The 112,122-nt window shown below is 68.6% G+C and carries 95 protein-coding genes and 2 pseudogenes; 49 read left to right on the top strand and 48 right to left on the bottom strand.

Annotated elements, in window-relative coordinates; translation table 11 throughout:
- The 3 genes from AC1DYD_RS20275 to AC1DYD_RS20265 all read right to left on the bottom strand — a co-directional run.
- Positions 1-1,371: GAF domain-containing protein (locus AC1DYD_RS20275; protein WP_478174549.1), on the bottom strand; the 1,371-nt coding region annotated here is incomplete at its 3' end.
- Positions 1,372-1,603: 232 nt separating this feature from the next.
- Positions 1,604-2,155 (bottom strand): OmpA/MotB family protein, encoded by a 552-nt coding sequence (locus AC1DYD_RS20270; RefSeq protein ID WP_478174548.1) that lies wholly within the window; start codon positions 2,153-2,155, stop codon positions 1,604-1,606.
- Positions 2,156-2,352: 197 nt separating this feature from the next.
- Positions 2,353-2,508, bottom strand: coding sequence for a hypothetical protein (locus AC1DYD_RS20265; protein WP_478174547.1), 156 nt, complete (start codon positions 2,506-2,508; stop codon positions 2,353-2,355).
- A 5-nt stretch (positions 2,509-2,513) separates the two neighbouring features.
- Here AC1DYD_RS20265 and AC1DYD_RS20260 point away from each other — a divergent pair.
- Both AC1DYD_RS20260 and AC1DYD_RS20255 read left to right on the top strand, forming a co-directional pair.
- Positions 2,514-2,711, top strand: a pseudogene (locus tag AC1DYD_RS20260) (DDE-type integrase/transposase/recombinase); the annotation flags it as partial.
- Between the two features lie 338 nt (positions 2,712-3,049).
- A complete protein-coding gene (locus AC1DYD_RS20255) occupies positions 3,050-3,991 on the top strand; it encodes a p-hydroxyphenylacetate 3-hydroxylase reductase component (protein ID WP_478174546.1) in 942 nt (313 codons plus the stop codon).
- A 304-nt stretch (positions 3,992-4,295) separates the two neighbouring features.
- On the opposite strand, the gene AC1DYD_RS20250 is transcribed toward AC1DYD_RS20255, so the two are convergent.
- Positions 4,296-5,201, bottom strand: a complete 906-nt coding sequence (locus AC1DYD_RS20250) for a LysR family transcriptional regulator (protein WP_478174545.1) — start codon at positions 5,199-5,201, stop codon at positions 4,296-4,298.
- 165 nt (positions 5,202-5,366) lie between these two features.
- Here AC1DYD_RS20250 and AC1DYD_RS20245 point away from each other — a divergent pair, with 165 nt between their 5' ends.
- Positions 5,367-5,906, top strand: coding sequence for a VOC family protein (locus AC1DYD_RS20245; RefSeq protein WP_478174552.1), 540 nt, complete (start codon positions 5,367-5,369; stop codon positions 5,904-5,906).
- 173 nt (positions 5,907-6,079) lie between these two features.
- On the opposite strand, the gene AC1DYD_RS20240 is transcribed toward AC1DYD_RS20245, so the two are convergent.
- Positions 6,080-6,316 carry an Lrp/AsnC ligand binding domain-containing protein gene (locus AC1DYD_RS20240; RefSeq protein ID WP_478174544.1) on the bottom strand — a complete coding sequence of 79 codons (237 nt, stop codon included), beginning with the start codon at positions 6,314-6,316 and terminating at the stop codon, positions 6,080-6,082.
- Between the two features lie 11 nt (positions 6,317-6,327).
- On the opposite strand from AC1DYD_RS20240, the pseudogene AC1DYD_RS20235 reads away from it, so the two are divergent.
- A pseudogene (locus tag AC1DYD_RS20235) lies at positions 6,328-6,741 on the top strand (IS630 family transposase); the annotation flags it as partial.
- A gap of 410 nt (positions 6,742-7,151) precedes the next feature.
- Here AC1DYD_RS20235 and AC1DYD_RS20230 read toward each other — a convergent pair.
- Together AC1DYD_RS20230 and AC1DYD_RS20225 are read right to left on the bottom strand one after the other, a co-directional pair.
- The gene (locus AC1DYD_RS20230) at positions 7,152-7,418 is read right to left on the bottom strand and encodes a hypothetical protein (protein WP_478174543.1); all 267 of its coding nucleotides are present in this window, start codon (positions 7,416-7,418) and stop codon (positions 7,152-7,154) included.
- Between the two features lie 118 nt (positions 7,419-7,536).
- Positions 7,537-8,508, bottom strand: coding sequence for a LysR family transcriptional regulator (locus AC1DYD_RS20225; protein ID WP_478174542.1), 972 nt, complete (start codon positions 8,506-8,508; stop codon positions 7,537-7,539).
- Positions 8,509-8,582: 74 nt separating this feature from the next.
- Between AC1DYD_RS20225 and AC1DYD_RS20220 the strand changes: the two genes are divergently transcribed.
- Genes AC1DYD_RS20220 through AC1DYD_RS20190 form a run of 7 tightly spaced genes read left to right on the top strand, consistent with a single transcriptional unit; the run spans position 8,583 to position 14,818 of the window.
- A complete protein-coding gene (locus tag AC1DYD_RS20220; RefSeq protein ID WP_478174541.1) occupies positions 8,583-9,152 on the top strand; it encodes a GAF domain-containing protein in 570 nt (189 codons plus the stop codon).
- Positions 9,153-9,154: 2 nt separating this feature from the next.
- Complete coding sequence (locus AC1DYD_RS20215) at positions 9,155-10,756, top strand: FAD-dependent monooxygenase (protein WP_478174540.1); 1,602 nt, start codon at positions 9,155-9,157, stop codon at positions 10,754-10,756.
- A gap of 4 nt (positions 10,757-10,760) precedes the next feature.
- A complete protein-coding gene (locus AC1DYD_RS20210; protein WP_478174539.1) occupies positions 10,761-11,165 on the top strand; it encodes a VOC family protein in 405 nt (134 codons plus the stop codon).
- On the top strand, positions 11,162-11,953 hold the full coding sequence (locus tag AC1DYD_RS20205; protein WP_478174538.1) for an alpha/beta fold hydrolase: 792 nt from the start codon (positions 11,162-11,164) through the stop codon (positions 11,951-11,953). Before AC1DYD_RS20210 ends, AC1DYD_RS20205 begins: the two co-directional genes overlap by 4 nt.
- The gene (locus AC1DYD_RS20200) at positions 11,950-12,768 is read left to right on the top strand and encodes an ABC transporter ATP-binding protein (RefSeq protein WP_478174537.1); all 819 of its coding nucleotides are present in this window, start codon (positions 11,950-11,952) and stop codon (positions 12,766-12,768) included. The genes AC1DYD_RS20205 and AC1DYD_RS20200 overlap by 4 nt, the downstream gene beginning before the upstream one ends.
- A 15-nt stretch (positions 12,769-12,783) precedes the next feature.
- A complete protein-coding gene (locus tag AC1DYD_RS20195; protein ID WP_478174536.1) occupies positions 12,784-13,671 on the top strand; it encodes an ABC transporter permease in 888 nt (295 codons plus the stop codon).
- Positions 13,672-13,720: 49 nt separating this feature from the next.
- Complete coding sequence (locus AC1DYD_RS20190) at positions 13,721-14,818, top strand: ABC transporter substrate-binding protein (RefSeq protein WP_478174535.1); 1,098 nt, start codon at positions 13,721-13,723, stop codon at positions 14,816-14,818.
- A 152-nt stretch (positions 14,819-14,970) separates the two neighbouring features.
- Here AC1DYD_RS20190 and AC1DYD_RS20185 read toward each other — a convergent pair whose 3' ends face one another.
- The 3 genes from AC1DYD_RS20185 to glgX are packed head-to-tail and all read right to left on the bottom strand — an operon-like array spanning position 14,971 to position 24,036.
- Positions 14,971-20,046, bottom strand: a complete 5,076-nt coding sequence (locus AC1DYD_RS20185) for a malto-oligosyltrehalose synthase (RefSeq protein WP_478174534.1) — start codon at positions 20,044-20,046, stop codon at positions 14,971-14,973.
- Positions 20,039-21,904 (bottom strand): malto-oligosyltrehalose trehalohydrolase, encoded by a 1,866-nt coding sequence (treZ, locus tag AC1DYD_RS20180; RefSeq protein ID WP_478174533.1) that lies wholly within the window; start codon positions 21,902-21,904, stop codon positions 20,039-20,041. Before treZ ends, AC1DYD_RS20185 begins: the two co-directional genes overlap by 8 nt.
- Positions 21,901-24,036, bottom strand: coding sequence for a glycogen debranching protein GlgX (glgX, locus tag AC1DYD_RS20175; protein WP_478174532.1), 2,136 nt, complete (start codon positions 24,034-24,036; stop codon positions 21,901-21,903). Before glgX ends, treZ begins: the two co-directional genes overlap by 4 nt.
- A 332-nt stretch (positions 24,037-24,368) precedes the next feature.
- On the opposite strand from glgX, the gene AC1DYD_RS20170 reads away from it, so the two are divergent.
- On the top strand, positions 24,369-25,163 hold the full coding sequence (locus tag AC1DYD_RS20170) for a DUF899 domain-containing protein (RefSeq protein ID WP_478174531.1): 795 nt from the start codon (positions 24,369-24,371) through the stop codon (positions 25,161-25,163).
- A gap of 30 nt (positions 25,164-25,193) precedes the next feature.
- Here the strand turns inward: AC1DYD_RS20170 and AC1DYD_RS20165 are convergent, their stop codons facing one another.
- The 13 genes from AC1DYD_RS20165 to AC1DYD_RS20105 all read right to left on the bottom strand — a co-directional run bounded on the left by AC1DYD_RS20165 (position 25,194) and on the right by AC1DYD_RS20105 (position 42,566).
- Positions 25,194-26,699, bottom strand: coding sequence for a tripartite tricarboxylate transporter permease (locus AC1DYD_RS20165; protein ID WP_478174530.1), 1,506 nt, complete (start codon positions 26,697-26,699; stop codon positions 25,194-25,196).
- Positions 26,699-27,118: a tripartite tricarboxylate transporter TctB family protein gene (locus AC1DYD_RS20160; protein WP_478174529.1), complete on the bottom strand. Its 420-nt coding sequence runs from the start codon at positions 27,116-27,118 to the stop codon at positions 26,699-26,701. Before AC1DYD_RS20160 ends, AC1DYD_RS20165 begins: the two co-directional genes overlap by 1 nt.
- A gap of 158 nt (positions 27,119-27,276) precedes the next feature.
- A complete protein-coding gene (locus AC1DYD_RS20155) occupies positions 27,277-30,015 on the bottom strand; it encodes a winged helix-turn-helix domain-containing protein (protein WP_478174528.1) in 2,739 nt (912 codons plus the stop codon).
- Between the two features lie 67 nt (positions 30,016-30,082).
- Complete coding sequence (locus tag AC1DYD_RS20150) at positions 30,083-31,969, bottom strand: acyl-CoA synthetase (RefSeq protein WP_478174527.1); 1,887 nt, start codon at positions 31,967-31,969, stop codon at positions 30,083-30,085.
- A gap of 14 nt (positions 31,970-31,983) precedes the next feature.
- Positions 31,984-33,117: a DUF5938 domain-containing protein gene (locus AC1DYD_RS20145; protein WP_478174526.1), complete on the bottom strand. Its 1,134-nt coding sequence runs from the start codon at positions 33,115-33,117 to the stop codon at positions 31,984-31,986.
- 25 nt (positions 33,118-33,142) lie between these two features.
- On the bottom strand, positions 33,143-33,910 hold the full coding sequence (locus AC1DYD_RS20140) for an SDR family NAD(P)-dependent oxidoreductase (RefSeq protein ID WP_478174525.1): 768 nt from the start codon (positions 33,908-33,910) through the stop codon (positions 33,143-33,145).
- Positions 33,907-34,668 carry an SDR family NAD(P)-dependent oxidoreductase gene (locus tag AC1DYD_RS20135; protein WP_478174524.1) on the bottom strand — a complete coding sequence of 254 codons (762 nt, stop codon included), beginning with the start codon at positions 34,666-34,668 and terminating at the stop codon, positions 33,907-33,909. The genes AC1DYD_RS20140 and AC1DYD_RS20135 overlap by 4 nt, the downstream gene beginning before the upstream one ends.
- 120 nt (positions 34,669-34,788) lie before the next feature.
- Positions 34,789-35,649 carry an ABC transporter permease subunit gene (locus AC1DYD_RS20130; RefSeq protein ID WP_478174523.1) on the bottom strand — a complete coding sequence of 287 codons (861 nt, stop codon included), beginning with the start codon at positions 35,647-35,649 and terminating at the stop codon, positions 34,789-34,791.
- The gene (locus tag AC1DYD_RS20125; RefSeq protein ID WP_478174522.1) at positions 35,646-36,596 is read right to left on the bottom strand and encodes an ABC transporter permease; all 951 of its coding nucleotides are present in this window, start codon (positions 36,594-36,596) and stop codon (positions 35,646-35,648) included. The genes AC1DYD_RS20130 and AC1DYD_RS20125 overlap by 4 nt, the downstream gene beginning before the upstream one ends.
- A 4-nt stretch (positions 36,597-36,600) precedes the next feature.
- Positions 36,601-37,701, bottom strand: coding sequence for an ABC transporter ATP-binding protein (locus tag AC1DYD_RS20120; protein WP_478174521.1), 1,101 nt, complete (start codon positions 37,699-37,701; stop codon positions 36,601-36,603).
- A gap of 10 nt (positions 37,702-37,711) precedes the next feature.
- A complete protein-coding gene (locus AC1DYD_RS20115) occupies positions 37,712-38,839 on the bottom strand; it encodes a polyamine ABC transporter substrate-binding protein (RefSeq protein WP_478174520.1) in 1,128 nt (375 codons plus the stop codon).
- Positions 38,840-38,995: 156 nt separating this feature from the next.
- Entirely contained in the window at positions 38,996-40,117 is a 1,122-nt protein-coding gene (locus AC1DYD_RS20110; protein WP_478174519.1) for an adenylate/guanylate cyclase domain-containing protein, read from the bottom strand.
- A 76-nt stretch (positions 40,118-40,193) separates the two neighbouring features.
- Complete coding sequence (locus tag AC1DYD_RS20105; RefSeq protein ID WP_478174518.1) at positions 40,194-42,566, bottom strand: sensor histidine kinase; 2,373 nt, start codon at positions 42,564-42,566, stop codon at positions 40,194-40,196.
- A gap of 239 nt (positions 42,567-42,805) precedes the next feature.
- On the opposite strand from AC1DYD_RS20105, the gene AC1DYD_RS20100 reads away from it, so the two are divergent.
- Positions 42,806-43,789, top strand: coding sequence for an ABC transporter substrate-binding protein (locus AC1DYD_RS20100; protein WP_478174517.1), 984 nt, complete (start codon positions 42,806-42,808; stop codon positions 43,787-43,789).
- 25 nt (positions 43,790-43,814) lie between these two features.
- Here the strand turns inward: AC1DYD_RS20100 and AC1DYD_RS20095 are convergent, their stop codons facing one another.
- Together AC1DYD_RS20095 and AC1DYD_RS20090 are read right to left on the bottom strand one after the other, a co-directional pair.
- The gene (locus tag AC1DYD_RS20095; RefSeq protein WP_478174516.1) at positions 43,815-44,483 is read right to left on the bottom strand and encodes a M23 family metallopeptidase; all 669 of its coding nucleotides are present in this window, start codon (positions 44,481-44,483) and stop codon (positions 43,815-43,817) included.
- A gap of 70 nt (positions 44,484-44,553) precedes the next feature.
- Complete coding sequence (locus tag AC1DYD_RS20090) at positions 44,554-45,423, bottom strand: LysR family transcriptional regulator (RefSeq protein WP_478174515.1); 870 nt, start codon at positions 45,421-45,423, stop codon at positions 44,554-44,556.
- Between the two features lie 108 nt (positions 45,424-45,531).
- Between AC1DYD_RS20090 and AC1DYD_RS20085 the strand changes: the two genes are divergently transcribed.
- Entirely contained in the window at positions 45,532-45,930 is a 399-nt protein-coding gene (locus AC1DYD_RS20085; protein ID WP_478174514.1) for a tautomerase family protein, read from the top strand.
- Positions 45,931-46,102: 172 nt separating this feature from the next.
- Here AC1DYD_RS20085 and AC1DYD_RS20080 read toward each other — a convergent pair whose 3' ends face one another.
- Positions 46,103-46,477: a RidA family protein gene (locus AC1DYD_RS20080; protein WP_478174513.1), complete on the bottom strand. Its 375-nt coding sequence runs from the start codon at positions 46,475-46,477 to the stop codon at positions 46,103-46,105.
- Complete coding sequence (locus AC1DYD_RS20075; RefSeq protein WP_478174551.1) at positions 46,474-47,670, bottom strand: amino acid aminotransferase; 1,197 nt, start codon at positions 47,668-47,670, stop codon at positions 46,474-46,476. Before AC1DYD_RS20075 ends, AC1DYD_RS20080 begins: the two co-directional genes overlap by 4 nt.
- A 291-nt stretch (positions 47,671-47,961) precedes the next feature.
- Between AC1DYD_RS20075 and AC1DYD_RS20070 the strand changes: the two genes are divergently transcribed.
- From AC1DYD_RS20070 to AC1DYD_RS20015, 12 genes are all read left to right on the top strand, one after another.
- On the top strand, positions 47,962-48,498 hold the full coding sequence (locus AC1DYD_RS20070) for a hypothetical protein (protein ID WP_478174512.1): 537 nt from the start codon (positions 47,962-47,964) through the stop codon (positions 48,496-48,498).
- Positions 48,499-48,619: 121 nt separating this feature from the next.
- Positions 48,620-50,068 carry an efflux RND transporter periplasmic adaptor subunit gene (locus AC1DYD_RS20065; protein ID WP_478174511.1) on the top strand — a complete coding sequence of 483 codons (1,449 nt, stop codon included), beginning with the start codon at positions 48,620-48,622 and terminating at the stop codon, positions 50,066-50,068.
- A complete protein-coding gene (locus AC1DYD_RS20060; protein WP_478174510.1) occupies positions 50,065-53,130 on the top strand; it encodes an efflux RND transporter permease subunit in 3,066 nt (1,021 codons plus the stop codon). Before AC1DYD_RS20065 ends, AC1DYD_RS20060 begins: the two co-directional genes overlap by 4 nt.
- A gap of 29 nt (positions 53,131-53,159) precedes the next feature.
- Positions 53,160-53,672, top strand: a complete 513-nt coding sequence (locus tag AC1DYD_RS20055) for a Na+/H+ antiporter subunit E (RefSeq protein WP_478174509.1) — start codon at positions 53,160-53,162, stop codon at positions 53,670-53,672.
- Positions 53,665-53,952: an MrpF/PhaF family protein gene (locus AC1DYD_RS20050; protein WP_478174508.1), complete on the top strand. Its 288-nt coding sequence runs from the start codon at positions 53,665-53,667 to the stop codon at positions 53,950-53,952. The genes AC1DYD_RS20055 and AC1DYD_RS20050 overlap by 8 nt, the downstream gene beginning before the upstream one ends.
- Complete coding sequence (locus AC1DYD_RS20045) at positions 53,949-54,242, top strand: cation:proton antiporter (protein WP_478174507.1); 294 nt, start codon at positions 53,949-53,951, stop codon at positions 54,240-54,242. Before AC1DYD_RS20050 ends, AC1DYD_RS20045 begins: the two co-directional genes overlap by 4 nt.
- 180 nt (positions 54,243-54,422) lie before the next feature.
- Positions 54,423-55,367 (top strand): hydrogenase subunit MbhD domain-containing protein, encoded by a 945-nt coding sequence (locus AC1DYD_RS20040; RefSeq protein ID WP_478174506.1) that lies wholly within the window; start codon positions 54,423-54,425, stop codon positions 55,365-55,367.
- On the top strand, positions 55,364-55,708 hold the full coding sequence (locus tag AC1DYD_RS20035) for an NADH-quinone oxidoreductase subunit K (RefSeq protein WP_478174505.1): 345 nt from the start codon (positions 55,364-55,366) through the stop codon (positions 55,706-55,708). Before AC1DYD_RS20040 ends, AC1DYD_RS20035 begins: the two co-directional genes overlap by 4 nt.
- Positions 55,709-55,726: 18 nt before the next feature.
- Positions 55,727-57,238, top strand: coding sequence for a complex I subunit 5 family protein (locus AC1DYD_RS20030; protein WP_478174504.1), 1,512 nt, complete (start codon positions 55,727-55,729; stop codon positions 57,236-57,238).
- Positions 57,235-58,899 (top strand): proton-conducting transporter transmembrane domain-containing protein, encoded by a 1,665-nt coding sequence (locus AC1DYD_RS20025; RefSeq protein WP_478174503.1) that lies wholly within the window; start codon positions 57,235-57,237, stop codon positions 58,897-58,899. The genes AC1DYD_RS20030 and AC1DYD_RS20025 overlap by 4 nt, the downstream gene beginning before the upstream one ends.
- Before the next feature lie 11 nt (positions 58,900-58,910).
- On the top strand, positions 58,911-60,362 hold the full coding sequence (locus AC1DYD_RS20020; protein ID WP_478174502.1) for an efflux transporter outer membrane subunit: 1,452 nt from the start codon (positions 58,911-58,913) through the stop codon (positions 60,360-60,362).
- Between the two features lie 10 nt (positions 60,363-60,372).
- On the top strand, positions 60,373-61,419 hold the full coding sequence (locus tag AC1DYD_RS20015) for an AI-2E family transporter (protein WP_478174501.1): 1,047 nt from the start codon (positions 60,373-60,375) through the stop codon (positions 61,417-61,419).
- Between the two features lie 274 nt (positions 61,420-61,693).
- Here AC1DYD_RS20015 and AC1DYD_RS20010 read toward each other — a convergent pair whose 3' ends face one another.
- Positions 61,694-62,137 carry an outer membrane lipoprotein gene (locus AC1DYD_RS20010; protein WP_478174500.1) on the bottom strand — a complete coding sequence of 148 codons (444 nt, stop codon included), beginning with the start codon at positions 62,135-62,137 and terminating at the stop codon, positions 61,694-61,696.
- Positions 62,138-62,403: 266 nt separating this feature from the next.
- Here AC1DYD_RS20010 and AC1DYD_RS20005 point away from each other — a divergent pair, with 266 nt between their 5' ends.
- The 4 genes from AC1DYD_RS20005 (at position 62,404) to AC1DYD_RS19990 (ending at position 66,077) form a co-directional block, all read left to right on the top strand.
- Positions 62,404-63,021 (top strand): hypothetical protein, encoded by a 618-nt coding sequence (locus AC1DYD_RS20005; RefSeq protein ID WP_478174499.1) that lies wholly within the window; start codon positions 62,404-62,406, stop codon positions 63,019-63,021.
- A gap of 55 nt (positions 63,022-63,076) precedes the next feature.
- Positions 63,077-64,522, top strand: coding sequence for an NAD-dependent succinate-semialdehyde dehydrogenase (locus AC1DYD_RS20000; RefSeq protein WP_478174498.1), 1,446 nt, complete (start codon positions 63,077-63,079; stop codon positions 64,520-64,522).
- Positions 64,523-64,792: 270 nt separating this feature from the next.
- Positions 64,793-65,668: a hypothetical protein gene (locus AC1DYD_RS19995; RefSeq protein WP_478174497.1), complete on the top strand. Its 876-nt coding sequence runs from the start codon at positions 64,793-64,795 to the stop codon at positions 65,666-65,668.
- Positions 65,669-65,741: 73 nt separating this feature from the next.
- Positions 65,742-66,077: a hypothetical protein gene (locus AC1DYD_RS19990; RefSeq protein WP_478174496.1), complete on the top strand. Its 336-nt coding sequence runs from the start codon at positions 65,742-65,744 to the stop codon at positions 66,075-66,077.
- Positions 66,078-66,141: 64 nt separating this feature from the next.
- Here AC1DYD_RS19990 and AC1DYD_RS19985 read toward each other — a convergent pair whose 3' ends face one another.
- Positions 66,142-66,528, bottom strand: a complete 387-nt coding sequence (locus AC1DYD_RS19985; RefSeq protein WP_478174495.1) for a hypothetical protein — start codon at positions 66,526-66,528, stop codon at positions 66,142-66,144.
- Positions 66,529-66,591: 63 nt separating this feature from the next.
- Between AC1DYD_RS19985 and AC1DYD_RS19980 the strand changes: the two genes are divergently transcribed.
- Genes AC1DYD_RS19980 through AC1DYD_RS19970 form a run of 3 tightly spaced genes read left to right on the top strand, consistent with a single transcriptional unit; the run spans position 66,592 to position 67,749 of the window.
- The gene (locus AC1DYD_RS19980) at positions 66,592-66,750 is read left to right on the top strand and encodes a hypothetical protein (RefSeq protein ID WP_478174494.1); all 159 of its coding nucleotides are present in this window, start codon (positions 66,592-66,594) and stop codon (positions 66,748-66,750) included.
- 19 nt (positions 66,751-66,769) lie between these two features.
- Positions 66,770-67,165 (top strand): hypothetical protein, encoded by a 396-nt coding sequence (locus AC1DYD_RS19975; protein ID WP_478174493.1) that lies wholly within the window; start codon positions 66,770-66,772, stop codon positions 67,163-67,165.
- A gap of 38 nt (positions 67,166-67,203) precedes the next feature.
- Positions 67,204-67,749, top strand: a complete 546-nt coding sequence (locus tag AC1DYD_RS19970; protein ID WP_478174492.1) for a hypothetical protein — start codon at positions 67,204-67,206, stop codon at positions 67,747-67,749.
- A 98-nt stretch (positions 67,750-67,847) separates the two neighbouring features.
- Here AC1DYD_RS19970 and AC1DYD_RS19965 read toward each other — a convergent pair whose 3' ends face one another.
- The 5 genes from AC1DYD_RS19965 to AC1DYD_RS19945 all read right to left on the bottom strand — a co-directional run bounded on the left by AC1DYD_RS19965 (position 67,848) and on the right by AC1DYD_RS19945 (position 72,207).
- Complete coding sequence (locus tag AC1DYD_RS19965; protein ID WP_478174491.1) at positions 67,848-68,810, bottom strand: formylglycine-generating enzyme family protein; 963 nt, start codon at positions 68,808-68,810, stop codon at positions 67,848-67,850.
- A gap of 8 nt (positions 68,811-68,818) precedes the next feature.
- Positions 68,819-69,484 carry a response regulator transcription factor gene (locus AC1DYD_RS19960; protein ID WP_478174490.1) on the bottom strand — a complete coding sequence of 222 codons (666 nt, stop codon included), beginning with the start codon at positions 69,482-69,484 and terminating at the stop codon, positions 68,819-68,821.
- A 245-nt stretch (positions 69,485-69,729) separates the two neighbouring features.
- Positions 69,730-70,086: an alpha/beta hydrolase gene (locus tag AC1DYD_RS19955; RefSeq protein ID WP_478174489.1), complete on the bottom strand. Its 357-nt coding sequence runs from the start codon at positions 70,084-70,086 to the stop codon at positions 69,730-69,732.
- 147 nt (positions 70,087-70,233) lie between these two features.
- The gene (locus tag AC1DYD_RS19950) at positions 70,234-71,154 is read right to left on the bottom strand and encodes an SMP-30/gluconolactonase/LRE family protein (RefSeq protein ID WP_478174488.1); all 921 of its coding nucleotides are present in this window, start codon (positions 71,152-71,154) and stop codon (positions 70,234-70,236) included.
- Positions 71,155-71,250: 96 nt separating this feature from the next.
- On the bottom strand, positions 71,251-72,207 hold the full coding sequence (locus tag AC1DYD_RS19945; RefSeq protein WP_478174487.1) for a LysR family transcriptional regulator: 957 nt from the start codon (positions 72,205-72,207) through the stop codon (positions 71,251-71,253).
- Between the two features lie 88 nt (positions 72,208-72,295).
- Between AC1DYD_RS19945 and AC1DYD_RS19940 the strand changes: the two genes are divergently transcribed.
- The 10 genes from AC1DYD_RS19940 to AC1DYD_RS19895 all read left to right on the top strand — a co-directional run bounded on the left by AC1DYD_RS19940 (position 72,296) and on the right by AC1DYD_RS19895 (position 85,540).
- Positions 72,296-73,747 (top strand): aldehyde dehydrogenase family protein, encoded by a 1,452-nt coding sequence (locus AC1DYD_RS19940; RefSeq protein ID WP_478174486.1) that lies wholly within the window; start codon positions 72,296-72,298, stop codon positions 73,745-73,747.
- A 162-nt stretch (positions 73,748-73,909) separates the two neighbouring features.
- Positions 73,910-74,875, top strand: a complete 966-nt coding sequence (locus tag AC1DYD_RS19935) for an ABC transporter substrate-binding protein (protein ID WP_478174485.1) — start codon at positions 73,910-73,912, stop codon at positions 74,873-74,875.
- A gap of 150 nt (positions 74,876-75,025) precedes the next feature.
- A complete protein-coding gene (gene chvE, locus AC1DYD_RS19930) occupies positions 75,026-76,099 on the top strand; it encodes a multiple monosaccharide ABC transporter substrate-binding protein (protein ID WP_478174484.1) in 1,074 nt (357 codons plus the stop codon).
- Between the two features lie 50 nt (positions 76,100-76,149).
- On the top strand, positions 76,150-77,673 hold the full coding sequence (mmsA, locus tag AC1DYD_RS19925) for a multiple monosaccharide ABC transporter ATP-binding protein (protein WP_478174550.1): 1,524 nt from the start codon (positions 76,150-76,152) through the stop codon (positions 77,671-77,673).
- Positions 77,663-78,874 carry a multiple monosaccharide ABC transporter permease gene (mmsB, locus tag AC1DYD_RS19920; protein ID WP_478174483.1) on the top strand — a complete coding sequence of 404 codons (1,212 nt, stop codon included), beginning with the start codon at positions 77,663-77,665 and terminating at the stop codon, positions 78,872-78,874. The genes mmsA and mmsB overlap by 11 nt, the downstream gene beginning before the upstream one ends.
- Positions 78,871-80,400 carry a sugar ABC transporter ATP-binding protein gene (locus AC1DYD_RS19915; RefSeq protein ID WP_478174482.1) on the top strand — a complete coding sequence of 510 codons (1,530 nt, stop codon included), beginning with the start codon at positions 78,871-78,873 and terminating at the stop codon, positions 80,398-80,400. The genes mmsB and AC1DYD_RS19915 overlap by 4 nt, the downstream gene beginning before the upstream one ends.
- A gap of 151 nt (positions 80,401-80,551) precedes the next feature.
- Complete coding sequence (locus AC1DYD_RS19910) at positions 80,552-81,616, top strand: ABC transporter permease (RefSeq protein WP_478174481.1); 1,065 nt, start codon at positions 80,552-80,554, stop codon at positions 81,614-81,616.
- A gap of 58 nt (positions 81,617-81,674) precedes the next feature.
- Positions 81,675-82,712, top strand: coding sequence for a galactofuranose ABC transporter, permease protein YjfF (yjfF, locus tag AC1DYD_RS19905; RefSeq protein ID WP_478174480.1), 1,038 nt, complete (start codon positions 81,675-81,677; stop codon positions 82,710-82,712).
- 9 nt (positions 82,713-82,721) lie between these two features.
- On the top strand, positions 82,722-84,461 hold the full coding sequence (locus AC1DYD_RS19900; RefSeq protein WP_478174479.1) for an IlvD/Edd family dehydratase: 1,740 nt from the start codon (positions 82,722-82,724) through the stop codon (positions 84,459-84,461).
- Positions 84,462-84,613: 152 nt separating this feature from the next.
- Entirely contained in the window at positions 84,614-85,540 is a 927-nt protein-coding gene (locus tag AC1DYD_RS19895; RefSeq protein WP_478174478.1) for a dihydrodipicolinate synthase family protein, read from the top strand.
- A 9-nt stretch (positions 85,541-85,549) separates the two neighbouring features.
- Here AC1DYD_RS19895 and AC1DYD_RS19890 read toward each other — a convergent pair whose 3' ends face one another.
- The 5 genes from AC1DYD_RS19890 to AC1DYD_RS19870 all read right to left on the bottom strand — a co-directional run bounded on the left by AC1DYD_RS19890 (position 85,550) and on the right by AC1DYD_RS19870 (position 92,799).
- On the bottom strand, positions 85,550-87,049 hold the full coding sequence (locus AC1DYD_RS19890; RefSeq protein ID WP_478174477.1) for a CYTH and CHAD domain-containing protein: 1,500 nt from the start codon (positions 87,047-87,049) through the stop codon (positions 85,550-85,552).
- Positions 87,050-87,087: 38 nt separating this feature from the next.
- Entirely contained in the window at positions 87,088-87,339 is a 252-nt protein-coding gene (locus AC1DYD_RS19885) for a hypothetical protein (RefSeq protein ID WP_478174476.1), read from the bottom strand.
- A gap of 107 nt (positions 87,340-87,446) precedes the next feature.
- Entirely contained in the window at positions 87,447-87,806 is a 360-nt protein-coding gene (locus AC1DYD_RS19880) for a hypothetical protein (RefSeq protein ID WP_478174475.1), read from the bottom strand.
- A gap of 148 nt (positions 87,807-87,954) precedes the next feature.
- Entirely contained in the window at positions 87,955-90,522 is a 2,568-nt protein-coding gene (cphA, locus tag AC1DYD_RS19875) for a cyanophycin synthetase (protein WP_478174474.1), read from the bottom strand.
- 36 nt (positions 90,523-90,558) lie between these two features.
- Complete coding sequence (locus AC1DYD_RS19870; RefSeq protein WP_478174473.1) at positions 90,559-92,799, bottom strand: cyanophycin synthetase; 2,241 nt, start codon at positions 92,797-92,799, stop codon at positions 90,559-90,561.
- Between the two features lie 127 nt (positions 92,800-92,926).
- Between AC1DYD_RS19870 and AC1DYD_RS19865 the strand changes: the two genes are divergently transcribed.
- The 3 genes from AC1DYD_RS19865 to queC are packed head-to-tail and all read left to right on the top strand — an operon-like array spanning position 92,927 to position 96,417.
- Complete coding sequence (locus AC1DYD_RS19865; RefSeq protein ID WP_478174472.1) at positions 92,927-95,203, top strand: cyanophycin metabolism-associated ABC transporter; 2,277 nt, start codon at positions 92,927-92,929, stop codon at positions 95,201-95,203.
- Positions 95,200-95,664, top strand: coding sequence for a cyanophycin metabolism-associated DUF1854 family protein (locus AC1DYD_RS19860; RefSeq protein ID WP_478174471.1), 465 nt, complete (start codon positions 95,200-95,202; stop codon positions 95,662-95,664). The genes AC1DYD_RS19865 and AC1DYD_RS19860 overlap by 4 nt, the downstream gene beginning before the upstream one ends.
- Before the next feature lie 51 nt (positions 95,665-95,715).
- Complete coding sequence (queC, locus tag AC1DYD_RS19855) at positions 95,716-96,417, top strand: 7-cyano-7-deazaguanine synthase QueC (protein WP_478174470.1); 702 nt, start codon at positions 95,716-95,718, stop codon at positions 96,415-96,417.
- Here the strand turns inward: queC and AC1DYD_RS19850 are convergent.
- Entirely contained in the window at positions 96,396-98,162 is a 1,767-nt protein-coding gene (locus AC1DYD_RS19850) for an ABC transporter ATP-binding protein/permease (protein ID WP_478174469.1), read from the bottom strand. The genes queC and AC1DYD_RS19850 overlap by 22 nt on opposite strands.
- Before the next feature lie 194 nt (positions 98,163-98,356).
- Here AC1DYD_RS19850 and AC1DYD_RS19845 point away from each other — a divergent pair, with 194 nt between their 5' ends.
- Genes AC1DYD_RS19845 through AC1DYD_RS19835 form a run of 3 tightly spaced genes read left to right on the top strand, consistent with a single transcriptional unit; the run spans position 98,357 to position 102,133 of the window.
- Entirely contained in the window at positions 98,357-99,394 is a 1,038-nt protein-coding gene (locus tag AC1DYD_RS19845; protein ID WP_478174468.1) for a putative 2-aminoethylphosphonate ABC transporter substrate-binding protein, read from the top strand.
- Between the two features lie 10 nt (positions 99,395-99,404).
- Positions 99,405-100,472 (top strand): ABC transporter ATP-binding protein, encoded by a 1,068-nt coding sequence (locus AC1DYD_RS19840; protein WP_478174467.1) that lies wholly within the window; start codon positions 99,405-99,407, stop codon positions 100,470-100,472.
- The gene (locus AC1DYD_RS19835; RefSeq protein ID WP_478174466.1) at positions 100,469-102,133 is read left to right on the top strand and encodes a putative 2-aminoethylphosphonate ABC transporter permease subunit; all 1,665 of its coding nucleotides are present in this window, start codon (positions 100,469-100,471) and stop codon (positions 102,131-102,133) included. Before AC1DYD_RS19840 ends, AC1DYD_RS19835 begins: the two co-directional genes overlap by 4 nt.
- Here the strand turns inward: AC1DYD_RS19835 and AC1DYD_RS19830 are convergent.
- The 8 genes from AC1DYD_RS19830 to gspK form a co-directional block, all read right to left on the bottom strand.
- Entirely contained in the window at positions 102,130-103,023 is an 894-nt protein-coding gene (locus AC1DYD_RS19830; RefSeq protein ID WP_478174465.1) for a 5'-nucleotidase, read from the bottom strand. The genes AC1DYD_RS19835 and AC1DYD_RS19830 overlap by 4 nt on opposite strands.
- Before the next feature lie 268 nt (positions 103,024-103,291).
- The gene (gene gspF / locus AC1DYD_RS19825; RefSeq protein ID WP_478174464.1) at positions 103,292-104,524 is read right to left on the bottom strand and encodes a type II secretion system inner membrane protein GspF; all 1,233 of its coding nucleotides are present in this window, start codon (positions 104,522-104,524) and stop codon (positions 103,292-103,294) included.
- Positions 104,525-104,555: 31 nt separating this feature from the next.
- Positions 104,556-105,971 carry a type II secretion system ATPase GspE gene (gene gspE, locus AC1DYD_RS19820; protein ID WP_478174463.1) on the bottom strand — a complete coding sequence of 472 codons (1,416 nt, stop codon included), beginning with the start codon at positions 105,969-105,971 and terminating at the stop codon, positions 104,556-104,558.
- A 9-nt stretch (positions 105,972-105,980) separates the two neighbouring features.
- Positions 105,981-108,254, bottom strand: coding sequence for a type II secretion system secretin GspD (gene gspD / locus AC1DYD_RS19815; RefSeq protein WP_478174462.1), 2,274 nt, complete (start codon positions 108,252-108,254; stop codon positions 105,981-105,983).
- Positions 108,255-108,256: 2 nt separating this feature from the next.
- The gene (gene gspN, locus AC1DYD_RS19810; protein ID WP_478174461.1) at positions 108,257-109,057 is read right to left on the bottom strand and encodes a type II secretion system protein N; all 801 of its coding nucleotides are present in this window, start codon (positions 109,055-109,057) and stop codon (positions 108,257-108,259) included.
- Positions 109,058-109,064: 7 nt separating this feature from the next.
- A complete protein-coding gene (gene gspM / locus AC1DYD_RS19805) occupies positions 109,065-109,610 on the bottom strand; it encodes a type II secretion system protein GspM (RefSeq protein WP_478174460.1) in 546 nt (181 codons plus the stop codon).
- Positions 109,607-110,815 carry a type II secretion system protein GspL gene (gene gspL, locus AC1DYD_RS19800; RefSeq protein ID WP_478174459.1) on the bottom strand — a complete coding sequence of 403 codons (1,209 nt, stop codon included), beginning with the start codon at positions 110,813-110,815 and terminating at the stop codon, positions 109,607-109,609. The genes gspM and gspL overlap by 4 nt, the downstream gene beginning before the upstream one ends.
- A 130-nt stretch (positions 110,816-110,945) precedes the next feature.
- The gene (gene gspK / locus AC1DYD_RS19795; protein ID WP_478174458.1) at positions 110,946-111,965 is read right to left on the bottom strand and encodes a type II secretion system minor pseudopilin GspK; all 1,020 of its coding nucleotides are present in this window, start codon (positions 111,963-111,965) and stop codon (positions 110,946-110,948) included.
- Positions 111,966-112,122: the final 157 nt, after the last annotated feature.

Below are 112,122 nucleotides of genomic sequence, written 5' to 3'. Positions count from 1 at the left end.
GCGCAGGAAGCGTCGCAACCTCTGGATCACTTCGCCGGCGCGTCGGCTGTCAGCGACGATGTCGGCAACGGTCGCGCGCAGCTCGTCGAGCGGGGGTACGTTGGAACGGAGTAGATCAGACGCCGTCTCCGCATTGGCCCGGCTCGCCGCGAGCGGCTGCGTGAGCTCGTGCACCAGCGAGGCTGCGAACACACCCATCGAACCGACCCGCGCTGCATGGGCTGCCTGCGCATGCGCCTCCTGTTCACGCCGCTCCGCCGACTGGCTTGTCAGAAAACTGGCGACTGCCTCGCCGAGCAGCTGCGCCCGTGGCACCAGGATCTGTGGCCAGTCAGGATCTTCCTGGGTTGTGGCGATCGACAGGGCCCCTGCGACCTTGCCCGACAAGACGAGCGGCACGACCATCGCGGCACCGATGCCCCATGCCCGAAGCGCATCGAGGTCGGCGGCCGCCTCGGTGGGATGTTTGATGTTCCGGTTGAAGCGGACGACCGAACCCTGTTCGAGTTGCCCCGCGATCCAGGGCAGTGTCTGTGAGCGCGGCGCGTCTGGCGGTGCAAACTGGCCGTTGACGAGCCCACAATGCGTCCTGATGAACGAGGCGCTCCCCTCGGCGCGCTGCCACAGCGTGGCACGATCAGCACCGAACGACTGTGCGACCGCTCGCAGGCCTGCCTCGAGGACGCTGTCATGCTCATCGCGCGGTGCCGCGAGCAGAGCGCTGAGGATGTCTGACACCGTACGCTCGAATCGGATGGCGGCGTCGAGTTCTTCGCGCGCGCGCTTGTGTGCGAGGGCGCTACCGAAAATGGTCGTCATCACTTCCATGCGCTCGATCAGATCTTGCGGCCAAGTGCGTTCGGCTTGCGTGCAATCGAGCGCGATGCAGCCTTCGATCTCTCCAGCAACATTGAGTGGCACGACCAGACCGGCTCTGACCCCATGCCGTTGGTACGTCGCCCTGTCGGTTGCCGCCGCCTTCGGCAATTCATCGAGTCCGCCGAAAGCGATGATCCGGCCAGACTTGAGATGTGGGATAGCCCAGGGAAAGAGCGTCGAAAGGCGCCCCGGGGAGCCTTCGATATTCCCGTGAACCGCTCCCGAATGAGTGACGCGCGGGCCGACGCTTCCCTCCGTAAAACGGATCAATTGCGTGCGATCGACGCCGAGCACCTCGGAGATTCGTCGAAGCGAATCGGTGATGGCGCAATCGATCTTGTCTATGGGCAGATCGATGAACCAGGCAGACAAATCTGCCAGCAGGCGATCGAAGGCAGCGCTCGATTGCGCAAATTCGGCTGCGGAACACCCCCTATCCCCAACGAGCCATTGGCACCTCGTTCGAGGCCCTGTGAGGCGATTGACTGACATGTCAATGTTTCCTTCACTCAACCACACCCCGCGCAGCGCAACAAGCGGTCAAGGGCGTCTCGGGATTGCTTGAAACAGATCGCGCGACCTCGACGCGAGGTCGATCCGAATCTGCTGGATCCCAGATCGACGACCGCTGCGTTCCCTGGCCGCTCGCCGCGACATGCCCAGGGGCAGCAGCGGGTCGGCTCTTAGAAAACTCAGCGGGTCTGCAACAAGCTAGGCTACCGCCCTACGGCCGGCTGGCCGCTGAGATGACGATCTCGACGCGGCGGTTCTTCGCCCTGCCCTGAGCCGTGTCGTTGCTCGCCACCGGCCGCGACTCCCCAAAGCCCTGGGCCGAGATCGTGTTCGACGGCACCCCATTGGACACCAGGTAGCGGGCAACATCGTCGGCGCGCGCCGACGAGAGCTCCAGGTTGGATGGGAAGCGCGTCTTCAGCGCTCCAACGATTGGCAGGTTGTCGGTGAAGCCCTGCACGATGATCTGCTGGCCAGGCAGGTTCGACAGTGTGGGCGCGATCTTGCTCAGGGTCTCCTGGCCCTTGGCATTGAGCGTCCAACCACCTTCGGTGAAAAGGATCTCGTTGACCATCGTCACCTTGAGTTGGTCCTGTAGCTGCGTGATTTGCGCCTGGTCGCTGCTCAACTCGCCCGAGAGCTTGCTGTTGAGCGCGGCGTAGGTATCGGCCTTCTTCACTTCGGTGTTGTAGGTCTGCTTGGTCACGCAACCCGAGGCCAGCGCTGCGGCACAGAGTAGCAACCCGATCTTGATGAACTTCATGATCTATTCCTCGTTGTTGAACAGTGCTTCAGCGACTTTTTGCTAACGATGTCTACAGCATGGCCATGCTGGCCTCAATTCGGGCCAGCACGGATCAAAGCATGTCACTGGTGGGAGACCGAATTGTTGACACAGATCAATTGCGCCCGATCCACAACGCTGACCTTGCGGCCCTCGAGTTTGTCAGACGATCCAAATCACTCGCTCGGCAAATCGGAATTCTTCTCCAGTGTTCCGCCGAAGTCCCGCAAGATCGACCCGTAGTCAGCCGATTCGCGCATCAGGCGGCCTGCAACCTTGCGCAGCCGGTCGATGTCCTGGGCTGGAAGAGAAAAGCTCGTAGGAAGGTTCATGAACGAACAATCTTGTGGAGCAGGACCACCGTGCCGTCAAGCGACGAGTCCGGCCGATGTTGGGATTCAAGTCTTTTCGCTCTGCCGCGCGCCTGATCGGCGGCATCGAGACCATGCACATGATCAAGAAGGGGCAACTGCGCTGCCCCGGCGGCTTGGCATCTTCACATGCCGACTACTTCTACAGTCTCGCCGTCCGTTGATCCGAAAAGCTGCCGGACTTCATCCGCCTCGACCGGCTTATCGCGACAAGACCGAATCAACTGCCCATTGATGCGCGCATATCCAGCGATACACCGTCGAGCCAACTCCGTCTTTTGCTTTCGAAGCCACCTGCACTCGAAATCTTCGTGCTGCTGTATCAAGCGATACCGGTGAATCTTTTGCTTCACCCCTAGAGTTTCCCTCGAACCGCTGCCGGCGCGGGCCGTCATGCAGATCTCGCCGATCATCCTTTGGCGAGCTGCAGGGCCGCTCGCCGCACGGTCGCCGCCGCCGTCGAACGGCCGCATCTACGCATCAAAGAATGGAGATATCCGTCATGACAAGCCCCGAAGCCGGCTTCGACCCTCGCGCGTTTCGCCGCGGATTGGGCAATTTCGCCACCGGCGTCACTATCGTCACCGCTCGCAGCCCAAGCGGCGAGCCGGCCGGTGTCACCGCCAACAGCTTCAACGCCGTGTCGCTGGAGCCACCGCTGATCCTCTGGAGCATCGACAAACGCTCAAACAGCCATGCGGTATTTGAGGCTGCCAGCCACTTCGCGGTAAACATCCTGGCTGCGGACCAGATCGAGTTGTCCAACCACTTCGCCCGCCCGCAGGCGGACAAGTTCGCCCGCGTCGCTTGCGAAAGCGGCGTCGGCGGCGCGCCGCTGCTGCCCGGCTGCGCTGCGCGCTTCCAGTGCGAACGCCACCAACAGGTGGACGGAGGCGACCACTGGATCTTGATTGGCAAGGTGGTGGCCTTCGACGATTTCGGCCGCTCACCACTGCTCTATCACCAGGGCGCCTACTCGATGGTCTTGCCGCACCCCCGTGCGCCGCGCCGAGACCCGGCGACAACGGCTTCGGCCACCGTGCGCGGTCGGCTGGCAAGCAGCAACCTGTATTACCTGATGTTCCAGGCGGTCAATGCCTATCAGGCCAGCTACGCGCCCAAGCAGTTGTCCACCGGCCTGCGCACCAGCGAGGCGCGCATGCTGATGATGCTGGAAGATCGTCCCCGACCGGACCTTGTTGCCCTGCAACGCGAGGCAGCAATGCCTACTCGCGAGATTGTCGAGGTCCTAGCCAACCTCCGGCAGAAGGGCTTGGTCAGCGAGCGCGCCGCTGGCCACGAATTGACCGAGGCCGGCCGCGCGCAGACCGAGGCACTGTGGGAGATTGCCCGGCGCCAGCAGGAGGCAGTGTTCGCCGGGGTCAGCCCCGAGAACATCGAGACGTTCAAGAAGGTGCTGAAGGCGGTCATGGAGGCGCACTGAGACGAAGCGCCAAGCTTCATGAATTCAATCGTGCCAACTACCGGAACGTGGTGGCGCGCCTCTCGCAAGCGCACTGTCGATCGGCGTTCAACTGGTGGCGTCGTTCGCGCGCGAGGGCTGGCTGATTCGGTTGGCCAACTGGCTGGAGGAGAAGCGACCGATCCGGTTTGCTCGCTGAGAAAGTGGCATGTGCGCGTGGGTGCTGGCCTCCAAGCCTCGGTACAGCTCCCGCGGTGGTCGGCCTGAGGTTCGAGCCGAGACTTCACGGCGGGGTGGCCGTCGAAATGGCTTCGACTCGCGAAGGTCATGCCAGGTGCGGAAGCTTTCGAATTCTTGGGCCGATGAAGTCCAGGAAGGTCTGGGAGGCCGGCGACAGAGAGCGCCCCTTGCGCGCGAAGACATCGAAGCTGCGGCGCACCTCGGGATCGCCCAGGGGCACCATCTTCAATCCATAGCCTTCGACCAGAGGCGCCGCATAGGCGATGCACAGCGCGACGCCCAGCCCGGCCTTGACCATCGACAAGGCCGTGGGCATGTAGGCCACTTCGTGCGCCGGTGAGAAGCCGACACTGAGGGATGCCGCGCGCAGATCCTGCGCTAGCCGCTCTGTGAACTGCCCCTGCAGGACGATGACTGGAAACGGCACCAGGTCCGACCAGCGCAAGCGCCGGCGCCTGGCAAGCGCATGGCCCGGCGGGCACACAGCCATGAACGGGCCATCGAACAACGGCGTGGACGTGATATCGGAGTTCGGCTCGCGCTCGGGGCCGATGCCCAGTTCGACCTCACCCGCAAAAACGCGGGCCATGACGGCGTCGGCCGGGGCGTCGACCAGGCTCACCTGGATTGCAGGATGCTCGCGCTGAAATGCCGCGATGAGGTCCGGCACCAGGGTTGACGCCAGCAACTGCGTGGTTGCGAGGCGCACCACGCCGACCTTGAGGGCGCGATGGTCATTGACGCGGTGCAGTACACCGTCCAGATCGTGGAGCACGGCGTCGAGTAGTGGATGCAGGCCGTCTCCGATCGGGGTCAGATGCACGCGTCGCGTGCTGCGATCAACGAGCCGAACGCCCAATGTCTGTTCCAGCTCCTTGATCAAGCCGCTGAGCGCCGACTGCGTGATGAAGAGGCTTTCCGCGGCCAGCGTGAAGCTACCGGTGCGGGCAAGCGCTACGAAAGCTCGCAACTGGCGCAGCGTGACATTCATCGGACAATCTCATAAATGCATCGAGAAAAACCGTTTGAATGATAGATGAAAGCGCGCTTCAATTCAGGCATCCGGACGGAAACCACCGACCGCCATTTCTCCGGATGCCGCTCTACGAGCGCCGTTGCCGGAACCGGTGTAGTCCAGAACCTGTTGGAGACCTCCATGAAGATCGATCGCATTCACCACGTCGCGTACCGCTGCAAGGACGCCAAAGAGACCGTGCTGTGGTACCAGAAGATGCTCAAGATGGATTTCGTCTTGGCCATCGCCGAGGACAAGGTGCCTTCGACCAAGGCCCCCGATCCCTACATGCACATCTTTCTCGATGCTGGGCAGGGCAATGTCCTGGCGTTCTTCGAGCTGCCCACGAAGCCGCCGATGTGCCGGGACCCGAACACCCCGGAATGGGTCCAGCACATCGCATTCCGCGTCAAGGACCGGGCCGAACTGCTGGCGTTCAAGGAACACCTCGAAGCCAACGGCGTCGAGGTGCTGGGCGTGACCGACCACGGCGCTTTCCATTCCATCTATTTCTTCGATCCCAATGGCCACCGGGTCGAGCTGGCGTGCCCGGATCCCGAGGAGGACGCGATGATTCGCCGGTTGGACGCCGTGAAGTGGGACATGCTGGAGGAGTGGTCGAAGACGAAGCGTGCGCCGAAGCACGCGGATTTCCTTCACGCCCGGGAGTTCTCACACTGAATCGTATCGCGGCGGGCACTGTGGCCCGCGCCGCCGCAGATGGCCGAACGCTCCTGATCGCCACCCGCAACTCGGCCAGCGCTCGAACACATGGGCAAGAGCGTCGGCAGTTGCTGTGCCCGCTTTTAGGGCGACAGGGCGGCCGGGCCGTGGCCGCCAAGCCGCCGAAGACTCTATTCCACCAACCGCAGGATGTCCGCCACGCGCTCGGCCGCCGGCAGCGGCGTGGACAGCACAAGGGCCGTGCTGACCGTGCCATAGATCCCGATCTTGTCGATCACCGTTTCCAACTCCTGGCTGGAGCTGGCCAGGATGTGAACGACGTAGCTGTCAGCCCCCGTGACGCGCATGACTTCGATCACGTTGGGGGTTTCGCGAAAGGCTTTGAGCAGACCTTTGCCGTGTTCCACCGCCGCGCCGAACCAAGACCGGCGAAGTGCTTGGCAAGACTGCCACGCGCCACACCTCGGCCGAGTTCGTGGCCTTCCTGACCGACATCGTGGCCAATCAGCCCCGCGGCAAGGAGATCCATGTCATCGCCGACAACCTCTCGGCGCACAAGACCAAGCAGGTCGACGCGTTCCTGAGTGAGCATCCAAACCTCCATATGCACTTCACGCCGACCTACTCGTCCTGGCTCAACCAGGTTGAACTGTGGTTCGCCAAGATCGAGCGTGACGTGATCGCGCGCGGCGTGTTCACCTCGGTGCCCGATCTCAAGAGAAAGCTCATGCGCTACATCCGCAAACACAACGGGCAACCGAAGTCCGTGAAGTGGAAGTACTTCGACCCACCACGACGAATTACTCCCGATTCAATCGTTGCGGCCCACTAGCCGATGCCCAGTTCGAAGCCGCCTGACTGAACTGTTGCGGTCTGCGGGTGTTCTTGTATTTCGATGGCGCTTGCTCGTGATGACCCAGACTCTTAGAGGTGGTATCGGGCGCCTTTGCACCATGACCACAAGCTTCGCTGGCAACTGTGGCAGCTGCCGTTCGCGCCACGAGGCGAAATCGAGCGGTTGTGGTCAAGGCGGCCGCCTTCGCCCATGGGCTTGACGTTGAGAATGAACGTAGACGAGGGCCGGCGCCCTCCGTTCGGCCCAGTGTAGTCATGACAACGTCACGCCATCATTTGCTCTATGGCTCCCGAGCAACGTTCGCGATGTCAAAGTTCGCAAAAAATCCATGATCAGGGGGGCCTTAGTCGAAAATTCCCACAACCTTAGTCATCTAATGGGGGGGCCTACAGCTCGGAAAATCCCGTGTCGCCCGTGTGATCCCGGCCGCTCCAGTCCGCGATGAATGCCGTCGCTTTTTCCTCGAGCACGACGATCGCGCCCGCTTGATCATGTTGCTGGCTTGCCAACGCGATGCGGCACTTGTGTGTCTCGTCCAGATACAGATCCGCATGGCCAGCGACGAAGCCGTTGAGGCCGATTCCCGTCAGGAGGATTCGGACGGTCCATCCCTCGTGATCGAAGCGCTTTGCCTCGAACTCATCAGAGTCCATGCCATCTCCGAAGGGTAGTGGGCGCCGCCGGCCGGCCGCGAAGACGGTCAGCTTACGCCAATTGACTGCTACGACAAGTCAACAGGGGCACCCGCGACGACCGCAGCGACCAGGACTCTCATCCGGCCTCGCGTTGCATCCCCCGCGCAACCTCCACCACCACGCCCCTGAGCGACTGCACCGTCGGATGCGCCTCCAGTTCCTTCAGCGTGAAGAAACTCACCGGTGGCAAGTTCCAGCTCAATCGATAGGGCAGCGCGCCCCAGTGTCCTGCTCGCTCCATCTCGGTCACCACGTCACGGGCCAGGATGGATATCGCGTTCGGCTCGGTCCTCAGCACCATCTCCATGCTGCGAATCGACGTCGTCTCGAGCATCGGCACCGGAGGCTGCACGCCGGCGCCCACGAAGATCGCGTTGTACGTTCTGCGCATGGGCGTATTCGGTGGCGGCAGGATCCAGTCCAGCTTTGCCAACCGTGTCCAGTCCAGGGGTCCGCGCGACAGCCGCTTGACGCTTTTCGCGGCCACCACCAAGCAGGGCTCCTGCTGGTAGATCGCCTCTTGTACCAACCCTGTCGCATCTCCGTCGTACGAGCGACCGATCGCGCAATCGAGCTCCCGTGCGACAAGACCGGCGACGAGTTCGTCCGTGGTTCCTTCGCGCGTCATCACCGCCATGCGCGGTGTGCGGTCCAGCAAGTGGGTCAGCGCCGCGGACATGAGCTGCTGCGGCACCTGCTGCGTCAGGCCCAGACGCAGGCGTCCGCTGCGGCCTGCCTCCAATGACGTGAGCACGCGCGCGGTGGACTCCAGTTCCGCGAGCCAGCGCTGGGCGTAGCGCAGCACCGCCTCGCCTGATGACGTGGGCACCAGGCCCCGGCTGGAGCGCTCGAAAAGCCGGCTGCCGAAGATGTCTTCGACTTCGCGCAATGCCTTGGTGATGGCCGGCTGGCTCAGTCGCATGTCGGCGGCCACGCGGCCGAGCGTGCGATGGCGATCGATGGCCTGCAGCAATGAAAGCTGCCGGAGCTTCAAGCGGGAGAGTAGCGCGTGCTGCAGGTCGGCGGCGGGGTCGCGAGCGGTCGGCAAGGCCATAACTCCTTGGTTATCAAGCTATCAGAATTTAGTGCATTTTGGTGAATCAGGACGCCTAGACTTTCCCCATGCCCGCAGCCGCCGCATCAACGCCCACCGCCATCCTGGCCAACCTCCTCGACGTGCTCGTCGAGGCGCGGAGCGCCGACGTCGCGTTGCGCGAAGTGGACCTCTGCCGACGCCAGATTGCCGGCGACAGCGTGTTCAGCATCCAGCAGAACGTCAYGACTGCGCGCGACCCGATCGACGTGATCCGGCTGCGCCGCTTCTATTCGTCGGAAGCGGAGCGCTATCCGGTGAACGGCGCCAAGCGCAAGACGCTCACGCCATGGACCGAGTGCCTGTTCGTGCAGGGCCGTGTGTTCGTCGCCGAGGGCGAGGACGCGCTGGCACGCCACTTCGACGATTTCGAGCAGATGCGCCCCTACGGCCTGCAGAGCGTGATCAACGTGCCGCTGCTCGAGGGCAATCTTTGCTATGCCACTTTCAACGTCTTCGGCACCCGAGCGCGGTGGCTGCCGCACGAAGTCCTGGCTATCCGCCTGCTGGCGCTGGCCGCGGCGCGCTGGGTGCCGACCGCGCCCGGCCTGGCGCACCGCTTCACGGGCGTGTCCCTTCCCCAATCCCTGGAGGCTTGACCATGCAAGGCAATGTCCCTGTCGTGATCGTTGGCGGCGGCCCGGTGGGCCTGTCGATGGCGATCCTGCTGCAGCGCTTCAACATCGAATTCGTGCTGCTCGAGCGCAACCCGACGACGACGACCCATCCCAAGGCGCGCGGCACCTACACACGCACCATGGAGATTTTTCGCCAGTGGGGCATCGATGGCCTGATGAAGCGCCACGCATTGCCGGATGGCGCCGACTTCTTCTCCTTCTGCGAGTCGATGACCGGCCACGAGTGGGGCCGCACCCATCCCGAGCCGAACGTGGGGCACTCGCCCTGCTGGAAGATCATCCAGTCGCAAGACACGGTGGAGATGGAACTGCTGGACCACGCGCGCAAGAGCGAGGTCGGCCGCTTCCTGTTCGGCCACGAGTTCCTGCATTACGACGAGGGTATCGAAGGCATTGCGGTGACCGGCCGAAACGTGGACACCGGCGAAACCACGACCTGGCGGGCCCAGTATCTTGTCGCCACCGACGGTGCCACCAGCACGGTACGACGCCAGGCCGACATCGAGATGCGCGGTCCGGCCGCACTGGCCGTGATGGCCAACGAGTTCTGGCAGGCCGACCTCTCGCATGTGCGCGACGCGGCCACCTGCGCCGGCTGGCGCGTGTACGCGAAGGATTCGCCGTTCCCCATCACGACCGTGCTCAACACCAACGGCAAGGATCGATGGCTGAGCCTGCTGCCGGTGGGGCGCGAGGTAGACGAACGCATCGGCGAGCGCAGCGACGACGAAGTGGTGAGCCTTGCTCGCACCGTTGCGGGCGTGCCCAACCTGGATGTGAAGGTGATCAACCGTTCGGTGTGGCGCATGAGCCGCCAGGTGGCCGCGAACTTCCGCAAGGGGCGCGTGCTGCTGGTGGGCGATTCGGCGCACCGCTTCCCGCCGAACGGCGGCTACGGCATGAACTCCGGCATCCAGGACGCGCACAACCTCGCCTGGAAGCTGGCCTTCGTGATCACGGAGCGTGCCGGCGCGCGTCTGCTCGACAGCTACGAGCGCGAACGGCGCCCGGTTGCCGAATCGAATGCCGACTTCAGCCTGCACAATGCGACGCGTTTCATCCAGTGCGATGAAGCGCTGCGTTCGGGCAACCCGGATCGCATCGGCTTCTGGATCCGCGACAGCGACAACCACACTCACAGCATCGGTCAGTCCTTGGGCTTTTGCTACGAAGACGGCGCTGTCATCCCCGATGGCACCGGCAAGCACGTGATGCAGGCGCGCTGGTACGAGCCCGGTGACCGGCCGGGCGTGCGCTTCCCGCACCTGTGGCTGGATCTCGCGCGGCGCCACACCACGCTCGACTGGTTCGACCAGGCGTTCGTGCTGGTGGCGGGGCCGAAGGCGGACGGGTGGATGGAGGCGGCGCGTGCCGTTTCCGGCAAGAACGGGCGTGTGGTGCAGGCCCGCCAGCTGGACGACACGCACGAGAAGGACGGACTGTTGCTCGGCCTGCGCGGCGCGGTGCTCGTGCGGCCGGATGGGCATGTGGCATTCCGCATGCCGTGGATGCCGTCGGATCCGGCCGCCGAGCTCTCGGCCGTGCTCGCCAGACTGCTGGATTGATGCCATGCCCGTCACCGCGCTTCATCACTACACGATCCGCTGCACGCCGGACGAGCTGCCGCCGCTTGTCGACTTCTACACGCGCGTGATGCGCCTGCATGCCGGGGCGCGACCGGAGATCCCTGCGCCGGGCGCGTGGCTCTATGCGGAGGGCCAGCCGATCGTGCACCTGTATGCGCATCTTGCACAGCCGGACGCCGCGATTCAGCCAGCCACCGGCCACGTCGACCACATCGCGTTCCGCTCGCGCGGGCTGAAGGAGATGCGGGAGCACCTCGGTGCCTTGGGCGTGCCCTTCGCCGAGGCGCCGATTCCGGGCTGGGACATCCACCAGCTGTTTCTCCACGATCCGCGCGGGCTGAAGATCGAGATGACCTTCTGGATGAATCAGGAAGAGGGTGTGCCATGACCGACTTCGTGCAGGCGGGCGAGGTGAGCATTGCATTCGAACGCGAGGGCCAAGGCCCGGCGCTGGTGCTGATGCACGGCGCGGAGGCCTCGCGAAACATGTTCGCCGCATTGGTGCCGCACCTGTCGAAGCACTTCACCGTGATCTCCTACGACCAGCGCGACTGCGGCGACACGGCAGCGCCCGAGTGCGCTGCCACGCTGGCGGAGCTCGCGAACGACGCGCAGCAGTTCATCAAGGCGCTGGGGTTCAAGCGGGCGCACGTGTTCGGCTCTTCGTTCGGCGGACGGGTGGCGCAGGCGCTGGCGCTGCTGCATCCGCGGTCGGTCGATCGACTGGTGCTGGCCAGCACCTGGCCGCTGCCGCGGCCCTACGAGGAGCTGTGCCCCGGCGCGCGCCGCCTGGCCGAGTTGCGCAATGGCTTGCCCGGCACGGCAGCGGAGCTCGCAACGTGGTTCTTCCCTGAAGCCTTTCTCGCGCGGCGGCCGGAACTGCGGCGCGTGTTCGCGAATGCCCGGCCGGCATCGGCGCGCTCCGCACGTCGGGCCGCGACCGTTGCGACCACGCTGAAGAACGGCGTGGCGGACATCGTCGCGCCAACCCTGGTGCTGGCCGGCGAACTCGATCGCGTGGTGCCGCCCACGGTGACGCTGGCGATGGCGGGGCGCATCCGCGGCGCCGACGCCGTGTTGCTGCCGGCCATCGGGCATGTGGCGGCGATACAGGCGCCGGAAGTTCTCGCCCACCACATGGTTCGCTTCTTGACGCCCGAAGGAGTCCACGCATGACCACGACCCTGATGCAGCCCGCACGCGCAAGGAATTCGGGACGACGGCCCGACTACATCCGTATCGAGGGCCTGTCCAAGACCTTTGGTGGCGGCAAAGATGGTGTGCTCGCGCTCCAGCAGATCGATTGCACCATCGAGCAAGGCAGCTTCGTCACCATCGTCGGCCCCAGCGGGTGCGGCAAGAGCACGCTGCTGCGCATCCTGGCCGGGCTGCTCGACTACCGGGTCGGGCGCGTGGTGCTCGACGGCCAGCCGATCCACGGCACGCGGCGCGATGTGGGCGTCGTGTTCCAGAGCGCCATCCTGCTGCCTTGGCGCACCATTCTCGACAACGTGATGCTGCCGGCCGAGGTGCTCGGGATCGACAAGAAGCAGGCGCGCGAACGCGCCATGCAGTTGCTGCACATGGTCCGGCTCGACGGCTTCGAGCACAAGCTGCCGCGCCAGTTGAGCGGTGGCATGCAGCAGCGCGCCTCGATCGCCCGGGCGCTGCTGCACGACCCGAAGATCCTCCTGATGGACGAGCCCTTCGGCGCGCTGGACGCGATGACGCGCGAACGCATGAACCTCGAGCTGCAGCGCATCTGGATGGAAAGCGGCAAGACCGTGGTGCTGATCACGCATTCGATCCCCGAGGCCGTGTTCCTCGGCGACAGGGTGTTCGTGATGTCACCTCGCCCGGGCACGCTGGAGCGCGTGTTGCCCATCGACCTGCCGCGGCCGCGGACGATGGAAGCGATGTCGCATCCGTCGTTCGCATCCGCGTCTGCTGCGATCCGCGAGCGCTTCTCGCATGCCGCTTCGTTCGACTGAGCAAAAGGTGCTGCCATGACGACTGCCATGATGACCTCCGATTCCGCCCCGCAGCCCGACGTGACCGCCGCCAGGCCCACGAAGGCGCAGCGCCCGCGCCGCGCCGGCCTGCTCGCGTCCACGCGCGTGCAATCCATCCTGTTGCTCGTCACGCTGCTCGGCGCGTGGGAAGCGGCCGTGCGGCTGTTCAAGGTGCCCCGGCACCTGGTCCCGCCGGTCAGCGACATGGCGGTCGCACTCTGGCGCGGCCTGGCCACCGGGCCGATGGCGAAGGACGGCTTCTGGTATCACGGCGGCGTCACCGTTGCCGAGATCCTGTTGGGCTTCCTGATCGGCAGTGGCGTCGGCCTGGCGATCGGCATCGTGGTCTCGCAGATGCCGAAGCTGGAGGCGTTGCTGGAACCCTACGTCGCCGCGCTGCAAAGCGTGCCCAAGGTGGCAGTGGCCCCGATCATCGTGGTCTGGCTCGGGTTCGGCATCAGCTCCAAGGTGATGATCATTTGCCTGCTCACCTTCTTCCCGGTGCTGGTGACCAGCATCGCGGGCTTCAAGGCGGTGGATCCGGACCGCATCGACCTGCTGCGCTCCTTGTCCGCCACGCGCTGGCAGATCTTCCGAAAGGCCAAGTTCCCCAGCGCGCTGCCCTACGTCTTCGCCGGCCTGAACATGGCCGCCGCCTTCAGCGTGGTGGGCGCCGTGGTGGGGGAATTCGTCGGCGCGCAGGCAGGCCTGGGCGTGCTGATCCTGCAGATGGAGGCGCAAGCCGACACCGGCGGCAGCTTCGCGGTGTGCGTGGTGCTCTCGGTGATCGGCATTCTGATGACCGGCGCGCTGCGCCGCGTGCAGCGGCGAGTGCTGCACTGGATGCCCGCGGACACCTCGCAGCGCACGGTGAACGTCTAGAGCCTGTTTTCTTCAACGCGGCCGGCGCAGCGCTGGCAAGGAGTGGACCATGTTGACACGACGCGAATTCGGCCTTGGCATGGGCGGCCTGGGACTCATGGGAGGCCTGCCAGCCCTGGCGCAGAACCTGCGGCTCATGAAGGTGGCGAACACCGCCGCGGTCAATGACCCGCAGCAGTGCTTCGTGACCGCCGGACAGTCCCCGAAGCTGAACTTCTACAAGCCCGGCGGCGTGGACGTGGAGTACGTCAACATGTCGAGCATGACGCAGGCGCTGCAAAGCCTGCGCGCCGGCCACGTGGACTTCGGCCCGGCAGTGCCCGGCATCCTTCTGCCGACGATGGCCAAGGACCCGACGCTGGACCTGGTGAGCGTCTACAAGTGGCTGCCGCGCAATGCCAATGTGATCGTGGTGAGGCCGGGCAGCCCGATCAAGACGGCGGCGGACCTGGCGGGCAAGCGCATCGGCGTGCGCAGCCAGGGCGACAGCGGGATCGTGATCACCAAGACGATGCTCGCCGAACTGGGGCTGAGCGACGACAAGTGCGAGTACATCGCCATCGGCGACGGCGCACCGGCCGGTGCGGCGATCGACAACGACCGGGTCGATGCGATGGTGGCCTTCGACACCGCCGCAGCGCGCGTCGAACTGGTGGGCACCAAGCTGCGCTATGTGCCGCTCACGCCCAAGTTCGATCAGGTCGGTTCGGGCTGGATCTGCGTGCCGCGCAAGCTGCTGAAAGACGAACGAAGGAGCCTGGTGGCCCTGTTTCGCGGCATCGCCAAGTCGACGATCTTTTCGCACCACAACATTGACGCCGGCATCGACCTGCACTGGGCCGTGTATCCCGAGAGTCGTCCCAAGGGCCGCAGCGAGGAAGATGCGCGGAAGGAACTGGCGTTCATCATGAAGGACCGCAAGAACAGCTGGATGCGCCGCTCCGACGACCCGGACCAGCGCATGGGCGCGTCCTCGCTGGCCGAGTGGCAGGCCAACATCGAGATGGCCGCCGAGAGCAGCAAGAACCGCAAGCTCGCCGAAGAGCTTGGCGATCCGAACCGCCTGTTCACCAACGAGCTGATCGACGAGATCAATGCGTTCGACAAGCAGGCGGTGGTGGAGATGGCGAAGTCGTTCAAGTTGTAGACCGAGTGTTGCGACACAAGCCGACTGAATTGGTCAGCCATCGCTATGGACGATCCTGGGTGAGGCGCGCGCCTCCAGCTTGCGAGCAGCGGCCATAGTCACCGGCGCTTGATTGCCTGTCGCGGGTCCTCCGGAGGTCATTTCGCCATGAGCTATGCCGTCGATCTCGTCTCCAGAATGAGCGCAGAGCCGGGAAAGACGCGCAGGACCGCAGCGACCTCGATCTGTCCGCCGAATGGCGGGTGGCGCTCGTCTGTCAGCTGGTCCTCCATCGGCGCAGGGCCAAGCCCCGACGGCAGCAACACACGGGTGTCGCCCCAGGCCGCGGGTCCCAGCGCAAGCCGTTGCCCGTGCCCTGCGCGGTCGAGCAGCGCGAACAGCCGCACCACGATCACCACCAGCACCCGGCCCTCATGGCGGCGCATGAAGGCGATGACGTGCTGCGCGCGCTCGCCTTGCACCTCGAGCGGCTCGTAGCTGCCATCCCGGAACAGCGCGGGCCAGCGCTTGCGCAGCGCCAGCAGACGCCAGATCAGCCACAGCTTGGCGCGGCCGTCGGAAGGCGCGGCTGCCAGCGCCCGCAACGCGGCTTCGCGTTGCGGGCCCGATCCGAGCGCTTCCAGCGCCTCCAGCGCCTCCAGCATGCGCGCGCGCTCGTCGTAGTCCACCGGCCGCCGGTTGTCCGGATCGACGAGGCTGAGGTCGATCAGCTCGCAGCCCTGGTACAGATCCGGCACGCCGGGCGAGCTGTACTTGAGGAGAGTGAGGCTGATGCCGTTGAGCGCGCCATAGCGGTCCAGCGCGCCCACCACGATGCGCAGTTCAGCCAGGAAGTCGTTGCCCTGGCATCGCCTCAGCACGCCGCGCACGAAGCGCTCCAGCGCCGCTTCGTAGCCGGCGTCGGGGCGGGTCCAGCTGGTGCCGGTCTTGCCCTCCCGGGCAGCCTTGCGCATGTAGCGCACGATGCGCTGGGCGTACGCTTCCTGCTCGGCCGCATCGAGCGCCGGCACCGGCATCGTGCCGAGCAGCGTCTGGTAGAGCAGGTACTCGTGCATGGCCGACACCGGCCCGCGCAGCGGCGCGTTGAAGCGCGCCCAGCGCCGCAGCGCGAGGCGCCACAGGCCCGGCAGTTCGGACAGCACGTCGATGCGCAGCCGCACGTCTTCGGCGCGCTTGTTGTCGTGGGTCGATGTGGCCAGCATGGTCTGCGGCCAGCGCCGCTGGCGGTCGCTGCTGGCCGCGTGGAATTCCGCCACCGAGATGCCGGGCCGGTCCGGCTCGCCGCCCACCTCGTTGGCCGAACTGAGCGGAAAGTAGCGATAGAAGGCCGTGTCCTCGACGCCCTTGGCGGCCACCGGCGCGCTGAACTGCTGGAAGCGGCGGGCCAGGCGAAGCGCCTGGCGCCGGGCCGCGCGGCCGTGGCCAGGCGCCCGGCCCAGCAGGGCTTCGCGCACGAAGTCGAACACCGAGGGGTCGGGCAGCGCGAGGCGCTCTCGCGCCGCGGCGATCGCCTGGTCGACAAAGCGCAGGTCCTGATCGGCAACGTCCTCGGCGTTGTAGGTGCGGTAGACCGTCAGGCTGGCCGCCACGGTCGCCAGCACCTCGCGCAGCGTGTTGAGCGAGTGGTCGCGGGTGCTGCGGTGCGCCTTGCCGATCGCCAGCAGAGCGATCGCGAGCACTTCGAGGTCGGAGGCCAGCGTGGCGCTCGCCACCTCGCGCTTCGACGCGTAGACGATCTCCGCGAAGGGCCTGGCGACTCCGGTGAAACCGCGCCAGATCCGCAGCAGGCGCCCGGCGGCGTGTTCGTCCACCAGCACCGCGTTGGCCAGGTTGGCGAATCGGTAGCCCGTGGTGCCGTGCACCGCCCACGAGACCGGCACGTCCTCGTTCGGTGCCGCGATCTTCTCCGCGACGACGTACAGCGGGCGTTCGGGGCGGCCATCGGGATCGGTGCCGCGCGGCGGCAGACCGGCGCGCGCCACGAAACCGTCCTGGAGCCGCTCGAAATAGTGCGCCGGGTCCTGCAATCCGTCGGGATGGTCGATGCGCAGGCCGTCGACCCAGCCGCGCGCGGCCAGGTCGAGCGCCATCGCATGCGTGGCCTCGAACACCGAGCGGCGCTCGGTGCGCAGCGCCGCCAGCTCGTTGACGTCGAAGAAGCGGCGGTAGTTGATCTCGTCCGCCGCCGCCCGCCAATGGGCGAGGCGGTAGGCCTGCAGTTCCAGCAGCCGGTGCAGGGCGTCGCGCTGGCCGCTGCCGTTGAGCGCGTCGACCGCCGCGGCGATCTGCTGCGCCACCGCAGGGCGGGCACCAGCGAGCAGCGCGAGCCGGGCCTTGAGAAGCGCCTTGTCGCGGGCTCGTTCGGCGATCGCCTTCGAGCTGCGGCGGTGCATGGCGGGCAAATGGCGCAGCGCGGTGGCGATGCCGGCGAGCGGAGCGCTCGCGTCACCGGAGCCCAGGCGGGTGCATGCACGGTCGAGAATGACGGCCACGCTCTCCGGCGCCAGCGGGAAGCGGTGCTCGAAATAGCCCAGGTGAAATTCGCCGCCTTCGGCATTCCACTGCAGCTGCAGCTCGCCGCGCTCCAGCACCCGACCGTAGTGATCTCCGAGCACCGGCAGCAGCACCTTGCCCGCCAGGCGCGGCGTCAGCGGCGTCCAGTCGATGTCGAAATGCCGGGCGTAGCGCGAGGCCATGCCGTTCTCGAGGACGTCCGACCACCATGGGTTGTCGTCGCCGAGCACACCCATGTGATTCGGCACCAAGTCGATCAGCTGGCCCATGCGGTGCGCCTTGAGCGTCGTCGTCAAGCGCTCGAACGCGGCCAGGCCGCCGAGCTCGGGGTTGATCTCGTCGTGCGCGACGACGTCGTAGCCATGCATGCTGCCGGGCCGGGCCCGATGGATCGGTGAGCAGTAGACGTGGCTGATGCCCAGCCGATCGAGGTAGGGCACGATGCGCGCGGCATCGTCGAAGGTGAAGCCGGCGTGCAGTTGCAAGCGGTAGGTGGCGCGGGGAACGCGTGTTCGGAACGGCTGGTTCTCGGCGTCGCCTGGACGCTCGCGCGGCCGGGTGCGCGCCATCGCTGCGCACAGCCGCTGCATCTGTGGGCGGCCCCAGATCTCATGCAGTCCGGCGCCGTACTTGCGTTGCCAGTTGGGATGCTGGAAGGTGGTGCCGGGGAGGTTGGGCTGCTCCATCTCGCCGAGCGCATCTTCGAGCTGGACCATCATCACGCTCGAAGGTGCGGTTGCCAGGAAGGCGTGCAAGGCCGCCACGGCGTCGGCGTCCAAGCTGCCGGCCTCGGCCGCCGCCACGCTCTCCGGCGGCAGGGCCTGCTGCTGCCGCACCGTCTCGAGCAGCTGCGTACGGTCCTGCTTGCGCTCCTGCACCAACTGCGCGTACGCGGCGGCGTCGGGAACAAGGCCGAGCTCGAAACGTACGCGCAGGTCATGGGCCGACCACCAGCCCGCGAGCGTCGGCAGGTCGTGGGTGCTGACCGCCACCACCGCCTCGCGCGGATAGGCCGCCGGCACGCGGAAGGCACCATCGGGCTCGCGCTCGAAGTACAGCAGCCGGTACGACGGCACGCCGTACCTGCGCATCGCGTCGCGCATCGCATCGGGCACTGTACCGAGGTCCTCGCCGATCACCAGGCAGCGGTGGCGCTGGCTCTCCAGCGCCAGGATCGCGAACAGCTCGTCGACCGGATAGCCGACATAGCTGCCGTCGCGCGGCGTGCCGCCGGCCGGAATCCAGAACAGGCGCAGCAGCATCATCACGTGGTCGATGCGGATCGCACCCGCGCCGCGCATGTTGGCGCGCAAAGCTTCGATGAAGGCCGCGTACCGGCCTTCGCGCAGGCGGTCCGGGCGCAGCGGTGGAAGGCCCCAGTCCTGGCCCTGGGTGTTGAAGATGTCGGGGGGCGCGCCGATGCGCACGTCGAGCGCGAAGCTCTCGCGATGGCGCCAGGCGTCGGAGCCGCCGCGGTCGACCGAGACCGCAAGGTCCAGGTAGAGCCCGATCGCCATGCCGAGTTCGGCGCAGCGCGCGCCTGCGGATTCGAGCTGCCGCTCGGCCTGCCATTGCAGGTACTCGTGGTAGCCGATGCGCTCGCCGTGCGCGGCCGCGAAGGCTGCAACCGCCGCGCCACCCGGATCGCGAAAGGCCTCGGGCCAGGCCGGCCAGCCCCAGACCGCCGGGTCCGCCGCATGCAGGTGCGCTTGCAGCGCCTCGAACAGCGAATGCTGACGCAAGGCCTCGCCGCCGCGCTCTCGAAAGCGGCTCAGAGCCTCGACCTCTGCATCTCCCGGTGCACGCTCGAGAAAGCGTTGGTAGAGCAGTTCGAGCAACTCGTGCTTGGCCGCGCAGACGCCGGCATGGTCGATCAACGGCGCGGCGCGAAGTCCGGCCAGCCGCGACTGGAACGCCGGCGAACGAACCCGGCCCTGTGCCGCGGCCGAGGCCCGGAAATCCGGCACCGCCTCGACATCGACGTAGAGCACGTTGAGCTGGGCCCGCGACGAGGGGCTGTAGGGGCTCTGGTGCCCCGGGTTGTTCGGGAACAGCGCATGGAGCGGATTCAGCCCGACCAGATCCGCGCCTTCGCGGGCGGCCCGGACCACGAAGTTCGCGAGATCGCTGAAATCGCCGAAGCCCCAGTTGCGTTCCGAGCGCAGCGAATGCAACTGCAGCGTGAAGCCCCAGATCCGCCCGCCGCGCTGCAGCAGCGCCGGCTGGTGGCAGCACGAGGGCGCGCAGACCAGCAGCGTCTCGCCCGGCAGCCCGACGATGCCCAGGCGGTGGTAGCCCATCGGCAATGCCAGCACGATCGGCAGGTGGAAGCGTCGATGCGTCACGCCATCGATCTCGCTCTGTGCCTCGGCCTGCAAGGTGTCGCTGTCGACCACGCCCTCATGGACGGCGCCGGTCTCGTCGACCAGCCGCCACTTGAATCGAGTGGTCGAGACCGGCAGTTGCAGCAGCACTGTGAAGTGCGTGCTGCCAGCGGCGACCACCTGCACCGGAGGCAGGGTCTGCTGCCAGTTCGCGCGTTCCGCGGCCGTCTCGGCGGCCGACGGATCGCCGGCCGGCAGGTAGCCGGCATCGCGCAGCAGCGCGGCGAGCGCCTCGGGCGCCACCGCCTGCCAGCGACCGAAGCCGTCGCGGTAGCCGGTCGCGACGCCATGACGCTCGCAGAGACGGCGCAGCGCCTCGGCCTCATTCATCTTTGCGTTCCTCCAGCGTGGCGCAGACGCCGCCCGGCGCCAGCCGCAGCGCGGCGCCGGGCGGATGCGCCTCGCCGACGCGCAGCAGGTGGATCGCGCGCCCGGGCGGCCAGGCCACCTCGGCCTCCACCGCGCCGAAATTGGCGACCAGGTGCAGCAGGTGCAGCGTGGCGGCGTCTTTCGCGTCACCGGCGTCGAGCTGCCACACCATCCGGAGCGCATCGCCCTCGCAAGACCATTGGTGGTTGCGGCAACCGGCGCCGAAGCGCGGCGCCAGCTCGGTGCGCCGCACCCTCAGCACTTCGCGCGTCTGCGCGAGCGCCTCGGCGTGTGCGGCTTGCGCGCGCTCGCATGCATCGAGCCGCGACGACCGGAAGGTGGCCTCGTCGTTCGGATCGGGAATGCCCGAACGCGCGGTCTCGTCGGCAAAGGCGGCGAAGCGTCGGAACTCGGCGCGCCGGCCGGCGGTGACTGCCGCGGCCAGTTCGGCGCCGAAGTCGCAGAAGTACTGGAAGGGCGTCGAGGCCCCGTATTCCTCGCCCATAAACAGCATCGGGGTGTGCGGCGACAGGAGCACGCAGGTGCGCGCGGCCATCAACAGCACCGGGTCGGCCAGCGCGTCGATGCGCTCGCCCATGGCGCGGTTGCCGATCTGGTCATGGGTCTGGAGGAAGGAGACGAAGGCCCCCAGTGGCAGGTGCGCGCAAGGCTCGCCGCGCGGCTCGCCGCCGCGGAAGGCCGAGGGCTGGCCGCTGTAGACGAAGCCCTGCGCCAGGGCGAGTCCGAACTGCGCGAGCGGGCGCTGCGCATAGTCGGCGTAGTAGCCGTCGGCCTCCCCCGTGAGCAACACGTGCGCCGCATGGTGCAGGTCGTCGTTCCATTGGGCGGTGGCGACCCGCGGCAGGCCGTCGGCATCGCGTTCGAGCCGGTGCGCCTGGTTCAGGTCGTTCTCGAGCACCACGTGCACATGCCGGTGGCGGCCCGGCCCTTGCTGCAGCGCGGTGCAGATCTCCTCGACGATGGGCGGCATCGAGTCGTCGCTGATCGCATGCACCGCGTCCATTCGGAGGCCGTCGAAACCGTATTCCTCGATCCAGTAGAGCGCGTTGTGGACGAAGAAGTCGCGCACGGTGCGGGCCTGGTCGCCGTCGAAGTTGATGGCGGCCCCCCAGGGTGTAGTGAGCGCAGGGTTGAAGAACTCCGGGCAATAGGCATGCAGGTAGTTGCCTTCGGGTCCGAAGTGGTTGTAGACGACGTCGAGCAGCACCATCAGGCCGAGGTCGTGCGCGGTCTCGACGAAGCGCTTGAGCTCGGTCGGCGTGCCGTAGCTGCCGTCCGGCGCGAAGGGCAGCACGCCGTCGTAGCCCCAGTTGCGCTGTCCGGGAAAGTCGGCGATCGGCATCAGCTCGACCGCGGTGATGCCGATCTCGGCCAGCTCGGCGAGTCGGGCTCGGGCGGCGGCCAGGCTGCCCTCGGGCGTGAAGGTGCCGAGGTGAAGCTCGTAGAGCACCGCTTCGTTCCAGGGGCGACCGGTCCAGGTCTCGTCGCGCCATGCATGGGCCAGCGGGTCGACCACCTCGCTCGGGCCGTGCACATCCTCCGGGTTGCGGCGCGAAGCCGGGTCGGGCACCCGCAGGCCGCCGGGCATGCGGTAACGGTAGCGGTCGCCCGCGCGTGCATCGGGCAGCGTCGCCTCGTGCCAGCCGTCGGCGCTGCGCTGCATCGCGTGGTCCCGCCAGCCGTCGCCGTGTGCGCACTCGAGCACCACGTTGTCGATCGACGGCGCCCAGAGCCTGAAACGCACGCCGCCGCGGTCCAGTACCGCGGCGCCGAAGGGCATCGCGTGCGTGCGCTTCATGATGCGGCCAGGCTGCGGCGCAGCAGCGCCAGCGATCGGCCCTGCAGCGGGTAGCGGGTCTCGGCCAGCAGCAGCGAGAGGGCGCTCTCGCGCGCAGTGTCGATCACGCGGGTCCAGCGGTCGCCGGGGCGGGTCGGCATCGTGAATGGCAGGGGCTCGTGATAGGCGTTGAGCAGCAGCAGGAAGTCGTCGTCGTGCTGCTGCTCGCCGCGCGGCCCGACATCGGTGATGCCGGTGCCCGAGAACAGCATGCCGAGGCAGCGCACGTGCTCGCCCCCCCAGTCGGGCGGCGTCATCTCCTGGCCGTCGGGCCGCAGCCACACCACGTCCTTGGGCTCGCCGTCGCCGGCCGGTTGGCCGCGGAAGAAGCTGCGCCGACGCAACGATGGATGCAGCCGCCGCACCCGGATCAGCTGGGCCACGAAGTCGCGCAGCGACTCGGCCTCGGGTCGCGGCGTCCAGTCGAGCCAGCTGAGTTCGTTGTCCTGGCAGTAGACGTTGTTGTTGCCATTCTGCGTATGGCCTTGCTCGTCGCCCGCCAGCAGCATCGGCACGCCCTGCGAGAGCAGCAGGGTGGCCAGGAAGTTGCGCTTCTGGCGCTCGCGCAGGGCGTGGATCTCGGGGTCGTCGGCCGGACCCTCGGCGCCGCAGTTCCACGACAGGTTGTTGCTGCTGCCGTCGCGGTTCTCCTCGCCGTTGGCCTCGTTGTGCTTGTCGTTGTAGGAGACCAGGTCGTGCAGCGTGAAGCCATCGTGGGCGGTGATGAAATTGATGCTCGCGTGCGGCCCCTTGCCGGACCAGCCGTACAGATCCTGCGAGCCCGCCAGCCGGTGGGCGACATCGCCGACCACGCCGGCATCGCCTTTCCACCAGCCGCGAATGCCGTCGCGGTAGCGGTCGTTCCACTCGGCCCAGCCGGGCGGGAAGTTGCCGACCTGGTAGCCGCCGTGGCCCAGGTCCCAGGGCTCGGCGATCAGCTTGACCTGGTTGAGCGTCGGGTCCTGGCGGATGGCGTCGAAGAAGCCGCCCAGGTTCTCGACCTTGCCGGCTTCGCGCGCCAGCGCCGAGGCGAGATCGAAGCGGAAGCCATCGACATGCATCTCCTCGGCCCAGTAGCGCAGCGAGTCCATCACCAGCTGCAGCGCGCGTGGGTGTTCGAGGTTGACCGTGTTGCCGCAGCCCGTGAAGTCGTCGTAGTAGCGCGGCCGCTCGGCGTTGGCAATGTAGTAGGAGGCGTTGTCGACTCCCCGCATCGACAGCGTCGGGCCGAGGTGGTTGCCCTCGCAGGTGTGGTTGTAGACCACGTCGAGGATCACCTCGATGCCGGCGGAATGCAGGGTCTTGACCATGGTCTTGAACTCCTTCACCTTGCCCGAGGCGCTGTAGCGCACCTCGGGGGCGAAGTAGCCCAGCGTGTTGTAGCCCCAGTAGTTCTGCAGGCCTTGCTCGGCCAGGTGGCGGTCGTTCAGGAAGGCGTGCACCGGCAGCAGCTCGATGGTGGTCACGCCCAGGCGTTGCAGGTAGTCGATCACCGGCGAGCAGCCGAGCGCGGCGTAGGTGCCGCGCAGGTTCTCGGGGATGCGCGGGTGCTGCATCGTGAAGCCGCGCACGTGCAGCTCGTAGATCACCATGTCCTGCCAGGGCACCTCCGGCCGGCGGTCCTCGCCCCAGGTGAAGGCGGTCTCGAGCACCCGGCCCTTGGGCATGAAAGCGGCGCTGTCGCGGCGGTCGAAGGAGAGATCCTGGCGTTTGCTGCCGACCGCGTAGCCGTACAACGCGTCGCTCCAGCGCAGCTCGCCCACCAGATCCTTGGCATAGGGGTCGAGCAGCAGCTTGTTCGGGTTGAAGCGGTGGCCTTCCTCGGGCTTGTAGCGGCCGTGGATGCGCAAGCCATAGGCCAAGCCGGGCCGCGCCTCCGGCAGGTAGCAGTGCCAGACATCGTTGGTACGCTCGCGCAGCAGAATGCGCTGCCGCTCGTGGCGGCCCTTGTCGTCGAAGATGCAGAGCTCGGCGCGCTCGGCGTGCTTCGAGAAGATCGCGAAGTTCACGCCCTGGCCATCCCAGGTGGCGCCGAGCGGATAGGGCTTACCGGGCCAGACGGCGGACAGCGGCGTGTGGAGGCGCTTCGTCATGGGTGCGGTCGATCGTCCTGGTGGGAGCGCGAAGGCCATACGGTAGCAGGCGGGCTGGCGTTTCGCACGCTGTTGCGCGGTTGTTGATCATGCCCCGTTGGCCGCGCCGGCGACGCCGCGCTGCCGGATTGATCGCAGCTTTCGTTTCGACATCGAGGTCCCTTGCCGCGGCTGCAATCGGCGACTGCATCGGATTGCCGCCACATTTGTTACTCCCGGCCTTCGATTTCCGGTGCCAAACTGTCTCACGGCCAGCATGGAGCGATGCGCAGCGAATGGATTCACGCTTCAGGCCCGAGGCCGGGAATTCGCCCTGTCAGGAGATTTCAGCCATGACCATGTCAACCGAGAACGGACGGCAAGGCGGACCGCTTGCCATGCACAAACCGGCGGTCGTGTCGCCGCAGGCGTGGGAGGCGGCCCGCGAGCAGCTGCTCGTGAAGGAAAAGGCCCAGACCCGCGCCCGCGACGCCCTGGCCGCCGAGCGCCGGCGAATGCCGTGGATGGCCGTGGAGACGGCGTATGCATTCGACGGGCCTGCGGGCAAGGCCAGCCTGCTCGACCTGTTCGACGGTCGGCATCAGTTGATCGTCTACCGCGCCTTCTTCGAGCCGGGCGTGTTCGGCTGGCCCGACCACGCCTGCCGGGGCTGCTCCATGGTGGCCGACCAGGTCGCCCACGTCGCCCACCTGAACGCCCGTGACACCACCCTTGTCTTTGTCTCGCGTGCATCTCAGCCGGACATCGCGCGGCTGAAGGCGCGGATGGACTGGGAGATTCCGTGGTTTACCCTCACCGACAGCTTCGACGCCGACTTCGGCGTGGACCAGTGGCATGGCACGAACGTGTTCTACCGCGACGGCGACCGCGTGTTCCGCACCTACTTCGTCAACAACCGCGGCGACGAGCAGATGGGGAACACCTGGAACTACCTCGACATCACGCCGCTGGGCCGGCAGGAGGTCTGGGAAGACTCGCCCGAGGGCTATCCTCGGACGCCGACCTACAAGTGGTGGAACTGGCACGACAACTACGCCGCAGACGCAGTGCCCGACAAGCAGTGGGTCGAGGTGTCGGACGCCGGAGAAGCGGCGTTCCGGAACGAACACCCGAACACAAAGCCGTGAGCCCGTCCAGGAGCGAAACCCTTCGGGACGCTACGCCGCCTGCCGCCGAAGCGCATTCTTCCTGCGCACTTGGAAAAAGAACGCCATCAACTGCCAAGCCACGAAGAGGCCGACCAGGGCCATCAGGGTGCCGCTGATGGGCCGCGTGAAGAAGGTACCGAAGCTTCCGCGGCTCAGGAGCAGCGCACGGCGGAAATTCTCTTCCAGCATGGGGCCGAGGATGAAGCCCAGCATGAGCGGGGCGGCGTCCAGCTCGAGTCGCATGAACATGTAGCCCATCAGGCCGAAGGCCGCCGTGATGTAGAGGTCCTCCAGGTTGTTGTTCACGCTGTAGGTCCCGATGCAGCAGAAGAACAGGATCGACGGGAACAGCACGCTGTAGGGGATCTTGAACACCGACAGCCAGTAGCGCACCAGCGGCACGTTGAGCACCAGCAGGAAGACGTTGCCCACCCACATGCTGGCCACCAGGCCCCAGAAGAGCTCGGGGTGGCTGGCGATCATGTTCGGCCCCGGCTGGATGCCCTTGATGATGAAGGCGGCCAGCATCAGCGCCATCACCGCGTTCTCGGGGATGCCGATGCTCATCAGCGGGATGAAGCTGGTGCGGGCGGCCGCTTCGTCGGCCGCGGCCTGACCGGCCACGCCCTCGATGCAGCCGCTGCCGATCTCATGCTTGTACTTGCTGACCTTCTTGTCGAGGGCATAGGCGGCGAACTGGGCAATGGTGGGCCCGCCGCCGGGCAGGATGCCCAGGAAGGAGCCGATCACGCTGCCGCGCAGGGCACTGGGAATGATCCGCTTGAACTCCGCCCAGGTCGGGATCAGGTTGATCTTGCCGTTGAAGGGCGAGCGCTCCTCTTTGGAGTCGAGGTTCTTCGTGATCTCGGCGATACCGAAGCAGCCCAGTGCAATGCTCACGATGCCGACGCCGTCGACCAGGAAGGGCAGGTCCATGGTGAAGCGCGCCGTGCCGCTGTTCACGTCGGTGCCGATGGTGCCCAGCAGCACCCCGATCATGCACATGGCCAGCCCGTTGAGCAGGCTGCCGGTGGTGACGAAGCTCACGCACACGAAGCCGACCATCATCATGGCGCAGTAGTCTGCCGGACCGAACAGGAAGGCCACTTCGCCCAGCGTCGGCGCCAGGAACGCCAGCACCAGGATGGCGACGGTGCCGCCGATGAAGCTGGAGACGCCTGCGGTGAACAGCGCCAGCCCGGTCTTTCCCTTGAGCGTCATCTGGTAGCCGTCGATGCAGGCCACGATGCTGCTGGCGTGCGGGATCTTCATCGTGATGGCGCTCACGCTGTCCCCGTATTGCGCGCCGTAGTAGATGCCGGCCAGCATGATGAGCGCGCCGGTCGTGGGAATGGAATAGGTCAGCGGCAGCAGCAGGCTGATCGTGGCCAGGGGACCCAGGCCGGGCAGCAGGCCGACCAGCGTGCCCACCGTGCAGCCGATGGCGCAGAACAGCAGGTTCTGGAGGGTCAGGGCGTGTGAGAAGCCAAACGCCAGGTTGTTCAGGACGTCCATCAGTAGAGGGGCAGGTTCAAGCCGAGGAGTTTTTGGAGGACCAGGGCCATTGCGACCAGGCCGGCGGAAATCTTGACGTTGCGCACCCACGAGTAGGAGCTTCCGGCCAAGGTCGAGCAGAACACCATGAACACGATGCCCGCGATCATGTTCAGGTAGGTGGAGATCAGCGCCAGCCCGCAGAGGCTCGTCATGATGATGGCGATGTTCCTGAAGTTCAGGTTCAGGTGCACGCGCTCGACGAAGAACGATCGGACCACGGTGATCCCGCCGATCAGGAGCAGCATCGCGCTCACTACGGCCGGAAACAATCCGGGCCCCGCGCGGCTGAAGTCGCCGATCGGGTAACGCAGCGACTGCAGGCCGAAGGCGAGCGCGATCGCGATGAGGAATACACCTCTGACAAGATTTCTATTCATAGGCTGAAGACGAGGTTGTGACCAGGCACCCGGCGTTCCGTTTGTCCATGCCGGAGCTGCGGGGACGCCATGTTCTGTCCCCGTCGCTGAGCGGAATCTGACGCGCCCGTGAGGGAAATTACGTAGCAGGGTGGACGGCGGTGCCGCCAGTGCGGGCGCTAAAGCAGCGAGATTTCCTGCGCCCGCGCCAGTGCGCTGGTGCGGTTCTTCACGCCCAGCTTGGCGAAGATGTTGTGCAGGTGCCATTTCACCGTCGCCTCCGACAGGAACAGGCTCTGGGCCAGCTCGCGGTTGCCGAGGCCGGCCTTCAGCAAGCGAAGGATCTTCAGTTCGCGCTCGGTCAGTTCTTCGGTGTCGCCGCGTTCGGTGGCCGCGCGCGGTGCCGCCGGCGTGCTGCGGCCGGCCGCCTGCAGCAGCCGTTGCAGGTAGCCGGTCGGCTGCAGCTCGCCGCGGCCCGCACGGATCGCCTCCGCCATGTCGAGCAGCAATGCGTCGCCGTCGAGCAGGCTGCGCAGCAGGCCGCAGCGATCGGCCAGCGCCAGGGCTTCGTCGAGGGTGCGCAAGGCCTGGGCGCGGTCGAGCGCGCGGTGCTGGTGCAGCGCCTTGAGCGCCAGCAGCCGCGCCAGCTGCGCCTGGTGGCCGTCGCGCTGGGCGCGGCGCAGCGCATCGTTGAGGGCACCGAGCACGGCGGTGCCGGCGTTGTGCGCCGACAGGCGCAGCCGCAGGCTCAGCAGGCACACGCTGTCTTCCTCGATCAGCTCGGCGGCCGCCGGGCTGCCGCCGCCGTGGCCCACGAAACCATAGGACTGCGCGAGCTTGAGTGCGTCGTCCGGCGCGCCGGACTGCAGCCGCAGCGTGCAGCGCTCGGCCGCGAGGATCCGCACCAGGCGCGGCAGCTGGAGCCGATGGCCCAGCGATTCGCCTTCCAGCAGGCAGGCGTCGGCCGCCGCAGAGTCGCCGCGCAGGCGCAGCAGGCGGGCCCGCGTGAGGTAGCCGGCCGTGGTCATCTCGACCAGGCCGTGCTCGTCGATGAAGGGCAGGCCCTGGTCGACGAAGCGCTGCGCCTGCGGCAGGTCGTTCTGCTCGTAGCAGACCTCGGCCGCGAGCAGCGTGAGCATCGAGCCGGCGTACGACGCCACGCCAAGGCTGCGCTCCACGGTCGCGATGCCAATCTTCGCCTGGGCCATCGCCTCGTGCTGGTCGCCGCGCCGCATCGCGATCATCATCGCCAGTGCGGAGGCCCAGGCCAGGCCGTAGTCGGCCCGGCTTTCCTCGAGCGCGCGCCGCGCGATGGCCAATGCGCGCAGGCCCTGCTCGAACGCTTCGGTGGCGCAGCACCCGCTGGCCAGGACGTTCGCCACCACGCCGGTCAGGAAGGCATCGGCCTGCGGCCAGGTCTGGAGCCAGGCCTCGCTGCGTGCCTTGGCCAGCAGCAGCTCGCCGGTGTGGGCCCAGTAGACGCAGCGGATCATCTCGACGATGCGGCGCAGCGCATCGTCGCCGCTTTCGGCGCAGGCGGCTTCGAGGGCGCGCAGCTCCTGGTCGGCCTCCGGATAGCGGCGCGTGAGCACCAGCGACCAGGCGTGGCCGGTTCGGATCTTCGGCCGCGCATGCACCAGCGCCTGCGGCAGCCGCGTGAGCCAGCCCAGGAGAGTCGCATGTTCGCCGCGGTGCTGAACCAGCTCGGCCGAGAACGAGGCGACGAGATCGGCCGCGCGCTCCAGGTCGTTGGCTTCGAACGCGTGGCGCACGGCCTCGTGCGGCAGCCGGTGCCGGTGGAACCAGTCGCTGGCGCGCAAGTGGATCGCCCGCACCGTGTCGCCCGGCAGTTCCCGCGCCCGGCCGCGCAGGTAGTCGGCGAACAGGTGGTGGTAGCGGAACCAGGTGCGCGAGCGGTCCAGGCCCGAGAGGAACAGGTTGCGGCTCTGCACTTCCGCCAGCATCGCGCGGCTGTCGTCCCGTTCCAGCACCTCGTCGCAGAGCTCGGCGCAAAAGCGCTCGAGTCCGGCCGTGCCGAGAAGGAAGGTGCGAAGCTCCGGCCGCAGGCTGTCGAGTACCTGCTCGCCCAGGTAGTCGGTGATGTCGCGGTCGGTGCCGGAGAAGTCGGCGAGGAAGGCGCTGCGGTCGCCGCTCTCGCGCAGTGCGAGGGACGCGAGCTGGAGGCCGGCGATCCAGCCTTCGGTCAGGTCGTGCAGGGTTTCGACCTGGGCGCGATCGAGCGGTGCACCGCTCACGCGGCCGACGAAATCGGCCACCTCGTCAAGGCCCAGCCCGAAGTGCGCAGCCTCGAGCTCGAGCAGCTCGCCGCGCAGCCGCACCTGGCTCACCGACAGCGGCAGCCGCGTACGGCTGGCGATCACGAGGCCGATGGTCGGCGGCAGGTGCGCGACCAGCCATTCGAGCTTGCGGTGCACGCCTTCGTGCTGCACGAGATGGAAGTCGTCCAGCACCAGCAGCAGCCGCCGGTCGTGTCCGAGCAGGTCGTGCAGCAGCGAGGCGACCAGCGCATCGATCGAGGCCATGTTGCCGCCGTCGGCCTGGGCCAGCGCGTTGCGGCCGAGCCGGGCGTCGGCGTGGTGCAGCGCCGCGGCGAGGTAGCGCATGAAGCGAAGCGGGTCGTTGTCCTCGGCGTCGAGGCTGAGCCAGGCGGTGGTGATGCCCTGCGGCTCCACCTGGGAGACAAACTGCGCCAGCGCGGTGGTCTTGCCGTAGCCGGCCGGCGCCATCACGCTGATCAGGCGCCGGGTCAGGCCCGCGTGCAGCAGCGCCGACAGCTGCGAGCGCGCCAGCAGGCTCAGGGAAAGCTGCGGCGGCGCGAGCTTGGCCTCGACCAGCACCGCGGCCGATGCCTCGGCCAAGCCGGTTCCGCGAGCCTGCTGCCTGTGCTGCTGCGCCATGCCTGGATGTCTCCGCTCGTCGTGTTGTGCGCCTCAGTGTGCCTCAGAGAGGGGCGCTGCGCACCTGTCAGGCGGCAGGCCGCCAGTCGATGGTCCAGTGCACGGGCAGTCGGCCTAGTTCGGCTTCCGCCTGCTTCATCAGCGCCTCGCCTTGCGGTCCGGCCGGTGCGGCCGCCACGATGTGCGCCTCGAGCCCGTGCCGGGCGTGGGGCACCACGTCGACCGCCAGGCCGGATGGCCCGCAGATCTTCTCCAGCGTCTCGGTCAATGCCCTGGCGATCGCCAGCTCGCGCAGCTTCGGCTTGTAGATCTTGTTGACCGCCGTGAGCGGCATCGTGTCGACCACCACCACATCGACCGGCACGGCCGCGCGTTCGGTGATGGTGGCGCGCGCATGGGCCAGCAGCTCGGCGGTGCTGCACACCGCGTCCTTGCGCAAGGTGACGTAGGCCATCGGCAGTTCCCCCGCGTGGCCGTCGGGCTTGCCGACCGCGGCCGCCAGTTCCACCGCCGGGTGCCGCATCAGGCCCTCTTCGATCATGGCCGGGTCGATGTTGTGGCCGCCGCGGATGATCAGGTCCTTGGCGCGACCCGTGAGCCAGAAGTAGCCCTGCGCGTCCTGCCGGCCGAGGTCGCCGGTGTTGAGCCAGCCGTCGGCCAGGCAGACGCCGCGGTTGTCGCTGTCCTTCACGTAGCCCGAGAAGACGTAGGGCCCGCGCAGCAGCAGGGTGCCGATCTCGTCGACCGCGGCGTCGCGTTGCGGCGTGCCGTCCGCGGCGAGCTGTGCCACCTTCATCTCCTGGTAGGGCAGGCGCAGGCCGATCGAGCCGATCGCGCGCCGGCCGTCGCGCGGATTGATCGCGCTGACGCAGGTGGCCTCGGTCATGCCGTAGCCTTCGAGCAGCTTGAGTCCGGTGGCGGCCTCGAAGCGCTGGAACAGCTCGGGCGAGAGCGGTGCCGCGCCGCAGATCGCGAAGCGCAGCGAGCGCAGGTCGGCGCCCTCGCGCGGCACATTGAGCAGTGCCGAGAGCACCGTCGGCACGGCGCTGAACAGGGTCGCGCGGTAGCGCTGCACCGAGCGCCAGAAGGCGGCCAGCGTGCGCGGATCGCGGTAGCCGGCGGTCGACAGCATCACCACGTGCGCGCCCGCGCTGAACGGTGCGAGGCCGGTGACCATCATCGCGTTCGAGTGGAACAGCGGCAGGCCGCACAGCAGCGTGTCCTGCGGCCCCATGGCGACGACCGCGGCCACGCCCCAGGCATTGGCGGCTTCGTTGAAGTGCGTGCGCCGCGCCAGTTTGGGCGTGCCCGTGGTGCCGCCGGTATGGAAGTACGAGGCCACGTCGTCGGCTTGCGGCGGCGCGGCGCCGTGCAGCGCATCGCCGGGCTGGCCCGCGAGCAGGGCCTCGAAGTCGAGCGCCCAGGGCGGGCAGAGGCCGCTGCCGCCGACGCGCACCACGGCGCGGAGGCTGGGCACGCGGTCGCGCAGCGACTCCACCTTTTCCCAGATGCCGGGCTGATCCTGCCGGCCCTGCGCGACCAGCACCACGGTGCCGGCGGCGTTCAGGATGCCGGCCATGTGGTCGACCTCGAGAAAGGGGTTGACCGGGTTCACGATGCCCGCGGCCTCGGCGCCCCAGAGGGTGAAGTGGGTTTCGGGCAGGTTCGGCAGCAGGTAGGAGACGACGTCGCGCCGACCCACGCCCAGGCCGACGAAGGCGTTGGCCGCCTGCGTGACCCGGGCCGCGAGCGCCGCATAGTCGAAGCGCGTTTCACCGTCGGCCGGGTCGCCCGTGGGCACGAAGGTGAGGGCCGGCGCGTGCGGCGTGGCCGCGGCCTGCCGGCGCAGTGCGGCATGGCTCGACACCGGCTGCGTCAGCCGGGCGGCGATCGGCAGCGCCTCGATCGCCTCGATGTCGGCCAGGTCCCGCAGCGGCGGATGCGCCGGAGTCATGCGTGCCGGCCGCTTCAGGCGTGGACCGTCAGCTCGGGCTTCGCCACCAGGCCGAAGCTGCGCAACTGGCCCAGCAGTTCATGGTGGCCGAACGCCTGGCAGCCGGAGGCGAAGCCGAACCGCTTCGGTGCCTGCTGCAGCAGCGAATGCGCGGCGTAGGCCTGCAGCATGCCGGTCTGCTTGTAGTTGCAGTTGCCGAAGATCGTGCAGTGGGCGCGCCCCAGCGGCCCCGAAGCGTGCACCGAATCGACCGACTTGTTGAGCCGCGGGTTCTCGCGCGGCGGCATGGTGTTCATCACGCCGGCGGCGGTTTGTGCCAGCGCCGCGTAGCGGTCTTCCGCGTTCATGCCCTCGGTGGCCTTCAGGGCCGCCTCGACGATCTTCGGCACCCCGAGCATCAGCGGCTTGTTGAACACGCCGCCGAGCACCTTGACGTTGGCCACGCGCGGATCCTTGCGGAACCACACGGGATGCGAGGTGCCGCCCCACGGCAGGGCCAGCGCCATTTCGTGCTGGCCGGGGATCGCGAGGCTGTAGAGGCCGGCGTCGGGCTGCCACTCGACGTAGCGGTTCTGCTGCAGGTGGAAGGCCTTGGAGGTTGCCGCGTTGACCAGGATCGTCTGGGTCGAGGCGATCGTCGGGCTGCCGCCCCAGAACACCGCGATGTCCAGCGTGTCGAGGCCCGGCGTCTCGAGGCACAGCTGCGCCGCGATCTCGCCGGTGGTGTACATCTGCGCCAGGCCGGGCGACAGCAGCAGGCCGGCGGCCGCGAACTGCGCGCCGTACTGCGCGTCGAGCGTGATCAGCCAGTCCTGCTCGCCGGTGGTGTCGGTGTAGTGGCATCCGGCGGCCAGGCAGGCCTGGACCACTTCAGGGCCGAACTTCGCGAACGGGCCGACGGTGTTGAGGACCACCGAGGCGCCGCGGAAGAGCGCGGTCAGCGCCTCGGTGTTGTGCTGCACTTCGACCACCTCGCAGTCCGCGGTCTCGATGCCGGCCACGTTCGACTTCATGGCGGCCTGCAGCTTGTCCGCGCTGCGCCCGGCCGCGATGAAGGGGATGCCGTACTCGCGCAGGTACTCGCACACCAGCCGGCCGGTGTAGCCGCTGGCGCCATAGACGACGACGGGTTTCTTGGGGTTGCTCATCGATGACTCCCGGGATGTGGCCGATTCAAAGAAGCGAGGAGCTCACGCCGCCGTCGAGGACGTAGGCGCTGCCGTTGGAGAAGCTGGACCGGCCCGAGGCCAGGAAGACCGCAAGATGGGCCACTTCCTCGGGCGTGCCATAGCGGCCCTGGCGCTGGGCGATCACCGCGTCGAAGTCCGGGATGCCCAGCTGCTGCTCGAATTCGTGCTTGTGGCTGGCGACCAGCTCGGTGCCGATGAAGCCCGGCAAGATGGCATTGACGCGGATGTTGTGGCCGCGCAGCTCGGTCGCCGCCGTCTGGGTCAGCGACACCACGCCGGCCTTGGCCGCCGCGTAGCTGCCGATCAGCGCGCAGGCCGCCTTGGCCGTGACGGAGGCCATGGTGATGATGGTGCCGCTGCCGGCCGCCACCATGGCGGGCGCTGCATAGCGGATGCACAGGAACACGCCGTCAAGGTTGACCGAGGTGACCTCGCGCCATTGCTCGTAGCTGGTGCTCGCGAGCGGCGCCACCCGGGCGACCCCGGCGTTGGGCACCATGATGTCGAGCCGGCCGTGCTGCTTCAGGGCCGCCGCCACCAGGGCTTCGACCTGGGCCGGCACCCGCACGTCGCAGGCGACGGCGGTGGCCCCGGCCAACGAGGCGGCGACCTTCTGTGCCGCGGCGGCGTCGATGTCCGACACGATGACCTTCGCGCCTTCGGCCGCGTAGGCCCGCGCCACGGCTTCGCCGAGGCCGCGCCCTGCGCCGGTGACGATGGCGACCTTGTCCTTCAGGAGCAACTGGCTCATAGCAATCCGGCAGACAGGCCGCCGTCCAGGATGTAGTGGGAGCCGGTGGTCCAGCTGGCGGCGTCGGAGGCGAGGAAGGCGGTCATCTCGGCCACCTCCAGGGGGGTGCCGAGGCGCAACTGCTTGGCCGCGACGAGGGCACTGAACGGCACGCCGACGATCGCCTCGACCGTCGGGATCAGCCGCTCGACCATGGCGGTGCCGACGAAGCCCGGACACACCGCGTTGACGCGGATGCCGGTGGGGCGAAGCTCGGCCGCGGCGGTGCGCGTGAGCTGGATCACGGCCGACTTCGACGCCGCGTACGAGCCGAACAAGGGCACGCCGTTGGTCCCCGCCAGCGACGAGATGTTGACCACCGAGCCCTTGCCCGAGGCGGCGAGGGCGCCGAGCGAGTGCTTCATGCCGAGGAACACGCCCATCACGTTGATGTTCATGAGGCGGCCGATCTCTTCCTCGGTCTGCTCGAACAGCGGCTTGACGATCTCGATGCCGGCGTTGTTGACCAGCGTGTCGAAGCCGCCGAAGGCGGCGAGGGTGGCCTCGACGGCGCGCCCCCAGTCGGCCGCCTGCGTCACGTCGCAGCGCACGGCGCGCGCCCGCGGGCCGAGCGCGTCGGCGGCCTTGGCGGCGCCGGCCTCGTCGATGTCGGCCAGCATCACCTGCGCGCCGCGCTCGACGAACAGCCGGGCGATCGCAAGGCCAAGCCCCTGCGCCGCGCCGGAAATCAGGGCCTTGCGGCCCTCCAGTTCGATCATCTGTGTCTCCTGCGCCTGTGTTCGGCGGTGGAGGCATTCGATCAGGGAGGGCGCGCGCGGGCCGCCCACCTAAAGATTGGTTTTTCGTGCTGCGCTGCAGCACGCAGCGGCCTCGGCGCCTCAGGTCCGGCGGGCCGTGTCGCCGCCCCGAAGGGCCGCCTGCTGTTCCTTGTAGAGCCGGCGTTCGCGCACGGCGATCAGGTAGCTCGATGCCACGACGAACACCGCGACGACCGCGATCACCACGGTGGCCAGTGCGTTCACGGTGGGATCCAGGCCCAGGCGGGCCCTCGAGAAGATCACCAGCGGCAGCGTCGTGGAGCCCGGGCCGGAGAGGAACGCGGACATCACCACGTCGTCCAGCGACAGCGTGAAGGTCAGCAGCCAGGCCGCCACCAGGGACTGCGCGATCATCGGCAGCGTGATCAGGAAGAAGACCTGCACGGGGCGGGCGCCGAGGTCCTGGGCGGCTTCCTCGTGCTGCGGATTGAGGTCGCGCAGGCGGGCGCCGATGACGACCGTGGCATAGGCCATGCCCACCAGCAGATGGCCGAGCCAGATCGTGACCAGGCCGCGCTCCGGGAAGCCGAACAGGCGCTGGACCGACACCAGCATCAGCAGCAGCGACAGGCCGACGATCACCTCGGGCATCACCAGCGGCGCGCTGACCATGCCGGAGAAAAGGGTGCGCCCGCGGAAGCGCGGGAAGCGCTGCAGGGCGAAGGCCGCGAGCGTGCCCAGGACGATGGCCGCCGTGGCGGTCGAGGCCGCGATCTTCAGCGACAGGAGCAGGCCGTCGCGGATGGCGTCGTCCGCCACCAGCTTGCGATACCAGCGCAGGCTGAAGCCGGCCCAGATGTTCGGAACCGGGGAGTCGGTGAAGCTGAAGACGATCAGCGCGACGATCGGCAGGTAGAGGAAGCCGAAGCCGAGCGCCAGCCACAGGCGGCTGGTCCAGCGTCCGGTGCGCGTGGCGATCATCGGCCCGCCGCCTTCGCCTGGTTGCTGCCGAAGACGGCCAGCGGCACGATGATCAGCAGCACCATCGTCACGGCCACGCTGGACGCCATGGGCCAGTCGTTGTTCGAGAAGAACTCGTCCCACAGCACGCGGCCGATCATGAGGGTGTCCGGGCCGCCCAGCAGCTCGGGGATCACGTACTCGCCCACGCAGGGGATGAACACCAGCATCGCTCCCGCCACGATGCCGGCCCGCGACAGCGGCACCGTGACCCGCCAGAAGGCCTGCCACGGCGTGGCGCCGAGGTCCTGGGCGGCCTCGAGCAGGCGCAGGTCCAGCTTGGACAGCGTGCCGAACAAGGGCAGCACCATGAAGGGCAGGTAGGTGTAGACCATTCCCAGGACCAGCGAGAAGGGGGTGTACATGAACTGCCCCGGCGCCGATATCAGGCCGAGCGGCAGCAGCAGCTGGTCGACATGCGCGTGGCGCAGGAAGCTGCCGACCCAGCCGGTCTCGGCATCCAGCAAGCCCTTCCAGGCGTAGACGCGAAGCAGGAAGCTGGTCCAGAAGGGCAGCATGACGCCCATCAGCAGCAAGGGCTGCAGGGCGGCCGAGGCGCGCGCCATGAAGTAGGCGAAGGGGTAGCCGATCAGCAGGCAGATCAGCGTCGTGGCGCCGGCATAGAGCAGCGACTGGCCGTAGGTCGCCCCGTAGATGTCGTCCTGCAGAATGGTCGCGTAGGTCCGCAGGTCGAGCTTCATGACCAGTGCCTGGTCCGCGAACGAGAACAGGCTGCTGATCCTGGCGCCGTCCATTTCGGCCAGGCTGATGCGCAGGACGATCAGGAAGGGCAGCAGGAAGAAGACCAGCAGCCACACATAGGGCGTGCCGATGAGCAGGGCCCGTGCCTTCGAGAACCGGCGTCGGCGCGGCGGCGCCTCGTGGCCGTGAGAGGGGTTGGCCGCCATGCCTTCAGCTCGTCAGGACGACCTGCGAAGTCGGCAGCCAGTGCGCCCAGACCGTGTCGCCCCGTTCGGGCGCTCCCTCGCGATGGCGGCTTTCGTTCGCGACCTGGACCTTGAGCCCGGCGCCGCTGGGCATCTCCAGGTGGTACAGCGTGGAGTCGCCGAAGTACGACAGCGCCTTGACGACGCCCCGGACCTGGTTGAATTCGCCCTCGGGCCGTTCGGCGCGCAGGAGGATCTTTTCCGGGCGAACCGCGACCGTGACCGTCTGCCCCGCATGGCCGCTGACGCCGTGGCCGACGCGATGCACGACATCGGCGCATCGGATGTCGACGTGGTCGGCGGCGTCGGCCACGATGCTGCCGTCCATCAGGTTCACGTTGCCGATGAAGTCGGCGACGAAGCGCGTGGCGGGCGTTTCGTAGAGGTCGCCGGGGCTGCCCACCTGGATGAAGCGGCCGCCGCTCATCACGGCCATGCGCGACGCCATCGTCATGGCCTCTTCCTGGTCGTGCGTCACCATGACGCAGGTCACGCCGACTTCCCGCACGATGTTGACCAGCTCGATCTGGGTCGCCTCGCGCAGCTTCCGGTCCAGCGCGCCGAGCGGCTCGTCGAGCAGCAGCAGCCGCGGCCGCTTGGCCAGGCAGCGCGCCAGAGCCACGCGCTGCTGCTGCCCGCCCGAGAGCTGGTGGGGCTTGCGCCGGCCGAGTCCGCCCAGTTGCACCAGGCGCAGCATGTCCTCGACGCGCGAGGCCACCTCGGCCTTGGGCAGCTTGTCGCGCCGCAGGCCGAAGGCGACGTTGTCCCAGACGCTCAGGTGGGGAAACAGCGCATAGGACTGGAACATCATGTTGAGCGGACGTTCGTACGGCGGCAGCCCCGTGAGGTCGACGCCGTCGAGCACGATGCGACCGGACGATGGCGTCTCGAAGCCGGCCAGCATTCGCAGCAGCGTGCTCTTGCCGCAGCCCGAGGGACCCAGCAGCGCGAAGATCTCGCCGCGCCCGATGTCCAGTTCGACCTGGTCCACCGCGCGAAAGTCGCCGAAGTCCTTGCTGACCGATTCGATTCGCAGGAAGGCGCGGTCTTCCCTGGGAGCATTCATGGGTGTCGGGTCAGCGCTTGGCCTTGAAGTTGGTGAAGGTGCGCGTGATCAGCTTGAGCGTCGCCTGGTCGGGCGTGTCGGGCGCGATCATGGTCGACAGCGCCACCTCGTCCGGGAACACGGCCTTGTCCTTGGCCAGGGCCGGATTGACGAACTTCATGGCCGCCTTGTTGGGGTTCGCATAGAAGACCTTGTTGGTCAGCGACGCATGAACCTCGGGCCGCAGGATGTAGTTGATCCACTTGTAGGCGTTCTCCGGGTGCTTGGCGTCCTTGGGGATGGCCATGGTGTCGAAGAACAGCAGGCCGCCGGTCTTGGGCAGCAGCACCTCGAGGTTCTGGGGGGTCTTTGCCTTGGCGGACTTGTCCTTGGCGATCATGATGTCGCCGGACCAGCCGATCACGGCACACAGCTGGCCCTTGGCCATCTGGTCGATATAGTCCGAGCCCGAGCCCGAGAAGCGCGTGACGTAGGGTCGCACGGCCTTGAGCATGTCGCCCGCCGCCTTGTAGTCGTCGGGGTTCTTGCTGCGCGGATCCTTGCCCATGTACTTCAGCGCGATCGGCATGATCTCGGACGGGCTGTCCAGGAAAGACACGCCGCAGTCCTTCAGTTTGGACAGGTATTCGGGCTTGAAGACCAGGTCCCAGGCGTTGTCCGGCAAGGGCGCGCCGCCCAGCGCCTTCTTGACCTTGTCGGCGTTGATGCCGACCGTCGTATAGCCCCAGAGCCAGTCGACGATGTGCGCGTTGCCCGGGTCCATCTTGGCCAGCTGGGCCTGGATGGCGGGGTCGAGGTTGGCGAGGTTCGGGAGCTTCGACTTGTCCAGCGTCTGCAGCAGGCCGGCCTGGATCTGCATCTTGGCGAAATGCGATCCGGGCACCACGATGTCGTAGCCCGACATCCCGGCCACCAGCTTGGCGTGCAAGGCCTCGTTGCTGTCGAACAGGTCGTAGCGGACCTTGATCCCCGTTTCCTTCTCGAAGTTCGCGACCGTGTCGTCCGCGATGTAGTCGCCCCAGTTGTAGATATTGAGGACCTTCTCCTCCTCGGCATGCACGGCGAAGGCCGCCAGCGCCGCGGCAGCGGCCATGGCCGCACTCAGGATCAAGGTGGGACGCAGCGACGTCAATTTCATGGACATACCTTCGGGGGCAGGAAAGTCGGGGGGCCAGGGATTGTTGCGGGGCGCATTATGAATCCAGATCGCCGCCCCGATGTGGTGCACGTGTGCGCTGCCGCATGCAAATTGAGGGCCAGCCGCAGCCGGGGGCCGGGCTGGCGCAGGGCCTCGTCAAGGCCCGGGCAGCACCCGCCAGGCCGCCACTTTCCGATGGAAGCCCTTGAGCTCCAGCTCGCCGGCGTCCTCGATCGACCCGCCGCCTTCGGGCCCCGCATCCTGCAATGCGGCCCGGACGCGCTGCGAGATCAGGATCTCGCCGCCCGCCGCTTCGCCGCACAGGCGCGCGGCCAGGTTGGTCACGGTGCCGATGGCGCCGTAGTCGATGCGGCCGTCGAAGCCGATGCCGCCGAGCGTGGCGAAGCCCTGCGCGATGCCGACGCCCATGTGCAGGTCGTAGCCCCGCCGGTGCCACTGGCTCCTGAGCGTAACCATCTCGCGCTGCATCTGGACCGCCATGCGCAAGGCGCGCGCCGGCGCATCGGCCACCGGCTGCGGATCGTTGAAGAAGATCATCATGCCGTCGCCCGAGAAGCGCTCCAGCGTGCCCTCGTGGGCCAGCACCAGCCGGCCCATCGCGGCGTGGTATTGCGCCAGCACGGCCATCACTTCCTCGGGGTCCGCGGTCTCGGTGAACGCGGTGAATCCGCGCAAGTCGAGGAAGACGACGGTGATCTCGCGCCGGTGGCTCCTGAGCGGATCGTCGGTTCCGCCGGCCAGGATGGCCTCGGCCAGCTGCGGCGAGAAGAAGCGCTTGAGCTGGCCCACGCGCTCGAGCTGCTTCACGCCCTCCGCCACCCGCTGCTCGAGCGTGCTGTTCCACGCCTGCAGCTCGGCCTTCTGCCGCTGGACCTCGTCGTACAGCGACTTGACCCGCAGCAGCGAGCGCACGCGGGCCATCAGCTCGGCCTGGTGGATCGGCTTGCCCAGGAAGTCGTCCGCCCCGGCGTTCAAGCCGTTCACCCGCTCCTGTTCGGGATCCAGCGCCGTCACGAGCACCACCGGCAACGCCGCCAGCGCCGGATCCGCGCGGATGGCGCGGCACACGTCGTAGCCGTTCATGCCCGGCATCATCACGTCCAGCAGCACCAGGTCGGGCGGGTCGGCGGCGATGCGTGCCAGGGCCTCCTCGCCGGATGCGGCGGTGCTGGTCCGATAGCCGCGTGCCGTGAGGACATCGGCGAGCAGCCTGACGTTCTTGTCGACGTCGTCGACGACCAGCACGTGCGCGCTCATAAGGCAACCTCTGGCCTCATGAAGGCCGTTGGAACACTGCTGCGCAGGGTTGTCCGCGGCGGCGGTCGGTCGGCGCTCATTCGACAGCCTCCAGCACCTGCAGCGGCAGCAGGAAGGTGAAGGTCGCGCCTTCGCCGAGGCGGCTGTCGACGCCCAGCGTGCCGCCATGCAGCGCGACGAAACGCCTGGCCAGCGGCAGGCCCAGGCCGGTGCCTTCGGCCTTGCGCAGATAGTCGTTGCCCGCCTGGCGGAATTCGTCGAACACCAGCTGGTGGTCCTCGGGTGCAATGCCCACGCCGGTGTCGGCGACGCTGACCTCGGCCATCGCCTGGCCCGCGGCGCTGTCGATGCGCCGCGCGCTCAGCCGCACGCGGCCGCCGGCGGGGGTGAACTTCACCGCGTTGGAGAGCAGGTTCACCACCACCTGCTTGACCTTGCGTGCATCTGCGACCCATTCGTTCAGTCCTTCGCCGACCGCCAGCGACAGCGAGAGGCCGTGGCGCTGCGCGCGCTCGCGCACCAGGGTCAGGGCGTTCTCCAGCAGCAGGCCGAGGTCGAAGCAGCTCAGGTCCAGTTCCATCCGTCCGGCTTCGATCTTCGACAGGTCCAGCACATCGTTGATCAAGGTCAGCAGGTGCTGGCCGGAGGAGTGGATGTCCCGCAGGTACGCCATCTGCTTGTCATTGACCGCGCCGAACATCTGTTCGGTCAGCACTTCGGAAAAGCCGATGATGGCGTTCAAGGGGGTGCGCAGTTCGTGCGACATGTTGGCCAGGAACTCGGACTTGTGCTGGTTCGCCACTTCGAGCTGGCGGCCTTTCTCCTCGATCTCACGGAACAGGCGCGCGTTCTCGATCGCGATCACCGCCTGGTCGGCGAAGGTCTCGATCAGGCGGACTTCGGCATTCGAGAAGGGTTGCACCTGCTTGCGCATCACGGCAATGATGCCGACCGACGCACCCTCGCGCACCATCGGAACGGCCAACACGGTCCTGAAGCCGTGGCGGGCCTGCGGTTCGCGTGAATCGGGATACTCGGAGTCGAGCTGCCGGGTGACGTCCTGCACGTGCACGGTACGGTGCTCGGCGAAGGCCCGCCCGACCACCGATCCCCGGGTCAGCGGCAGAACCTCGTCCCGGCCCAGGGCGGCGTCGCTCCCGGTGCCCAGGTAGCCGGTCATGGCACGCAGGTGATCGTCCTCGGGCAGCCAGATGCGGCAGCCGTAGGCCCGGCACAGCGCCGCCGAGCGCTCGGCCACGGCCTGCAGGACCGGTTGCAGATCCGTCGGCGATCGGCTGATGACGCGCAGGATCCCGGCCGTCGCCGTCTGGTGCTCGAGCGCCGCGCTCAGCTCGGCGGTGCGTTGGTCGACCTTGCGCTCCAGTTCGCCGTAGGACTCGCGCAGCTGCGCCGACATGCGATTGAACTGGTTGGCCAGGCCTTCCAGCTCGTCGCCGGTGCGGACCTCGATCTGTTGATTCAGGTCTCCCTGGCCGATGTGCCGTGCGCCCCGGGCCAGCGTCCGGATCGGCCGCACCATGCTGCGCGCCAGCAGCGACGCCGCCAGCGCCGAGATCGCCAGGCCCGCCAGCAGCAGCATGGCGGCGCGCAGGATCGAGGCATTGAGCTTGGCGTAGACCTCGGCGATCGGCTGTTCGACGAACACCTTCCAGCCCAGCGGCTCGATCGATGCCATCGCGGTCAGCACGGTGGCGCCCTGCAGGTCGCGCGACACCATGGCCGGTCGCTGCGGCACGCCGTCGGCCGCCGCGGCCTGGACGTGCGGCAGCTGGGCGAGGCTGGTCTTGCGCAGCACCAGGCCGATGTCGGGGTCGGCCACCAGCAGGCCCTGGCTGTCGAGCACATAGGCCTTGCCAGCCTCGCCGATGCGGATGCGCGAGACGACATCCCAGATGAACTTGAGATTCAGCTCGGCCACCGTGACCGGGCCGCCTGGGCCCGCGGAACGGATCGCGACCGTCATGTAGGGCTCGGTGCCGCGGTTGAAATACACCGGGCCGAACCACGGCGCGTCGGGCAGGGCGCTGCGGAATGCCGCCTCCGACGACCGGTCCCTGCCGGAGCCCACGACGTCCATCCCCACGCGCGACACCGCGACCTGCTCGCGGCCGTCGCCGTCGAGCTGCGCGATGTCGGTCACTTCGGGCGCCTGGCGCAGCAGCCGCCAGAACTCCGCGCGCCGCGCCGCCAGGTCCGAAGCGTCGAGCTGGGCCAGCGAGGCATAGGCCAGCTGCTGGGTCACCCGCTGGAGGTACTGCTCGATTCGCGCCGCGGCGCCCAGGGCCTTTTCATGCTGCAGGCTGGCCAGTGCCGCCTTGTTCTCCTGGTAGGAGAAATAGAGGCCGATCGCGCTGGACGCCAGCAGCACCATCGTCACCAGCGAAAGGATCAGCAGCAGGTACTTGCGGAACAGGCGGCCCCGATGCACGTCCCGCGTGCCTTGGGGCAACAGGGCGGAGCGTCGGTCCTGGGCTGTTGCTGCAAGCTCGCCGGGAAGCGAGGCGGGGGACGAATCCTGGGCCGTCATGGCCTGTCAATTGGACATCGTCGCCTGCACGATGGGAAGGCCGGGCGAGTAGGCCTATTGGCCGAGTCACTATGGCGCCCGGTGGCGGGGCGGGGGGCGCAGAATCCATCCGGCGGCTGCCGGCGACTAGGAGAGAAGCGATGCGCAGCAGGATGGGGTGGGTTTTTCTGTGCGCTGCGCTGGCGGCCAGCGCTGCCCTTGCGCAGGCGCAGCAGCCCAGGAAGGTTCCGCGTCTGGGCTACCTGGCGGCCGTTTCGGCCAGCGCCGATGCGCCGCGGCTGGAAGCATTCCGGCAGGGGCTGCGCGATCTCGGCTATGTCGAAGGGCAGACCATCCTGATCGACTACCGCCACGAGAGCCAGGATCTGCAGCGGCTTCCGAGCCTGGCGGCCGAGCTGGTCGGCCTCGACGTCGACGTGCTCGTGGCGGTGACGTCGAATGCGGCGCAGGCCGCCAGCCGGACGACCCGGACCGTGCCGATCGTCTTCATGGGCGTCACGGATCCGATCACCACCGGACTGGCCCAGAGCCTGGCGCGGCCCGGCGGCAACAGCACCGGCATCACCAACGTGGCGGCGATCCTCACCGGCAAGCGACTGGAACTCCTGAAGGAGATCCAGCCCGCCGTCGCCCGCGTGGCGGTGCTCTGGGACCCCCTGGCGCCCGGCTCCGTTCCCCAGTGGGAGGCCAGCCAGTCGCCGGCGGAGAAACTCGGCCTCCAGCTGTATTCGATGGCGGCCAGCAGCGCCGACGCCTATGCCGAGGCCTTCAAGGAAGCCGCCAGGGCGCGCAGCGGCGCGGTGTGGGTCACGTTGAACCCGGTGGCCAATTCGAACCAGAGGATGATCGCCGAGCTGGCCATCGCGCACGGGTTGCCGTCGATCTGTGCCCGCAGCGACTATGCCGAGAACGGCTGCCTGGTGGCCTACGGACCGGGCTACGGCACCGAGGGCAAGGACGGCGCCCGCTACGTCGACAGGATCCTGAAGGGCGCCAAGCCCGCGGACCTGCCGATCGAGCAGCCGACGACCTTCGAGTTGCTGATCAACCTGAAGACCGCCCAGCGTCTCGGCGTGACGATCCCGCGAACGGTGCTGGACCGGGCCGACAAGCTGATCCAGTGATTCCCGGCGCCGGCGGGCCGGCCCGTCAATCGTCGGTGGCGGCGTTGGCGCCGCCGCTGGCCGCGAAGAACGGCATCGGATCGACCGCGCTGCCGTTCCGGCGCAATTCGAAATGCAGCTTGACGGTGGCGGACTCGCTGTTGCCCATGCGGGCGATCAGCTGGCCGCGCTTCACGCTCTGGCCTTCCTTCACGAGCAGTTCGCTGTTGTGCGCGTAGGCCGACATGTAGGTGGCGTCGTGCTTGATCATGACCAGCCGTCCGTAACCGCGCAGCGTGGCCGCCGCGAAGACCACCTTGCCGTCGCCGGCGGCGCGGACCGGGTCGCCCTTCGTGCCCCCGAAGTCCACGCCCTTGTTCGAGCGGCCGTCGAAGCGCGCCACGACGGCGCCGCTCGCGGGCCGCTGGTAGCTGCGGTCGGGCTTGATTGCAGCCACCGGCTTGTCGGCCTCGGTGCGCGCTTGCGTCTTCTTCGACCGGGATGCCTGCTTCGAACCGGATGGCTTCGGCGCGCTGGTGCTGCGCGAAGCTTCCGAGCGGGCGCCGGAATCGTCCGCCGGGGCTGCGCCAGCCGGCGCCGCGCGCCGTGCGGGCGGGGCGGGCTGGGTGGCGCACCCGATGAGCAGCGCGCCGGCCACGGCGCAGGCGAGGCCCGACGCAGCGCGGCCGATGAATGTCCTGTACTGACCTGTCATGCGTCGACTGTAAGGGCAGCGGCCTCGGGCCGGCGCCGGGCCGTCCCAAGGCGGCGGGGGGCTCAGTCCTTCACGCCAGATGCGATGCCAGCAGCTCGCGCACCCGTGTCACCAGTTCGGGCTCGGCGCGGCGCGGCGGCAGGAACTGGAAGGCCACGCGCGGCAGCGCCGGCAGGCCGTGCGGCGCCTGCAGCCGCGTCACGCCGGCGCACAGCGCCGATTCGTTGAGGCAGGCCACGCCGAGCCCGGCCGCCAGCGCCGACTGCAGGCCCGCCACGCCCGAGGCGACATGCGCCACCGCGTATGGCACGCGCCGCTCGCGCAGCAGGCGGATCGTGAACTGGTGCAGCGTACAGCTGTCGGGCAGCACCAGCAGCCGCAGCGGCTCGCCGCGCGCGATGCGATGGCCTTCGGCGCCGACCCATGCGAGTGCTTCGCGCCGCAGCGGCGACGCCGGCCCTCGGCTGCCGGCCCGGGCCGCCGCCGGGTTGATGCGCATCGCCAGGCCGATGTCGAAATCGCCGCGCCCGAAGGCGGCTTCCATCGCGCTGCCCTGCAGGACGCTCACGTGGAGGCGCAGTTGCGGATAGCTCTGGCCGACCCGGCTCAACAGGCGGCTCAGCTCACCCGGCCTGAAGTAGTCGGTGACCGCGAGCCGCAGCTCGCCCTGCAGCGTCTCGCCGCTCAGGTCGCGCAGCGCCTCGTCGCTGGCGGCGAGCAGGCGGCGCGCATGGTCGAGCAGGCGCAGGCCGGCGGGCGTCGGCGCGACGCCGGCCTTGCTGCGGCTCAGCAGCGCATGGCCGATCCGCTCTTCGAGCTTGCGCATCTGCTCGCTGACCGCGGACTGAGAAAGGAACACGACCGGCGCCGCCGCCGTCAGGCTGCCCGCGTCGACCACCGCGACCAGGGTCTTGAGTTGTTGGAGATCGAGAGGCTGCATGCCGATATCCATTCATGAAACCGATGATATGCATCATATCTTCCCGCTTTTCAGATGACATTGCGGTTTCGACAATGAGGCCTCGTTCATTGCAGGAGCTCAGCCACCATGCCCCATATCGTCATTCATCTCTCGGGCCAGCCCGATGCGCAACTCACGCGCAAGGTCGTCGACAAGGTCGCCGGCCTGACCCAGTCCGTGCTCGACAAGCAGCTGCCCGTGATCGCGATCGCGGTGCAGTACATCGCGGCCGACAGCTGGTTCGTCGGCGGCCAGTCGCTGGCCGAGCTGGGAAAGTCGGCCTTCCATCTCGACATCAGCATCACCGACGAGACCAACACCAAGGCCGAGAAGGCCCGCTACCTGCGCGAGGTCCACGCCGCGATGGCCGAGCTCAGGGGCAATCTGCACGAGGTCTCGTACGTGCACCTGATCGATGCCCGCGCCGCGGCCTACGGCTATGGCGGCAGGACCCAGGAGTACCGGCACCAGCAGGCTGGGGTCTGAGGCCCCCACGCTCGTCACTTCGTGTACTCGCTGCCCCCCGAAGGGGGCGCAGACCGCCTTGGGGCGGCCCGGCGCCGGTCTGAGGCCCCCACGCTCGTCACTTCGTGTACTCGCTGCCCCCGAGGGGGGCGCAGACCGCCTTGGGGCGGCTCGGCGCCGGTCTGAGCGTCAGCTACGCGATCGCCGCGTAGGCCACGATCTCGATCTTCATGCCCGGCACCACCAGGCCCGAGACGCCCATGCTCGATCGGTTCGGGTAGGGGGCGGCGAAGAACTCGCGGTACACGGCGTCGATCCGCGGCATGTCCTGGACGTCGGTCATGTAGATCAGCACCTGGGTGACGTCGTCGAGGCGGCCGCCGGCGGCCTCCACGGCGCGCCGCAGGTTGGCGAAAGTCAGGCGGGCCTGGTCTTCGATGGCGCCGGTGTCGATGCGGCCGTCGGGGCGCACCGGCCCGTGGGCGGTGAACAACAGGCCCGAGGCCTTCACCGCCCAGGAGAAGGGCTGCGCCAGCGCCGGCAGGCCGGTGTCGACGATCTCCTTCACGCGAGCACCGCCGCCATCGCCTGCGCCACATGGTCCACGTTGGCGCTGGTCAGCCCCGACAGGCACATGCGGCCCGAACGCACCAGGTAGACCGCATGCGCGTCGCGCAGCCGCGCCACCTGCGCCTCGCTGAGTCCGGTGTAGCTGAACATGCCACGCTGCGTGACCAGGTAGCCGAAGTCGCGCCGACCCTGGAACGTCTCGTCGAGCACCGCCAGCAGGCGTTCGCGCATGGCGCGGATGCGCTGTCGCATGGCGGCCGTCTCGTCGGTCCAGAGCGCGAACAGCGCCGGGTCCTGCAGCACGCGGCTGATCACGCGGGCGCCGTGCGTGGGCGGGGTCGAGTAGTTGCGGCGCACGGTCGCCTTCAGCTGGCCCAGCACGGTCTCGGCCGCGGCGCGGTTCTCGCACACCACGCTGAGGCCGCCGCAGCGTTCGCCGTACATCGAGAAGTTCTTCGAGAACGAGTTGGCGGCGAAGAAGGCGATGCCGGCGTCGGCCAGCGCGCGCAGGGCGAAGGCATCCTCGTCTAGGCCGTCGCCGAAGCCCTGGTAGGCGATGTCGATGAACGGGATCAGCTCGCGCGCGCGCAGCACCGGGATCAGCGCCTGCCACTGTTCGTGCGACAGGTCGACGCCGGTCGGGTTGTGGCAGCTGGCATGCAGCAGCACGATGCTGCGGCGCGGCAGGGCGTCGAGGCTGGCCAGCATGCGGTCGAACGAAAGGCCGCCGGTGGCCGGGTCGTAGTAGGGATAGGTCCGAACCGCGAGGCCGGCGCCTTCGAAGATGGCGCGGTGGTTTTCCCAGGTCGGATCGCTGACCCAGATGCCGGCTTCGGGAAAGTAGCGGCGCAGGAAGTCGGCGCCGACCTTCAGCGCGCCGGAGCCGCCGAGCGTCTGCAGCGTGGCGATGCGGCCGCTGGTGACGGCTTCGTGCGAGGCGCCGAACAGCAGTCGCTGGACGGCGCTGCGGAAATCCGCGAGGCCCTCGATCGGCAGGTAGGGGCGCGGCCCGATCTCCTGCAGCAGGGCAGTCTCGGCGCGGCGTACCGAGGGCAGCACCGGCAGGCGGCCTTCATCGTCGAAGTAGACGCCGATGCCGAGGCTGACCTTGTTCGGGCGCGGGTCGGCCTGGAAGGCTTCCATCAGAGACAGGATGGGGTCGCCCGCGTAGGGCGGGACATGGCTGAACAGCGAGGGGGACGAGGCGGTCATGAAGAAGTCTCTGATGGGCGTTGTGAAGCCCGGATTCTTCGATCGGCGGATCGGCATGCCAAGTATTTTTTGATCGGTGCATAGATTTGTCTATTTATCTTCGGATTAAGAATTTTCTTTGCGCATCCGCCTGGCGACGCGAGGCCGAGCAGGCCTGGCAATCTTCAACATTGTCAAGACGCATTTGTTCTGTTCGTTCGAATTGCCGGTGCGGAACTGTCTGTGTTTAATGCCCGAAAAAAAGGGGCATTGGCCTCAGGAGGAGCTCGAATGAACCGACGAAGAAAGTTGGAGGGAGCCCAACCCGACAACCAGCTCACGCCGGGTGCCGAGTACCGGCGCCGCCGCTACCCCGAAGGCCGGTTGCGCGAGCGCAGCCGCACCAGTGCCGACGTCTCGGCCGGCTGGGTTCATTCGCTGCTGGACGGAAGCGGCAGACTGACGGTCACCGCGCATGGCGGCCAGCACGTCGCGACCAGCCGGCCCGACGGCAACTCCAGTTTCTACGGCGCCACCGTGGCGCTGGACTTCACGGTCAACAACACGTTGAGCTGGGGCACCTTTGCCTGGTGGGAGCGTGATGCCTACAACGTCGACCGGGTGCATTTCCACCCGGACACGATCGACAACAGCGTGATCCTGCGGCGCAAGGACAAGCTCTATGAGGTGGGCGCCTATCTGGTCTGGGAATTTGTGCCGACCTGGACGCTCAGGCCCGAATTGCTCTGGATTCGCGACCAGAGCAATTCGGTTGGCTTCAACTACGGCGCGACCGAGGCCTGGCTCAATGTCCGAAAGAGCTTCTGAATGCGTCGCCCGACTTGGGTACGTGCGCCTTGACAAACCCTATGAGCACATTGATCCTCGCTCCGCGCTGTAAGTGAAAGTGCACATACAGGGCATCGAAAAGAAGAACAAAGGAGTAGGAATGGCTTCGACCGAGCAGAAGATGTCGCGCATGCAGCTCACCGCGATGGTGGTGGGCGGGATGGTCGGTGCGGGGATCTTCTCCCTTCCGCGGACCTTCGCGAATGCGACCGGTCCGCTCGGCGCCGTGATCGCGTGGCTCATCGCCGGCACCGGCATGTACATGCTGGCCCGGGTGTTCCAGTCGCTGGCCGAGCGCAAGCCCGACCTCGACGCCGGTGTGTTCGCCTATGCGAAGGCGGGCTTCGGCGACTATCCCGGCTTCCTGTCGGCCTTCGGCTACTGGATCGGCAGCTGCATCGGCAACGTGTCGTACTGGGTGCTGATCAAGTCCCACGTGCCCGCCACATCCGCTGCCCAACGAGTTGGTAATTGGCCCAGGACGACGACGCTGCTGGCGATCGCGGCGCTGGTGTCGCTGTCGGCCTGCAGGCGCGCCGAGGAAGCCCCGGCGCCCGAGGTCCGGCCGGTCCGCGTGATGACGATCGAGCGCCGCTCGGTCGGCGACACCGTCTCCCTCACCGGGCGCGTGCAGGCGCAGAGCGAGGTCAACCAGTCCTTCCGCATCGACGGCCGGCTGATCGAGCGCAACGTGGACATCGGCGACCGGGTCAAGCCGGGCCAGCTGCTGGCGCGGCTCGACCAGATGAACGAGGACAGCAGCCTGCAATCGGCGCGGGCCCAGCTGGCGGCGGCGCAGGCCCAAGGCATCGAGGCGCGCAACACCTTCAACCGGATGCGCGACCTGCTGGCCGAGAACGCGGTGTCGCGCGCATCGTTCGAGCAGGCGGAAGCGCTGCTGAAGGTCACGCAGTCGCAGGTCGAGTCGGCACAGTCGCTGGTCAACATCGCCCAGAACCGCGTGAGCTACACCCGGCTGCTGTCCGACGTGGCCGGCGTGGTCACGGCGCGCGGCGCCGAGCCCGGCGAGGTGGTGCCGGCCGGCCGCATGATCGTGCAGGTGGCGCGCGAGGGCGCGATCGACGCCGTGTTCGACGTCCCGGCGCAGGTCAAGGACATCGCCCCGAGCAACCCGGACATCCTGGTCGCGCTGGGCGGGGACCCCAAGGTCACGGCCGCCGGCAAGGTGCGCGAGGTCTCGCCGCGCGCCGATCCGGTCACCGGCACCTTCGCGGTCCGGGTCCGGCTGATCAATCCGCCCGCGGCGATGCGCCTGGGCAGCACGGTCACGGGGCGCATGAAACTCGACACCGAGCCCGCGCTCGACATCCCGGCCAGCGCACTGGTCCGCGCCAACGGCCAGAGCTCGGTGTGGATCGTCGACACCAAGGCCGGCACCGTCGCGGCCCGCAATGTCCAGGTGCGCGCCTATGACGCGGCCCGCGTCCAGGTCTCGCAGGGGCTGGCGCCCGGCGACGTGATCGTCACCGCCGGGGTCCAGGCGCTGCGGCCGGGACAGAAGGTCCGCTGGCTCGAGGCCGCGAAGTGATCGGCCCGAACCTGTCGGAGTGGGCGCTCTCGAAGCGCTCGCTGGTGGTGTTCCTGATGATCATCGCGGTCGTCGCGGGCACCTTGTCGTTCCTGAAGCTGGGGCGTGCCGAGGACCCGGCCTTCACTTTCCGCACCATGATCGTCGCCGCCGGCTGGCCCGGTGCGACGGTCGACGAGACGCTGTCGCAGGTCACCGAGCGGCTCGAGCGCACGCTCCAGGAAACGCACCACCTCGACCGCGTGCGCAGCTACACCACGGCCGGCCAGACCACGATCTTCGTCGACCTCAAGCAATCGACGCCGGCGGGCGAGGTGGCCGACATCTGGTACCAGGTGCGCAAGAACATCGGCGACATGCGCCAGACGCTGCCGAGCGGCGTCGTCGGGCCCTTCTTCAACGACGACTTCGGCGACACCTTCGGCGTCATCTATGCCTTCACCGCCGACGGCTACACCTTCCGCGAATTGCGCGACAAGGTCGAAGACGCGCGTTCGCGCCTGCTGCAGGTGCCCGACGTCTCCAAGGTCGAGGTGCTGGGCGCGCAGGACGAGCAGATCTTCATCGAGTTCTCGACCGAGCGCCTGGCCGGCCTGCGCCTGGACTACGGCGCGATCGTCGCGGCGCTGCAGGCACAGAACGTGATCCGGCCGGCCGGCGTGCTGCAGACCGAGCAGGAGCGCGTCTTCATGCGCGTCACGGGGTCCTTCGACACCGAGCGCGACATCGAGGCGGTCAACCTGGTGCTCGGCGGCCGCAACATCCGGCTCGGCGACATCGCGACCGTGCGCCGCGGCTTCGCCGATCCGCCGCAGCCGATGTTCCGGGTCAACGGCAAGCCCGCGATCGGCCTGGCGATCGCGATGCGCGAGTCAGGCGACATCCTCGCGCTCGGGAAGAACATCAAGGCCGAGATGGCCGACATCACGGCCAACCTGCCGCACGGCATCGAGCCGACGCTGGTGGCCGACCAGGCGGTCACGGTCGACGTCGCGATCAGCGACTTCATGGCTTCGCTCTGGCAGGCCATCGCGATCATCCTGGTGTGCAGCTTCGTGAGCCTGGGCGTGCGGCCCGGCGCGGTGGTGGCGCTGTCGATTCCGCTGACGCTGGCGATCGTGTTCGCGGTCATGGATCTGGTCCACATCGACCTGCACCGGGTCTCGCTCGGGGCGCTGATCATCGCGCTGACCCTGCTGGTCGACGATGCGATGACCACGGTCGACGCGATGATCAACCGGCTCGCGGCCGGCGACACCAAGGACCAGGCGGCGACCTTCGCCTACCGCACGCTGGCCGCGCCGATGCTGATCGGCACGCTGGTGTCGATCTCCAGCTTCGTGCCGATCGGCTTCGCGCGCAGTTCGGCCGGCGAATACACCTTCTCGATCTTCGCCGTGGTGGCGATCGCGCTGATCGTGTCCTGGCTCGGCGCCGTGATCTTCGCGCCGCTGGTCGGCAAGGCGCTGCTGAAGGCGCCCAAGCCCGGCGCCGACAACCAGCCGAGCAAGTTCCTCAGTGCCTACGGCAGCTTTCTCAAAGGCGCGATCCGGGCCCGCTGGCTGACGATCGGTCTCACGCTGGCGGCCTTCGTGGTGTCGATGTTCCTGGTGCGCTTCGTGCCGCAGCAGTTCTTCCCGGCCTCCGACCGGCCCGAGCTGACGATCGACCTGACCCTGCGGCAGAACGCATCGATCCACGCCACCGAGGACGAAGTCAAGCGGCTGGAGGACATCCTCAAGGCCGACCCCGATGTCGACCACTTCAGCTCCTATGTCGGGCGCGGCGCGGTGCGCTTCATCCTGACGCTCAACGTCCAGCTGGCCAACCCCTTCTTCTCGCAGCTGATCGTGGTCGCCAAGGACCTCGAGTCGCGCGACCGCCTGCAGAACAAGCTCGAGAAGGTGCTGGCCGAGCAGTTCCCCGACATGGTCGCGCGGGTGTCGCCGCTCGAACTCGGGCCGCCGGTGGGCTGGCCGCTGCAGTACCGCGTGATGGGTCCCGACAAGGACGAGGTGCGCAAGATCTCGCTCGATCTCGCCGGCATCCTGGGCTCGCATCCGCAGGCCCGGCACGTCAATTTCGACTGGATGGAGCCGGCGCGGCAGATCCAGATCCGCGTCAACCAGGACGAGGCGCGCCAGCTCGGCATCAGCACCGGCGCGCTGGCCGGCATCATGAACGCGACCATCACCGGAACGCCGGTCACGCAGGTGCGCGACGACATCTACCTGGTCAACGTGGTGGCCCGCTCGAGCGCCGAGCAGCGCTTGTCGCTGCAGACGCTGAGCACCTTGCAGGTGCCCACGGCCAGCGGCCGGATGGTGCCGCTGAACCAGTTCGCGACCTTCTCGGAAGAGCAGGAGTCGCCGCTGGTCTGGCGCCGCAACCGGGTGCCGACGCTCACGGTGCGGGCCGACGTGGTGCACGGCGCGCTGCCCGACACCATCGTCGAGGCGCTGGCGCCGAAGATCAAGGCGTTCAACGCCAAGCTGCCGAAGGGCTACAAGATCGAGACCGGCGGCTTGTCCGAGGAGAGTGCCGCGTCGAGCGCCTCGGTGTTCGCCGTCGTGCCGCTCATGATCGTGCTGATGCTGCTGAGCATGATGGTGCTGCTGGTGAGCTTCCGCCGGCTCGCGATGGTGGTCTGCGTGATGCCCCTGGGATTGATCGGCGTGGTGATCACGCTGCTGGTGTTCAACCGGCCGCTGGGCTTCGTCGCCATCCTCGGCATCCTGGCGCTGATCGGCATGATCGCCAAGAACGGCGTGATCCTGATCGTGCAGATCGAGACCTTCCGCGCCGAAGGCATGAACGTGCTCGATGCCGTCGTGGCCTCGGCCACCTCGCGGATGCGGCCGATGATGCTGACCTCGATCTCGACCGTGCTCGGCCTGATCCCGATCGCGCCCACGGTGTTCTGGGGCTCGATGGCCTTCGCGATCATGGGCGGGCTGCTGGTGGCCACCGTGCTGACGCTGGTCTTCCTGCCGACCCTGTACGTGCTGGTGTTCGGCAAGGAGAAGCCGACGCCGCCGGCGGGCGCGGTCGAGCCGGCGTGAGCGGCCGGATCTCTGAAGGGACAACGCGCATGAAGTCCGCCCCGTCGGCACCTTCGCGGCGTTCCACGGCGATGGTCCGCGGGCTGCTGCTGCTCGTGCTCTGGCTGCTGCTGATCCCCAGCCTCAAGCCGGCCGATCTTGTAGTCGGTCTGGTCGCGGTGGCGGCCGGCACCTTCACCAGCCTGCGCCTGCTGCCGCCCGAGGCGGGGCACTTGCGCCTGGGCGCGCTGCTCGGATTCCTGCCGCATTTCCTCTGGCAATCGGTGCTGGCCGGTGTCGACGTCGCACGCCGGGCGCTGTCGCCGCGGATGCCGCTGCGGCCCGGCTTCGTCGTCTACCGGGTCGGCTTTCCCCCCGGCCTCGCGCGCAACGAGTTCACCTCGATCACCAGCCTGCTGCCGGGCTCGGTGCCGGTCGCCGATTCGGAAGAAGAGATCGTCTATCACTGCCTGGACGTCGGCGAGCCGGTCGCCGAACAGATGGCCGCCGAGGAGCGCCGCCTGCGCGGGGCACTGGTCGCGGGAGAGCGCCACCATGACTGAGTTCCTGCTCGGCGCATCGGCCTTCGTGCTGTTGACGGTGGCGGTCGGCCTGATCTGCATCCTGCGCGGCCCCGACGACGTCGATCGCATGATGTCGGTGCAGCTGTTCGGCACCGCCGGCATCGCGGCCCTGCTGCTGCTGGGGGCCGCGATCGGCGCGGCGGCGGTGGTCGACCTGGCGCTGATCCTGGCGGTGCTGGCGGCTTTCGCCGCGCTGGCCTTCGTCAAGGCCGGCGTGCGCTCGGGGCCCGACCTCGCCGAGCCGGAGGACCGCGCATGAAGGGTATCGCGGACATCTTCACGATCGTCGCCGTGGTCGCTGGCGCGTTCTTCTTCCTGGCCGGCACTGTGGGGCTGCTGCGCTTCCCCGACACCTTCACGCGGCTGCACGCGCTCACCAAGGCCGACAACCTCGGGCTTGGCCTGGTGGTGATGGGCCTGCTGCCGCAGATGGACGGCGTGATGGCCGGCCTCAAGCTGATCCTGGTCTGGCTGATGGTGCTGCTGGCCTCGGCGACGGTGTCGCAGCTGATTGCGCGCGCGGTGCGGCGCGGCGGGCCGAAGCCATGAGCGCCGCCCGGCCGCCCGAAGGCGCTCGCACCGCAGTGCGCAGCACGGAGGTTGCCATGAGCGCCGCCCGGCCGCCCGAAGGCGCTCGCACCGCAGTGCGCAGCACGGAGGTTGCCTTATGAGCGCCGCCCGGCCGCCCGAAGGCGCTCGCACCGCAGTGCGCAGCACGGAGCTTGCCTTGTGACCGAGGCGCTGACCCTGGCCCTGGTGGGCTTGCTCATGGCGCTTGCCGTCTGGACCCTGGTGGCGCGCGACACCTTCGCCGCGGTCGCCGGCTTCGTTCCGTACGGCCTGCTGCTCACGCTGGCCTGGCTGCAGCTGCGGGCGGTCGACGTCGCGATGACCGAGGCGGCGATCGGCGCCGGCCTGACCGGCGTGCTGCTGATCGCGGCCGCCGCGCGGCTGCGGTCGACCGAGGCGCCAGCCTGGGCCGAGCGGCCGGGCGCGCTGACCCGGGTGCTGGCCGCGATCGTGTCGGCGGCCGTGGCCGCGGCCATCGGGGCCTGCGTGCTGCTGCTGCCCGATCCGGCCCCGACCCTGGCGCCGGCCGTGGCGCAGAACATCGCCGCCACCGGCGTCGGCAATCCGATCACCGCGGTGCTGATGTCCTTCCGTGCCATGGACACGCTGCTCGAGGCCATCGTGCTGCTGCTGGGCCTGATCGGCGTCTGGTCGCTGGCGCCCGACCGCTTCTGGGGCGGGCGGCCGGGGCCGGCGCCGACGGAAGATCCCAACAGCATCCTGGGCTATCTCGCGCGGGTGCTGCCGCCGATCGGGATCGTCGTCGGCGTCTACATCCTCTGGGTCGGCGCCGACGATCCAGGCGGCAAGTTCCAGGGCGCCACCGTGCTGGCGGCGATGTGGCTGCTGGTCATGATGGCCGGCCTCTCCGATGCGCCCGCCGTCGACCGCACCTGGGTCCGGATCGCGCTGGCCGGCGGCCCGGCCGTGTTCATCGCGATCGGCCTCATCGGCGCGGGCATCGCGGGCGCCTTCCTGGGCTACCCCGAAGCGCTTGCCAAGCCCTTGATCGTGGTCGTCGAGGCGGCGCTGCTGCCGTCGTTGGCGGTCACGCTGGCCTTGCTGCTGACCGGGCCGCCACGCCGAAAGGACGGTGGCCGATGAACACGCCCACGTTGCTCGGACTGTGTGCCGCGGTGCTGGTCGGCCTGGGGCTCTACGGCCTGATCGTGAGCCCGCACCCGCTGCGCAAGATCATGGCCTTCAACGTGATGGGCAACGGCATCTTCCTGGTCTGCGCGGTGATCGCGCGCCGGGGGGCGGGTGCGGGATTGGGCGGCGACCCGGTGCCGCAGGCGCTGCTGATCACCGCCCTGGTGGTGGCGTTCGCGGCCTCCGCGCTGGCGGTCGCGCTGGTGCTGAGGCTGTTCGAGGAGACCGGCTCGGCCTCGCTGTCCGCCCAGGGCGCCGCGCCGAAGCCGAATGCTGCCGAGGGCGAGGTCTAAGTGCCGCCTTCGGTGCCCGTGGATCCGACGACACCCGGCGGCCTGCTGCTGGTGCTGGCCGTGCTGTTGCCCTTCGTCGGCCTGATGCTCGGCTTCGTGCTCGGCGGCCGGCGTGCGCAGCAGGTGGCCTGGGCCACCCTCGCGCTCGGCGGGGTCGGGGTGGCCGCGATCGCGCACCGGCTGTGGGTGTCCGGCGACGCGCTGATCTACCTGCTCGGCGGCTGGGCGCCGCCGCTCGGCGTCACCTTGCGGGCCGACGGCCTGTCGGTCTGCATGATGGTGGTCGTGATGGTGGTGGTCGTCGGCATCGGTGTCTACGCCAGCGGCGATTTCGGCACGCCCGCCGGGGTGCGCGAGAAACGCGGGGCGCTGACCTTCTGGCTGCTGCTGCTCGCGGTCTGGGGCTCGCTCAACCTGGTGTTCGTGAGCGGCGACGTGTTCACCTTGTACGTCGCACTCGAACTGCTGACTTTCGCGGGCGTGCCGCTGGTCAGCCTCGACGGCCGCGGCGAGACCCTGCAGGCGGCGCTGCGCTACCTGCTGTATGCGCTGGCCGGCTCGATGTTCTACCTGCTCGGCGTCTTCCTGCTGTACGGCGCCTACGGCACGCTCGACATCGCGCTGCTGGCGCAGCGCGTCGGTGCCGAGCCGGTGGCCTGGGGGGCCGCGGCGTTGATGACCGCCGGGCTGCTGGCCAAGACCGCGCTCTTTCCGCTCCACCTGTGGCTGCCGCCGGCCCACGCCGGCGCGCCCGCAGCCGCCAGCGCGTTGTTGTCGGCGCTGGTGATCAAGGGCGCCTGGTTCCTCGTGGTGCGGCTGTGGGTCGACGTCTTCGCCGGCGTGGTCACGCTGCCTTCGGCGCAGCTGCTGGCGGCGCTCGGCGCCTCGGCGATCCTGGTCGGCAACGTCGTCGCCTTGCGCCAGGCGCGCCTCAAGCTGCTGATCGCCTATTCGACCGTGGCGCAGATCGGCTACCTGTTCCTGATGTTCCCGTTGGTGGCCGGGCTCGACGCCGCGCAGATGGACAGCACGGTCGCGGTCACCGGCGGCCTGCTGCAGGCGATCTCGCATGCGACCGCCAAGGCCGCGATGTTCATGGCGGCCGGGCTGGTCTACAGCACGCTCGGCCATGACCGCGTGGCCGACCTGCGCGGCGCCGGCCGGGCCCTGCCGATGACGATGGCCGCCTTCGCGCTGGCCGGCGCTTCGCTGATCGGGCTGCCGCCGTCGGGCGGCTTCCTCGCCAAATGGATGCTGTTGTCGGCGGCCATCGCCACCGCCCAGTGGTGGTGGGTGGTGGTGATGCTGGTCGGCGGCCTGCTGACCAGCGCCTACGTGTTCATGGTGATGGTGCGCGCGATGGCGCCGGCCGCCCTCGGCTGGGTGCCGAAGGCGCGCGTTCCGGGCTACCAGCAGGGGGCCGTGCTGGCGCTCGCGCTGTGCTCGTTCCTGCTCGGCGTGGCGGCGCTGCTGCCGATCGACGTCGCCCAGATCGGCCGCACCGGCCTGCTCTCGATGGGGGCCAGATGATCGGGTCCGTCACGCTCGCCGCCGTCGTGTTCGAAGTCCCGGTGCTGTTGCCGCTGGCGCTCGGCGTGCCCTTGCTGCTGTTGCTCGCGTGCGCGTTGCCGGCCTTGCGCCGGCGGCTGCCTGCGCTGTTCGTGCTGGCCCCCCTGCCGGCCCTGGCGGCGGCCTTGCTGGCCGGCGCCGACCCGGATCTGGTGCTGGGCAATGCCTTCTTCGCATTGACCTTCGCGCTCGATGCGCCGGGTGCGATGCTGCTCGGCGTCGCATCGGTGCTGTGGATCTTCGCCGGCGCCTACGCCGCGCGCTGGCTGCGCGAGCGGCCCGACCGCGATGGCTTCATCGTCTGCTGGCTGCTGACGCTCACCGGCAGCGTCGGCGTCTTCCTGGCGGCGGACCTGATCGGTTTCTACTTCCTGCTGGCAGTGCTCAGCGTCGGTGCCAGCGGCCTGGTGCTGCAGGGCGAGGGGCCGGACGCCTTTCGCGCCAGCGCGCTCTATCTCGGGCTGGCGCTGCTGGCCGAGGCCTTCCTGCTCGCCGGCCTGCTGCTGCTGGCCCAGGCCACGCCGGACGGCAGCCTGCTGATCGGCGACGCCGTGGCGGCGCTGCCCGGCTCGCCGTGGCGCGATCTCACGCTGCTGCTGCTGCTGGTCGGCCTCGGCATGAAGGCCGGCCTGCTGCCGCTGCATTTCTGGATGCCGATCGCCTACGGCGCGGCACCGATCCCGGCCGCGGCGGTGATGAGCGGCGCGGTGGTCAAGGCCAGCATCATCGCGCTGGTCCGCTTCCTGCCGTTCGATGCCGCGCTGCCGGCCTTCGGCCTGCCGCTGGCGGCGCTCGGGCTGTTCGGCGCCCTCTACGGCGTCGCGATCGGCATCACGCAGACGCAGCCCAAGCTGATCCTGGCCTACTCGAGCGTCAGCCAGATGGGCTTCCTGGCGGCGGTGATCGGCATGGGCCTGGCCGCCGGCAACCCCGGCACCGTGCTGGCCGCGGCCTTCTACGCCGCCCACCACCTGCTCGTGAAGGGCGCCCTGTTCCTCGCCGTCGGTGTGGTGATGTGCACCGGCCGCCGGCACCTGTGGCCGATGCTGCTGCCGGCCGCGGTCATCGCGCTGGGGCTCGGCGGCCTGCCGCTGACCGGCGGTGCGCTGGCCAAGTACGCGGCCAAGGACCTCATGGGCAGCGGCCTGGCCGCCACCGTGGCCGTGGTGTCCTCGATCGCCACCACGCTGCTGATGGTCCATTTCCTGCGGCGCCTGGCCGCCGACACGGCGGTCGATCCGGGCGCGCGCGCGCCGTTCGCGCTGGTGCTGTCCTGGCTGGCGCTGGCGCTGGCCTCGGTGGCGCTGCCCTGGGCGCTCTGCCTGGCGCTGCCGCTCGGCGCGCTGCCCCAGGCGCTGTCGCCGGCGGCGCTGTGGGCGGCGCTCTGGCCGGTCCTGATCGGCGCCGCCATCGCGCTCGGGCTGGACAGCCTCGGGCGAGCGCTGCCGCGCATCCCGGCGGGCGATATCGGCGTGGCCCTGGGCCGGCTCGACGGGGTGGTCGCTGCGGCGGCGCGAGGATTCGAAACGATCGACACTTTCGCGCGGCGCTGGGCCGTCGCGAGCATCGCATTGCTGGTAGTGTCCCTGCTGTTCGGCTACGCGCTGATGGCACCGGGCTGAAGGAGAACGAGATGAGGAAGTCAACGCTTGCGGCAGTGTCCGCTGCGGTCCTGGTGGTCCTGGCGGGCTGCACGGTCGGGCCCGACTTCGTGCGGCCCGCGGTGCAGTCGCCGGCGGCCTGGCGGATCGACTACCCGATGGCCGCCGAAGTGGCCAACACCCGATGGTGGGAGCAATTCGGCGATCCGGTCCTGAACCAGCTGATCGAGACCGCGCTGCGCGACAACCTCGATGTCCGCGTCGCCGCGGCCCGTATCGACCAGTTCCTCGGCGCCCTGACGACCACCGATTCGCAGGCCTATCCGCAGCTGGGCTACGGCGCCGGTGCCGCCCGCACGCGCGCCAGCCGCGAAGGCCAGCCGCCGATCCCGGAGCCCGCGAGCAACTACTTCTCGCTCTACCAGGCGAACCTGAGCGCGAACTGGCAGGTCGACCTGTTCGGCCGCGTGCGGCGCCTGAGCGAGGCCGCGCAGGCCCAGGTCTACGCCAGCGAGCAGGCCCAGCGCGGCGTCGTGCTGACGCTCGTCACCGGCGTGGCGACCAGCTACATCGCGCTGCGCGCGCTCGACCGCCAGCTCGAGATCGCCAGGTCGACCGCCGCCAATTTCGGCGAGACCGCGCGCATCTTCGACCTGCGCTTCAAGCGCGGCCTGGTGTCGCAGACCGAAGTGATGCAGGTGCGCTCGCAGTACCAGCAGGCGCTGACCGCGATTCCCACCTTCGAGCAGCAGATCGCGACGCTCGAGAACCAGATCTCGATCCTGCTGGGCCGCGATCCGGCGTCGATTCCGCGCGGGCGGACCATCGACGAACTGGTCGCGCCGCTGATCCCGGCCGGCCTGCCCTCCGACCTGCTGCAGCGGCGGCCCGACATCCTGGCAGCCGAGCAGAACCTGGTGGCCGCCAACGCCAGCATCGGCGTGGCGCGTTCGCTCTATTACCCGAGCCTGTCGCTGACCGGCGCGCTGGGCTCCACCAGCACCTCGTTCAGCAACTTCCTCACCGGGCCCGCCACCGCCTGGTCGGTGGTCGCGGGCCTGACGGGGCCGATCTTCACCTTCGGCGCCATCGAGGGGCAGGTGCGCTCGGCCGAGGCCCAGAAGGCGCAGGCCGAGCTGGTCTACCAGCAGACCGTGCTCGCCGCCTTCCGCGACGCCAACAACGCGTTGATCGGTACCCAGAAGAGCATCGAGGGGGTCGAGTTCCAGCGCGGCCGGGTGATCGCGCTGCGCGAGTTCGCGCGGCTGTCCAGGCTCAAGTTCGAGAACGGCCTGATCGGCTACCTCGAGGTGCTGGTGGCCGACAACGAACTGTTCGCGGCCGAGCTGGCCTTCGTGAACCTGCAGGCCGGCCGCTATACGCAGGCGGTCAACGTCTACCAGGCGATGGGCGGCGGCTGGGTGGACACGGCCGATTCGATGACCCAGCGTCCGGTCGGCATGGCGGACAGGCGCAGCCGCTGACCGCATCGGCATGAACGAGCGCTTCCAGACCTTCGTCTACGGCACCGCGACCGCGCTGATGCTGGGTTGGGTGTTCTACATCGGGCGCAACGTCTTCGTGCCGATCATGTTCAGCGTCTTCGTGGTCTACGTGATCCTCGGGCTGGCGCGCCTGATCGGCAAGGTGCCGCTGCTGGGGTCGGCCTTGCCGCAGGTGGTCATCTCGATGCTGTCGGTGCTGATCATCGCGGTGGGCCTTGGCATGGTGGTCTACACGATCCTGGCCAACAAGGACAGCGTGATCGCGATGGCGCCGCGCTACCAGGAGTCGCTGCTGGCGGCGGTGCAGCGGGTGGCGGTGCTGATGCGGGTCGAGTCCGAACCGACCTGGACCACGCTGCGCCGCGACCTGCTGGCGCAGGTGAGCCTGCAGCGGGTGGTCGGCTCGGTGCTGGCGTCGCTGTCCTCGCTGTTCGCCACCGTGATCGTGGTGGCGCTCTACGCCTGTTTCCTGCTGGTCGAGCGCAGCCATCTCGACCGCAAGATCTCCGCCATCGCGCGCAGCCCCGCGCATGCGCAGCGCATCAAGCAGGTGATCGCCGACATCAACGCCCGGGTCGGCGCCTACCTGGCGCTCAAGACCTTCCTCGGCGTGCTGCTGGGCGCGCTGAGCTACGTGATCATGCGTTTCGCCGGCCTCGAGTTCGCCGGCTTCTGGGCGGTGATGATCGCCTTGCTGAACTATGTGCCCTACATCGGCTCGTTCCTGAGCGTCGTGCTGCCCGGCCTGATGGCGGTGGCTCAGTTCGGCGGTGCCGGCGAGGCGATCCAGATCATGATGCTGCTGGCCGCGGTCCAGTTCGTGATCGGCAACTTCCTGGACCCCTACGTGATGGGCAACTCGCTCAACCTGAGCCCGTTCGCGATCCTCGTGAGCCTGGCGGTCTGGGTCGCCCTCTGGGGCGTGCCCGGTGCCTTCCTGGCGGTGCCGATCACCGCCATGATGACCATCATCTTCTCGGAGTTTCCAGGCACCCGCCCGATTGCCGTCCTGCTCTCGCAGAACGGAAAACCTTAGCTCGCCCCCAGGTTGCCCTGCACTTCGTGTCGGGGCGCCCACCCCCTGCCGGGGGCAACACCAGCGGCCCGGCGAAGCCGGTTCCGCGGTGTTTCACCAACGGGCCTGGCTGCGCCGGCCGATAGATGAGAGGCGTCGTGCTTGTTCTCTGGCGGCGCGCAGCGCACGCCTGTTCGTGGGCAGTCGCGGAACCGGCTTCGCCGGGCCGCTGACTGCGCCCCCGGTAGGGGGTGGGAGGGCTACACGAAGTGAGCCCGACCTGGGGGCGAGCCAATTACTGCGGGCTTACCCTCGCGTCGACGCCGTTGCCCTGGATGAACACGCGCTGGCCCACGCGCAGGCCCGGGCTGACCGGTTGGGTCACCTCGACCAGCACGCCGCTGTCGGTGCGCACGAAGACCTCCTGGCCGGCCACCGGCGTGTCGTAGCGCCGGGCGACCTCGCTGCCGGCCACGGTGCCGCCGATGGCACCGACCACCATCGCGACGTCGCGCCCGGTGCCGCCGCCGATCAGGCTGCCGATGCCGACCCCGGCCAGGCCGCCGAGCACCGCGCCGACGCCGGTGTGGTGCGAACTGGGGATCGTGGTCGGCGTGATCTGCTCGATCTTGCCCTGGCGGATCGTCATCGATCCGGGCTGCGAGCCTGGCGCCGCACACGCGGTGAGCACCAGCGCCAGCGCGAATGCTGCGACGCGATAGAAAAGCCTTGCTGCCATGGAGTTCCTCCTAAGGGGGTTTGAAGTGCCGGATGACACGCTTTCCAGAATAGCCTGAAGCGGCCGGCCGCGAGCGGATGCGGCAGTGAAATGCACGCCGTGCGTCACGGCGGCGCAACGCTGACTCAAGTTTCCTGCCGGATCGCCGATATGCGTTCAGCGCAAGCCGCTCGCCGTTCGGGGGCGAGGCGGCGGTCGCGACGAGGAGCCAGTGTGAATCTGAGGTTGGTGCAGGGCCGCTGCGGCACGCGCCCCAAGGGGCGGATATGAGCTTGGCCGTCTATGGCTACGATGCCTTCAAGATGCTCGCTTTCGCCGCGCCGGTGGCGGGCTTCGCGGCGGTCGCCCATGTGCGGGCGACGCGGCGCCGCGAGCAGGCGCGCCGGTTCGAAAGTGCGAGCCGCAGTTGCCGGATCGTCTTCGTCGAGGTGCCGGGAATTCCCGGCGCTCCTCCCGATACGGTCTCCTTCGAGCTGACACCGCAGCTGCTGGGCTGGCTCGCCGCGGCCCAGAGCGGATCGCTGAAGGGCATCGACACGCCCGATGCCGTGATGCTGGCCTTCGACGTCGACGCGGCCTGGAGGGGCCTCAGGCTCGCCGGCACCGGCGGCCAGCACAACGCCCACAGCCAGCTGGTGGCGACCCGCGAGCGCTTCTTCGTGCGCTCGGTCGACGCCGGGCGCAACAGCGCCTCGGTCTCCCTCCGATCGATGCTCGATGCCCATCGCAGCCTGGCCGAGGGCGAGCCGCTCCATTGCTCGGCCGAAGGCCAGATCGGCGTGAGGCCGGTGCGGCGGCTGCGGGTCGAGCCGGCCGCCGCGGCCAGGCAGTTCTATTGGGTGCGCGCCAATAGCCCACCGCCCTCGCGCCCACCGCCGAGTTAGGTAGGATCGGCGGCCGCCCCTGCTTCCGGGCGGCCCCGCAATTCAAGGACTCTGCATGACCACCCCCAGCTACCCCGACACCCGCCTGCTGATCGATGGCGAATGGTGTGACGCCGCGAGCGGCAAGACCCAGGACGTGATCAACCCGGCCACCGGCAAGCCGATCGGCAAAGTCGCCTTTGCCGGCGCCGCCGACCTCGATCGCGCGCTGGACGCGGCCCAGCGCGGCTTCGAGGCCTGGCGCCGGATTCCGGCCAACGAGCGCGCCACCACCATGCGAAAGGCCGCCGCGCTGCTGCGCGAGCGTGCACCCGAGATCGCCCGCATCCTCACGCAGGAGCAGGGCAAGCCCTTCGCCGAAGCCCGCGGCGAGGTGCTCGCGGGCGCCGACATCATCGAATGGTTCGCCGACGAAGGCCGCCGCGTGTACGGCCGCATCGTGCCCTCGCGCAACCTGGCGGCGCAGCAGCTGGTGCTGAAGGAGCCGGTCGGCCCGGTCGCCGCCTTCACGCCCTGGAACTTCCCGATCAACCAGATCGTGCGCAAGCTCGGCGCGGCGCTGGCCAGCGGCTGCTCCTTCCTGTGCAAGGCGCCGGAGGAAACCCCGGCTTCGCCGGCCGCGCTGCTGCAGGCCTTCGTCGACGCCGGCGTACCCAAGGGCACGGTCGGCCTGGTGTTCGGCGATCCGGCCCAGATCTCGAACTACCTGATCCCGCACCCGATCATCCGCAAGGTCACCTTCACCGGTTCGACCCCGGTGGGCAAGCAGCTCGCGGCGCTGGCCGGCCAGCACATGAAGCGCGCCACCATGGAGCTCGGCGGCCATGCGCCGGTGATCGTCGCCGCCGACGCCGACGTCGAACTGGCCGTCAAGGCCTCGGGCGGCGCCAAGTTCCGCAATGCCGGGCAGGTCTGCATCTCGCCGACCCGCTTCCTGGTGCACAACAGCATCCGTGACGCCTTCGTCCAGGCGATGGTGAAGCATGCCGAGAGCCTGAAGCTCGGCGACGGCCTGGCCGAAGGCACGACGCTCGGCCCGCTGGCCAATGCGCGCCGCCTCGGCGCCATGGCCAAGGTGCTCGAAGACGCCCGCGCCACGGGCGCCAAGGTCGCGACCGGCGGCGAACGGGTCGGCAGCAGCGGCAATTTCTTTGCGCCCACGGTGCTGACCGATGTCTCGCTCGAGGCCGATGTCTTCAACAATGAGCCCTTCGGCCCGATCGCGGCGATCCGCGGCTTCGACTCGCTCGACGACGCGATCGCCGAGGCGAACCGCCTGCCTTTCGGCCTGGCCGGCTATGCCTTCACGCAGTCGATCAAGAACGCGCACCTGCTGTCGCAGCGCGTGGAAGTCGGCATGCTGTGGATCAACCAGCCGGCCGCGCCCTCGCCCGAGATGCCTTTCGGCGGCATCAAGGATTCCGGCTACGGCTCGGAGGGCGGTCCGGAGGCGATGGAGAACTACCTGAACACCAAGTCGGTGTCGATCATGGCGGTATAGGGCTCGCCCCCAGGTTGGCTCACTTCGTGTAGCCGCCCACCCCCGACCGGGGGCAACACCAGCGGCCCGGCGAAGCCGGTTCCGCGGTGGCACTGTTGCTCGCCCCCAGGTTGCCCGCACTTCGTGTCGGGCGCCCACCCCCTGCCGGGGGCAACACCAGCGGCCCGGCGGAGCCGGTTCCGCGGTGTTTCACCAACAGGCCGGGCTCCGCCGGCCAGTGGATGAGTGGCCTTTGCGTCGTTGGCGGGCGGGACCACAATGGCGGGCATCATGCAAAACACTCTGCTCCGCCGGATCCTTGTGTGTGTCTGCCTGCTGCTGCCGGCGCTGGTCTGGTCCCAGCCCCAGCTCGGCAGCGCCGCGGCGCTGCTGGCCAAGCACGATGCGGTCAAGTCGCAGTTCGACAAGAACGCCTTCGGCCGGCCGCTGGTGCTCGAGTCGAGCGAGGCCTCGGGCCAGTTGAGCGGCAACATCTTCGCGCTCGTCGACCACCCGTTCGAGTCAGTGAGCGGCGCGCTCTCCAAGCCGGCCGTCTGGTGCGAGGTGCTGATGCTGCACCTCAATACCAAGTACTGCGCGGTGCGCGAGGGCGGGCAGGGGACGATGCTGGCCGTGTCGGTGGGCCGCAAGTTCGACCAGCCGCTCGGGGACGCGCAGCGCATCGAGTTCGTCTGGCTGCCGCCGGTCTCGGGCGCGGACTACATGAGCGCGCGGCTGAGCGCCGACAAGGGGCCGCTGTCGACCCGCGACTACCGCATCGAGTTCGAGGCCACGCCGCTGCCCAACGGCAAGACCTTCATTCACCTGGCCTACGCCTACGCCTATGGCACGGCGGCGCGGATCGCGATGCAGGGCTACCTCGCCACCCTGGGCAGCGACAAGGTGGGCTTCAGCGCCAAGGACAAGGACGCCTCGGGCCAGCCGATCCTGGTGGGCGGCGTGCTCGGCGTGGTGGAGCGCAACACCATGCGCTACTACCTCGCGATCGATGCCTACCTGGACTCGCCGGCCGAGGCCCAGTTGCCGCAGCGCCTGGCGCAGTGGTTCGACAGCACCGAGCGCTACGCGCGCCAGCTGCACGAGGTGGACCGCAGCGACTACCTCGAGATGAAGCGCAACGAATACAAGCGCTTGAAGACCCAGTAGGACCCCGGGGGCGGCGCCCTTGCGCTCGCGGCAGATGCACAAGTATCCTTGTGTATCTGAAAGGATCCGCCGCATGGAATTGGATTTCCACCTCCACAAGATCCAGGCGCTGAGCCCCAAGGCGGCGAAGATCGCGCTGCGGATGCTCGATCGCGATCCGCGCGTTCCGACCGAATGGGTGATGGCGCTGCGTCCGGCTCTGGTCGACCGCAGCAGCGACGCGGAACCCTTTGGCGGCACCGACTGGATGACCATCGCGGCCATCGAGCGGCCGGGCATCCGGCGCTTCACCGAGCTCATCGAGAGCCGTGAACAGCGGCACGCGAGGCTGTGGGTCCTGAGCCTGCGCACCGCAACCAGGCGACATGACCGCGGCCAGCCCGGCGAGAGCGCGTACGGCGCGCTCTAGCGACCCACGCCCGGGGCGCGAGGCGCCGACACGCCGTCTGCGCGCCCTCGGGCGGCAGCGCCGCTCATTTCTTCCTGCCCGCTGCGCTCCGGAGCGTCTCGCCGCGGTGCTTCTGCACCTCGGCCAGCCGCTTGAGTTCAGCCGCGCAATCCGCCTGGGTGGCGACCAGCACGACGGGGCTGCGCCGGAGCGAGGTGATGGTTTTCTCGACCTGCACCGGGTCACGGTTCTTGACGACCAGGCCGGCCGCGACCGCCGCCCTCGACTGCTTGTAGAAGGCTTTCTCGAAGGCCGGCGTGCCGCAACGCGCTGCGATCACGCGATAGTCGGCCTCCTGCTGCTCGTCGGCCATCGGCACGGCGTGCCCCGCCTGCTGGGCGCCGGCCGTCACGGGGATGCCGATGACGGCGGCGGCGAGCACGGCTGCGATTTCGAATGGCGCTTTTTTCATGTGTCCCCCTGCTTCCTGGAAATGCACTGTCGCACGCTTCATGGTACGACCGTCTCGGCCAGCGTGCCATTGCCGATGGTGCCGCTCGGGGTCTCCTATTCGCTGCTGGTCCGTCCCGAGGGCTTCGTTCCAATGAATTTCGTCGTCGGCGCTGGCTACAACGTGATCCGGCCTGACAATGCGTCCGACTGGTTCGTCCGGTTCCAGGTCAATTTCGTATGACCCAAATGAGGATTCAGGTATGCGTGCGATCGATAAACTGAAGGGGCTGGCCATCGCGGTGGCGATGACGGCCGCGGCAACGGCGGCGGCCACCCCGCTGAGCTTCTACAACGGGCTGCGCGAAACGCCCATCACCAAGTTCAACAAGGCCGACATGGACCTGATGAACAAGGCCGTCTACGGCGCGCTGGATTCAGGCGCGGACGGCGTCAAGGTCAGCTGGGAGAACCCGGCCACCTCGAGCAGCGGCAGCGTCACCCCGGCCAAGGACCCGAAGGGCCGTGCGTCCTGCCGGCTGGCGCAGATCGAGAATCGCCACAAGACGCTGCTCGGCGGGGGCAGCTACATCTTCTGCAAGAACACCAAGTCCAAGACGCCGCCCTGGGAACTGGTCGCGCCGTGGACCGGCGGCTGATCGACAGCCGAATCGCATCGGACCAAGGAGTCGTTCTCATGCCCGCATTGCGCGTCCTGCTCTTGCTTCGAGGTGCATTCGGCGTGCTCTACGCGCTCGCCATGCTGCTGGTGCCGGCATTCGGCCGCAACGGCTTCTATGCGCTGGGCGACGGGCTGCTCGCGCTGGCGGTGGCCCTTGCGCTGTCGAAGCTGCCGCGCTTCAAATGGCTGTTCGGCCTGGTGCTGGTCGATGCACTGATCCGCCTGGCGATCGGCGCCGTGGCTTTCGCCTACCCTGACATCGAGGCCCGCATCCTGGGTTCGGTCGCCTTCTTCGGCGGCGTCATCACCTCCTGCATTGCGCTGGGCGCGGTCGGGTTGATCTACGTGCTGGCGGGCCGCCGCGCGGCGCCCGCGCAGCGCGGCGGCGTGGCGCCCGCAGCGCTCGTGAGCGCCTGCACGCTGCTGCTGGGTGTCGGCCTGCTGATCGGCTATGGCAGCGTCGACGGACGGCGCCTGCTGATCGGGCTCTTTGCGTTGGCGGTCGGCCTGTGCCTGCTCACGACCGGCTTCCGGTTCAGGGATCTCCCCTCCACGATTTGAATCAAGGAGCGAGGCGAAGGCGCTCGCGTCATGCCCCAGCAGCAGCCGATCAGGCCTGCAGCCCGAAGGGCCGCGGCACCGGTCGCCGGGCCTTTCGTTCAGCAGGGCTCGCCGCGCACGATGCAGCGCAAGCCCAGGTGGCAGGTCGAGGTGTCGATCGGCTGCGCCATCCGCGCCGCTGGCCGGTAGCGGTGGCAGTAGTTCGGTGCGCACAGGTGCGAGCCGCCCTTCATGACACGCCGGGCGATGCGCAGCTCGGGCGTTCGCGGGTCGTAGCTGTCCTCGAGCGCGCCACCCCGCGGGTTGTCGAGCGTGCAGCAGGCGTGCGTGATGCGGCCGTGCTCCTGGTACCAGTCGGTGGTCCATTCCCAGACGTTGCCCGCCATGTCGTAGAGACCATAGCCGTTGGGCGCGAAGGAGCCGACCGGGGCCGTCCATTCGTAGCCGTCTTCGAGCAGGTTCTGCCATGGGAACTGGCCTTGCCAGGTGTTGGCCATCGACCTGCCGCGGACCTTGAATTCGTCGCCCCAGCAGTACTCGGCGCCCTCGAGGCCGCCACGGGCGGCGAATTCCCATTCGGCCTCGGTCGGCAGCGACTTGCCGGCCCAGGCCGCGTAGGCTTCGGCGTCCTCGAATGCGATATGCACCACCGGGTGCTTCCACAGTCCCTGCAGCGAGCTGGCCGGTCCGCGCGGATGGCGCCAGTCGGCGCCCCGCTGGTAGGTCCACCAGTTGTGGGGATTGCCCAGGTCGACCGGACCGGCGGTCTTCTGGAACACGACCGAGGAGGGAACGAGCATTGCGGGGTCGGCGCCCGGGTAGTCCTCCGCCTTCGCCGGGCGTTCGGCCAGCGTGACGTGGCCCGTGGCCTCGACGAAGCGCTTGAACTCGGCGTTGGTGACGGTGTGGGTGTCGATCCAGAAGCCCTTCACCGCGACCCTGTGCACCGGTGCTTCTTCGGCATAGTGCCGGTCCGAGCCCATGAGGAAATTGCCGTCGGGGATCCACACCATCGAGGGGTGAGGGGCCGTCCCGGGGTGCGCTGCGGCGGGGTCGTGCATGGTCGGCATCAGGCGCCGGCAGGGCTGACGCCGCCAGGCGGCACGCCGAGTTGGCCCATGGCACGGACCAGATCGGCGAGCGAGCTCACTTCCATCTTCGCCATGACGTGCGCGCGATGTGCCTTGACCGTGCGCTCGGCGGCGCCGAGTTCGGCGCTGATCTGCTTGTTGAGGGCGCCGTTGACCACCATTTCCATCACTTGGCGTTCGCGCGGGCTGAGCCGCGAATAGCGGTTCTGCAGGGCGCACAGCCGCCGCCGTGCCTGGCGCCGCACGGCATCGTCCGCGATCGCCTTCCTGATCACCGACAGCAGCATCTCGCCGTCCACCGGCTTGAACAGGAAATCGGTGGCGCCGGCTTTCATCGCTCGCAGCGTCTCGTGCACGGTGGCCTCGGCGGTGACGAAGATCATGGGCAGCGTCTCGGGCTGGCTGGCGACCATTTCCTGCAGGTCGAGCCCACTGGGCCCGGGCATGTGGATGTCCAGCACCAGGCAGCCCGGGGCGCTGCCGATGCCCTCGAGCAGCATGTCCCCCACCGAACCGTACTCGACCACCTGGAGTCCAGCAGTCCGAAGAAGTCTCTGCATTGCACGCCGGAAGGCAACGTCGTCGTCGATCAGGCGAACGATTGGCGCATCCCCGCCCGCCGCGCATTGCGTCAGTTTTCCCATGCCATACCTCCTGATGCCTGGCGCTGAACACCGCACAAGACCGGTGTCGCTATTTATTCGCCGGCAACGAGGGTGCATTCAACACGCGGCTTCCGGGCATGACAAGCTGCCCTTTGGTGTAAGTGTTGCCGTAGTGACTACCTGTATAGCCGCCTTGTTTTAAAGAATTCGGGCGCCTTGACATGCAAGCGCAAAAAAAACGGCCCCGCTTTTGGCGGGGCCGTCTGATTCGAGCGATCTCAGGATCAGAGCGCGGCTTGGCGCGTCGTGCCGGTGCGGGCGCCGCCGAATTGGGACGGAATCACGCTGCCGGCGAAGGATTCACGGCGCACGTTCTGGTTCGGCGCATGGGCGGCGGCGACGGCTTCCGCCTGCACCGACGCGCGGTCGCGGGTGCTGGCGATGGTGGTCACGCCATGGCCGTAGCCTTCTGCGTAGGGGTTGGCGCTGCGCGCGGCGACTGCAGCCTGAGCGCTCACTTCGGCGCGGGCATTCGCGGAGGTGAGGGCATGCACGCCGTCGTAGATTTCAGCGTGGGCGCCGGCAGCGGCGAGCAGCGAGAGGGCGGCGGCGGCGGCGGCGATGATTTGCGAGGTCTTCATTGTTGGATTCCTGTTGTTTGGATGGACCGACCGGACCGTGCTTGGCGATCCGTGCCGCCAAGTCTAGCCGCGGCATGTAGGTAAAAACCCGCATAAAAAGAATCGCGGTGTTGCTCGTGGCGAAACAATGAAGGAAATTTCCAGCCTTCAGCCCGCGAAATACCGAGCCGGCAAGCCCGTCGCATTCAGGGGGACCGCGAACAATCCCCCGGCGTCGGGTTCGGCTGCGCGCTGCGCCGGCGTGAGGCCGCTGGTGGCGCTGGTGATGTAGAGCGTGCGCAGGTCCGGGCCGCCGAATGCGCAGTCGGTGATGTGGCTGGTCGGCAGCGGGATGCGGCAGAGTTCTTCGGCGGTGTCAGGGTCGTGGCAGGTCACGCAGGCACCCCCCCAGTGCGCGATCCAGAGGCGGCCGGCGGCGTCGGTGGTCATGCCGTCGGGATAGCCGTCGCCGCGCGCGAAGCGGTGCCATTGGCGCTTGTTGGAAAGGCTGCCGGCGACGGGGTCGAAATCGTAGGCGTGGATGCGGGCGGTGACGGTGTCGTTGAAGTACAGGGTCCGTCCGTCCGCCGACCAGGTGGGGCCGTTGGTGACGGCAAAGCCCTGGTCGTGGCGGCTGCAGTTTCCGTCGGGGTCGAAGCGGTAGAGCGAGCCGGTCGGCGCCTTGCAGTCGACATCCATGGTGCCGCCCCAGAAGCGGCCTTGCGCATCGCATTTGCCGTCGTTGAAGCGGTTGCCGGTGAGTTCCGGTTCGGGCTGGTGAAGGTAGCGGGGCCGCGTTTCGCTTGCAGCAGGGTCGAACAAGGCGAAGCCGCGGCGCAGCGTCACGATCAGGCCCGGCGCCGATGCACGTTCGGCGACGGCGGAGATCTCCTCGTCGAAGTTCCAGCTGGCACGGGCATCGCTTGCAGGGTGTAAGCGATGCAGGCGCCGCTCGAGGATGTCGACCCAGTACAACGCCTGTTCGCGCTGCGACCACAGGGTGCCTTCGCCCAGCGTTGCAGCGGCTGGCCAGATGCAGCGCGGGGCTTCTTCGAGAAGGGCCGGGGCGGATCGCGAGAGCTTGCTCAAGGGGGTCTCCGTTGTTTCGCCGATCGTATCCCGGGCTTGCCGCGATGGGGCGTCCGCTCGCCGCCGCCCCCCGTCTTCACCGCCAAAGGCGGCCCATCAGTCTTCCAGTCTCCGCCCATAGGCCGCGAAGCTCTCGGCCTTCAGCGCCTTCATCATCACCTTGGCCGCGGGCGACAGCAGCCGGTCGGTTCGCGTGATGATCCCGAACGCATCCATGTGGCAAGGCATCTCCACCGGCAGCAGCGCCACGATGCCGTGCGCCGCGTAGTAGCGGGCCACATCGGTGGCGAGCACGGCCACCATGTCGCTCTGCTGCAGCATGCGGGTGATGAAGAGGAGGGCGGCCGTCTCGATCACGTTGATCGGCGGCGCGAGCCCCTCCTCCTGGAACATCAGCTCGAAGCGGTGGCGCAGCACACTGCCCGCCGGCGGCACGATCCAGCCGGCCGACACCAGATCGCGCAGGCCCAGCCCCGTCATGCCCAGCAGCGGATGACCCGGCCGCACCAGCGCGCAGACGGGTTCCTCGGTGAGCGCCTGGTAGCGCAGGTTGGTCTTGTCGTGCTCCGCGAAGAGCCGCGCGACCAGCAGGTCCAGCTTGCCCTGTTCGAGCCGCTCCAGCAGCACCGGGCTGGTCTCGATATCGAGCGAGACGCGCAGATTGGGATGCTCGCGCTTCACCGCCGCGACCGCCGGCGGCAACAGCACCAGTCCCGGCGCGGTGATGGCGCCGATGTTGACCTGCCCCGCACTGCCGGTCTTCAGCGCCATGAGCTCGTCGTGCGCCTGGTTCAGGCTTGCGAGCGCGACGCGCGCGTGGCGGATCATCGTTTCCCCGTACCAGGTCGGCCGCATGCCGCGCGGCAGGCGGTCGAAAAGAGAGACTTCCAGTACGTCCTCCAGGTCCTTCAGCAGCTTCGAGGCGGCCGGCTGCGTCATGTTCAGCACCTGCGCGGCGCGATGGATATTGCCTTCCTCGGCCAGCGCCACGAGCAGCAGCAACTGGCGGGTCTTCAGGCGGGCACGGATGAACCAGTGCGTGTAGTGGGTCATGGGGTTTACCTGAATGCTTCTTCTGCTATCCATTTCATCCAAATATTGATTGGAAAGATATTGGTGCGATTCCTACACTCGTCCCACCTTGAAGCACAGCGACCTCCAGCAGAATGCACGGCAGTTCATCAACGGCCGATGGGAGACTGGCGTCACCACGGGGATCAGCCGGAACCCGTCCGACACCGGCGAGGTGGTCGCTGAATATGCGCGCGCCGACCGGAGCCAGACCGAACTCGCGATCCGCGCCGCGGCCGATGCCTTTCCCCACTGGAGCCTGACCACGCCGCAGCGCCGCGCCGACGTGCTCGACCAGATCGGCAGCGAGATCCTCGCGCGCCGCGAGGCGCTGGGCATGCTGCTCGCGCGCGAGGAAGGCAAGACGCTGCCGGAGGCCGTCGGCGAGGCCGCGCGCGCCGGCCACATCTTCAAGTTCTTCGCCGGCGAGGCCCTGCGCGGCAGCGGCGAAATGCTGGCATCGGTGCGGCCCGATGTGCAGATCGACATCACGCGCGAGCCGGTCGGCGTCGTCGGGCTCATCGCACCGTGGAATTTTCCGCTCGCGATTCCGGCGTGGAAGATCGCGCCGGCGCTCGCGCACGGCAACAGCGTGGTCTTCAAGCCGGCCGAACTGGTGCCGGCATGCGGATGGGCCCTGGCCGAGATCATCAGTCGCTCGGCACTGCCGGCGGGCACCTTCAACCTCGTGATGGGCAGCGGCCGGGAGGTGGGGCAGACCATTGTCGACAGCCCGCTGGTCGATGCGATCAGCTTCACCGGTTCGGCCGCCGTCGGCGCACAGGTGCTGCGGGCGGCGGCCCGGCGCCTTGCCAGGGTGCAGTTGGAGATGGGCGGCAAGAACCCGCTGGTGGTTCTGGCGGACGCCGACCTCGACCGCGCGGTCGACTGCGCCGTGCAGGGCGCCTACTTCTCCACCGGCCAGCGCTGCACGGCGTCGAGCCGCCTGATCGTCGAAGCGACGGTGCACGATGCCTTCGTCGCCCGCCTGCGCCATCGCCTCGCCGGGCTCCGGGTCGGCCACGCGCTGGAGCGGGGGACCGACATCGGCCCGGTGGTCGATGCCGCGCAGCTCGAACGCAATCTCGCGGCGGTCGCCGGCGCGAAAGAAGAGGGCGCCGAGCATGTCTGGGGCGGCGAGCGACTGACGCGCGCGAGCCCCGGCCACTACATGAGCCCGGCGTTGTTCCTCGCGCAGCCCGGGCACCGCGTCGCGCGCGGGGAGATCTTCGGCCCCGTGGCCTGCGTGCTGCGCGCCGACGACTACGCGCACGCGCTGGAACTGGCCAACGACACGCCCTTCGGGCTGTGCGCCGGGATCTGCACCACGTCGCTGTCGCGCGCCATGCATTTCAAGCGCCATGCCAAGGTCGGCATGACCATGGTCAACCTGCCGACCGCGGGCGTGGACTACCACGTGCCCTTCGGCGGCCGCAAGGCCTCGAGCTACGGACCGCGCGAGCAGGGCCGTCACGCCGCCGAGTTCTACAGCAGTGTCAAGACCGGCTATGTGCTTTCCTGAGACCTTGCGGGACAGACCAACAAACTGCGCAGCAGTTTTTGCTCTGTCCTCTCCTGAGACCTTGCGGGACAGACCAACAAACTGCGCAGCAGTTTTTGCTCTGTCCTCAACTGATAAGAGAACCAATAAGAGCTTTTCTCAACACGCCAACCAGGAGACATCATGAAACTGAACCGTCGCACGCTCAACATCGCGCTGGCATCCGCCACGCTGTCCTCGCTGCTGCCGGCCACCGCCCTGGCGCAGAAGAAGCCGGTGCTCGGCTTTGCCCAGGTCGGCGCCGAAAGCGAATGGCGCACGGCCAATACCGAGTCGATCAAGTCGGCCGCGAAGGAGGCCGGCATCGAACTCAAGTTCTCGGATGCGCAGCAGAAGCAGGAGAACCAGATCAAGGCGATCCGCTCGTACATCGCGCAGAAGGTGGACGTGATCGCGTTCTCGCCGGTGGTCGAATCGGGCTGGGACACGGTGCTGCTCGAGGCCAAGGCGGCCAAGATCCCGGTGGTGCTGACCGACCGTTCGGTCAACACCAAGGACGATTCGCTCTATGTCACCTTCATGGGCTCCGACTTCGTCGAGGAAGGCCGCAAGGCCGGCCGCTGGCTGGTCGAGAAGGAGAAGGGCAACCCCGGTCCGATCAACATCGTCGAACTGCAGGGCACGGTGGGCTCGGCGCCGGCGATCGACCGCAAGAAGGGCTTCGAGGAAATCATCAAGGCCGACCCGAAGTTCAAGATCATCCGTTCGCAGACCGGCGACTTCACGCGGGCCAAGGGCAAGGAGGTGATGGAGGCCTTCCTGAAGGCCGAGGGCAAGAAGATCAACGTGCTCTTCGCGCACAACGACGACATGGCGATCGGCGCGATCCAGGCGATCGAGGAGGCCGGCATGAAGCCGGCGCAGGACATCATCATCATCTCGATCGACGCCGTGAAGGGCGCCTTCGAGGCCATGATGGCCGGCAAGCTCAACGTGTCGGTGGAGTGCAGCCCGCTGCTCGGTCCGCAACTGATGGCCGCGGTGGCCGACATCCAGGCCGGCAAGCCGCTGCCCAAGCGGATCCTGACCAAGGAAGGGATTTTCCCGATGGAGGTCGCCAAGGCCGAGTTCCCGAACAGGAAGTATTGACCACCCCCGGCTTGGCTCACTTCGTGTAGCCGTCTCCCCCTTCCCGGGGGCAACACCAGCGGCCCGGCAGAGCCGGTTCGCGGTGTTCCACGAAGGGCGGCGCGCTGCGCGGCCGCAGGCGGGCACTTGATCACACATAGGAGACTTGATATGAAACGCACTTTCTTGAAGACCCTGCTCGGTGGCGCAGCTGCGACGCTCTTGATCGGCCTTGCGCCGCTCGTCCACGCCCAGGACAAGGGCCTGGTCGCGATCTCGATGCCGACCAAGTCGTCGGCGCGCTGGATCGCCGACGGCTCGAACATGGTCAAGTACTTCAACGAGAAGGGCTACAAGACCGACCTGCAGTACGCCGACGACGACATCCCGAACCAGCTGGCGCAGATCGAGAACATGGTGACCAAGGGCGCCAAGGTGCTGGTCATCGCGGCGATCGACGGCACGACGCTGTCCGACGTGCTGCAGAAGGCCGCCGACAAGGGCGTCAAGGTGATCGCCTACGACCGGCTCATCAAGGGCTCGAAGAACGTCGACTACTACGCGACCTTCGACAACTACCAGGTCGGCGTGCTGCAGGCCAGCTACATCGAGAACGCGCTGAAGCTCAAGGAGGGCAAGGGCCCCTACAACATCGAGCTGTTCGGCGGCTCGCCCGACGACAACAACGCCTTCTTCTTCTACAACGGCGCGATGTCGGTGCTGAAGCCCTACATCGACAGCGGCAAGCTGGTGGTGCGCAGCAAGCAGCTGGGCATGGAGAAGGTCTCGACCCTGCGCTGGGACGGCGCGGTGGCGCAGGCGCGGATGGACAACCTGCTGTCGGCCTACTACACCAAGGACCGGGTCGATGCGGTGCTGTCGCCGTATGACGGGCTGTCGATCGGCATCATCTCCTCGCTCAAGGGCGTGGGTTATGGATCGGCCCAGCAGCCGATGCCGGTGGTGACCGGCCAGGACGCCGAGGTGCCGTCGGTCAAGTCGATCCTCAAGAAGGAACAGACCGCCACCGTGTTCAAGGACACGCGCGAGCTGGCCAAGGTGACGGTGGGCATGGTGGATGCGATGCTGGCCGGCAAGACGCCCGAAGTGAATGACACCAAGACCTACAACAACGGCGTGAAGGTCGTACCCTCCTATCTGCTGAAGCCGGTCAGCGTGGATGCCTCGAACTGGAAACAGGCGTTGGTCGACAGCGGCTACTACAAGGAGAGCCAGATCCGATAGCGGCGGCGCCGAGTGCGCAAGGAGACACGGTGAACGATGTGATTCTGGAGATGCGCGGCATCACCAAGACCTTTCCGGGCGTGAACGCGCTGGACAACGTCAATCTCGCGGTGCGGGCGGGCGAAATCCATGCCGTGGTCGGCGAGAACGGCGCGGGCAAGTCGACGCTGATGAAGGTGCTGAGCGGCGTCTATTCGTGCGACTCGTATGAAGGCGAGATCCATTTCGAAGGGCAACCGCGCCGCTTCAAGGACATCGCCGACAGCGAGAAGCTCGGCATCATCATCATCCACCAGGAGCTCGCGCTGGTGCCGCTGCTGTCGATCGCGGAGAACATCTTCCTCGGCAACGAGATCGCGCACGGCGGCGTGATCGACTGGTTCGCCGCCTATGCCAGGACCCGCGAGCTGCTGGCCAAGGTCGGGCTCAAGGAGCCGCCGACCACGCTGATCACCAACCTCGGCGTCGGCAAGCAGCAACTGGTCGAGATCGCCAAGGCACTCGCGAAAGAAGTCAAGCTGCTGATCCTCGACGAGCCGACCGCGAGCCTCAACGAGAGCGACAGCGACGCGCTGCTGAGCCTGCTGCTCGGGCTCAAGGCGCAGGGCATTTCGTCGATCCTGATCTCGCACAAGCTCAACGAGATCGCCAAGGTGGCCGACTCGATCACCGTGCTGCGCGATGGCGCCACGGTCGAGACCATGGACTGCCGCGCCGAGCCGATCAGCGAGGACCGCATCATCCGCGGCATGGTCGGGCGCGACATGGCGCACCGCTATCCGCGGCGCTCGCCGAACATCGGCAAGACCGTGTTCGAGGTCTGCGACTGGCATGTGCACCATGCGCTGCACGCCGAGCGCGAGCTGATCAAGGGCGTCGGCCTGCATGTGCGGCGTGGCGAGATCGTCGGCATCGCGGGCCTGATGGGCGCCGGCCGCACGGAGTTCGCGATGAGCGTGTTCGGGCGGTCCTATGGCCAGCGCATCCGCGGCACGGTGCGCATGCACGGCAAGGAGGTCGACGTCGGGACGATCCGCAAGGCCATCGACCATGGCATCGCCTACGTCACCGAGGACCGCAAGAGCCTGGGGCTGGTGCTCGACGAGGACATTCGCAAAAACGTCAGCCTGGCCAACCTGGCGGCGGTGTCGGAGCGCGGCGTGATCGACGACGGGCGCGAGTTCAAGGTCGCCAACGACTACCGGCGCGCGCTCAACATCCGCTGCGCCGGCGTCGACCAGCAGGTGGTCAACCTGTCGGGCGGCAACCAGCAGAAGGTGGTGCTGAGCAAGTGGCTGTTCGCCAAGCCCGAACTGCTGATCCTCGACGAGCCGACGCGCGGCATCGACGTCGGCGCCAAGTACGAGATCTACACCATCATCGACCAGCTCGCGAGCGAGGGCAAAGGCATTCTCATGATCTCTTCCGAACTGCCCGAGCTGCTCGGCATGTGCGACCGCATCTACGTGATGAACGAGGGCCGCTTCGTCGCCGAATTTCCCGTGGCCGAGGCCTCGCAGGAAAAGATCATGCGCGTGATCGTGGCCTCGGGGAGCAGCGTCCATGCCGCCTGAACTCGAAGCGGTGAAGGCCGTCGCTCCCATGGCCCCGACGACGACCGGCGAACACGCGGGCTTCCTCAAGAACAACCTGCGCGAGTACGGCATGCTGATCTCGCTGGTCGCGATCATGGCGCTGTTCCAGGTGCTGACCGACGGCACGCTGATGCGGCCGCTGAACCTCACCAACCTGCTGCTGCAGAACAGCTACATCGTGATCATGGCGCTGGGCATGCTGCTGGTGATCGTGGCCGGCCACATCGACCTGTCGGTGGGCTCGGTGTGCGGCTTCATCGGCGCGCTGGCGGCAGTGCTGATGGTCGAGTACGAATGGCATTTCGTGCCGACCTTCATCGTCTGCCTGATCGCAGGCGGTGCCATCGGCGCCGCGCAGGGCTGGTTCGTGGCCTTCTTCCGGATTCCGTCCTTCATCGTCACGCTGGCCGGCATGCTGGTCTTCAAGGGCCTCACGCTGGCGCTGCTCGCAGGGCAATCGGTGGGGCCGTTCCCCGAGGCCTTCCAGAAGCTCAGCTCGGGCTTCGTGCCCGACGTGCTCGGCGGCGAAAGCCTGCGCACCACCTCGCTGGTGCTCGGCGCGCTGGCCGCCGCGGCGCTGGTCTTCTTCAAGCTGCGCGGCCGCGCCAAGCTCGCGCAGCACGGCATGGAGACCGAGCCCTACGTCTTCTTCCTCGCCAAGAACCTGTTCTTCGCGGCCGTCATCCTGCTGTTGAGCTACCTGCTGGCGACTTACAAGGGGCTGCCCAACGTGCTGATCGTGATGTCGGTGCTGATCGTCGCCTACGACTTCGTGACCAACCGAACCACGGTCGGCCGGCGCATCTATGCGCTGGGCGGCAACGAGAAGGCGGCGCGGCTGTCGGGCATCAAGACCCAGCGGCTGGCCTTCCTGACCTTCGTCAACATGGGCGTGCTCGCGGCGCTGGCCGGGCTGGTGTTCGCGGCCCGCCTCAATACCGCGACGCCCAAGGCCGGCCTGGGCTTCGAGCTCGACGTGATCGCGGCCTGCTTCATCGGTGGCGCCTCGGCCTCGGGCGGCGTCGGCCGCGTGATGGGCGCGGTGATCGGCGCCTTCATCATGGGCGTGATGAACAACGGCATGTCGATCCTCGGCGTCGGCATCGACTACCAGCAGGTCATCAAGGGACTGGTGCTGCTGGCGGCGGTGTTCATCGATGTCTACAACAAGAACAAATGAGCACCGAAGGCCTCTCCGATACGCCGGTGCTGCAGCTCAAGGGCATCGACAAGCAGTTCAGCGGCGTGGCGGCGCTGTCGAACGTGGCGCTGCGCCTGCGCGCCGGCGAGATCCACGCGCTGCTGGGGCAGAACGGCGCCGGCAAGTCGACGCTGATCAAGGTGCTGACGGGCGTCTACCCGGCCGACGGCGGCGAGATGCGGCTGGCCGGCCAGCCGATACAGCCGACGTCGCCGCTCGATGCGCAGCGCCTGGGCATCAGCACGGTCTACCAGGAGGTGAACCTCTGCCCCAATCTGTCGGTGGCCGAGAACATCTTCGCCGGGCGCTGTCCGCGCCGCGGGCTGGCGCAAGGATTTCGCATCGACTGGACGGCGGTGCATCGCGAAGCGCGGGCGCTGCTGGCGCGGCTCGACGTCGACATCGATGTCACGCAGCTGCTGTCGAGCTACTCGGTGGCGGTGCAGCAGATGGTGGCGATCGCGCGCGCGCTGGGCCTGTCATCGCGGGTGCTGATCCTCGATGAGCCGACGTCCAGCCTCGACGACGAGGAGGTGAAGAGCCTGTTCGCGGTGCTGCGCCGGCTGCGCGGCGAAGGACTCGCGATCCTGTTCGTGACGCACTTCCTGAACCAGGTCTATGCGGTGTCGGACCGCATCACGGTGCTGCGCAACGGCTGCCGGGTCGGCGAATGGGCGACCGCCGAACTCGGGCCGCAGGCCCTGATCTCGGCGATGGTCGGGCGAGAGTTCGCGGCCAAGGCCAGCGGCCATGCCGAACTGCCGGCGATCGAGGCCGAAGCGCCGGTGCTGCTGCAGGCCGAGGGACTGGGGCAGCGCGGGCAACTGCAGCCGGTCGACCTGCGGGTACGCGCCGGCGAGGTGGTCGGCCTGGCCGGCCTGCTCGGCGCGGGCCGCACCGAACTGGCGCGGCTGCTGTTCGGGCTGGCGAAGCCCGACCAGGGCAGCCTGCGCGTCGATGGCAGGGTCGTCGAGTTCGCGAGCCCGGCCGATGCGGTGAAGCACGGCCTCGCGCTGTGCCCCGAGGAGCGCAAGACCGACGGCATCGTGGCCGAGCTGTCGGTGCGCGAGAACATCGCGCTGGCGCTGCAGGCGCGGCGCGGCGTGCGCAACACGCTGTCGCGGGCCGAGCAGACCGCGCTGGCCGAGCGTTTCGTGAAGGCGCTGGGCATCAAGACCGCCAGCGTCGAGACGCCGATCGGCTTGCTGTCGGGCGGCAACCAGCAGAAGGCCGTGCTGGCGCGCTGGCTGGCCGTCGCGCCGCGGCTGCTGATCCTCGACGAGCCGACCCGCGGCATCGACGTCGCGGCCAAGCAGGAGATCATGGAAGAGATATTGAAGCTCGCGCGCGGCGGCATGGCGGTGCTGTTCATCTCCTCCGAGATGAACGAGGTGGTTCGCGTGTCGCACCGCATCGCGGTGTTGCGCGAGCGGCGCAAGGTGGGCGAACTGCCCGGCGGCAGCAGCGAGGACGCGGTGTACGAACTGATCGCGGCGGAAACATGACTCGCCCCCAGGCTCGCGCACTTCGTGTCGCTCTCCACCCCCTACCGGGGGCGATACCAGCGGCCCGGCGAAGCCGGTTCCGCGGTATCCCTGGCCTGAGTCGTCCGGGATCAAATGTCGCGGGTGGGGCGCGGTGCGATGGAGCGCTGAAATGAGCACCACGGACTCGATTCCCATCTTCGCGCGCGTCTTCCGCCACCGCCTGGCCTGGCCGCTGGTCACGCTGGGGCTGCTGCTGGCGATCAACGCGGCCTTCAACCCGAGCTTCCTGCACCTCGAGTGGCGCAGCGGCCACCTCTACGGCAGCCTGATCGACATCCTGAACCGCGCGGCGCCGCTGGTGCTGGTGTCGCTCGGGATGACGCTGGTGATCGCCACCCGCGGCATCGATATCTCGGTCGGCGCGGTGGTGGCGATCGCCGCGGCCATCGCCGCCTGGATGATCGGGGGCTCGCTGAGCAGCAGCGGGGCCGCGCTGGCGAGCCGCTTCCCGATGTGGCTGGCGATCCTGGGGGCGCTCGGCGCCGCGCTGGCCTGCGGTCTGTGGAACGGAATGCTGGTCGCGCGCGTCGGCATGCAGCCGATCATCGCGACACTGATCCTGATGGTGGCCGGGCGCGGCATCGCGCAGCTCATCACCGGCGGGCAGATCATCACGATCTACTACGCGCCCTTCTTCTTCATCGGCAGCGGCTACCTGTTCGGGCTGCCGTTCTCGGTCTACATCGCGGCCTTCGTCTTCGCCCTGCTGTACCTCGCGATCACGCGCAGCGCGCTCGGCCTGTTCATCCAGGCGGTGGGCATCAATCCGGGCGCGGCTCGGGTCGCCGGCGTGCGCGCGCGCCGCATCATCGTCGGCGCCTACATGTTCTGCGGCCTGTGCGCCGGCGTTGCGGGCTTGCTCATCAGCTCCAACGTGAAGAGCGCGGATGGCAACAACGCCGGCCAGCTGCTCGAGCTCGATGCCATCCTGGCGGTCACGCTGGGCGGCACGGCGCTGACCGGCGGCCGCTTCAGCCTGGTCGGCAGCGTGATCGGCGCGCTGATCATCCAGACCTTGACCTACGCGATCTACTCGCTCGGCGTGCCGCCCGAGATCAACCTGGTGGTCAAGGCGGTGGTGGTGTTCGCGGTGATGCTGCTGCAGTCGCCCGAGTTTCGTGCCAGCCTGCGGAAGCTGGCGGTGCGGCCGGTGCGCGGAGGGATGACGCCATGAGCGCCGCCCGGCCGCCCGAAGGCGCTCGCACCGCAGTGCGAAGCACGGAGGTTGCCCTATGAGCGCCGTGGTGTCGTCGACGTCGCAGCCCGAGCGCGCGGCATCCGCCCCGCCTGCGAGGCCGGGGCGCACGCGCCTCAACCCCAAGTACCTGCCGCTGGCCGCGACCATCTCGCTGTTCGTGGCGATGGCGACCCTGGGCTCGGTCTTCTACGACGGCTTCTTCTCGCCGCAGGTGTTCCTGAACCTGCTGATCGACAACGCATTCATCTGCATCGTCGCAGTCGGCATGACCTTCGTGATCCTGTCGGGCGGCATCGACCTGTCGGTCGGCTCGGTGATCGCGTTGACCACCATGGTCTCGGCCTCGCTGGTCGAGAAGCACGGCTGGAGCCCGGCGATCGTGATTCCGCTGGTGCTGGTGATGGGGACCCTCTTCGGTGCCTTCATGGGCGTGCTGATCGAGCGCTTCCGGCTGCAGCCCTTCATCGTCACGCTGGCCGGCATGTTCCTGGCGCGCGGCCTCTGCTACCTGATCAGCATCGACTCGATCAGCATCACCAACGAGTTCTATGCCAAGGTCTCGCAGTGGCGCTTGCCGGTGTGGGGCGATGCGTCGATCTCGCTGTCGGCCTTGATCGCGCTGGCGATGGTGGCACTGGCGGTGTTCGTCGCCCACTTCACGCCCTTCGGCCGCGCGGTGTATGCGATCGGCGGCAGCGAGTCCTCGGCGCTGCTGATGGGCCTGCCGGTGCGCTCCACGGTGGTCGGGGTCTACACGCTGTCGGGCTTCTGCTCGGCACTCGGCGGCGTGGTGTTCACCTTCTACATGCTGTCGGGCTACGGCCTGCATGCCGTCGGACTCGAACTCGACGCCATCGCCGCGGTGGTGATCGGCGGCACCCTGCTCACGGGCGGTGTCGGCTACGTGGTGGGCACGCTGTTCGGCGTGCTCATGCTGGGCATCATCCAGACCCTGATTTCCTTCGACGGCACGCTGAGCTCATGGTGGACCCGCATCGTGGTCGGCGTGCTGCTGTTCGTCTTCTGCCTGCTGCAGCGCCTGTTCACGGCGCGCGGCACCGCTTTGCACTGAGGCCAATGCATGCCCGACATCCCGAAGAAGAAGCTGCGTTCCGCCGAATGGTTCGGCCCGGCCGACAAGAACGGCTTCATGTACCGCAGCTGGATGAAGAACCAGGGCATCCCGGACCACGAGTTCGATGGCCGGCCGATCGTCGGCATCTGCAATACCTGGTCGGAGCTGACGCCGTGCAATGCCCACTTCCGCAAGATCGCCGAGCACGTGAAGCGCGGCATCTCGGAGGCGGGCGGCTTCCCGGTCGAGTTCCCGGTGTTCTCGAACGGCGAATCGAATCTTCGGCCGACCGCGATGCTCACGCGCAACCTTGCGAGCATGGATGTCGAGGAGGCGATCCGCGGCAACCCGATCGACGCCGTGGTGCTGCTCGCCGGCTGCGACAAGACGACGCCGGCACTGCTGATGGGGGCCGCGAGCTGCGACATCCCGGCCATCGTGGTGAGCGGCGGTCCGATGCTCAACGGCAAGCTCGAAGGCCGCGACATCGGCTCCGGAACCGCCGTCTGGCAACTGCACGAATCGATGAAGGCGGGCCAGATCGACCTGCATCAGTTCCTGTCGGCCGAGGCCGGCATGTCGCGCTCGGCCGGAACCTGCAACACCATGGGCACGGCCTCGACCATGGCCTGCATGGCCGAGGCGCTGGGCACCTCGCTGCCGCACAACGCGGCGATCCCGGCGGTCGATGCGCGCCGCTATGTGCTGGCGCAGATGTCGGGCCTGCGCGCGGTCGAGATGGCGCGCGAGGGGCTGACGCTGTCGAAGGTCCTGACGCGCGAGGCCTTCGAGAACGCGATCCGCGTCAACGCCGCGATCGGCGGTTCGACCAACGCGGTGATCCACCTGAAGGCGATCGCGGGCCGCATCGGCGTGCCGCTGGCGCTCGAGGACTGGACCCGCATCGGCCGCGGCACCCCGACCCTGGTCGACCTGATGCCGTCGGGGCGCTTCCTGATGGAGGAGTTCTACTACGCGGGCGGCCTGCCCGCCGTGCTGCGCCGCCTGGGCGAGAACGGATTGCTGCCGCACCCGGGCGCGCTGACTGTCAACGGCCGCTCGCTGTGGGACAACGTGCGCGAGGCGCCGAGCTTCGACGACGAGGTGATCCGTCGGCTCGACCGGCCGCTGGTGGCCGATGGCGGCATGTGCATCCTGCGCGGCAACCTGGCGCCGCGCGGCGCGGTGCTCAAGCCCTCGGCCGCATCGCCCGAGCTTCTGAAGCACCGCGGCCGCGCCGTGGTGTTCGAGAACCTCGAGCACTACAAGGAGCGCATCGTCGACGAGTCGCTCGAGATCGATGCGGGCTCGGTGATGGTCATGAAGAACTGCGGGCCGAAGGGCTACCCGGGCATGGCCGAGGTCGGCAACATGGGCCTGCCGCCGAAGCTGCTGCGGCAGGGCGTCAAGGACATGGTGCGGATCTCCGATGCCCGCATGAGCGGCACCGCCTACGGCACGGTGGTGCTGCATGTCGCGCCCGAAGCGGCCGATGGCGGCCCGCTCGCGGCGGTGCAGGACGGCGACTGGATCGAGCTCGACTGCGAAGCCGGCCGGCTGCATCTCGACATCGGAGACGACGAACTGGCCGCGCGCCTGCAAGCCATCGCACGGCGCGCCGTGCCGGCGAACGGCGGCGGCTACCAGCGGCTGTATGTCGATCATGTGCTGCAGGCCGACGAGGGCTGCGACTTCGACTTTCTGGTCGGCTGCCGCGGCGCCGCCGTGCCCCGGCACTCCCATTGAAGACCTTGCCGCTGAAGACCTTGCGGGACAGACCAAGAAACTGCGCAGCAGATTTTGCTCTGTCCTCGACCTGCCGAAGACCTTGCGGGACAGACCAAGAAACTGCGCAGCAGTTTTTGCTCTGTCCTCAACTGACTAGAAGGACCCGCACCATGACGCATTCGAAACCCCGCTACCGGGGCATCTTCCCGGTCGTTCCCACGACCTTCACCGAGAGCGGCGAACTCGACCTCGCGAGCCAGAAGCGCTGCGTCGATTTCATGATCGACGCCGGCTCCGACGGTCTGTGCATCCTGGCCAACTTCTCCGAGCAGTTCCTGCTGGCCGACGACGAGCGCGAACTGCTCACGCGCACGATCCTGGAGCACGTCGCGGGCCGCGTGCCGGTCATCGTCACCACCACTCACTTCAGCACCCGGGTGTGCGCCGAGCGCAGCCGCCGGGCGCAGGACATGGGCGCGGCGATGCTGATGGTGATGCCGCCCTACCACGGCGCCACCTTCCGCGTGCCCGAGCCGCAGATCTTCGAGTTCTATGCCCGGCTGTCCGACGCCGTGCGCATCCCGATCATGATCCAGGACGCCCCGGCCGCCGGCACGCCGCTGTCGCCGGCCTTCCTGGCGCGCATGGCGAGGGAGATCGAGCAGGTGTGCTACTTCAAGATCGAGACCGCGGGCGCGGCATCGAAGCTGCGCGAGCTGATCCGCCTCGGCGGCGACGCCGTCGAAGGTCCCTGGGACGGCGAGGAGGCGATCACGCTGCTGCCCGACCTGGATGCCGGCGCCACCGGATCGATGACCGGCGGCGGCTACCCCGACGGCATCCGGCCGATCATCTTCGATCACCTCGCCGGCCGCCGCGAGCAGGCGTTCGAGCGCTACCGGCAGTGGCTGCCGCTGATCAACTACGAGAACCGGCAGGCCGGCCTGCTGGCCTGCAAGGCGCTCATGAAGGAGGGCGGCGTGATCGACTGCGAGGCGCCGCGCCATCCCTGGCCGTCGCTGCACCCGCAGACCCGCGCCGGTCTGATCGAGATCGCGCGCGGCCTCGATCCGCTGGTGTTGCGCTGGGGGCGCTGAGCTTTCGGCTCAGGCCTTCCAGAACGGACGCTGCTCGGCCACCTTGGCGAGCGCCTTGCAGCACTGCATGGCGCTGGCCGCTTGGTTCGCCGCCAGCCAGCCGACGGCGAACCAGGCGGCGCCATCGGTCGCGGCCTGCGCGCGGTAGGCGGCCATCGCCATCGCGGCGTCGTTGTGCGCGCCCAGCGCGTCCTGCGCCGGCCCCAGGTGCGCCAGGAAACGCTCGGCCGCGCGCCGGCCGAACAGCGGCGCCACGAACTCGCCCAGATAGCGCAGCCGCTTGAGGCGCTTGCGGACGCGATGCTGCTGCGTCGGGTCGAGGCTTTCGAATCGCTTGCCATCGCGCAGCACTTGCCGATGCAGCGTCGAGAGCCGGGCCCGCATCGCCTTGCGGGCCGCGCTGGACGGTTGCTCGGGCCCGGCCTCGGTGCCGCCGTCGGGCAGCGCCGCGGCGATCAGGTGCATCAGCACCGCCTGGAAGGCGGCTGCACGCACCACGGTCTCTGCGGACTGGATGTCGTCTGCGGCCCGGTCGACGGCGAAAGGCGGCGCACCGTGGGCCAGGAGTTGCGGCTGCACGCTGCGCAGCATGTGGTCGCGGTCGCGCTGCTGGCCCAGCGCCTGGAAGGCCTCGGCCAGCGCCGGCTCCCACGCCGGGTCGATCGCCGGCGCAAAGGCGGCCAATTCGCGCAGGGCAGTGCGAAGGCGCCGGATGCCGACGCGCAGCTGATGCACGTGCTCGGGATCGGGACTGCCTGCCGCAACCTCGCTGGCGTTCGGAAGGATCTGTGCCAGGCAGCTGTCGAGCACCGCGCGAAAGACCTGGGCGCCACTGGCACCGGCCTTCAGCCGGGGCGCCGCAGCCTTGATCGGCGGGCCGTGCACCACGCCGCGGGCCAGCCGCTCGCCGTGCTCCGACTTGGACACGGTGTCGAGCCAGAGTCCGTAGCGGGCGCGCCAGCGGCCGGCGAGCTCGAGCAGCGACGAAGGACTGCCATGCTTGAGCTCGATCTCGAGTTCGCGCAGCGGCTGCGTGCGCTCGCCGGCGCGCACGGTGCCGACATCGAAGGCGAGTTCGACCAGCGCATCGCCGCTGCGCATCTCACGCGTGATGCGCCAGACGTCGGTGCCGTAGAGCGGCACCAGTTCGGCCCCGGCCGGGTCCTGGCCGGCCCGGCGCAAGGCCTCGGCGATCCGTTCGCCGACCGGCGTTCCTTCGTGCCGCCCGACGTCGGGCCGCGGGACCTCCCTGGCCTGCGCCGGCGGCAGCTCGACGTTGTGCTCGAGGCGCTCGACGAGGCTGCGCCCGGGTGCCTTGGCGGTCTGCACCCAGGCGCCGTTTTCCTTGCGGACCCGCAGCACGATGTGCAGCGCAGCCAAGGCGCCGTCCGCCGTGTCGTAATAGCGCGCCCGCAGCCGCGCACGGTGCGAGCGCCCGCGCCCGACCGCCGCTTCCACCGCCGCCTGGTGCGCGGAATCGACCTGGAACTTGAGCTCGAATTCGATCACTGGGCCACTCGATGACCCGAACGCGGCGGGCCCCGGCTTCACTCCTTCAGTTCGCTGACTTGCAGCGAGAGATCGTACAGCTTCGACTTGCTGGCGTAGTAGCGGTCGAGCCGCCATTCCTTCAGGATGTCCATCGCCAGCTGGAAGCTCTTGTAGTCGAGTTCGTAGAGCGTGACCAGCTCGAAACTGGCCTCGGATTCGAGCGCCAGGACCAGCTGGGCCAGGATCTTGGCGGACGCGTGGGTCGGGTCCGTCTCGATGAGTCGGCGGGCGACCTTGATGGCGTTCATGGGGGAAGCTCCCTTGTTAGTACATTCCGCTGACTATAGCCAGCGCCTCCATGCCATTTGTGACAGTCGCGTGACAGGCTGGGGTTTTCCCGGCCCTCCCGCACGGTTCAGCGGACCGGTGTCTCGGCCTGCCGGATCACGCCGCCGCCCAGCACGCTGCCGGTGACGGTGGTCGAAGCGCCCCCCACGACCCTGGCTTCGCAGGCTTCGCGGTCGCTGGCCGGCTGGCGGTCGCAGCGCGCCAGCGCATTCTGCTGCAGGGTGGCGGCATCCGGCGCCGGGAAGGCGCCGCGGCGCGCCATCTCGGCCGCTGCGCCGCGTTCGCGCAGGCAGGCATTTTGGTCCTGCATCACGCCATCGCAGGGCAGGGAGCCGGGGGGCAGGCCGGCCGCGAAAGCCGCCGGGGCGCCCAACAGGCTGCCGGCGGCCAGCAGGGCGGCGGAACAGGAACGCAAAACGTTTTTCATCGGTCACTCCTTGAGTCTTGGCGGCGCGCCATCGCGCCGGTCCGACCGTCAATGTGCGGTCGGGCTTCAAGCAGTGTGAGAGCGGTCGGCGCCGCGCGCGAGCCGTCGCAGGCTCGCATTCTTGTCGGACGGGGCCGCGCGCCTCCCGTCAGCCGGCGGCGATCCGCTTGGCCAGGTGGGCCAGCGCCTCGTCGACCTGGTCGACGAGGATCAGCGACAGGTCGCCGGGCTGCAGCCGCGCCAGCGCGCTGTCGATGGCGATGAACTCGCCGCGGATCTCGTCGATGAAGCTGGTGCGGCCGGCGCCCTGGAGCCCCTGCCGCAGCAAGGCCATGACTTCGCCGTCGGCGCGGCCACGCTGCGCCGCGTCCTGGTAGAGGATGACGTCGTCGAAGGCCTCGCCGAGGATGGCGGTCTGGTCGCGGATGTCGCAGTCCCGGCGGTCGCCGGCGCCGCTGATCACGACCGAGCGCTTCCTGGCCGGCATGGTGTCGACCGCGGCGACCAGCGCGCGCATGGCGTCGGTGTTGTGGCCATAGTCGGCGATCACGGTGGCACCGCGGTAGTCCATCACGTTGAACCGGCCCGGCACGCCGGCGGCGTCGTTCTTGAAGCTCGCGAGGCCGCTGCGGATGCTGTCCCAGTCGAGGCCCACGGCCCAGGCCGCGGCCACCGAGGCCATCACGTTGTCGACCTGGAAGCCGATGCTGCCGTTGCGCGTGATCTGCACGTCGCGCAGCGGGATGCGCTCGCGCCAGGAGCCTTCGGCCGCCACCAGCGCGTCCTGGTCGACATAGACCGTGCGCTTGCCCTGGGCGCGGTGCGTGGCCATCACCGGGTGGGCGCGGTCGGCGGAGAAGAAGATCACGCTGCCGGGACAGGTGCCCGCCATCGCGGCGACGTTGGGGTCGGCCGCGTTCAGCACCGCGTAGCCGCCGGGCGCCACGTTGCGCACGATCACGCGCTTGAGCACCGCGAGGTCTTCAACGGTGGTGATGTAGTTGAGGCCGAGGTGGTCGCCGCTGCCGATGTTGGTCACCACCGCCACCTGGCAGCGGTCGAAGCCGAGGCCTTCGCGCAAGATTCCGCCGCGCGCCACTTCGAACACGGCCGCATCGACGTCGGGGTGCAGCAGCACGTTGCGCGCGCTCTTCGGACCGCTGCAGTCGCCGCTGTCGGTCTGGCGGCCATCGACGTAGACGCCATCGGTGTTGGTCATCCCGGTGCGCAGGCCGCTGCCGGCCAGCAGGTGGTTGATGAGCCGGGCGGTGGTGGTCTTGCCGTTGGTGCCGGTGACCGCCACCACGGGAATCCGGCCGTCGTCGCCGTGCGCGAACAGGGTGTCCATCACCGCCTCGCCGACCGCGCGGCCGCGGCCGAAGGAGGGCGAGATGTGCATCCGCAGGCCCGGCGCGGCATTGACCTCGACCACGCCGCCGTGCTGCTCCTCGAGCGGGCGCAGCACGTTCTCGCAGACCATGTCGACGCCGCAGATGTGCAGGCCGACCATCTGGGCCGCATCGACCGCGCGCGCCGCGACTTCGGGGTGCACCGTGTCGGTGACGTCGGTGGCGGTGCCGCCGGTCGACAGGTTGGCGTTGTTGCGCAGCACCACGCGCTGGCCGAGCGTCGGCACGCTGTCGGGCCCAAGGCCCTGCGACTCGAGGCGGCCGATGGCGATGTCGTCGAGCCGGATCTTGGTCAGCGAGGTGGCGTGGCCCTCGCCGCGGCGCGGGTCCTGGTTGACCCCGTCGACCAGCTGCCGGATCGACTTCACGCCATCGCCGATCACCTGCGGCGGATCGCGGCGGGCGGCGGCCACCAGCCGGTCACCGACCACCAGCAGGCGGAAGTCGAAGCCCGGCAGGAACTTCTCGACCATCACCTCGCCGTAAGCCGCGGCCGAGTCGTAGGCGGCCAGCAGCTGCTCGCGGCTGCTGATGTTGACCGTGACGCCCTTGCCCTGGTTGCCGTCCTGCGGCTTGACCACCACCGGCAGGCCGATCTCCTGGGCCGCGGCCCAACCGTCCTGGCCATCGCTCACCGGGCGGCCCAGCGGCACCGGCACGCCGGCGGCGTTGAGCAACTGCTTGGTGAGTTCCTTGTCCTGCGCGATGGCCTCGGCCACGCCGCTGGTGCTGTCGACTTCGGCGGCCTGGATGCGGCGCTGCTTGGAGCCCCAGCCGAACTGCACCAGGCTGCCGCGGGTCAGGCGGCGGAACGGGATGCCGCGCGCTACCGCCGCATCGACGATCGAGCCGGTGCTCGGGCCGAGCCGTGCGGATTCGTCGAGATCCCGCAGTTCGGTGATCGCCGCATTGGCATCGAATTCGGTGCCGCCGTGGGCGGCGTCGATCAGCCCCTTGGCCAGCTCGAGCGCGCGCCGCCCGACGGCTTCCTCGCTGTACTGGAAGGCCACCTGGAAGACGCCTTCCTCGAGCGTGCGCGAGGTGTGGCCGAAGTTCACCGGGCAGCCGGCTTGCGCCTGCAGGGCGATGGCGGCGTTCTCGAGCACATGCGCCAGTGCCAGTGGCTGGCCCAGCACGATCGGGTGCAGCTCGCCGATGGTCGGGAACAGCGCGCGCAGGCGGTTCTCGAAGCCCGGCAGGCGCTCGATCGCGGATTCGTCGGGCGTGCACGAGACGATCGCCTCGATGCAGGTGTGGCGGCTCCACAAGTTGGGCCCGCGCAGGGCGCGGATTCGCGTGACTTCCATGGTGTTCGGGCGCCGGTGGACCTGCGGTCCAGCCGGTCAGGCAAATTGTGGTTCGGGTGAAACGAGGGTCTGCGACAGCTGCAGCGAGGCCAGCGCCGCCTGCAGGTCGGCTTCGAAGGCTTCGACGCCGGCCCCGATCAGGTTCAGCGGAATGCCCAGCGCCCAGCCGGCGGCGACCGCGGCGAGCAGGCTCTCGAGGCTGACCCCCGCGTGGGTGGCGCGCCAGATCGTCAGCCGGCCGAGGCCGGGCAGGAAGGATTCGCTGCTGCCGGTGGCCAGCACCACGCGGTCCTGGCGCACCAGCACCGTCTTGCCGCCAGCGTCGCGGTGCTTGGCCAGCGCCTCGGCTTGCGGGTCGGCGGCGTAGAGGATCACGTCGCCGTCGCACAGCGGCGCCAGGCCGGCCACGCGCGGGTCGCCGGCGTTCAGCACGGCGGTGCCTTCGGACAGCACGACGTCGACCTGGGTGCGCAGCACCTTGACCATCTGGTCGCTCTCGGTGATGTCGAATTCGCCCAGTGCCTCGGCGCCTTCGAGGTCGGTCACGATGCCGACTTCGCAGCGGTCGTAGGCCAGGCCGTCGCGCAGGATGGTCTCGGCGCCGTTCTCGATCACCACCGCCTGGACCGCGCGGTTCACGAGCAGCCGGTGGCCGGCTTCCCAGTGGGCGCTGTCGCGGGCATCGACCCGGCGCCGCTCGAGGAACAGGCCGTCGCGGCAGGCCAGCCCGGTGTGGCGGCCGCCGAGGCCGATCAGCCAGGCCACCAGGCGCGACAGCACGGCGGTGTCCTGCGAGCCGGCGACGCCGACCACGGGGATGCGGCCGGGCGCGTCGTCCGGGAACAGGTGGTCGCAGATCGCTCGGCCCACCGGCCGCGGCGAGCCGACGGCCGGCTTCAGGTGCATCAGCAGGCCGGGGCCGGCGTTGACCTCGACGATCGCGCCGCCCTGGGCCGCCAGCGGGCGCGAGATGTCCTCGGCCACCAGATCGACGCCGGCGATGTCCAGGCCGACCACGCGGGCGGCCAGCACGGCCGCGTGGGCGACCTCCGGATGCACCTGGTCGGTGCAGTCGATCGCCATGTTGCCGTTGCGCTGGATCGTCACCACGCGGCCGGCGGTGGGCACGGCCGCGGCGTCCAGGTCCTGGCGCTTGAGTTCGAGCTGCAGCTTGGCATCGGCGTCGACCACGATCACGTCGAGCGGATATTCTTCCTCGGCACCGCGCCGGGGGTCGCTGTTGAGCTGGCTGTCGATCAACTGGGCCACGGTCGACTCGCCGTCGCCGGTGACCGTGATGATCTCGCCGCGGGCGGCAGCCACCACCTGGCCGCCCACCACCAGCAGGCGGTGCTCGTGGCCGCGGATGAAGCGCTCGACCATCACGTCGCTGCCCTCGGGCTCCGCCACGGCGAAAGCGGCGGCGACTTCCTCCCGGGTGTTCAGTTCGAGCGAGACGCCGCGACCGTGGTTGGCGTCCGAGGGCTTGACCGCCACCGGCAGGCCGATGTCCTCGGCGGCTTCCCAGGCTTCCTCGGCATTGGCGACCACCTGGCCTTCAGGCACCGGCACGCCGCAGCTGGCGAGCAGCGACTTGGTGAGTTCCTTGTCGCTGGCGATCGATTCGCCGATGGCGCTGGTGTAGTCGGTCTCGGCGGTCCAGATGCGCTGCTGGCTGGCGCCGTAGCCGAGCTGGACCAGGTTGCCGCTGTTGAGCCGCAGGTGCGGAATGCCGCGGTCGGTGGCGGCGCCCACGATGCAGGCGGTGCTCGGGCCGAGGTAGCAGTCCTCGACCTTGGCCTTGACCGCGTCGACCGCGCGCTGCACGTCGGCGGTGCCGAAGGGGTCGTTGTTGATCGCGGCCATCAGCAGGCGGTGGCCCTCGGCCAGCGCGACGCGGGCGACCTGCTCGTCACGGGCGCGGAAGACCATGCGGTAGACGCCATGCTGCGAGGTGCTGCGGGTCTGGCCGAAGCCGGTCGGCATGCCGGCCAGGTTGAGCAGCTCGATCACCACGTGCTCCAGCACATGGCCGGCCCAGGTGCCTTCGGTCAGGCGCTGGATGAAGCCGCCGCGCTCGCCGACACCGCAGTGGTGCTCGATCAGGGCCGGCAGCAGGGTGGTCAGGCGGTCCGTGAAACCCGGGATCGTGTTCGACGGATGGTCCTCCAGGGCGCCGAGGTCGAGCCAGACCTCCAGCACGGGCCGGTAGGTCCAGAGGTTCGGTCCGCGCAAATAGTTGATGCGCAGCAGTTGGATGTCGTCGAAACGGGTCATGAAAACGTTCGATGTGCTTTGGCCGAGCACGGATGCGCCCTCAAGCGCGCCCATGGCCATCGGTCAGAATCGGCGCGCGAGGAGCGCCATGAAGGGTCCGTCGGCGGGCCAGAGATACAGAAACACAATGCAACATCACGATCCAGTCGGAACCCCGGGGGGCGAAGGGGAAGCCGCTTCAGACGCTCTGAAAAGACGGCTCTCAGTCGCGGAAAACGTTCTGGCGGCCCTCCCGGTTGACCTTGACGAGGACTTTCGATTCAGGTCCGGGCTGCTGGCCCTGACCGACCAGCGCCTGCTGGCGCGGGAACCGGACGGCCAATGGACCGAATGGCGGATTCCGGCGCCGGGCCTGGAAATCCAGCTCAGCGACCATGCCGGCATCGGCACGCTCGACCTGCAGGGCGCCGAGGGCCGGCTCGGGCGCTGGCGTTTCACGCTGGCCCAGCAGCCGGCGGCCTTGCGGCTGCAGAAGCTGTTCGATCAGCAGGCCGAAGCTGTCGCCCAGGCGACAGCCTCCGGCGCCGAACCCGATGACGCCCCCTTCGTCGAGCCCGAACTGCAGACGCCGCCGTCGACCTGGGTGCTGCTGCGCCTGGGCCGTTTCGCCAAGCCCTATCGCAAGCAGCTGATCGCCGGGTTTCTACTGACGCTGGCATCGACCGCCGCGACCCTGGTGCCGCCCTACCTGACCATCCCGCTGATGGACGACATCCTGATCCCGTTCCAGAACGGGCAGCAGATCGCGGTCGCCAAGGTCGTGATGTTCCTCGGCGCGCTGCTGGCCGCGGCGCTGGTCGGCTGGGCGCTGGGCTGGGCCCGCACCTACCTGCTCGCGCTGGTCTCCGAGCGCATCGGCGCCGACCTGCGCACCACCACTTACGAGCACTTGCTGACCTTGCCGCTCGATTACTTCGGCGGCAAGCGCACCGGCGACCTGATGGCGCGCATCGGCTCCGAGACCGACCGCATCAACGTCTTCCTGTCGCTGCACGCGCTCGACTTCCTGACCGATGTGCTGATGATCGCCATGACCGCGGTGATCCTGTTCTCGATCAATCCGCTGCTGGCGGTGGTCACGCTGGTGCCGCTGCCCTTCATCGCCTGGATGATCCACGTGGTGCGCGATCGGCTGCGCACCGGCTTCGAGAAGATCGACCGGGTCTGGAGCGAGGTCACCAACGTGCTGGCCGACACCATTCCGGGGATCCGGGTGGTGAAGGCCTTCGCGCAGGAGCAGCGCGAGGCGAAGCGCTTCCACGCCGCCAACGCCTACAACCTGCAGGTCAACGACAAGCTCAACAAGACCTGGTCGCTGTTCACGCCGAGCGTGTCGCTGCTGACCGAGATCGGCCTGCTGGTGGTCTGGGGATTCGGCATCTGGCAGGTGGCGCGCGGGCGCATCACGGTCGGCGTGCTGACCGCCTTCATCGCCTACATCGGGCGCTTCTACACGCGGCTCGACTCGATGAGCCGGATCGTCTCGGTGACGCAGAAGGCGGCCGCCGGTGCCAAGCGGATCTTCGACATCCTCGACCACGTGAGCAACGTGCCCGAGCCGGCGAATCCGGTGAAGGTCGAGCGCGTGCAGGGGCGCATCGAGATGGCCGACGTCGGCTTCCGCTACGGCAGCCGGGCCGTGATCCGCGACCTCGACCTGGTGATCGAGCCGGGCGAGATGATCGGCCTGGTGGGCCACAGCGGCTCCGGCAAGAGTACGCTGGTGAACCTGATCTGCCGCTTCTACGACGTCACCGACGGCGCCATCAAGGTCGACGGCTGCGACATCCGCCGCTTCGCGGTGGCCGACTACCGGCGCCACGTCGGGCTGGTGCTGCAGGAGCCCTTCCTGTTCTTCGGCACCATCGCGCAGAACATCGCCTACGGCAAGCCCGATGCCACGCGCGAGGAGATCGTCGCAGCGGCGCGCGCGGCGCACGCGCACGACTTCATCCTGCGGCTCGCGCACGGCTACGACTCGCTGGTCGGCGAGCGCGGCCAGGGGCTGTCGGGCGGCGAGCGGCAGCGCATCAGCATCGCGCGCGCGCTGCTGATCGATCCGCGCATCCTGATCCTCGACGAGGCCACCTCGGCGGTCGACACCGAGACCGAGAAGGAGATCCAGAAGGCGCTCGACAACCTGGTCCAGGGACGCACCACGATCGCCATCGCGCACCGGCTGTCGACCCTGCGCAAGGCCGACCGGCTGGTCGTGATGGATCGCGGCGAGATCGTCGAGGTCGGGCCGCACGACGCGCTGATGGAGAAGCAGGGTGCCTACTGGCGGCTCTACCAGGCCCAGTTGCGGCAGACCGACGACGAGAGTGCGGGCGCGCTGGCCGAACGCGCCTCGGTGGCCTTGGTGCTGGGCAGCCATGCCGCACATCCGGCGGGGGATGCATGATGGGATTTCGACTCGAACGCGATGCCTTCGGGCGGCTGGTGCTGATCGACGGCGAAGGCATGCGCCACGTCGGCGTGCTGCCGGTGCGCGCCTTTCCGCTCAGCGCACCCGACGACGGCCTGTCGCTGGTCGGCAGCGACGGGCGCGAACTGGTATGGGTCGACCGTGTCGACGCCCTGCCGGAATCCGCGCGTGCGCTGCTGGCGCAAGAACTCGCGGCACGCGACTTCGCGCCGACGCTGCTGAAGCTGCACAAGGTGTCGAGCTTCGGCGTGCCGAGCACGTGGAGTATCGCCACCGACCGCGGCGAGACCCACTTCGTGCTGAAGGCCGAGGAGGACATCCGCCGGCTCGACGGCGGTGCGCTGCTGATCGCCAGCGCGCATGGGGTGCAGTTCCGCATTCCGGACGTGAAGGCGCTGGACCGCGGCTCGCGCAAGCTGCTGGAGCGCTTCCTGTGAAGCGCGCGGCCGTGCGCGAGCTGGTGGATTCTGTCTGATACTTCCGCCCTCATGCACACCACCGCACTCGTCCTCTTCTCCGGTGGCCAGGACTCCACCACCTGCCTCGCCGATGCCCTCGCCAAGTACGAGCGCGTCGAAACCATCGGCTTCGACTACGGCCAGCGCCACCGGGTCGAGCTCGACGCGCGGCTCGCGGTGCTGGCGCGCCTGCGCGAGCGCTTCCCGCAATGGGCGCCACGGCTGGGCGACGACCACCTGCTGTCGGTCGACGTGCTGGGCCAGGTCAGCGCTTCCTCGCTGACGCAGGACATCGCCTTCGAGATGCAGGCCAACGGCTTGCCCAACACCTTCGTGCCGGGCCGCAACCTGATGTTCCTGACGCTGGCCGGCGCGCTGGCCTACCGGCGCGGCCTGGAGGTGATCGTCACCGGCGTCTGCGAGACCGACTTCTCGGGCTATCCCGATTGCCGCGACGACACCATGAAAGCCATGCAGGTCGCGCTCACGCTGGGCATGGACCGGCGCTTCGTGATCGAGACGCCGCTGATGTGGATCGACAAGGCCGCGACCTGGGCCCTTGCGCACCGGCTCGGCGGCGCTGCCCTGGTCGACTTGATCGTGGAGGACACCCACACCTGCTACCTGGGCGACCGCACGCAGCGCCACGCCTGGGGCTACGGCTGCGGCAGCTGCCCGGCCTGCGAATTGCGGGCGCGGGGCTGGGAGCGCTACGTGGCCTCGACCCTGTAGCGCGCGTCCGCGCCTTCGGCTTGCGGAACCAGCGTCCAGCGGCGCTGGTGGTGGTCGCCGACCGAGGGCCGGTGCGCGATCGACACCATCGCCCCGCCCGCGGCATGGACCATCGCGGCCAGCCGCTTGTAGAGCGTGTTCTCGCTGTCGGCATCGAGCGCGCTGGTGGCCTCGTCGGCGAACAGCCAGGCCGGCTTGCGCAGCAGCACGCGGGCGATCGCCAGGCGCTGCTGTTCGCCGCCCGAGAGCTTCTGGCTCCAGGCATCGCGGTCGTCGAGCCGGGCCGCAAGGTCGGGCAGCAGTGCATCGTTCAGGGCCTGCACCAGCTGCGCGTCGGTGAACTTCCCGGCCGGTTGCGGATAGGCCAGCGCATCGCGCAGCCGGCCGTCCGGCACATAGGGCCGCTGCGGGATGAACATGGTGTTGTCGGGCATCGAGACCCGGCCCTTCGCAAACGGCCAGATGCCGGCGAAGGCCCTGAAGAGGGTCGACTTGCCGCTGCCCGAGGGGCCTTGCAGCATCACGGTGTCGCCGGGATGGACGGCGAGCGCGGCCCCGTCGATGAGGCGCGCGCCATCGGGCAGGGTGACGCCGAAGCCATCGGCGCGCAGCCCCTTGGCGTTGTCCGCCGGTGCCCGCTCGAGCGCGCTGGTGGCGCCGGCATTGGCCCGCATCGCGGCCTCGAAGGAGCTCAGCCGGTCGGCGGTGGCGCGCCAGACGGCCACGCGGTCGTAGTTGTCGACGAACCAGCTCAGCGAGTCCTGCACCCGGCCGAAGGCCGAGTTGACCTGCATCAGCTGGCCGAGCTGGATCGCGCCGCTGAAGAAGCGCGGCGCCTGCACGATGAAGGCGAAGATCACCGAGGCCTGGCCGAACGAGGCCGTGAAGGCCACCAGGTTCTTCTGCTTCCTGATCAGCTGCAGGTAGTTCATGAGCACGGCGCCGAAGCGCAGCTGCAGCTGGCCGTGCTCGACCTGCTCGCCGCGGTCGAGCGCGATGGCTTCGCTGTACTCGCGCACCCGCACCAGGTGATGGCGGAAGTCGGCCTCGTAGCGCTGCTGCTGGAAGTTCAGGCCGATCAGCGGGCGGCCGATGTAGTGGGTGATGACCGTGCCGGCCGCGCAGTAGACCAGCGCGATCCAGACCATCGAGCCGGGCACCGAGAAGCTGTGGCCGAAGAGCGTGAAGTCCGCCACGCCGCTGAGGCCCCACAGGATGCCGATGAAGCTCACCAGCGTGACCACCGCGTTGAGCAGCCCCATCGACAGCGTCATCGTGTAGTCGGTGAAGAGCTGCATGTCTTCCTGGATGCGCTGGTCGGGGTTGTCCGGCGACAGGCCGTCCTGCTGGCCGTAGCGCGCGAGCTCGAGGCGGTAGAAGGTGCGGTCGGCCATCCAGCGCTGCAGGTAGCTGCGGGTCATCCAGGCGCGCCAGCGCAGCTGCAGCAGCTGGGTCAGGTAGAACTTGAGGATCGCGATCGCGATGAAGCCGGCCGCGATCCAGCAGAAATAGACGATCTCGCGCCAGAAGACCGCCTGGTCCTTGTTCTGCAGCGCGTCGTAGAAGCGCGCGTACCACTGGTTGTTGAGCACCAGCATGTAGACCACGCCGAGGTTGAGCGCCACGATCGCCGCCAGCAGGCCGCGGGCCTTCCATTTCTCCTCGGAATTGAAATAGGGCGCCGCCAGCGCGCCGATGCGGCGCAGGGTGGTCAGCATGCTCTTGGAACCGGTGCTTGCAGTCATGGCGTGGGAGTGGGTTCACGCCTGGGGGCGGCGCGTTGCTTTCATCCTAAACCCACTCGGGCGCGCTTTCTTAAGCGGCGCTGAAATCCGGGGCCGGCTGACAAACGCCTGTCACATCGGCTGCCGATGATTCACGGCTTTCGTGCATCGGCGCGCGCCGCCTTGCATCTCTCCGTCCCGCTCGAGGAAATCCCATGTTGCGTCGCACCTTCCAAACCCTTCTGCCTGCCGTCCTGCTGGGCCTCGGCGCCGGCGCCATCGCGCAGGGCCGCACCGAACTGCTGGTCTACACCGCGCTGGAGGCCGACCAGGTGCAGGCCTACAAGGCCGCCTTCGAGAAGGACAACCCCTCGATCGAACTCAAGTTCGTGCGCGACTCGACCGGCATCGTCACCGCCAAGCTGCTGGCCGAGAAGGCCAATCCGCAGGCCGACGTCGTCTGGGGGCTGGCCGCCACCTCGCTGATGCTGCTCGACAAGGAGGGCATGCTCCAGCCCTACGCGCCCAAGGGCCTCGAAGCCGTCAAGCCGACCATGCGCGACAGCGCCAATCCGCCCAAGTGGGTCGGAATGGACGTCTGGTCGTCCGCCATCTGCTTCAACACCGTCGAGGCGCAGAAGAAGAATCTGCCGAAGCCCACGCGCTGGGCCGATCTGACGAACCCCGTCTACAAGGGCCAGATCACGATGCCGAACCCGGCCGCTTCGGGCACCGGCTACCTCATGGTCTCGGGCTGGATCCAGATGATGGGCGAGCCCAAGGCGTGGCAGTACATGGACGCGCTGCACCAGAACATCGGCATCTACAGCCAGTCGGGCAGCAAGCCCTGCCGCCAGGCCGGCGCTGGCGAGTTCGCGCTCGGCATGTCCTTCGAATACCGCGCCAACAAGACCAAGCGCGACGGCGCGCCGATCGACATCGTGCTGCCCACGGAAGGCCTGGGCTGGGACATGGAGGCCACCGGCATCATGAAGACGACCAGGAAGCCCGACGCCGCGAAGGCGCTGGCCGACTGGGCCGTGACGAAACAGGCCAACCAGCTCTACGCGAAGAACTTCGCGGTGCTCGCGCTGCCGGGCATCCAGGAGAAGCTGGAGTTCGTGCCGGGCGACGTCGAGAAGCTGCTGGCCAAGAACGACTTCGACTGGGCCGCCGCCAACCGCGAACGCATCCTGGCCGAATGGTCGAAGCGCTACGAGTCGAAGTCCGAAAAGAAGGCGCCGCCGCAGTAAGGCCTCCCGCATGAGCGCCTACCTCTCCCTGCGCGGCATCGGCAAGTCCTTCGGTGCCAGCCGCGTGCTCGACGGCATCGACCTCGACGTCGAGCCCGGCGAGTTCGTCTGCCTGCTCGGACCCTCGGGCTGCGGCAAGACGACGCTGCTGCGCATCGTCTGCGGCATCGAGCGTGCGGACCGCGGCCGGCTGCTGCTGAATGGCCAGGACATCGCGGGCCTGCCGCCCGCTGCGCGCGGTTTCGGCGTGGTGTTCCAGTCCTATGCCTTGTTCCCGAATCTCACGGCGGCGCAGAACATCGCCTACGGTTTGCATCCCACGGGTGCGCTGGCGCGCGAGATGGCCAGGCGTTCGCGCGAGATGCTCGACCTGGTCGGCCTCGCCGCCCATGCCGACAAGTACCCGGTGCAGCTGTCGGGCGGCCAGCAGCAGCGCGTGGCACTGGCCCGCGCGCTGGCTCCCAATCCGCGCCTCCTGCTGCTCGACGAGCCCCTGTCCGCGCTCGACGCGCAGGTGCGCGCCAGCCTGCGCAGCGAAATCCGTGCGCTGCAGAAGCGCCTGGGCATCGTGACGATCATGGTCACGCACGACCAGGAGGAAGCGCTGTCGATGGCCGACCGCGTGGTGCTGATGCACGACGGCCGCATCGAGCAGGCCGGCACGCCCGGCGAGCTCTACCACCGGCCGCGCACCCGCTTCGTCGCCGGCTTTGTCGGCCGCATGAACATGCTGCCGGCCACCGTGCTGGCGGGCGACCGGGTGCGGGTGCGCGACAGCGAGCTGCATTGCGCGCCCGGTGCGCTGCAGGTGGGCGCGCAAGCGACGGTCGGCATCCGGCCCGAGCAGGTGGTCGTGCGGCGCTTCGGCGACGCGGTGGGTGCCAACAGCTTTGCCGCCCGCCTGCTCGACACCGAGTTCCTCGGCCACCGCACGGCCGCACGGCTGGCCTGCGAGCCGCTCGGCATCGAGATCGAGGCCGAACTGCCGCCCGATCACCGGGTCGCCGAAGCGCTGGCGCCCAGCAGCATGGTGCACATCGAGCTGCCGCAGCACGCGCTGTCGGTGCTGGCGCGTTGAAGGGCCTCGACCGCGAACGCTGGCTGACCGGGGCCGGCGTCGGGCTGGCGCTCGCGACGCTGCTCGTGATCGTCGCGCTGCCGGTGGCGGCGCTGGTGGGACAGAGCTTCTTCGACCGCGCCGGCGCCTTCGTCGGTCTGGCCAACTTCGCGCGCTATCTCGACAATCCGGCACTGGTGCAGTCGGCCTTCAACAGCGTCTGGCTGGCCGCGCTGAGCGCCGTGATCTGCACCGCCGTCGCCTATGTCTACGCCTACGGGCTCACGCTCTCGTGCATGCGCGGCAAGGGCCTGCTGCGCGCCATTGCGCTGCTGCCGCTGCTGGCGCCTTCACTGCTGCCGGCGATCAGCCTGATCTACCTGTTCGGCAACCAGGGCGTGTTCAAGGACTGGCTCGGGGGCGTCTCGATCTACGGGCCGCTGGGCATCGTGCTGGGCTCGGTCTTCTGGACCCTGCCGCATGCGCTGCTGATCCTGACCACCGCGATGGCGACTTCGGACGGCCGGTTGTACGAGGCGGCCCAGACGCTCGGTGCTTCGCGCTGGCGCATCTTCCGCACCGTGACCCTGCCGGCCTCGCGCTACGGACTCATCGTGGCCTGCATGGTGGTCTTCGTGCTGGTCGTCACCGACTTCGGCGTGCCCAAGGTGGTGGGCGGCCAGACCGGCGTCCTGGCCACCGATATCTACAAGCAGGTGGTCGGCCAGCAGAATTTCCAGATGGGCGCGGTGGTCGGCTTCGTGCTGCTGATCCCGGCCGTGCTGTCCTTCGCGGTCGAGCGCCGTGTGCGGCGGCGCCAGGCGGCCGCGATGTCGGCGCGCGCGACGCCGCACCGGCCCGAGCCCGTGGCGCTGCGCGATCGCGTGCTGTTCGGCGCCTGCCTGCTGGTCGCCGCGGCCATCCTCGTGATGATCGGGATGGCGGTGTTCGCGTCGCTCGCCAGCTACTGGCCCTACCAGCTCGCGCCTTCGCTGAAGAACTACGACTTCAGCAACATGGATGGCGGCGGCTGGGGCAGCTATGTCAACTCGCTGAAACTGGGCCTGGGCGCCGCGGCGGCCGGCGCCGTCGCCACCTTCCTCTCGGCCTATCTGGTCGAGAAGCCGCGCCACTTCGGCCTGCTGCGCGAGGCGCTGAACCTGCTGGCCAACCTGCCGCTGGCGGTGCCCGGCCTGGTGCTGGGCGTGGGCTACATCTTCTTCTTCAATGCGCCCGCGAATCCGCTCAACGGGCTCTACGGCGGCATGGCGATTCTCGTCGTCTGCACCGTGGCGCACTTCTTCTCCGTCGCCCACCTGACCTCGCTCACCGCCCTGCGCCAGCTCGACCGCGAGTACGAACTGGTGGCCGAGTCGATGGGCGTTCCGTTCTGGCGCACGCTGTGGCGGGTGCACCTGCCGGTGGCGCTGCCCACGGTGCTGCAGGTCGGCGGCTACTTCTTCGTCAACGCGATGACGACCGTCTCGGCGGTGGTGTTCCTGTATTCGCCGCAGACCACGCTGGCCGCGATCGCGGTGCTGAACATGGACGACGCGGGCGACGTGGCGCCGGCCGCGGCCATGGCTTCGCTGATCATGCTCACGGCGGCGGTCGGCCGCGGCCTGTTCGCGCTCGCCGGCCGCGTCGTGCTGGCGCGGACCCAGGGCTGGCGCAGCCGCTAGGGCTGATTGCTGATGCCGCTGGCCACGTGCCCCGAGGGCACATGGCGCGCTGCCGCATCGACATGGCCGGTCTGGTCGTCGAAGAAGAAATCGGGCTCGAACTCGCGCAGGAACTCGCCCTTGGGCAGGCCGCCGAGAAACATCGCCTCGTCGACCTTGATGTTCCAGTTCATCAGCGTGCGGATCGCGCGCTCGTGCGCTGGCGCGCTGCGCGCCGTGACCAGCGCGGTGCGGATGCGCATCTCGGGGCTGCTGGCCTGCTGCAGCCGGTGCAGCGCCGCCAGCAGCGGCTTGAACGGCCCTTCGGGCAGCGGCAGCCCGGCCTTGGAGGACTCATGCTGCTGGAAGGCGTCGAGCCCCTCGGCCTGGAAGACGCGCTCGGCCTCGTCGCTGAACAGCACCGCATCGCCGTCGAAGGCGATACGCACTTCGTTCGGATAGGCGTTGCTCGCATGCACCGACTCGACCAGCACGCGGGCCGCGGGAAAGCCGGCGACCAACGCCTCGCGAACGTCATCGGCGTTGACCGAGAGGAAGAGGTGGGCGCGCAGCGGCCGCAGGTAGCCGAAGGGCGGCCGGCCCTGCGTGAAGACGCCGCGCTGCAGCGAGATGCCGTTGGCCACGCCCGAGCGGAACACCCGCATGCCCGAGACCGGATCGTTGCGCGACAGGATCACGACCTCGACCCGCTGCTGGCCGCCTTCGTTGAAGCGCAGCAGCTTGCGCACCAGCGAATAGGCGATGCCCGGCTGGGCCGGCACGTCGAGCCGCTCGAGCTGCAGCTTCATGTAGCCGGCGTCGTCGCCCGATTCGAAGATGCGGTTTTCTTCCTCGAGATTGAACAGCGCGCGCGAAGAAATGGCCACAACCAGCTTGTCTTCAAGATTCATGCTCGCCCCCAGGTTGGCTCACTTCGTGTAGCCGCCCACCCCCTGCCGGGGGCAACACCAGCGGCCCGGCGAAGCCGGTTCCGCGGTGTTCCACCAACGGGCCTGGCTGCGCCGGCCGTGAAACTGACGGTGCTCCTGTTTCTTGGCGGCGCGAAGCGCACGCCTGTTGGTGGGCAGTCGCGGAACCGGCTTTGCCGGGCCGCTGACTGCGCCCCCGGCAGGGGGTGGGCGCCCGGACACGAAGTGCCGGGCAACCTGGGGGCGAGCGTCATTTCACGAACTGATTCAGCTGGATGATGGGCATCAGCACCGCCAGCACGATCAGCATCACGACGCCGCCCATCGCCACGATCAAGAGCGGCTCCAGGATGGTCGCCAGGTGCATCGCGCGGCGCTGCACTTCGGCGCCGAGCTGGTTGGCGGCGCGCTGCAGCATCAGCGGCAGCGTGCCGGTCTGTTCGCCGAGGCGGGCGAACATCGAGACGATGCCGGGGAAGCGCTTCTTCTGCGCCAGCGCGGAGGCCAGCGGTGCGCCTTCGCGCACCAGCACCAGCGCATCGAGCGCATCGGCGCGCATCGCGCTGTTGCTCAGCGTCTCGGAGGCCGCCTGCAGTGCGCGCAGGATCGGCACGCCGGCGGTGGCCAGCATCGCCAGCGTGCTCGCGAAGCGCGCTGCGTTGTAGCCGCGCGCCAGCTTGCCGACCAGCGGCAGGTTGAGCCAGGCGGCGTCGAAGCGCTCGCGGATGGCGGCGCGTGCGAGCGCCATCCGGGCGCCGATGACAGCGATGACGACCGCCACCAGCATCAGCCAGCCGTAGTTGCGGACGAAGGCGCTCAGCGCCAGCATCGCGACCGTGAGGATCGGCAGCGCCCGCTTGGTGCCGGCGAAGACGTTGGCCACCTGCGGCACGACGTAGCTGACCAGGAAGACCACGATCACGATCGCCACCAGCGTCACGATCGCCGGATAGAGCGCCGCGCCGACCAGCTTCTGCTGCAGCGCCTGGCGCTGCTCGAGGTCGTCGGCCAGGCGCTCGAGCACCAGGCCCAGGTTGCCGCTCTGCTCGCCGGCGCCGATCACGGCGACGTAGATCGGCGAGAACTCGCGCGGGTGCTGCGACAGCGCGCGGCCGAAGGGCGCGCCGGCATTGACCTCGGCCCGCAGCGAGGCCACCAGGTTGCGCTGGGCCTCGGTCTCGGCCTCGTCGGTCAGCGCGGTCAGGGCGCGCTCGAGCGACAGGCCGGAAGACACCAGGCCGGCGATCTGCCGCGTCCAGACCGCCAGCGTGGTCGCGTTGAAGATCCGGCCGCCGCCGAACAGGCGGCGCCAGCTGCGGGTTTCCGGCACGCCGCTCTCGACGCTGCCGACCACGGTCACTGACAGGGGAATCAGTGCCTGCGCCCGCAGCATGCCGCGCGCGCTGCGCGCGGTGTCGGCCTCGAGCACACCCTTGCGGGGCTGGCCCTGGGCATCGATGGCATCGAAAGAATAGGCAGGCATCGGGCGATTCTCGTCCAGGCAAGCCCGGGCGTCAGTCTCGGGTCACGCGAAGCAGTTCGGCGCGCGAGCTGATGCCGGCCTGGACCAGCCGCTCGCCGTCCTCGCGCATCGAGCGCAGTCCGCCGCGCTCGGCGGCGACGAAAAGCTGGCTCTCGGGCGCCCGGTTGTGGATCAGCGACTGCACGGTCTCGTCGGCCACCAGCAGCTCGAAGATGCCGGTGCGTCCCTGGTAGCCGGTGTGGCCGCAGGCGTCGCAGCCCACCGGCTGCGCCTCGTGGCCGGCGGCCGGTGAACACACGGAGCACAGCTTGCGCACCAGCCGCTGGGCCAGCACGCCGAGCAGCGAGGAGCTCAGCAGGAAGGGCTCGACGCCCATGTCGGTCAGCCGCGTCACGGCGCTGACCGAGTCGTTGGTGTGCAGTGTCGCCAGCACCAGGTGGCCGGTGAGCGAGGCCTGGATCGCGATCTGCGCGGTCTCGAAGTCGCGGATCTCGCCGATCATGATGACGTCCGGGTCCTGCCGCAGGATCGCGCGCAGCGCCTTGGCGAAGCTCAGGTCGATCTTGGCGTTGACCTGGGTCTGGCCGACGCCGGGCAGCTCGTACTCGATCGGGTCCTCGACCGTCATGATGTTGCTGCTGCTGGCGTCGAGCCGGCTCAGCGCGGCATACAGCGTGGTGGTCTTGCCGGAGCCGGTCGGGCCGGTCACCAGGATGATGCCGTGCGGCTGGCCGATCAGCTGCTCGAAGCGCGCCAGCGTGTCGCCCTGCATGCCGACCGATTCGAGCGTGAGCTTGCTCTCGGACTTGTCGAGCAGCCGCAGCACGGCACGTTCGCCATGGGCCGAGGGCAGGGTCGAGACCCGGACGTCGACCGCGCGGGTGCCGATGCGCAGGCTGATGCGCCCGTCCTGCGGCAGCCGCTTCTCGGCGATGTCGAGATCGGCCATGATCTTCAGCCGCGAGATCAGCGCCGCGTGCAGTGCGCGGTTCGGCTGCACCACTTCGCGCAGCGTGCCGTCGATCCGGAAGCGCACCGAGGAGGTCCGCTCGTAGGGTTCGATGTGGATGTCGCTGGCGCCGTCCCGCGCCGCCTGCGTCAGCAGGGCGTTGAGCATGCGGATGATCGGCGCATCGCCGGCCGACTCGAGCAGGTCCTCGACCGCGGGCAGCTCCTGCATCATGCGCGAGAGATCGGCATCGCCCTGGACTTCGCTGACCACCGCGGCGGCGTTCGATTCGCCTTTCGCGTAGGCCGCGCTGATGCGTTGCGCGAGCTGCTCGGGCGCCAGCGGCTCGAAGGTCTTCACCGGGAACTTGCGCAGCACCTCGCCCAGGCCGCTGCGCGGCGGCACCTTCGGCATGCAGAGCGTGAGGCTGCCGTCGTCGGCCTCTTCCAGCAGCAGTTGCTGGCTGCGGGCGAAGGCGTAGGGAAGGGGATAGCGCACGGCCGGAACCTAGGGCATTTCGCGCGCCGTCGACGGATCGGCGGTCGGCGGCAGCGCGCCCTTCAGGGGCGCCGGGCGCAGCGCGCGCGTGTCGCTCGGCGTCAGCGGCGGCGGCACCAGGCGCGTGCCTTCGCCGCGGGCGGCGGCGGCTGCCGGTGTCAGCGGCGGCAGCGGCGGCAGCACGACGGACTCGTCGACGTTGTGCAGGACGACCGACTTGTCCGGCTGCGAAGCCTGCTGCAGGCCGCGGATCGCGTCGTAGCGGTCGAAAGCCAGCTGGTCGCTGGTGGCGGTGTCGCGCACCACCACCGGGCGCAGGAACACCATCAGGTTGGTCTTCTTGCGCGAGCGGGTCTCGCTCTTGAACAGATTGCCGATGATCGGGATGTCGCCGGCCAGCGGGATCTTCTCGATCGCGTTGGAGTACTCGTCCTGCAGCAGGCCGCCCAGCACGATGATGCTGCCGTCGTCGACCTGCACGTTCGACTCGATGCTGCGCTTGTTGGTGGTCGGGCCGTTGACGTTGTTGACGGTGCTGGCCTGGATGGTCGAGACCTCCTGGAACACCTGCAGCCTGACGCTGTTGTTCTCGTTGATCTGCGGCCGCACGCGCAGGGTCAGGCCGACGTCCTTGCGCTCGATGGTCTGGAACGGATTGACCGAGCCGTTGGCCGCGCCGGTGTTGGTGAACTGGCCGGTCAGGAAGGGCACGTTCTGGCCGATCACGATCTTGGCTTCCTCGTTGTCGAGCGTCAGCAGGTTGGGCGTCGACAGCACGTTGCCCTCGGCATTGTTCTCGAGGAAGCGGGCCAGGAAGCTCAGCACGTACTGGTTGCCGTACAGCCGGCCGACACCGAAGTTGAAGCCGGTCGAGGGCCGGGTCGCCGTGTTGCCGGTGGCGATGCCCACGGCCAGGTCGATGATGTTCTGGCCGGCCAGGTTCGAGTTGGTGCCCAGCACCGCGACATTGCGGTCGCCGTTGTTGCCGATGCCGCTCTGCCACTGGATGCCGAACTCGGCCGCCTTGTCGGCATTGACCTCGACGATCAGGCTCTCGACCATCACCTGCGCGCGCTTGCCGTCGAGCCGGTCGATCACGGCCCGCATCTGCCGGTATTGCGGTTCGGGCGCGGTGATGATCAGCGAGTTGGTCGACGGGTCGGCCTGGATCTGGCCCCCCGTGGACGGTGTGTTGGCGTTGCTGAGCGGCGTGGTCGCGGCCGTGCTGCCCTGCTGCTGGGGGTTCTGCAATGCTGCCGCCTGCAGGTTGGCCTGTGTGCCTTGGGTCGTCGTGCCGGTGCCGGCGCCGGTGCCGGTGCCGCCGCGCGCTTCGGCCGACATGGCCGCCCGCAGCGTCGTCGCCAGTTTCACCGCATCGGCGTTCTTCAGGTAGACCACGTAGACGTTGCCGGCCGCGCCGTTGGCGTTTTCCAGCGGGGCCCGGTCGAGCTTGGCCACCAGCGTGCGCACCAGCTGGGCCCGCGCCGGATTGGCCGCGCGCAGGATGATCGCGTTGCCGCGCGGCTCGGCCAAGAGCGTGGTGCGGAAGGAGGAATCGACCTGCCCCGGCGCCGCCGCGCCGGTCGCCGTGCTGCCGCCTTCGAGCAGCCGCGTCACCAGGGGCACCATGTCGGTGGCCACCGAATGCTGCAATGGAATGACCTCGATGTCGGAGGCGTTCGGGATGTCGAGCGCGGCCACGATGCGGGCCAGCCGCCGCATGTTCTCGGCGTAGTCGGTGATCACCAGCGAGTTGTTGCCGGGATTCACGTTGATCGTGTTGTTGGGCGCGATCAGCGGCCGCAGCACCGGCAGCAGGTTGTTGGCCGACTCGTAGTTGAGCTTGAAGATCTGCGTGACGATCTGGTTGCCGCTGAGGCTGGAGGTGGTCGGCGTCGACGTGGTCACGGTGTTGCTCTGCAGCTTGGCGTCGGCTTCGGGCACCACCTTGTAGAGGCCTTCGGACTGGACGATCGCGAAGCCCTGCAGGCGCAGCGCGGCGGCGAACTGGTTGAACGCCGCGGCCGGCTCGATCGCCCGGTCGGTCTGCAGCGTGATGGTGCCCTTGACGCGTGGGTCGACCACCACGTCGCGGCCGGTCACCACCGCCATGGTTCGCGCCACCGATTCGATTTCGGCGTTGCTGAAGTTCAGGGTGATCGGTTCGCCCCGGCGCAGCGCCTCCTGGGCGAAGGCGGAAGGAATGCAGGCCGCGATCAGCATCTGCGCTGCGAGCGCGATGGTGCCGAGGCGCATGCCGGCGGAAGACGTTGGCTTGTTCATGGTCAACCCAGTGTGATGAGCGAGCGCGCGCCGTCGCGTCGCCCGATGATATTCAACAAGTTCGAGAGCGCGGCTTCGCGTCCCGGCGCGGCGCTGGCCTCGCCGTCGAAGCGCATCGCCGTGCCGTTCCATCGTCCGCTGCCGCTCAGTTGCAGGGCGCCTTCGCGGGTGGTCACGAGCAGCGAGGGCACCGGCCCGCCCTCGAGCGCGATGCGGTAGCTGCCCATCGGCTTGAGGGTCGACAGGCTGGAGGAGATGTCGGTGGCGTCCAGCGTCGCGCGTCCGGTGATTGTCAGCTTGGGGCCGCTCGAGCGCAGCACCAGGGCCTGCATCGACAGGTCGAGCACGCCTTCGAGCTTGAGCGTGTTCCAGGGGGCGCCGAAGCCGGCCAGCAGGGCCGCCGGCCAGCGGGACTGGCCGTCGCGCCATGCCAGCTCGAGGCCGTCCGCCCGCGGGCGGCCCATGAGCTCGAGCGGCTTCGCCGCACAGCAGGGGACGTCGAGCACCGCCGTGACGCCGTCCCAGCGTGGCCGCAGCGTCCAGCCCAGCTGCCCCGGCAGCGAGATCGACTCGGCGCCGCCGGCGCCGCTGGCGAACACGACGCCGGCAGTGCCGTTCCAGACCGTGCCGCGCGCGTTGACCAGCTGGAGGTGGCCATCGCTCCATTGCGCGAGACCGGCAGCGAGCCAGCGTGCCGGCGCGAAGGCGGCCAGCGCGAAGACGATGCCGATCAGCGCGCCGAGCAGGGCCCAGGGCCAGCCGGAGCCGGACGCGGAGCGGGGGGAGGTCTTCGACAGGGCCATGGGGCGCTCAGCGGGCCGGCAGGCCCATGACCAGCGTGCCGTCCCAGCGCACCCGGGGCGGTCCGGAAGCGGCGCCGGGTGGGGCGGCGCCAGTCTGTTGCGCGCTGCGTGTCAGGTGCACCTCGCGCGGCACGGCGCGGGCATTGCTGCGCGCCTGCGTGAAGAGTTCGGCGAGGGCGTCGGCCGGGGCGGCGCGCAAGGCGATCGTGACGTTCTCGCCGGCACCGGCGCCTTGAAGCTGCGCGTTCGCCCCGAGGTTCTGGCGCACCGAGGCTTCGAGGGCGCGCATCGCGTCGTCGCGATTGGCGCGCGGCTGCGACTGCAGGGCCTTGGCCTGGCGCTGCAGCGCGGTCATCTGCTGCAACTGGGCGTCGAGCCGTGCGTGCTCGGCCGGTGCGGCTGCCAGCGTGCCCAGCGCCGGCGCCAGCGCCAGCCACCAGGCGAGCGCCAGGGCGACCAGCGCCGCAGCGATCAGGATCATCCGCTGCTCGCGTGGCTCGAGCTCGGGCCACCAGGCCTGCCAGCGCGCTTCGAGGAATTCGAGCCATTTCATCGCAAGGCCTCCGCTTGCACCAGGAGCAGGTCGCCCTCAGTGCGCGCAGCGTAGCCGCGCGATGACAGCGCGCTCTTCACGGTCGAGAACTCGGACGCCGGCAGGCCGAGCCCCCGCAGCCGCAGCTGGCCGGCGCTGAAATCGATCGCCGTCGGCATGCGGCCCGGCGGCAGGCTGGCAGCCAGGGCGCCGAGCATGGGTTCGAGGTCGGATGCCGCGACCCCTCCCGTGGCCTGCTGAAGGGCCGCGACTTCGCGCGTCATCTGCAGCGGGGCGTCGACCACCAGCTGCACCGAGGGGAAGGTCTGGGTCAGCACCGCGCGCACCGCGCCGCGCTTGGCGTCGAGCGCGCTGCGCTCCTTCCAGGCCCAGGCGTTGAGGCCGATGAGCTGTGCCAGCACCAGCGCCAGCGCGCCCCAGCGAGCGGCTCGCCATCGGGTTCCGCGCCACAACGCGCGCGAGACCGCCGCCAGCTTCTTGCCGGCGCGGGCGCGGCCGGTCGACGCCAGGTCGAACTGCGCCAGGTCCCAGGGCGAACGGCTGGCCTGCAGCCATCGCGCGGCCGGCTTGATGATCGGCACCCGCCGTCCGAGCACGCTTTCGGCCAGTTCGGCGACCGCTGGCTCGGCCAGGGCGTTGGTGTCGGCGGCCAGCGGACCGGCCAGCCCGAGGCCGGAGGGATCGAGCGGCAGCGTGGCGACGCCTTCGGTGCCGCAGACCACGCACAGCGCTGCACCCGGTTCGCCGATCGCGAACACCATCGGCGGCGCGCCAACCGGCTGGGGAGCGAACTCGGGAACGATCCGCGTGACGCGGCGGCCTGCAGCCTCCAGCGCCTGCACGGCGCTGCGCAGCCAGATGCGGTTGCAGGCCGCCACCCACACCGGAACGGCGACGCGAGCGCCGGGCTCGAGCGCGAAGTGGAGCGATTCGGGATCGTCGAGCAGCCGGTCTTCGAGCAGGCCGTTGAGCACCGAGCGCAGCCGTGCGGCGCCGCTCATGCTGCCCAGGGGCAGGGTGACCTGGTGCCACGAGAGCGCCGCCGCCGGCACCCCGAGGATGACTTCGTCGCTGCTGGGCAACAGGGCCGGCGCCGCGCTGCCCTGCGAACGCAGCTTGCGTCCGTCGCTCGACCAGACCGCCCAGCCGTACTCGGCAGCGGCTGTACCGGAGGAGAGAGGAATGGTTACAAGCAGCAGAGCCATGAAAAGAAGTAAAGGGTCGCTATTGTAGGAGACAGAGGTGTCGAGATGCTACAAATTTGATAGCATCTCACATAGGTACAACGGGCGCTGCGCTTATTTTTGACCCAATCGGGGCGGGGTGGGTGCCGCATCAGGATCTGGGCGGCGGCATCGTGGTGCCGGCGCCACGTTCTCGCCACACGATCCGGACATCGATGCCGTTGCGATGAAGCAGGGTTTGTTCCTCGACCCAGGTTCGGTCGATGCGCAGCCGCGCCCGGACTTCGAAGTAGTTGGTCGACACGCTGTGCTGCGCCGGCACCAGCTGCGCCGTGCTTTGCTGGATCAGCGCGCCGGCCTGGGCCAGGTCCTTGAAATAGCCCTGGGCGCGCGCCGTGACCAGGCGCTTGGCGCCCGCCAGGTCCAGCTTGGGCGTGCTCGCGAAGATGGCTTCGGCGCTCGCGGTGTTGATGTTCAGCTGCGTGCGCGTCGGCAGCACCGTGACATAGGGCTCCAGCGCCGCCACCGTCGAGGGCGACAGGCCGAGCCAGACCAGCTGCGCCGTGCGCTGCGGCACCAGTGGTCCGGCGCTGCTGGCGGTGCTCGTCGGGGTGGCTTGCGCAGTGGCTTGCGGGGTGGCGGTGCCGCCGCTGGCGCTCGTCGTTGCCGAGGAATCGGCCGGCGCGCTGGCGCCGGCCGGCAGCGCGCGTTGCAGGTTGGCCGTCAGCAGCGACAGTTCCTCGGCCGGCAGCCCCAGCAGCTGGAACAGCTTGCTGAAGGCGTCCACCGATGCCGCGACGGGCTTGCCGCCCTCCACCAGGTTCAGGGCGTTGAGCTTCGACTGCGCATCGATGATGCGACCGGACAGGAAGGCCTCGGGCAGCCCTTCCAGCGCGTCGCTGGCGATGTTCTTGTCGGCCGCCAGGAAGGTGGTCAGCTTGGCTTCCTCGAGCGGCACCGCCCAGGGTTCGGCCAGGTGGTCGGCGCCGCTGCCGCCGCTGCCGGCGGCACGGGCGTCCTCGCGCAGAATCAGCCGCGACCAGTCGAGCGCGCCGATCAGCACCCAGCCGGCCTGCGACCGCGCCCGTTCGGCGGCCTCGATCTCGGCCGAGCGCCATTGCTGCCAGAGCGCGGCCGCCGCGAAGGTCGCGACCAGCGTAACGGTCAGCATCGCCGTCAGCAGCGCTGCACCGAACTGGCCCCCACGCTCCCCCACTGCGTGTGGGTCGCTGCCCCCCGAGGGGGCCGCAGGCCGCCTTGGGGCGGCCCGGCGCCGGCCTGGGCCCCCACGCTCCCCCACTGCGTGTGGGTCGCTGCCCCCCGAGGAG

The sequence above is a fragment of the Variovorax sp. P4_B11 genome, from assembly GCF_056402355.1.
Note: the sequence above shows the minus strand (reverse complement) of the source record. Positions and strands in the feature narration are given on the sequence as shown.

Excerpts from the sequence above, each read along its gene's own strand:
- AC1DYD_RS20270 (WP_478174548.1), bottom strand. The coding sequence starts at position 2,155 with ATGAAGTTCATCAAGATCGGGTTGCTACTCTGTGCCGCAGCGCTGGCC.
- AC1DYD_RS20265 (WP_478174547.1), bottom strand. The coding sequence starts at position 2,508 with ATGAACCTTCCTACGAGCTTTTCTCTTCCAGCCCAGGACATCGACCGG.
- AC1DYD_RS20255 (WP_478174546.1), top strand. The coding sequence starts at position 3,050 with ATGACAAGCCCCGAAGCCGGCTTCGACCCTCGCGCGTTTCGCCGCGGA.
- AC1DYD_RS20250 (WP_478174545.1), bottom strand. The coding sequence starts at position 5,201 with ATGAATGTCACGCTGCGCCAGTTGCGAGCTTTCGTAGCGCTTGCCCGC.
- AC1DYD_RS20245 (WP_478174552.1), top strand. The coding sequence starts at position 5,367 with ATGAAGATCGATCGCATTCACCACGTCGCGTACCGCTGCAAGGACGCC.
- AC1DYD_RS20230 (WP_478174543.1), bottom strand. The coding sequence starts at position 7,418 with ATGGACTCTGATGAGTTCGAGGCAAAGCGCTTCGATCACGAGGGATGG.
- AC1DYD_RS20215 (WP_478174540.1), top strand. The coding sequence starts at position 9,155 with ATGCAAGGCAATGTCCCTGTCGTGATCGTTGGCGGCGGCCCGGTGGGC.
- AC1DYD_RS20210 (WP_478174539.1), top strand. The coding sequence starts at position 10,761 with ATGCCCGTCACCGCGCTTCATCACTACACGATCCGCTGCACGCCGGAC.
- AC1DYD_RS20205 (WP_478174538.1), top strand. The coding sequence starts at position 11,162 with ATGACCGACTTCGTGCAGGCGGGCGAGGTGAGCATTGCATTCGAACGC.
- AC1DYD_RS20200 (WP_478174537.1), top strand. The coding sequence starts at position 11,950 with ATGACCACGACCCTGATGCAGCCCGCACGCGCAAGGAATTCGGGACGA.
- AC1DYD_RS20195 (WP_478174536.1), top strand. The coding sequence starts at position 12,784 with ATGACGACTGCCATGATGACCTCCGATTCCGCCCCGCAGCCCGACGTG.
- AC1DYD_RS20190 (WP_478174535.1), top strand. The coding sequence starts at position 13,721 with ATGTTGACACGACGCGAATTCGGCCTTGGCATGGGCGGCCTGGGACTC.
- AC1DYD_RS20185 (WP_478174534.1), bottom strand. The coding sequence starts at position 20,046 with ATGAATGAGGCCGAGGCGCTGCGCCGTCTCTGCGAGCGTCATGGCGTC.
- treZ (WP_478174533.1), bottom strand. The coding sequence starts at position 21,904 with ATGAAGCGCACGCACGCGATGCCCTTCGGCGCCGCGGTACTGGACCGC.
- glgX (WP_478174532.1), bottom strand. The coding sequence starts at position 24,036 with ATGACGAAGCGCCTCCACACGCCGCTGTCCGCCGTCTGGCCCGGTAAG.
- AC1DYD_RS20170 (WP_478174531.1), top strand. The coding sequence starts at position 24,369 with ATGACCATGTCAACCGAGAACGGACGGCAAGGCGGACCGCTTGCCATG.
- AC1DYD_RS20165 (WP_478174530.1), bottom strand. The coding sequence starts at position 26,699 with ATGGACGTCCTGAACAACCTGGCGTTTGGCTTCTCACACGCCCTGACC.
- AC1DYD_RS20160 (WP_478174529.1), bottom strand. The coding sequence starts at position 27,118 with ATGAATAGAAATCTTGTCAGAGGTGTATTCCTCATCGCGATCGCGCTC.
- AC1DYD_RS20155 (WP_478174528.1), bottom strand. The coding sequence starts at position 30,015 with ATGGCGCAGCAGCACAGGCAGCAGGCTCGCGGAACCGGCTTGGCCGAG.
- AC1DYD_RS20150 (WP_478174527.1), bottom strand. The coding sequence starts at position 31,969 with ATGACTCCGGCGCATCCGCCGCTGCGGGACCTGGCCGACATCGAGGCG.
- AC1DYD_RS20145 (WP_478174526.1), bottom strand. The coding sequence starts at position 33,117 with ATGAGCAACCCCAAGAAACCCGTCGTCGTCTATGGCGCCAGCGGCTAC.
- AC1DYD_RS20140 (WP_478174525.1), bottom strand. The coding sequence starts at position 33,910 with ATGAGCCAGTTGCTCCTGAAGGACAAGGTCGCCATCGTCACCGGCGCA.
- AC1DYD_RS20135 (WP_478174524.1), bottom strand. The coding sequence starts at position 34,668 with ATGATCGAACTGGAGGGCCGCAAGGCCCTGATTTCCGGCGCGGCGCAG.
- AC1DYD_RS20130 (WP_478174523.1), bottom strand. The coding sequence starts at position 35,649 with ATGATCGCCACGCGCACCGGACGCTGGACCAGCCGCCTGTGGCTGGCG.
- AC1DYD_RS20125 (WP_478174522.1), bottom strand. The coding sequence starts at position 36,596 with ATGGCGGCCAACCCCTCTCACGGCCACGAGGCGCCGCCGCGCCGACGC.
- AC1DYD_RS20120 (WP_478174521.1), bottom strand. The coding sequence starts at position 37,701 with ATGAATGCTCCCAGGGAAGACCGCGCCTTCCTGCGAATCGAATCGGTC.
- AC1DYD_RS20115 (WP_478174520.1), bottom strand. The coding sequence starts at position 38,839 with ATGAAATTGACGTCGCTGCGTCCCACCTTGATCCTGAGTGCGGCCATG.
- AC1DYD_RS20110 (WP_478174519.1), bottom strand. The coding sequence starts at position 40,117 with ATGAGCGCGCACGTGCTGGTCGTCGACGACGTCGACAAGAACGTCAGG.
- AC1DYD_RS20100 (WP_478174517.1), top strand. The coding sequence starts at position 42,806 with ATGCGCAGCAGGATGGGGTGGGTTTTTCTGTGCGCTGCGCTGGCGGCC.
- AC1DYD_RS20095 (WP_478174516.1), bottom strand. The coding sequence starts at position 44,483 with ATGACAGGTCAGTACAGGACATTCATCGGCCGCGCTGCGTCGGGCCTC.
- AC1DYD_RS20090 (WP_478174515.1), bottom strand. The coding sequence starts at position 45,423 with ATGCAGCCTCTCGATCTCCAACAACTCAAGACCCTGGTCGCGGTGGTC.
- AC1DYD_RS20085 (WP_478174514.1), top strand. The coding sequence starts at position 45,532 with ATGCCCCATATCGTCATTCATCTCTCGGGCCAGCCCGATGCGCAACTC.
- AC1DYD_RS20070 (WP_478174512.1), top strand. The coding sequence starts at position 47,962 with ATGAACCGACGAAGAAAGTTGGAGGGAGCCCAACCCGACAACCAGCTC.
- AC1DYD_RS20065 (WP_478174511.1), top strand. The coding sequence starts at position 48,620 with ATGGCTTCGACCGAGCAGAAGATGTCGCGCATGCAGCTCACCGCGATG.
- AC1DYD_RS20055 (WP_478174509.1), top strand. The coding sequence starts at position 53,160 with ATGAAGTCCGCCCCGTCGGCACCTTCGCGGCGTTCCACGGCGATGGTC.
- AC1DYD_RS20050 (WP_478174508.1), top strand. The coding sequence starts at position 53,665 with ATGACTGAGTTCCTGCTCGGCGCATCGGCCTTCGTGCTGTTGACGGTG.
- AC1DYD_RS20045 (WP_478174507.1), top strand. The coding sequence starts at position 53,949 with ATGAAGGGTATCGCGGACATCTTCACGATCGTCGCCGTGGTCGCTGGC.
- AC1DYD_RS20035 (WP_478174505.1), top strand. The coding sequence starts at position 55,364 with ATGAACACGCCCACGTTGCTCGGACTGTGTGCCGCGGTGCTGGTCGGC.
- AC1DYD_RS20025 (WP_478174503.1), top strand. The coding sequence starts at position 57,235 with ATGATCGGGTCCGTCACGCTCGCCGCCGTCGTGTTCGAAGTCCCGGTG.
- AC1DYD_RS20020 (WP_478174502.1), top strand. The coding sequence starts at position 58,911 with ATGAGGAAGTCAACGCTTGCGGCAGTGTCCGCTGCGGTCCTGGTGGTC.
- AC1DYD_RS20015 (WP_478174501.1), top strand. The coding sequence starts at position 60,373 with ATGAACGAGCGCTTCCAGACCTTCGTCTACGGCACCGCGACCGCGCTG.
- AC1DYD_RS20010 (WP_478174500.1), bottom strand. The coding sequence starts at position 62,137 with ATGGCAGCAAGGCTTTTCTATCGCGTCGCAGCATTCGCGCTGGCGCTG.
- AC1DYD_RS20005 (WP_478174499.1), top strand. The coding sequence starts at position 62,404 with ATGAGCTTGGCCGTCTATGGCTACGATGCCTTCAAGATGCTCGCTTTC.
- AC1DYD_RS20000 (WP_478174498.1), top strand. The coding sequence starts at position 63,077 with ATGACCACCCCCAGCTACCCCGACACCCGCCTGCTGATCGATGGCGAA.
- AC1DYD_RS19995 (WP_478174497.1), top strand. The coding sequence starts at position 64,793 with ATGCAAAACACTCTGCTCCGCCGGATCCTTGTGTGTGTCTGCCTGCTG.
- AC1DYD_RS19990 (WP_478174496.1), top strand. The coding sequence starts at position 65,742 with ATGGAATTGGATTTCCACCTCCACAAGATCCAGGCGCTGAGCCCCAAG.
- AC1DYD_RS19985 (WP_478174495.1), bottom strand. The coding sequence starts at position 66,528 with ATGAAAAAAGCGCCATTCGAAATCGCAGCCGTGCTCGCCGCCGCCGTC.
- AC1DYD_RS19975 (WP_478174493.1), top strand. The coding sequence starts at position 66,770 with ATGCGTGCGATCGATAAACTGAAGGGGCTGGCCATCGCGGTGGCGATG.
- AC1DYD_RS19970 (WP_478174492.1), top strand. The coding sequence starts at position 67,204 with ATGCCCGCATTGCGCGTCCTGCTCTTGCTTCGAGGTGCATTCGGCGTG.
- AC1DYD_RS19965 (WP_478174491.1), bottom strand. The coding sequence starts at position 68,810 with ATGCACGACCCCGCCGCAGCGCACCCCGGGACGGCCCCTCACCCCTCG.
- AC1DYD_RS19960 (WP_478174490.1), bottom strand. The coding sequence starts at position 69,484 with ATGGGAAAACTGACGCAATGCGCGGCGGGCGGGGATGCGCCAATCGTT.
- AC1DYD_RS19955 (WP_478174489.1), bottom strand. The coding sequence starts at position 70,086 with ATGAAGACCTCGCAAATCATCGCCGCCGCCGCCGCCGCCCTCTCGCTG.
- AC1DYD_RS19945 (WP_478174487.1), bottom strand. The coding sequence starts at position 72,207 with ATGACCCACTACACGCACTGGTTCATCCGTGCCCGCCTGAAGACCCGC.
- AC1DYD_RS19935 (WP_478174485.1), top strand. The coding sequence starts at position 73,910 with ATGAAACTGAACCGTCGCACGCTCAACATCGCGCTGGCATCCGCCACG.
- chvE (WP_478174484.1), top strand. The coding sequence starts at position 75,026 with ATGAAACGCACTTTCTTGAAGACCCTGCTCGGTGGCGCAGCTGCGACG.
- mmsA (WP_478174550.1), top strand. The coding sequence starts at position 76,150 with ATGCGCGGCATCACCAAGACCTTTCCGGGCGTGAACGCGCTGGACAAC.
- mmsB (WP_478174483.1), top strand. The coding sequence starts at position 77,663 with ATGCCGCCTGAACTCGAAGCGGTGAAGGCCGTCGCTCCCATGGCCCCG.
- AC1DYD_RS19915 (WP_478174482.1), top strand. The coding sequence starts at position 78,871 with ATGAGCACCGAAGGCCTCTCCGATACGCCGGTGCTGCAGCTCAAGGGC.
- AC1DYD_RS19910 (WP_478174481.1), top strand. The coding sequence starts at position 80,552 with ATGAGCACCACGGACTCGATTCCCATCTTCGCGCGCGTCTTCCGCCAC.
- yjfF (WP_478174480.1), top strand. The coding sequence starts at position 81,675 with ATGAGCGCCGTGGTGTCGTCGACGTCGCAGCCCGAGCGCGCGGCATCC.
- AC1DYD_RS19900 (WP_478174479.1), top strand. The coding sequence starts at position 82,722 with ATGCCCGACATCCCGAAGAAGAAGCTGCGTTCCGCCGAATGGTTCGGC.
- AC1DYD_RS19895 (WP_478174478.1), top strand. The coding sequence starts at position 84,614 with ATGACGCATTCGAAACCCCGCTACCGGGGCATCTTCCCGGTCGTTCCC.
- AC1DYD_RS19885 (WP_478174476.1), bottom strand. The coding sequence starts at position 87,339 with ATGAACGCCATCAAGGTCGCCCGCCGACTCATCGAGACGGACCCGACC.
- AC1DYD_RS19880 (WP_478174475.1), bottom strand. The coding sequence starts at position 87,806 with ATGAAAAACGTTTTGCGTTCCTGTTCCGCCGCCCTGCTGGCCGCCGGC.
- cphA (WP_478174474.1), bottom strand. The coding sequence starts at position 90,522 with ATGGAAGTCACGCGAATCCGCGCCCTGCGCGGGCCCAACTTGTGGAGC.
- AC1DYD_RS19870 (WP_478174473.1), bottom strand. The coding sequence starts at position 92,799 with ATGACCCGTTTCGACGACATCCAACTGCTGCGCATCAACTATTTGCGC.
- AC1DYD_RS19865 (WP_478174472.1), top strand. The coding sequence starts at position 92,927 with ATGCAACATCACGATCCAGTCGGAACCCCGGGGGGCGAAGGGGAAGCC.
- AC1DYD_RS19860 (WP_478174471.1), top strand. The coding sequence starts at position 95,200 with ATGATGGGATTTCGACTCGAACGCGATGCCTTCGGGCGGCTGGTGCTG.
- queC (WP_478174470.1), top strand. The coding sequence starts at position 95,716 with ATGCACACCACCGCACTCGTCCTCTTCTCCGGTGGCCAGGACTCCACC.
- AC1DYD_RS19850 (WP_478174469.1), bottom strand. The coding sequence starts at position 98,162 with ATGACTGCAAGCACCGGTTCCAAGAGCATGCTGACCACCCTGCGCCGC.
- AC1DYD_RS19845 (WP_478174468.1), top strand. The coding sequence starts at position 98,357 with ATGTTGCGTCGCACCTTCCAAACCCTTCTGCCTGCCGTCCTGCTGGGC.
- AC1DYD_RS19840 (WP_478174467.1), top strand. The coding sequence starts at position 99,405 with ATGAGCGCCTACCTCTCCCTGCGCGGCATCGGCAAGTCCTTCGGTGCC.
- AC1DYD_RS19830 (WP_478174465.1), bottom strand. The coding sequence starts at position 103,023 with ATGAATCTTGAAGACAAGCTGGTTGTGGCCATTTCTTCGCGCGCGCTG.
- gspF (WP_478174464.1), bottom strand. The coding sequence starts at position 104,524 with ATGCCTGCCTATTCTTTCGATGCCATCGATGCCCAGGGCCAGCCCCGC.
- gspD (WP_478174462.1), bottom strand. The coding sequence starts at position 108,254 with ATGAACAAGCCAACGTCTTCCGCCGGCATGCGCCTCGGCACCATCGCG.
- gspN (WP_478174461.1), bottom strand. The coding sequence starts at position 109,057 with ATGGCCCTGTCGAAGACCTCCCCCCGCTCCGCGTCCGGCTCCGGCTGG.
- gspM (WP_478174460.1), bottom strand. The coding sequence starts at position 109,610 with ATGAAATGGCTCGAATTCCTCGAAGCGCGCTGGCAGGCCTGGTGGCCC.
- gspL (WP_478174459.1), bottom strand. The coding sequence starts at position 110,815 with ATGGCTCTGCTGCTTGTAACCATTCCTCTCTCCTCCGGTACAGCCGCT.
- gspK (WP_478174458.1), bottom strand. The coding sequence starts at position 111,965 with ATGCTGACCGTTACGCTGGTCGCGACCTTCGCGGCGGCCGCGCTCTGG.